The 105,966-nt window shown below is 73.1% G+C and carries 91 protein-coding genes; 47 read left to right on the top strand and 44 right to left on the bottom strand.

Translation table 11 applies throughout. From position 1 onward, the window contains the following. The 3 genes from TEK04_RS14325 to TEK04_RS14315 all read right to left on the bottom strand — a co-directional run. The coding region (locus TEK04_RS14325; protein WP_336405024.1) for an alpha-hydroxy-acid oxidizing protein at positions 1-412 on the bottom strand (412 nt) is incomplete at its 3' end. 231 nt (positions 413-643) lie between these two features. Beyond that, positions 644-796: a hypothetical protein gene (locus TEK04_RS14320; protein ID WP_336405023.1), complete on the bottom strand. Its 153-nt coding sequence runs from the start codon at positions 794-796 to the stop codon at positions 644-646. Then, positions 793-2,199, bottom strand: a complete 1,407-nt coding sequence (locus TEK04_RS14315; protein WP_336405022.1) for a sugar porter family MFS transporter — start codon at positions 2,197-2,199, stop codon at positions 793-795. The genes TEK04_RS14320 and TEK04_RS14315 overlap by 4 nt, the downstream gene beginning before the upstream one ends. Positions 2,200-2,493: 294 nt before the next feature. On the opposite strand from TEK04_RS14315, the gene TEK04_RS14310 reads away from it, so the two are divergent. Then, positions 2,494-3,279 carry a GntR family transcriptional regulator gene (locus TEK04_RS14310; RefSeq protein WP_336405021.1) on the top strand — a complete coding sequence of 262 codons (786 nt, stop codon included), beginning with the start codon at positions 2,494-2,496 and terminating at the stop codon, positions 3,277-3,279. A gap of 90 nt (positions 3,280-3,369) precedes the next feature. Here TEK04_RS14310 and TEK04_RS14305 read toward each other — a convergent pair whose 3' ends face one another. The 8 genes from TEK04_RS14305 to iolC all read right to left on the bottom strand — a co-directional run bounded on the left by TEK04_RS14305 (position 3,370) and on the right by iolC (position 12,616). After that, entirely contained in the window at positions 3,370-4,224 is an 855-nt protein-coding gene (locus TEK04_RS14305; protein WP_336405020.1) for a mycofactocin-coupled SDR family oxidoreductase, read from the bottom strand. A 103-nt stretch (positions 4,225-4,327) separates the two neighbouring features. Further along, on the bottom strand, positions 4,328-5,893 hold the full coding sequence (locus tag TEK04_RS14300) for a CoA-acylating methylmalonate-semialdehyde dehydrogenase (RefSeq protein ID WP_336405019.1): 1,566 nt from the start codon (positions 5,891-5,893) through the stop codon (positions 4,328-4,330). 1 nt (position 5,894) lies between these two features. Next, the gene (locus tag TEK04_RS14295; protein ID WP_336405018.1) at positions 5,895-6,767 is read right to left on the bottom strand and encodes a sugar phosphate isomerase/epimerase family protein; all 873 of its coding nucleotides are present in this window, start codon (positions 6,765-6,767) and stop codon (positions 5,895-5,897) included. A 112-nt stretch (positions 6,768-6,879) separates the two neighbouring features. Continuing rightward, positions 6,880-7,815 carry a sugar phosphate isomerase/epimerase family protein gene (locus TEK04_RS14290; protein WP_336405017.1) on the bottom strand — a complete coding sequence of 312 codons (936 nt, stop codon included), beginning with the start codon at positions 7,813-7,815 and terminating at the stop codon, positions 6,880-6,882. A 20-nt stretch (positions 7,816-7,835) separates the two neighbouring features. Continuing rightward, positions 7,836-9,788, bottom strand: coding sequence for a 3D-(3,5/4)-trihydroxycyclohexane-1,2-dione acylhydrolase (decyclizing) (iolD, locus tag TEK04_RS14285; protein ID WP_336405016.1), 1,953 nt, complete (start codon positions 9,786-9,788; stop codon positions 7,836-7,838). Beyond that, positions 9,785-10,699: a 5-deoxy-glucuronate isomerase gene (gene iolB / locus TEK04_RS14280; RefSeq protein WP_336405015.1), complete on the bottom strand. Its 915-nt coding sequence runs from the start codon at positions 10,697-10,699 to the stop codon at positions 9,785-9,787. The genes iolD and iolB overlap by 4 nt, the downstream gene beginning before the upstream one ends. A 32-nt stretch (positions 10,700-10,731) precedes the next feature. Continuing rightward, positions 10,732-11,646, bottom strand: coding sequence for a class I fructose-bisphosphate aldolase (locus TEK04_RS14275; protein ID WP_336405014.1), 915 nt, complete (start codon positions 11,644-11,646; stop codon positions 10,732-10,734). Next, positions 11,639-12,616, bottom strand: coding sequence for a 5-dehydro-2-deoxygluconokinase (gene iolC / locus TEK04_RS14270; protein WP_336405013.1), 978 nt, complete (start codon positions 12,614-12,616; stop codon positions 11,639-11,641). Before iolC ends, TEK04_RS14275 begins: the two co-directional genes overlap by 8 nt. Before the next feature lie 299 nt (positions 12,617-12,915). Here iolC and TEK04_RS14265 point away from each other — a divergent pair, with 299 nt between their 5' ends. From TEK04_RS14265 to TEK04_RS14255, 3 genes are all read left to right on the top strand, one after another. Further along, the gene (locus tag TEK04_RS14265; RefSeq protein ID WP_336405012.1) at positions 12,916-13,980 is read left to right on the top strand and encodes a substrate-binding domain-containing protein; all 1,065 of its coding nucleotides are present in this window, start codon (positions 12,916-12,918) and stop codon (positions 13,978-13,980) included. Positions 13,981-14,104: 124 nt separating this feature from the next. Continuing rightward, positions 14,105-15,250, top strand: a complete 1,146-nt coding sequence (locus TEK04_RS14260; protein ID WP_336405011.1) for an ABC transporter permease — start codon at positions 14,105-14,107, stop codon at positions 15,248-15,250. Next, positions 15,247-16,038 carry an ATP-binding cassette domain-containing protein gene (locus TEK04_RS14255; protein WP_336405010.1) on the top strand — a complete coding sequence of 264 codons (792 nt, stop codon included), beginning with the start codon at positions 15,247-15,249 and terminating at the stop codon, positions 16,036-16,038. Before TEK04_RS14260 ends, TEK04_RS14255 begins: the two co-directional genes overlap by 4 nt. A 163-nt stretch (positions 16,039-16,201) precedes the next feature. On the opposite strand, the gene TEK04_RS14250 is transcribed toward TEK04_RS14255, so the two are convergent. Then, on the bottom strand, positions 16,202-18,148 hold the full coding sequence (locus tag TEK04_RS14250) for a helicase-related protein (protein ID WP_336405009.1): 1,947 nt from the start codon (positions 18,146-18,148) through the stop codon (positions 16,202-16,204). Between the two features lie 207 nt (positions 18,149-18,355). Between TEK04_RS14250 and TEK04_RS14245 the strand changes: the two genes are divergently transcribed. Then, positions 18,356-19,414 (top strand): GGDEF domain-containing protein, encoded by a 1,059-nt coding sequence (locus TEK04_RS14245; protein WP_336405008.1) that lies wholly within the window; start codon positions 18,356-18,358, stop codon positions 19,412-19,414. Positions 19,415-19,617: 203 nt separating this feature from the next. After that, on the top strand, positions 19,618-20,643 hold the full coding sequence (locus tag TEK04_RS14240) for a GGDEF domain-containing protein (protein ID WP_336405007.1): 1,026 nt from the start codon (positions 19,618-19,620) through the stop codon (positions 20,641-20,643). Positions 20,644-20,648: 5 nt separating this feature from the next. Here the strand turns inward: TEK04_RS14240 and TEK04_RS14235 are convergent, their stop codons facing one another. The 7 genes from TEK04_RS14235 to TEK04_RS14205 form a co-directional block, all read right to left on the bottom strand. Continuing rightward, complete coding sequence (locus TEK04_RS14235; protein WP_336405006.1) at positions 20,649-21,761, bottom strand: NAD(P)/FAD-dependent oxidoreductase; 1,113 nt, start codon at positions 21,759-21,761, stop codon at positions 20,649-20,651. Positions 21,762-21,778: 17 nt separating this feature from the next. Continuing rightward, a complete protein-coding gene (locus tag TEK04_RS14230; RefSeq protein ID WP_336405005.1) occupies positions 21,779-22,681 on the bottom strand; it encodes an alpha/beta fold hydrolase in 903 nt (300 codons plus the stop codon). Between the two features lie 36 nt (positions 22,682-22,717). Then, positions 22,718-23,284 (bottom strand): LOG family protein, encoded by a 567-nt coding sequence (locus TEK04_RS14225; protein ID WP_336405004.1) that lies wholly within the window; start codon positions 23,282-23,284, stop codon positions 22,718-22,720. A 265-nt stretch (positions 23,285-23,549) separates the two neighbouring features. Beyond that, positions 23,550-24,017: a MaoC family dehydratase gene (locus TEK04_RS14220; RefSeq protein WP_336405003.1), complete on the bottom strand. Its 468-nt coding sequence runs from the start codon at positions 24,015-24,017 to the stop codon at positions 23,550-23,552. Beyond that, entirely contained in the window at positions 24,014-25,543 is a 1,530-nt protein-coding gene (locus tag TEK04_RS14215; protein ID WP_336405002.1) for an acyl-CoA synthetase, read from the bottom strand. Before TEK04_RS14215 ends, TEK04_RS14220 begins: the two co-directional genes overlap by 4 nt. 11 nt (positions 25,544-25,554) lie before the next feature. Continuing rightward, positions 25,555-26,418, bottom strand: coding sequence for an amidohydrolase family protein (locus TEK04_RS14210; RefSeq protein WP_336405026.1), 864 nt, complete (start codon positions 26,416-26,418; stop codon positions 25,555-25,557). A gap of 13 nt (positions 26,419-26,431) precedes the next feature. Beyond that, positions 26,432-27,337 (bottom strand): SDR family oxidoreductase, encoded by a 906-nt coding sequence (locus tag TEK04_RS14205; protein WP_336405001.1) that lies wholly within the window; start codon positions 27,335-27,337, stop codon positions 26,432-26,434. Positions 27,338-27,413: 76 nt separating this feature from the next. On the opposite strand from TEK04_RS14205, the gene TEK04_RS14200 reads away from it, so the two are divergent. After that, on the top strand, positions 27,414-27,842 hold the full coding sequence (locus TEK04_RS14200; RefSeq protein WP_336405000.1) for a MarR family winged helix-turn-helix transcriptional regulator: 429 nt from the start codon (positions 27,414-27,416) through the stop codon (positions 27,840-27,842). A 39-nt stretch (positions 27,843-27,881) separates the two neighbouring features. On the opposite strand, the gene TEK04_RS14195 is transcribed toward TEK04_RS14200, so the two are convergent. Continuing rightward, positions 27,882-28,706, bottom strand: a complete 825-nt coding sequence (locus TEK04_RS14195) for a PaaX family transcriptional regulator (RefSeq protein ID WP_336404999.1) — start codon at positions 28,704-28,706, stop codon at positions 27,882-27,884. 136 nt (positions 28,707-28,842) lie between these two features. Between TEK04_RS14195 and TEK04_RS21390 the strand changes: the two genes are divergently transcribed. From TEK04_RS21390 to TEK04_RS14165, 5 genes are read left to right on the top strand one after another with little or no spacing between them, the layout of a single operon-like run. Next, positions 28,843-30,420 (top strand): ATP-binding cassette domain-containing protein, encoded by a 1,578-nt coding sequence (locus TEK04_RS21390; protein WP_432277345.1) that lies wholly within the window; start codon positions 28,843-28,845, stop codon positions 30,418-30,420. Then, positions 30,417-31,310 carry a branched-chain amino acid ABC transporter permease gene (locus tag TEK04_RS14180; protein ID WP_336404998.1) on the top strand — a complete coding sequence of 298 codons (894 nt, stop codon included), beginning with the start codon at positions 30,417-30,419 and terminating at the stop codon, positions 31,308-31,310. Before TEK04_RS21390 ends, TEK04_RS14180 begins: the two co-directional genes overlap by 4 nt. Continuing rightward, positions 31,303-32,433 (top strand): branched-chain amino acid ABC transporter permease, encoded by a 1,131-nt coding sequence (locus tag TEK04_RS14175; RefSeq protein ID WP_336404997.1) that lies wholly within the window; start codon positions 31,303-31,305, stop codon positions 32,431-32,433. Before TEK04_RS14180 ends, TEK04_RS14175 begins: the two co-directional genes overlap by 8 nt. Then, positions 32,430-33,692 carry an ABC transporter substrate-binding protein gene (locus TEK04_RS14170; RefSeq protein WP_336404996.1) on the top strand — a complete coding sequence of 421 codons (1,263 nt, stop codon included), beginning with the start codon at positions 32,430-32,432 and terminating at the stop codon, positions 33,690-33,692. Before TEK04_RS14175 ends, TEK04_RS14170 begins: the two co-directional genes overlap by 4 nt. Positions 33,693-33,695: 3 nt before the next feature. Further along, the gene (locus TEK04_RS14165) at positions 33,696-35,195 is read left to right on the top strand and encodes a class I adenylate-forming enzyme family protein (RefSeq protein WP_336404995.1); all 1,500 of its coding nucleotides are present in this window, start codon (positions 33,696-33,698) and stop codon (positions 35,193-35,195) included. Positions 35,196-35,292: 97 nt separating this feature from the next. Here TEK04_RS14165 and TEK04_RS14160 read toward each other — a convergent pair whose 3' ends face one another. Then, entirely contained in the window at positions 35,293-36,384 is a 1,092-nt protein-coding gene (locus TEK04_RS14160; RefSeq protein WP_336404994.1) for a type IV toxin-antitoxin system AbiEi family antitoxin domain-containing protein, read from the bottom strand. Positions 36,385-36,660: 276 nt separating this feature from the next. On the opposite strand from TEK04_RS14160, the gene TEK04_RS14155 reads away from it, so the two are divergent. The 5 genes from TEK04_RS14155 to TEK04_RS14135 all read left to right on the top strand — a co-directional run bounded on the left by TEK04_RS14155 (position 36,661) and on the right by TEK04_RS14135 (position 40,962). Beyond that, a complete protein-coding gene (locus tag TEK04_RS14155) occupies positions 36,661-37,737 on the top strand; it encodes a Rieske 2Fe-2S domain-containing protein (RefSeq protein WP_336404993.1) in 1,077 nt (358 codons plus the stop codon). Between the two features lie 73 nt (positions 37,738-37,810). Further along, entirely contained in the window at positions 37,811-38,104 is a 294-nt protein-coding gene (locus TEK04_RS14150; RefSeq protein WP_336404992.1) for a hypothetical protein, read from the top strand. Continuing rightward, entirely contained in the window at positions 38,101-39,054 is a 954-nt protein-coding gene (locus TEK04_RS14145; RefSeq protein ID WP_336404991.1) for a PDR/VanB family oxidoreductase, read from the top strand. The genes TEK04_RS14150 and TEK04_RS14145 overlap by 4 nt, the downstream gene beginning before the upstream one ends. A gap of 10 nt (positions 39,055-39,064) precedes the next feature. After that, entirely contained in the window at positions 39,065-39,796 is a 732-nt protein-coding gene (locus TEK04_RS14140; RefSeq protein WP_336404990.1) for an IclR family transcriptional regulator, read from the top strand. Between the two features lie 35 nt (positions 39,797-39,831). Beyond that, a complete protein-coding gene (locus tag TEK04_RS14135; RefSeq protein WP_336404989.1) occupies positions 39,832-40,962 on the top strand; it encodes a hypothetical protein in 1,131 nt (376 codons plus the stop codon). Here TEK04_RS14135 and TEK04_RS14130 read toward each other — a convergent pair. Both TEK04_RS14130 and TEK04_RS14125 read right to left on the bottom strand, forming a co-directional pair. Beyond that, positions 40,922-41,221, bottom strand: a complete 300-nt coding sequence (locus TEK04_RS14130) for a hypothetical protein (protein WP_336404988.1) — start codon at positions 41,219-41,221, stop codon at positions 40,922-40,924. The two genes, TEK04_RS14135 and TEK04_RS14130, sit on opposite strands and share 41 nt — an antisense overlap. A gap of 43 nt (positions 41,222-41,264) precedes the next feature. After that, positions 41,265-41,618, bottom strand: coding sequence for a VOC family protein (locus TEK04_RS14125; protein ID WP_336404987.1), 354 nt, complete (start codon positions 41,616-41,618; stop codon positions 41,265-41,267). 74 nt (positions 41,619-41,692) lie between these two features. Here TEK04_RS14125 and TEK04_RS14120 point away from each other — a divergent pair, with 74 nt between their 5' ends. Then, a complete protein-coding gene (locus tag TEK04_RS14120; RefSeq protein WP_336404986.1) occupies positions 41,693-42,979 on the top strand; it encodes an O-acetylhomoserine aminocarboxypropyltransferase/cysteine synthase family protein in 1,287 nt (428 codons plus the stop codon). Continuing rightward, entirely contained in the window at positions 42,976-43,455 is a 480-nt protein-coding gene (locus tag TEK04_RS14115; protein WP_336404985.1) for a CoA-binding protein, read from the top strand. The genes TEK04_RS14120 and TEK04_RS14115 overlap by 4 nt, the downstream gene beginning before the upstream one ends. A 192-nt stretch (positions 43,456-43,647) precedes the next feature. Here TEK04_RS14115 and TEK04_RS14110 read toward each other — a convergent pair whose 3' ends face one another. Beyond that, complete coding sequence (locus TEK04_RS14110; protein ID WP_336404984.1) at positions 43,648-44,715, bottom strand: type IV toxin-antitoxin system AbiEi family antitoxin domain-containing protein; 1,068 nt, start codon at positions 44,713-44,715, stop codon at positions 43,648-43,650. A gap of 198 nt (positions 44,716-44,913) precedes the next feature. On the opposite strand from TEK04_RS14110, the gene TEK04_RS14105 reads away from it, so the two are divergent. Further along, positions 44,914-45,465 (top strand): NUDIX domain-containing protein, encoded by a 552-nt coding sequence (locus tag TEK04_RS14105; protein ID WP_336404983.1) that lies wholly within the window; start codon positions 44,914-44,916, stop codon positions 45,463-45,465. A 909-nt stretch (positions 45,466-46,374) separates the two neighbouring features. Beyond that, on the top strand, positions 46,375-47,022 hold the full coding sequence (locus TEK04_RS14100; protein WP_336404982.1) for a Pr6Pr family membrane protein: 648 nt from the start codon (positions 46,375-46,377) through the stop codon (positions 47,020-47,022). Here TEK04_RS14100 and TEK04_RS14095 read toward each other — a convergent pair. Further along, positions 47,006-47,782 (bottom strand): endonuclease/exonuclease/phosphatase family protein, encoded by a 777-nt coding sequence (locus tag TEK04_RS14095; protein WP_336404981.1) that lies wholly within the window; start codon positions 47,780-47,782, stop codon positions 47,006-47,008. The two genes, TEK04_RS14100 and TEK04_RS14095, sit on opposite strands and share 17 nt — an antisense overlap. Positions 47,783-47,860: 78 nt before the next feature. On the opposite strand from TEK04_RS14095, the gene TEK04_RS14090 reads away from it, so the two are divergent. The 3 genes from TEK04_RS14090 to TEK04_RS14080 all read left to right on the top strand — a co-directional run bounded on the left by TEK04_RS14090 (position 47,861) and on the right by TEK04_RS14080 (position 51,308). Next, positions 47,861-49,687: a thiamine pyrophosphate-requiring protein gene (locus TEK04_RS14090; RefSeq protein ID WP_336404980.1), complete on the top strand. Its 1,827-nt coding sequence runs from the start codon at positions 47,861-47,863 to the stop codon at positions 49,685-49,687. A gap of 10 nt (positions 49,688-49,697) precedes the next feature. Next, positions 49,698-50,588: a 1,4-dihydroxy-2-naphthoyl-CoA synthase gene (locus TEK04_RS14085; protein ID WP_336404979.1), complete on the top strand. Its 891-nt coding sequence runs from the start codon at positions 49,698-49,700 to the stop codon at positions 50,586-50,588. Positions 50,589-50,696: 108 nt separating this feature from the next. Continuing rightward, positions 50,697-51,308, top strand: a complete 612-nt coding sequence (locus TEK04_RS14080; protein ID WP_336404978.1) for a TetR-like C-terminal domain-containing protein — start codon at positions 50,697-50,699, stop codon at positions 51,306-51,308. Here the strand turns inward: TEK04_RS14080 and TEK04_RS14075 are convergent. Next, positions 51,215-52,078, bottom strand: a complete 864-nt coding sequence (locus TEK04_RS14075; RefSeq protein WP_336404977.1) for a TetR/AcrR family transcriptional regulator — start codon at positions 52,076-52,078, stop codon at positions 51,215-51,217. The genes TEK04_RS14080 and TEK04_RS14075 overlap by 94 nt on opposite strands. A 32-nt stretch (positions 52,079-52,110) precedes the next feature. Continuing rightward, entirely contained in the window at positions 52,111-52,560 is a 450-nt protein-coding gene (locus TEK04_RS14070) for a DUF5946 family protein (protein WP_336404976.1), read from the bottom strand. 72 nt (positions 52,561-52,632) lie between these two features. On the opposite strand from TEK04_RS14070, the gene TEK04_RS14065 reads away from it, so the two are divergent. Further along, the gene (locus tag TEK04_RS14065) at positions 52,633-53,295 is read left to right on the top strand and encodes an HAD family hydrolase (RefSeq protein WP_336404975.1); all 663 of its coding nucleotides are present in this window, start codon (positions 52,633-52,635) and stop codon (positions 53,293-53,295) included. Here the strand turns inward: TEK04_RS14065 and TEK04_RS14060 are convergent. The 7 genes from TEK04_RS14060 to TEK04_RS14030 all read right to left on the bottom strand — a co-directional run bounded on the left by TEK04_RS14060 (position 53,288) and on the right by TEK04_RS14030 (position 63,571). Then, positions 53,288-54,271, bottom strand: coding sequence for a glucosyl-3-phosphoglycerate synthase (locus TEK04_RS14060; RefSeq protein WP_336404974.1), 984 nt, complete (start codon positions 54,269-54,271; stop codon positions 53,288-53,290). The genes TEK04_RS14065 and TEK04_RS14060 overlap by 8 nt on opposite strands. A gap of 96 nt (positions 54,272-54,367) precedes the next feature. After that, on the bottom strand, positions 54,368-54,781 hold the full coding sequence (locus TEK04_RS14055) for a hypothetical protein (RefSeq protein WP_336404973.1): 414 nt from the start codon (positions 54,779-54,781) through the stop codon (positions 54,368-54,370). A gap of 40 nt (positions 54,782-54,821) precedes the next feature. Then, positions 54,822-56,948 (bottom strand): phage holin family protein, encoded by a 2,127-nt coding sequence (locus TEK04_RS14050; protein ID WP_336404972.1) that lies wholly within the window; start codon positions 56,946-56,948, stop codon positions 54,822-54,824. After that, complete coding sequence (locus TEK04_RS14045; protein ID WP_336404971.1) at positions 56,945-57,538, bottom strand: DedA family protein; 594 nt, start codon at positions 57,536-57,538, stop codon at positions 56,945-56,947. The genes TEK04_RS14050 and TEK04_RS14045 overlap by 4 nt, the downstream gene beginning before the upstream one ends. Beyond that, positions 57,535-58,299 carry an MBL fold metallo-hydrolase gene (locus TEK04_RS14040; RefSeq protein WP_336404970.1) on the bottom strand — a complete coding sequence of 255 codons (765 nt, stop codon included), beginning with the start codon at positions 58,297-58,299 and terminating at the stop codon, positions 57,535-57,537. Before TEK04_RS14040 ends, TEK04_RS14045 begins: the two co-directional genes overlap by 4 nt. Beyond that, positions 58,296-60,875, bottom strand: coding sequence for a diguanylate cyclase domain-containing protein (locus TEK04_RS14035; protein ID WP_336404969.1), 2,580 nt, complete (start codon positions 60,873-60,875; stop codon positions 58,296-58,298). Before TEK04_RS14035 ends, TEK04_RS14040 begins: the two co-directional genes overlap by 4 nt. Then, positions 60,872-63,571 carry a putative bifunctional diguanylate cyclase/phosphodiesterase gene (locus tag TEK04_RS14030; protein ID WP_336404968.1) on the bottom strand — a complete coding sequence of 900 codons (2,700 nt, stop codon included), beginning with the start codon at positions 63,569-63,571 and terminating at the stop codon, positions 60,872-60,874. The genes TEK04_RS14035 and TEK04_RS14030 overlap by 4 nt, the downstream gene beginning before the upstream one ends. A 146-nt stretch (positions 63,572-63,717) precedes the next feature. Between TEK04_RS14030 and TEK04_RS14025 the strand changes: the two genes are divergently transcribed. After that, positions 63,718-63,867, top strand: coding sequence for a hypothetical protein (locus TEK04_RS14025; protein ID WP_336404967.1), 150 nt, complete (start codon positions 63,718-63,720; stop codon positions 63,865-63,867). 30 nt (positions 63,868-63,897) lie between these two features. Here TEK04_RS14025 and TEK04_RS14020 read toward each other — a convergent pair whose 3' ends face one another. After that, the gene (locus TEK04_RS14020; protein ID WP_336404966.1) at positions 63,898-64,776 is read right to left on the bottom strand and encodes a hypothetical protein; all 879 of its coding nucleotides are present in this window, start codon (positions 64,774-64,776) and stop codon (positions 63,898-63,900) included. Positions 64,777-64,920: 144 nt separating this feature from the next. Beyond that, positions 64,921-66,381 (bottom strand): hypothetical protein, encoded by a 1,461-nt coding sequence (locus TEK04_RS14015; protein WP_336404965.1) that lies wholly within the window; start codon positions 66,379-66,381, stop codon positions 64,921-64,923. Positions 66,382-66,569: 188 nt separating this feature from the next. On the opposite strand from TEK04_RS14015, the gene TEK04_RS21415 reads away from it, so the two are divergent. The 4 genes from TEK04_RS21415 (at position 66,570) to nrfD (ending at position 72,300) form a co-directional block, all read left to right on the top strand. Beyond that, positions 66,570-67,130, top strand: coding sequence for a hypothetical protein (locus TEK04_RS21415; protein ID WP_489753257.1), 561 nt, complete (start codon positions 66,570-66,572; stop codon positions 67,128-67,130). A gap of 12 nt (positions 67,131-67,142) precedes the next feature. Continuing rightward, positions 67,143-69,839 carry a formate dehydrogenase gene (gene fdh, locus TEK04_RS14010; RefSeq protein ID WP_489753256.1) on the top strand — a complete coding sequence of 899 codons (2,697 nt, stop codon included), beginning with the start codon at positions 67,143-67,145 and terminating at the stop codon, positions 69,837-69,839. Continuing rightward, positions 69,836-70,924, top strand: a complete 1,089-nt coding sequence (locus tag TEK04_RS14005; protein WP_336404964.1) for a 4Fe-4S dicluster domain-containing protein — start codon at positions 69,836-69,838, stop codon at positions 70,922-70,924. The genes fdh and TEK04_RS14005 overlap by 4 nt, the downstream gene beginning before the upstream one ends. Positions 70,925-71,085: 161 nt before the next feature. Beyond that, entirely contained in the window at positions 71,086-72,300 is a 1,215-nt protein-coding gene (gene nrfD / locus TEK04_RS14000) for an NrfD/PsrC family molybdoenzyme membrane anchor subunit (RefSeq protein WP_336404963.1), read from the top strand. A 21-nt stretch (positions 72,301-72,321) separates the two neighbouring features. On the opposite strand, the gene TEK04_RS13995 is transcribed toward nrfD, so the two are convergent. After that, complete coding sequence (locus tag TEK04_RS13995) at positions 72,322-73,203, bottom strand: DUF559 domain-containing protein (RefSeq protein WP_336404962.1); 882 nt, start codon at positions 73,201-73,203, stop codon at positions 72,322-72,324. Between the two features lie 99 nt (positions 73,204-73,302). On the opposite strand from TEK04_RS13995, the gene TEK04_RS13990 reads away from it, so the two are divergent. From TEK04_RS13990 to TEK04_RS13975, 4 genes are all read left to right on the top strand, one after another. Beyond that, the gene (locus tag TEK04_RS13990; protein ID WP_336404961.1) at positions 73,303-74,406 is read left to right on the top strand and encodes a hypothetical protein; all 1,104 of its coding nucleotides are present in this window, start codon (positions 73,303-73,305) and stop codon (positions 74,404-74,406) included. A 22-nt stretch (positions 74,407-74,428) separates the two neighbouring features. Next, the gene (locus TEK04_RS13985) at positions 74,429-74,770 is read left to right on the top strand and encodes a hypothetical protein (protein ID WP_336404960.1); all 342 of its coding nucleotides are present in this window, start codon (positions 74,429-74,431) and stop codon (positions 74,768-74,770) included. A gap of 64 nt (positions 74,771-74,834) precedes the next feature. Further along, complete coding sequence (locus TEK04_RS13980; protein WP_336404959.1) at positions 74,835-75,731, top strand: SseB family protein; 897 nt, start codon at positions 74,835-74,837, stop codon at positions 75,729-75,731. Continuing rightward, entirely contained in the window at positions 75,728-76,111 is a 384-nt protein-coding gene (locus TEK04_RS13975; protein WP_336404958.1) for a hypothetical protein, read from the top strand. Before TEK04_RS13980 ends, TEK04_RS13975 begins: the two co-directional genes overlap by 4 nt. Before the next feature lie 42 nt (positions 76,112-76,153). Here TEK04_RS13975 and TEK04_RS13970 read toward each other — a convergent pair whose 3' ends face one another. Next, a complete protein-coding gene (locus TEK04_RS13970) occupies positions 76,154-78,286 on the bottom strand; it encodes a hypothetical protein (protein WP_336404957.1) in 2,133 nt (710 codons plus the stop codon). 2 nt (positions 78,287-78,288) lie between these two features. Further along, a complete protein-coding gene (locus TEK04_RS13965; RefSeq protein WP_336404956.1) occupies positions 78,289-79,158 on the bottom strand; it encodes a hypothetical protein in 870 nt (289 codons plus the stop codon). 204 nt (positions 79,159-79,362) lie between these two features. Here TEK04_RS13965 and TEK04_RS13960 point away from each other — a divergent pair, with 204 nt between their 5' ends. Both TEK04_RS13960 and TEK04_RS13955 read left to right on the top strand, forming a co-directional pair. Beyond that, positions 79,363-79,767 (top strand): YbaB/EbfC family nucleoid-associated protein, encoded by a 405-nt coding sequence (locus TEK04_RS13960; protein ID WP_336404955.1) that lies wholly within the window; start codon positions 79,363-79,365, stop codon positions 79,765-79,767. 24 nt (positions 79,768-79,791) lie between these two features. Then, entirely contained in the window at positions 79,792-88,386 is an 8,595-nt protein-coding gene (locus TEK04_RS13955; protein WP_489753255.1) for a WXG100-like domain-containing protein, read from the top strand. Between the two features lie 183 nt (positions 88,387-88,569). On the opposite strand, the gene TEK04_RS13950 is transcribed toward TEK04_RS13955, so the two are convergent. The 3 genes from TEK04_RS13950 to TEK04_RS13940 form a co-directional block, all read right to left on the bottom strand. Then, positions 88,570-88,959, bottom strand: coding sequence for a hypothetical protein (locus TEK04_RS13950; RefSeq protein ID WP_336404953.1), 390 nt, complete (start codon positions 88,957-88,959; stop codon positions 88,570-88,572). Between the two features lie 30 nt (positions 88,960-88,989). Beyond that, positions 88,990-89,532 (bottom strand): nucleotidyltransferase domain-containing protein, encoded by a 543-nt coding sequence (locus TEK04_RS13945; RefSeq protein WP_336404952.1) that lies wholly within the window; start codon positions 89,530-89,532, stop codon positions 88,990-88,992. 342 nt (positions 89,533-89,874) lie between these two features. Further along, positions 89,875-90,363 (bottom strand): hypothetical protein, encoded by a 489-nt coding sequence (locus tag TEK04_RS13940; RefSeq protein ID WP_336404951.1) that lies wholly within the window; start codon positions 90,361-90,363, stop codon positions 89,875-89,877. Between the two features lie 427 nt (positions 90,364-90,790). On the opposite strand from TEK04_RS13940, the gene TEK04_RS13935 reads away from it, so the two are divergent. Continuing rightward, positions 90,791-91,585: an LPXTG cell wall anchor domain-containing protein gene (locus tag TEK04_RS13935; protein WP_336404950.1), complete on the top strand. Its 795-nt coding sequence runs from the start codon at positions 90,791-90,793 to the stop codon at positions 91,583-91,585. Positions 91,586-91,670: 85 nt separating this feature from the next. Here TEK04_RS13935 and TEK04_RS13930 read toward each other — a convergent pair whose 3' ends face one another. After that, positions 91,671-92,456 (bottom strand): hypothetical protein, encoded by a 786-nt coding sequence (locus TEK04_RS13930; protein ID WP_336404949.1) that lies wholly within the window; start codon positions 92,454-92,456, stop codon positions 91,671-91,673. Between the two features lie 293 nt (positions 92,457-92,749). On the opposite strand from TEK04_RS13930, the gene TEK04_RS13925 reads away from it, so the two are divergent. The 3 genes from TEK04_RS13925 to TEK04_RS13915 all read left to right on the top strand — a co-directional run bounded on the left by TEK04_RS13925 (position 92,750) and on the right by TEK04_RS13915 (position 94,717). Then, positions 92,750-93,541, top strand: a complete 792-nt coding sequence (locus TEK04_RS13925) for a GDSL-type esterase/lipase family protein (protein ID WP_336404948.1) — start codon at positions 92,750-92,752, stop codon at positions 93,539-93,541. A gap of 136 nt (positions 93,542-93,677) precedes the next feature. Then, on the top strand, positions 93,678-93,914 hold the full coding sequence (locus tag TEK04_RS13920; RefSeq protein WP_336404947.1) for a hypothetical protein: 237 nt from the start codon (positions 93,678-93,680) through the stop codon (positions 93,912-93,914). Between the two features lie 179 nt (positions 93,915-94,093). Further along, a complete protein-coding gene (locus TEK04_RS13915; RefSeq protein WP_336404946.1) occupies positions 94,094-94,717 on the top strand; it encodes an arsenate reductase/protein-tyrosine-phosphatase family protein in 624 nt (207 codons plus the stop codon). A gap of 228 nt (positions 94,718-94,945) precedes the next feature. Here the strand turns inward: TEK04_RS13915 and TEK04_RS13910 are convergent, their stop codons facing one another. Next, a complete protein-coding gene (locus tag TEK04_RS13910; protein ID WP_336404945.1) occupies positions 94,946-95,305 on the bottom strand; it encodes an acyltransferase in 360 nt (119 codons plus the stop codon). Positions 95,306-96,091: 786 nt separating this feature from the next. On the opposite strand from TEK04_RS13910, the gene TEK04_RS13905 reads away from it, so the two are divergent. From TEK04_RS13905 to TEK04_RS13880, 7 genes are all read left to right on the top strand, one after another. Further along, a complete protein-coding gene (locus tag TEK04_RS13905; protein WP_336404944.1) occupies positions 96,092-97,132 on the top strand; it encodes a glycosyltransferase in 1,041 nt (346 codons plus the stop codon). Continuing rightward, the gene (locus TEK04_RS21385; protein WP_432277344.1) at positions 97,129-99,060 is read left to right on the top strand and encodes a DUF2264 domain-containing protein; all 1,932 of its coding nucleotides are present in this window, start codon (positions 97,129-97,131) and stop codon (positions 99,058-99,060) included. Before TEK04_RS13905 ends, TEK04_RS21385 begins: the two co-directional genes overlap by 4 nt. Then, positions 99,057-100,367, top strand: coding sequence for an oligosaccharide flippase family protein (locus TEK04_RS13900; protein ID WP_336404943.1), 1,311 nt, complete (start codon positions 99,057-99,059; stop codon positions 100,365-100,367). Before TEK04_RS21385 ends, TEK04_RS13900 begins: the two co-directional genes overlap by 4 nt. Before the next feature lie 52 nt (positions 100,368-100,419). Beyond that, positions 100,420-101,712 carry a hypothetical protein gene (locus tag TEK04_RS13895; protein WP_336404942.1) on the top strand — a complete coding sequence of 431 codons (1,293 nt, stop codon included), beginning with the start codon at positions 100,420-100,422 and terminating at the stop codon, positions 101,710-101,712. Further along, positions 101,709-102,926: a glycosyltransferase gene (locus TEK04_RS13890; RefSeq protein ID WP_336404941.1), complete on the top strand. Its 1,218-nt coding sequence runs from the start codon at positions 101,709-101,711 to the stop codon at positions 102,924-102,926. The genes TEK04_RS13895 and TEK04_RS13890 overlap by 4 nt, the downstream gene beginning before the upstream one ends. Next, positions 102,923-104,032 (top strand): glycosyltransferase, encoded by a 1,110-nt coding sequence (locus TEK04_RS13885; protein ID WP_336404940.1) that lies wholly within the window; start codon positions 102,923-102,925, stop codon positions 104,030-104,032. Before TEK04_RS13890 ends, TEK04_RS13885 begins: the two co-directional genes overlap by 4 nt. Positions 104,033-104,191: 159 nt before the next feature. Continuing rightward, the gene (locus TEK04_RS13880) at positions 104,192-105,577 is read left to right on the top strand and encodes a tyrosine-protein kinase domain-containing protein (RefSeq protein ID WP_336404939.1); all 1,386 of its coding nucleotides are present in this window, start codon (positions 104,192-104,194) and stop codon (positions 105,575-105,577) included. Positions 105,578-105,966: the final 389 nt, after the last annotated feature.

The raw sequence follows: 105,966 nt of genomic DNA, 5'->3' as shown, positions 1-105,966 counted from the left end.
GCACGTCGCGCGAACCCACCCAGTACATCTGGAAGAACGTCTGCGGGCTGGCCGCCGCGACCTCCTCCACCGCCTTGGAGGCGAAGGAGGACAGCCCCATCGCGATGCCGCGGGCGGCGGCGGCCCGGGCGACGGCGACCTCGCCGTCGGGGTGCACGGCCTGCACCCCGGTCGGGGAGATCATCACCGGCATCGACAGCGGCTGGCCCATCACCGTGGTGGACAGGTCACGCTCGCCCTGCAGCCCGGCCACGTGCGGGGCGAACCCCAGCTCGGCGTAGGCGCGGGTGTTGTCCTCGACGGTGACCCCGCGCTCGGACCCGGCGATCAGCGCGCCGTACACCGACTTCGGCAGCCGGCGCTTGGCCCTGCGCTGCGCCTCGGCGACGGTCTCGAACCAGGGGTTGCTCATGGTGCTCCTTCAGGGGCAGCGCGCGGCGTTGCCCACGGTCGGCGTTGTCCGGACGTGGTCAGCCGCCGGATGGGGGTGGGGGGTGTCAGGCAGGGTGGGTGGGCCGCGTGGGACGTCCCAGCACCTGCGGTCGAGGACTGCGCGGGGCACGTTCGCGAGAACCTGCCAGCTCGTGGAGCGGGCGGCACGACAGCACGGCCTGCTCGAGACAGCGGCCACCGAGGGGTGGGGTCAGTTCGTCGACGCCCACCCCGGGAAGGCGTCCGGCAGGGCGGGCGACGTGGTGGCCCGGGCCGGCACGGTCGCCAGGTCGCGACCTCGGTCGGGCGGTTCGTGGAACGCCGTCGTGCCCGCTGCGTCATCGGCGGGCGGACGCGCGGTCATCGGCTCGAGCTGGAGACGACCGCGTGCTCCCCGGTCTGGAACTGCTGCTCCAGGGACTCCAGGGTGCGGCCCTTGGTCTCGGGGACGAAGCGGCGGACGAAGGCGATGCTGACCAGGTTGACGACCACGAAGAGGCCGAAGGTCCAGGTGGCGCCGACGCCTGCGTTGAGCAACGGGAAAGCGAAGGAGATGAGGGTGTTCGTGGCCCAGAGGACGGCGACGGAGATGCCCATCGCGAAGCCGCGGATGGCGATGGGGAAGATCTCGCTCAGCAGGAGCCACACGCCGATGCCGATGAAGCACTGCACGAAGGCGACGAACAGGACCATGGCCGCGAGCACGGTGTAGCTGGCAGTGGTGGACTGGGGCAGCAGGAAGACCAGGGCCAGGACGGCCTGCGAGGCTGCCACGCCGGTGAAGCCGGTGAGCAGCAGCGTGCGGCGGCGGACGAACCCGAGCAGCCAGATGCCCAGCACGGTCATCGTCACGGAGATGACGCCGACGGCGACGGTCGCGACGAGGGAGGCACTCGCCGCCAGGCCGGTGCTCTCCAGGATCGTGGGGGCGTAGTAGATGACGGTGTTGATGCCGGTGGCCTGCTGGGCGACCGCGAGACCGCAGCCGATCCAGAGCAGCCTCCGCATCCACGGGTTGTCGCGCAGCTGCTGCAGCGCGGCGCCGCGGGCCCTGGCACGTTCCTGGGCGGCGAGCTCGACGATGCTCGTGTACTCGGCTGCGGCTTCGTCGCTGGGGCGGGTCCGCTCGAGGACGGCGCGCGCCTCGCTGTCGCGTCCGCGCAGTGCGTACCAGCGGGGGGAGTCCGGCAGCAGGAGCATGCCGATGAGCAGGCCGATGGCCGGGACGGCGGCGACCAGCAGCATGATGCGCCACACGTGGGTGTCGTCGATGACGGCGTCCAGGACGGCGTTGATGGTGAAGGCCAGCATCTGCCCACTGACGATCATCAGCTCGTTGATGGTGACGATGCGGCCCCGTCGTGCCGCCGGGGACATCTCGGCCAGGTAGAGCGGGACGGTCGCGGCGGCGGCTCCGACGGCCAGGCCGAGGACGATCCGGGCTGCGACCATGACCTCCACGTTGGGCGCCAGACCGGTGCCGACCGCGCCGACGAGGAACAGCACGGCGCAGACGAGCAGGCTGCCACGGCGGCCGAGCTGGTCGGCCAACCGACCGCCGAGGAGGGCGCCGAAGATGGCCCCGAACAACAGGGAGCTGACCACGGTGGCCTCGGACAGGCTGGTGAGGTCCAGGTCGTCGCGCATGTAGAGCAGGGCGCCGGAGATGACGCCGGTGTCGTAACCGAACAGCAGCCCGCCAAGGGTGGCGATGGCGGTGATCCTGCCGAGGCCGGTGCGGGAGCCGTGGGCCTGGGTGGCGGGCATGTAGTCCTCCGCGTCGAGGGAGCAGTGCAGTGGCGCCTGTCACTCTGCGCAGACCATGACCATATGTCAAGACATAAGCATGACTTTAGCGAGAAGAACCTGAGCACGGTCAGAGCGGCCAGCAGGCTCCGGCAGCGGCTGGATCCGCTGAGCTGGGGCAGCGCGCAGGGTGCGTACCTGCCGGGTTGCTCGTCGGCGCCACGAGCGCGTCATGCCAAGGTGCTGACATACGAGCATCGCCGATTCAAGTTCGGCAGTCCTGACAATTGAACGCAATCATGACACGATGATCTGGTGACCGTGGATCTGCAGGACGTGCCAGGCGATGCCGTGGCGCCCGCCAGGTTGATCACCCTGCACGACATCGACCGCACGAGTCCGGTACCGCTGTACTACCAGGTGGCCCAGCGGTTCGAGCGAGCCATCGAGGACGGTGTCATCACCCCGGGGGCGCAGCTGGACACCGAGGTGCAGCTGGCAGCCGACCTCGGCCTGTCCCGCCCCACCATGCGTCAGGCCATGCAGTACCTCGTCGACAAGGGCCTGGTCGTGCGCCAGCGAGGCAAGGGCACCCGCGTCGTGCAGCCCAAGGTGCGCCGCTCCCTCGAGCTCACGAGCCTCTACGACGACCTGGACCGCACCGGGCAGCACCCCACCACCACGGTGCTGTCGTTCTCCACCGGCGCACCCGACGCGGCGGTGCAGAAGGCTCTGCAGCTCGACGCCCGGGACGAGGTGATCTCGGTGGTCCGGTTGCGTTGCGCAGGAGGGCAGCCCATCGCCCGGTTGACCAACCACGTGCCGGCCAGTCGGCTGCAGGTCACGGCGGAGGACTTCCAGAACCACGGGCTCTACCAGATGTTCCGCACCGCGGGCATCGTGCTGCACTCGGCGAACCAGACCATCGGGGCGCAGACCTGCACCCGCGACGACGCGGTTCTGCTCGACCTGGAGAAGGGGGCAGCTCTGCTCACGATGGAGCGCATCGCCTACGACGACCACGGCCTGGCCGTGGAGTTCGGGCAGCACGTCTACGTCGCCACCCGGTACAGCTTCGAGATGAGCCTGCTGGCCACCTGACCCAGCCCGCTCTGCCGCCCGGCTGAGCGGCAGAGCGGGCCAGAAATTCCGACCCGCGGGTTCAGTGCCCGCCGACCCCGCGCCGGGCGGTCACTTCAGCACGACGCCCGCATCGACCCGCAGCTCCAGCCCGGTCACGTAGCGCGCGTCGTCGGAGACCAGCCAGCGCAGCGCCGAGGACGTGTCCCGGGTCTCCATCCACCCGACCGGCAGCACGTGCTGCGGGCGCGAGGCCATCTCGTACTCCTCGTCGGTGGGGGCCGGGTTGTTGGGCAGGAAGAGCTTCTTGTTGGTCTCCGACATGTAGATGGCCGTGTTGACGTTCGTGGGCGACAGGGCGTTGATGCGTACCGAGTGCGGCCCCAGCTCCGCGGCCATCGGCTTGAGCATCCCGACCAGAGCGGTCTTGGCCGCCACGTAGTGGGTGATGTTCTGGAAGCCCTTCGTGGCCCCCGCGGAGGCCACCATGACGATCGCGCCACCGCGGCCGCCGTCGAGGATGTGGGGGGTGGCCGCCCGGACGGTGTGCCACACGCCGGTCAGGTCGACGTCGACGGTGGACTTCCAGTCCTCGAGGCTGATCTCCCAGAACGGCGCCGCGCCCGCGCAGATGCCGGCGTTGGCGACGACGACGTCGAGCCGGCCGAACTGGGCAATGCCCTCGGCCAGCACGGCCTCGACCGCGGCGTAGTCGCGCGCGTCGGCCTCACCGATCACCATCCGGCGGTCGCAGGCCTCGACGAGGGCCTGGGTCTCCTCGAGCTCGGCCCGGGTGGCCATGGGGACGCTGGCGCCGGGGATGTCCTGGCAGATGTCGAACCCGATGATGTCGGCGCCCTCCTTGGCCAGGTCGACGGCGAACTGCCGGCCCTGGCCGCGCGCGGCGCCGCTGATGAACGCGACCTTGCCGGCGAAGCGTTCGGGGTTGAAGACGGGCTCGGACATGCGGGGTGCTCCTGGGTGGACGAGGACGTGCGGGGAAGGGGTGGCGGAGGTGGGGTCCGTGGCCCGGGGGGGCGCCGCGACGGCGCCGCCCCCGGACGTGGCGTCAGGCGTTGGTGGGGAAGCCGAGGTTGAGGCCACCGTGGCTGGGGTCCAGCCAACGGGTGGTGACGACCTTGCCGCGGGTGAAGAAGTGCACGCCCTCGGTGCCGTGGGCGTGGGAGTCGCCGAACAGCGAGTTCTTCCAGCCACCGAAGGAGTAGTAGGCCATGGGCACGGGGATGGGCACGTTGATGCCGATCATCCCGACCTCCACCTCGTTCTGGAACCGGCGGGCCGCGCCGCCGTCGTTGGTGAAGATGGCCGTGCCGTTGCCGTAGGGGTTGCTGTTGACCAGCTCGAGGGCCTGCTCGTAGGTGTCCACGCGCAGCACCGACAGCACCGGGCCGAAGATCTCGTCGGTGTAGACGCTCATCTCGGGGGTGACGTGGTCGAGCAGGGTGGGGCCGAGCCAGAAGCCGTCGGCGCCGCCGTCGGGGGTGACGTCCCGGCCGTCGACGACCACGGCGGCTCCGGCCTGTTCGCCGGCGTCGACGTAGGAGGCCACCTTGTCCCGGTGCACCTGGGTGACCAGGGGGCCCATGTCCGCCCCGCGGGTGCCGTCCCCGGTGCGCAGCGTGGCCGTGCGCTCGACGATCTTGGCGACCAGGTCGTCGCCGACGCCACCGACGGCGACCAGCGCAGAGATGGCCATGCAGCGCTCACCGGCCGAGCCGAAACCGGCGTTGACCGCGGCGTCGGCGGCCAGGTCGAGGTCGGCGTCGGGGAGCACGAGCATGTGGTTCTTGGCCCCGCCCAGGGCCTGCACGCGCTTGCCGGCCTTGGTCCCGGTCTCGTAGACGTAGCGGGCGATGGGGGTCGACCCGACGAAGGACACGCTGGCGATGTCGGGGTGGGTCAGCAGCCGGTCGACGGCGACCTTGTCGCCCTGGACGACGTTGAACACGCCGTCGGGCAGCCCGGCCTCCTTCCACAGCTCGGCCATCCAGATCGAGGCCGAGGGGTCCTTCTCGCTGGGCTTGAGGACCACGGTGTTGCCGCAGGCGATGGCGACGGGGAAGAACCACATCGGGACCATCACCGGGAAGTTGAACGGGCTGATGATCGCCACCGGGCCCAGGGGCTGGCGGACCGAGTGCACGTCCACCTTCGTGGAGGCGTTCTCGGTGAACCCTCCCTTGAGCAGGTGCGGGATGCCGCAGGCGAACTCGGCGACCTCCTGGCCGCGGGACACCTCACCCAGCGCGTCGTCGAGCACCTTGCCGTGCTCGGCGGTGATCATGGCCGCGAGCTCGGGCTTGCGCTCGTTGAGCAGCTCGCGGAACCGGAACAGCACTGCGGACCGGCGCGACAGGGAGGTGTCGCGCCAGGCGGGGAAGGCGGCAGCGGCCGCGGCGACGGCGGCGTCGACGTCGTCCACCGACGCGAGCTGGACCTGGCCGGTGACCTGACCGGTCGCCGGGTTGGTGACCGGCGCGGTGGTGGCCCCGGTCCCGCTGGTGCGGGCCCCGGAGATCCAGTGGCCGATGTGGCCGCTGGGCGCGGCGGTCACTGCGCTGCTGTCGGGGGTGGTGCCCTCGGGGGCGGGAGACGTGCTCAGCGAATCGGTCATGTCAGTCCTTCTGGTGGGTGGGGTGCCGGTCGACCAGGTCGCGGATCGCCTCGAGCATGCGGATGCCGGACTCCCGGGCCTGGTCGTCCCAGCCGAACACGCAGGTGGTGAGCACGCCGTCGAAGCCGTTGGCCGCCAGGGCGTGGAAGAGCTGGTCGAAGTCGACGTCGCCGCGGCCGATCTCCATGTGCTGGTGCACACGGATGCTGTTGCCGGGCGGGTTGGTGATGTAGCGCAGACCGTCGGACGCGCGGTGGTCCATCGAGTCCGCGAGGTGCACGTGGGTCAGCAGCGGGCCGGCGTCGGCGATGATCCCCGGCGCGTCGTCGCCCTGGTGGAAGGTGTGCGGCGCGCAGTACAGGAACGACACCAGGGGGGAGTCGATGCCACGGATCATGTCCAGGGCCGGGCGACCCAGCTCGATGAAGTCGTCCGGGTGCGGCTCGAGGGCCAGTGAGACGCCTTCGCGCTCGAGGACCGGCAACAGCTCCTCCATCGACCGCCAGAACATGCCCTCGGCGGTCTCGGGGTCCTCGGGCCGGCCGTTGAACTCGGAGTTCATCGTGTCCACGCCCAGCTCGACGGTGAGCTCGATGGCCCGCTTCCAGTACCGGACGGCGGCCTGGCGGTGGTCCTCGTCCGGACCCGACCACCGTTGCACCGGCAGCACCGAGGTCACCCCGACGCCGGCGTCGGCCAGCTTGCGGCGGAAGGCCCGCACGGTGGCGCGGTCGACGCGGGGGTGCTTGAAGAACGGGACGAAGTCCTCCCGAGGGGAGAGCTCGATCCACTCGTACCCCATGCCGGCCACCACGTCGGGCAGCTCGAGCAGCGGGGTCGTCCGCAGCATCTGCGGGTCCAGGGCGATCCTCATCGTGTCTCCATCTCCTCCTGGGTGCGGGGCCGGCTGCCCAGGGCCCGGGGGTCGTGGTGGGCCCCGGCGAGCCGCGGTGCACCCGGGGCGGGCATCGCGCTGGGGGTGGCCGTCACCGCTGCGACCCGATCTCCACCGCACGCACGCCGCAACCGGCGATGTGCTGGTGGGTGCGGCGGGCGATGGGCCCGGGCACGTCGGGGGGACAGGGGTACATGTCGTGCTCGACGATCGCGAAGACGTCCAGGCCGAGGTCCTCCACCGCAGCCAGCACCGAGGGCAGGTCGGGCACGCCGCGCGGCGGCTCGGTCATCGCGCCCAACGCGACCGCCTGCGGGAAGGGGATGTCCTCGGCGTGCACGCGCTCCACCACCGCCGGGTCGACCTGCTTGAGGTGGAGGTGGCCGATCCTGTCCGGGTAGCGGCGGATGAGGTCCAGGTTGTCCCCGCCGTAGTAGGACACGTGACCGGTGTCCAGGCAGAGCGGGACGTAGCGCTCATCGGTCTCGGCGAGGAAGCGCTCGATGTCGGCCTGGTGGCCGACGTGGCTGTCGGCGTGCGGGTGGAACGCGATGCTCAGGCCGAACTCCTCCTGGACGGCCCGACCCAGCTGGTCGGTGCCGGAGGTCAGCCGGGCCCAGCCCTCGTCGGGGAGGTCGCGGGACTCGATCGCGGCGCCGGTCTTGTGGTCGCGCCACACGTCGGGGATGACCACCAGGTGCGTGCCGCCCGCGGCTCGGGTCAGGGCGGCGACGTCCTGCACCTGGGACCAGACCGCGTCCCAGGAGTCCGGGCGGTGCAGGGCGCTGAAGACCGTGCCGGCCGAGACCTTCAGGTCGCGCGCGGCCAGCTCGTCGCCGAGCAGCTCGGCATCGGTGGGCAGGTACCCGTAGGGGCCCAGCTCGATCCACTCGTACCCGGCCGCGCTGACCTCGTCGAGGAAGCGCTGCCAGGGCACCTGCTGCGGGTCGTCGGCGAACCACACGCCCCAGGAGTCGGGGGCCGAACCGACCCGGATGCGGGGCCGATTCGCGGTCGAGCTGCTCACGTCTCTCTCCTCGTGGGGGTTCATGCCTGGGGGTCCGACGGCCGGAGGTAGGCCGCCTGCACGGACTTCCACCGGTCGTAGACCACGCGGGCCTGCTGGGTGCTCTCCAGCTCGCTGACCTCGCTGACGGGGACGTCCCACCAGGACTCGCTGCTGGGGGCATCGACGAGGGGGTCGGTCTCGACGTGGACGACGGTGGCGCGGTCGCTGGCCTTGGCCTGGCGGAGTGCGGCCTCCAGGCTCGCGGCGTCGGTGGCCCGCAGGACGTCGAGGCCCAGGCTGGCCGCGTTGGCGGCCAGGTCCACCGGCAGGACGTCGCCGTCCAGGCGCCCGGATGCCGAGCGGTACCGGTACTTGGTCCCGAAGCGCTGGCTGCCCAGCTGCTCGGACAGGGCACCGATGGAGGCGAAGCCGTGGTTCTGCACCAGGACGACGACCACCTTGATGCCCTCCTGCACGGCGGTGACCAGCTCGGTGGGCATCATCAAGTAGGACCCGTCGCCGATCATGATGAACACGTCGCGATCGGGTGCGGCCATGCTGATGCCGATGCCGCCGGGGATCTCGTAGCCCATGCAGGAGTATCCGTACTCGACGTGGTACCCCTTGCGGTCGCGGGTGCGCCACATCTTGTGCAGGTCACCGGGCATCGACCCCGCGGCGCAGACGACGACGTCGCGGGGGTCGGACACCTCGTTGACCAGGCCGATGACCTCGTTCTGGGTCAGGAGACCACCGGCGCCCAGCGGCTCGGCGGGGTGGTAGGCGGCCTCGACGGTGGCCTCCCAGGCCGCCGCCAGGTCGGCGGTGCGCCGCCGGTAGGCGGGGTCGACCGACCAGTCGCCCAGGGCCCGGTGCAGCGCGGTGACGGCTTCGCGGGCGTCGGCCTGCACCACGACCCCGGAGTGCTTGGCGGCGTCGCCGGAGCCGACGTTGATGTTGACGAACCGGACATCCGGGTCGTTGAAGGCCGTGCGGGAGGCGGTGGTGAAGTCCTGGTACCGGGTGCCGATGCCGATGACGACGTCGGCCTCGCGGGCCAGTGCGTTGGACGCCGTGGTGCCGGTCGAGCCGATGGCGCCGGTGGACTGCGGGTGGTCGAAGGGCAGCGCGCCCTTCCCGGCCTGGGTCTGGGCCACCGGGATGCCGGTCGCCCGGGCGAAGGCGTCCAGCTGCTGCGTCGCGTCGGAGTAGATGACCCCGCCGCCGGCGACCACCAGCGGCCGCCGGGCGCTGCGGATGACCTCCACGGCCCGGGCCAGCGCGGCCGCCTCGGGCACCGGTCGCCCGATGTGCCAGGTGCGCTCGGCGAACAGGTCGACCGGGAAGTCGTACGCCTCGGCCTGCACGTCCTGCGGGAAGCACAGGGTGACCGCCCCGGTCTCGGCGGGGTCGGTGAGCACCCGGACGGCGCCCAGCAGGGCACCGGCCAACTGCTCGGGGCGCCAGATGCGGTCGAAGTAGCGCGACACCGGGCGGAAGGCGTCGTTGACGGTGACGTCACCGCTGCCGGGCAGCTCGAGCTCCTGGAGCAGGGAACCGGCGCTGCGGGTGGCGAACGTGTCGGCGGCCAGCAGCAGGACCGGCAACCGGTTGATGGTGGCCAGCGCGGCGCCGGTGACCATGTTGGTCGAACCCGGGCCGACGCTGGTGGACACCGCCCACGTCTGCAGCCGGTCCATGGTGCGGGCATAGGCCACCGAGGTGTGCACGACGGCCTGCTCGTTGCGGCCGAGCACGTACGGCAGGGACCGCGGGCGACCGGCCTCCAGGTCGGTCACCTCGGCCTGCAGCAGTGCCTGGCCGAGGCCGGCGACGTTGCCGTGGCCGAAGATCCCGAAGCAGCCGGCGAACAGGCGCTGGCGCCGCCCGTCGCGCTCGGTGTACTGGGCGGCCAGGAAGCGGACGGTCGCCTGGGCCACGGTGAGCCGCTCCGTGCGCACCTCGGCGGCCGGGGGGATGGAGGAGGTCACGAGCTGGGCTCTCCGTTCGAGGTCGCGTGCAGGGGCAACCGCGGGTCCACGGGCTGCTGGGCCCAGGTGTCGCGGATCCAGGTGTGGTCGGGGTGGTCGACGATGCGCCACGCGCGCTCGGCGCCGGGTCCGGCCATGACGTTGAGGTAGTACAGGTCGTGGCCCGGCGCGGCGATGGAGGGCCCGTGCCAGCCGTGGGGGATCAGCACGGCGTCCCCGGACCGCACCTCGGCCAGCACCTCGATCGGTCGTGCAGGTGTGCCGGTGACCCGCTGGTAGGCCAGGCCCGGCTGCCCCTGCGGGCCCGGTGCGACCTCGTAGTAGTAGATCTCCTCGAGCTCGCTCTCGTGCTCGCTGGTCTCGTCGTGCTTGTGCGGGGGGTAGGACGACCAGTTGCCGCCCGGGGTGATGACCTCGCAGGCGATGATCGAGTCGGCCTCGAACACCCCGGCGGTGCCGAAGTTGTGCACCTGCCGGCTGCAGTTGCCCGCCCCGCGCAGCTCGACCGGGACGTCGGCTGCCGGGCCGTGGCGCACGGGCAGCCGGCGGCGGGCCCGGGCGCCGCACAGCGCGAAGCGCCCGCCGGAGGCGGAGGTCAGCACGGCGGTGGCGCCCAGCGGGAGGTAGGCGAAGTCCGACGGGCCGGCGAAGACCCCGGGGCGGCCGGTGAGCGTGAGCTCGGTGCCCTCGCAGCTGACCCGGCACCCGCCCTGCAGCGGGACGACGAGGACCTCGTCGTCGCCGGTGTCCAGGGTGTGCTGCTCGCCGGGTGACAGCTCGAGGACCCGCAGGCTGGAGTGGGCCCAACCGGCGGACTCGGGGGTGATGGACAGGGCGTAGGGGCCCGCCCCGGAGCTCCCGGCGGGCAGGTGCCGGCCGGGGAAGCCGTGGGGCGGCGGGGGCTGGTTCATCGTCATCCTCGACGGGCCTTCGGGAGGGGTGGTCAGTGGACCAGCGAGACCGCGGTGTCCACGGCGGCGGCGACGTCGTCGTCCGGCGGGTACAGCAGTGTCCGCCCCACGACCAGGCCACGCACCGAGGGCAGCGCGAGCGCGTCGGACCACCGCTGGTAGGTCTCCTGCGGCTGGCCGCTCGGGTCACCGCCGAGCAGCAGCGTGGGCAGGGTGGTGGCGCGCATGACCCGGTCCATCTCGTCGACCACGGGCAGCTTCATCCAGGTGTAGGCACTGCTGGCCCCCAGGCCCTGGGTGATGTGCACGCTCTTGATGACCGCGTCCGGGCTGAGGTCGTTGACCACCCGGCCGTCGCGCCGGGTGGACAGGAACGGCTCCAGCATCGCCACCACACCGGCACGGGACAGATCGGTCACCGCGCGGCCGGCGGCCTCCAGCATCGCCACGGTGCCGGGGTCGTCGACGTCGATGCGGTTGAGCATCTTCGCCGCGTCGAAGCCGGAGTCGACGACGCCCTGGACGTCGTACCCGGTCATGCGGTCATCGAGCTCGAAGCTGGCGCCGGCCAGGCCGCCGCGGTTCATCGAGGCGACGACGACCTTGTCCTCCAGGGCGCCGAGCAGCAGGAGGTCCTCGGCGATGTCGGCGGTGGCCAGCAGGCCGTCGACGCCCGGCCGCGCCAGCGCCGTGCACAGCCGATCGAGCATGTCGTGCCGGTCGTTCATCGCGGTGGGGCGACCCTGCGCGGCCAGCGCCCCCCGCGCCGGGTGGTCGGCGGCGACCAGCATGAGCCGCCCGTCGGCGGGCAGGAACGACGGGCGGCGGGAGCGGCGGGCCAGCGCCTCGCGGATCGCCCAGGGGCTGCGGGCCCGCAGCTCGGTGATCTCGGCGTGGGTGCGGCAGGTCGGGGTCGCCGACGGCAGGGTGTGGACGGTCTCAGACACGGTCGGTGCTCTCCTCGTCGGGTCGTGCGCCGGAGCGGGTGACCAGGTCGGCGACCTGGTCGGCGGTGGGCATGGCGGTCGAGCACTCGAGCCGTGAGGCGACGAGCGCGCCGGCGGCGTTGGCGTTGCGGATGGTGTCGCCCAGGGGCAGCCCGCGCAGCAACCCGTCGATCAACGAGCCACCGAACGCGTCACCGGCTCCCAGGCCGTTGACCACGTGCACCGGGGTGGGCTCGACGACCACCCGTTCGTCGCGGGTCCTGGCCAGCACCCCGCGGGGCCCCTGCTTGACCACGGCCAACTCGACGCCGGCGTCCAGCAGGGCCTCTGCGGCGCGCTCGGGGTCGGTCTCCCCGACCGCCACGGAGCACTCCTCGCTGTTCCCCACGGCCACGGTGACCTGGGCCAGGGCGGCCTGCACCTGTTCGCGGGCGGCTGCGACCGACTCCCAGAACATCGGCCGGTAGTCCAGGTCCAGGACGGTGTGCCGGCGACGGCCCCGGGCGGCCCATGCTGCGTGGTGGGCACTGCGGCTGGGCTCTTCGGACAGACCGGTGACCGTGGCCCAGAAGAGCTCGGCCCCGGCCGCGGCCGACAGGTCCAGGTCCGATGCCTGCACCTGCAGGTCGGGTGCGCCAGGCTTGCGGTAGAAGTACAGCGGGAAGTCGTCCGGCGGGAAGATCTCGCAGAAGGTGACCGGCGTCGGGAACGTCGGGTGGGTCACGACGTGGCCGGCGTCGACGCCGAGGTCGACCAGGGCCCGGCGGACGAAGCGCCCGAACGGGTCATCACCCACCCCGCTGACCAGCGCGGTGGAGTGCCCGAGCCGGGCGGCGGCCACCGCCACGTTCGCGGCGCTCCCGCCCAGGTACTTGCCGAAGGTCTCGACGTCCTCGAGGCCCACCCCGATCTGCTGGGGGTAGACGTCCACCCCACTTCGTCCCATGACCAGGACTTCCGGGCTCGGCACAGCTCCACCTCTTCACGGTTGTGACCACGACCACGTTCGACCGACACTGTGCAGGCCATCCGGTGGGCTGTCAACAGTATGTCCGGACAAGATGTCAACGGGGCAGGCGAGGGGGTCCCGGCAGCCGGGGGGCCCGAACCAGTAGTTCGAGGAAAAGTGCTGACAAAGTCTTGACAGGACATGTCGACACGAGTGTGATGCCGCATGACCGGGATCACACATGACCCAGGTCACCGTCCCAGCCACATCGAGGCCGGCGTCCACGCCCCCCCGCCGCCACCATTGAAGGAGATCGGACCGTGTCGCACGTTCCTCCCGCTCGCCCCCTCGGCCAGGCCCCCCGCTCGGCCACGCTGCGTCGTCGCGGTCCGTTGCTGGCCCTGCTGCCGGTCGCCGCGATCACCCTCGCTGCCTGCGGGGGCGGTGACTCCTCCGGCGGCGGCAGCGCCGCGGGCGGGCTCGACGACGGGTTCGGTAGCCGCAACGAGGCCCGGGCGGTCACCTTCATCGAGTACTACGACCCGTCCACCGACGCCTTCTGGGGACAGATCTCGCAGGGTGCCAGGGACGCCGCCGAGCTCGGTGGCCTCGACATCACCGAGCAGAACGCCGACGGCGACGCCTCGCGCATGGTCGACCTGATCAGCTCGGCCATCGCCACCGACCCGGCCGCCATCTACGTCCCCTTCAACGACCCGGCGTGGGAAGGGGCGGCGTGCGAGGCCGACGCCGCCGGCATCCCCGTCTTCGCCTACAACGTCCCCCCCTCGGAGGCTGCGGTGGACTGCGTCCAGGCGTTCGTGGGTCAGGACTTCACCGAGGTGGGGCGCCTGGTCGGCGAGCGACTGCTGGAGGAGGTCGACCTGCAGGCCGGTGACAAGGTGCTCTGCCCGGCCGAGGAGCCGCAGCAGCAGTACGCCATCCAGCGTGGTGGCGGCGTCGAGCAGGCGCTGGCCGCGGCCGGCGTCTCGTGCACCTACCTGCGCACCGGTGGGGCCGACGAGGAGGCCCTCAACGCCATGACCACCTGGCTCAGCGCCAACCAGGACGTCAAGGCCGTGGTGCCCCTGGGTGGCACCCCCCACCGCAACGCCGTGGCCGCCGAGGACGCCGCCGGTGTCGAGGTGCCCATCGTCGGGTTCGACACCTCCCCCCAGGTGATCGACGGGATCAAGTCCGGGCGGATCATCGCCACGGCCGACCAGCAGGGATACGTCCAGGGCTTCCAGACCGTCCTGCAGTCGACCCTCTTCCTGGACTTCGGCATCGCACCGGCAGACATCAACTCCGGTGGCAACGCGCTGATCGACGAGTCGAACGTGGCCAACCTCGAGGACCCGGAGCTGCAGACGGTCCGCTGGTAGGCCCCTCCTGACCGCGGGCCGCCCGGCCGCAGCCCGGCCGGGCAGCCCGCACCCCAGCATCGACCCGGCGGCGTCGTCCGCCACCTCCGCCGACCACGCGCCGGCCTGAACGGAGTCCCGACACATGAGCACGCAGGCACCCGACAACCCCGCCCCCCCGACGTCCCCACCCGCGGTGGCCAGCCCGGGAACCACCCCGTCCGCCACCCCGGCAGCCGGCGCCCTCGCGCTGGAGGAGCGCACCACCAAGCGGCGGCTGGCCGACAGCCGACCCACCACCCGGCTCGGACAGCTGCGCGAGGACCTCTCCTTCCTGCGCGGCCGCGGCGCCCTCGAGATCGGCGGGATCACCGCGGTCGTCGTGGTCGCCTTCGTCGTGGCGAGCCTGGTCGCACCGGGCGACTTCCCGTTCCTGAACCAGTCGAACTTCTCCGGCGTGCTCTCCCAGAGCATCCCCGTCCTGGCCATCCTGGCCATCGGCGCCGGGGTCCTCATGATCGCGGGCGAGTTCGACCTCTCCCTCGGCGCGGTCATCGGGCTCTCGGCCATCGTCTTCATCCGCGTGTCCAACAGCTCCGGCTGGCCGATCGCGTTCGTCGCGGCGATCGCCGTCGCCGTCGGTGCGGCGGTGATCAACGGGCTCATCGTGGTGCTGACCCGGATCCCGTCGTTCATCGCCACCCTGGGGATGGCGTTCTTCTGGACCGGCGTGAGCATCTTCGTCAACGGCCTGACCCCGGCCGTGTTCAACCCCGGGGTGAAGACCGAGACCATGAACACCCTCTTCGCCGGGGACTTCGGGTGGTGGCGCACGCAGCTGCTCTGGCTCGTCGGCGTCGGCGTGCTGGTGTGGTTCCTGCTCCACCGGCACCGCTGGGGCAACAAGGTCTACGCCGTGGGTGGCAACCCCGCCGCGGCGGCCGCGGTCTCCATCAAGCCGAAGACGGTCCGCCTGCAGGCCTTCGCCTTCATGGGCCTCATGGTCGGGCTGGCATCCGTGCTCATCGCCGTCCGCACCTCGGGCATGCAGCCCGCCACCACCGGCGACTACACCCTGCTGGCGATCGCCGCGGCCGTCGTCGGCGGCTGCTCGCTCACCGGCGGGCGCGGCACCCTGCTCGGGATGATCATCGGCGCCGCCCTCATCCGCCTCATCGAGAACGGCCTCATCCTCGGCAAGGCTCCCGGCTTCTACGTCCAGCTGTTCGTCGGCGTGTCCATCGTCGTGGCCGCCGTGTTCAACAAGCTCATGGAGGGCAAGGCCACATGACCGCCACCCCGACACCCCTGCTCGAGCTGCAGGGTGTGACCAAGCGCTACGGCGCCAACACGGTCCTCGACGACGTCTCGTTCACCATCGGCCGGGGCGAGGTGGTCGGCCTGCTGGGCGACAACGGCGCCGGGAAGTCCACCCTGGTCAAGATCATGTCCGGGGTCGTGCCGATGACCAGCGGTGGGTACGTCTGGGAAGGCGAGCCGGTGGCCAAGGTCACCCGGCCGGAGACCGAGCGGCTCGGCGTCGAGACGATCTTCCAGGACTCGGCACTCATCCCGTCGATGACCATCACCCGCAACATCTTCGCCGGCCGGGAGATCACCAACCGGCTGGGCTTCATGAAGATCCGGAAGATGGACGACATCACCACCGAGATCCTGGACACCGTGGTCTCGATCGAGGGCATCAAGAGCGCCAAGCAGCTCGTCGGCTCGTTGTCCGGTGGTCAGGCCCAGGCCGTCGCCATCGCCCGCGCAGTCCACTTCAAGCGGTCGTTGCTCATCCTCGACGAGCCGACCAGTGCGCTGGCCGTCCGGGCCACCGAGGCACTGCTGAACTACCTGGTGGCACTCAAGGGCGAGGGGGTCAGCTCGGTGCTGGTCACCCACAACCTCCACCACGCCTACCAGGTCTGCGACCGGCACATCGTGATGAACCACGGTCGCAAGATCCTCGACACCCGGCGGGAGGACACCAGCGTCGAGGAGCTGACCGCGGCGGTCGTCGAGGGCGCCGAAGGGGTCGAGCGGTTCCGTCTGGACAAGCCGTTGGCCCAGGCCTGACCCGCGCGGAGCCCCAGACCGGCGGCCACGGACGGGGCTCCGCGCGCTGGTTCTGCCCGGTCCCCCGGGTCCTCGCCGGGGGACCAGTGCGGGCACTCCCCGTCGGCGGCGGACCCCCGACCCGTGGGCCGTCGTCGCCGTCCGGCACGCGGGTGGGCGGGAGCTACCGGGCCCCGGTGGGGCCGCCGGCGGAGCGGCCACGGCGACGGTGCTTGGGCCGGGCCGAGTCGCCGTGCGGCGGACCGGCGTCCGAGCCGCGGCCCCGCGCACCGCGGTCGAACGCCTGGGGGTCGGTGCGACCGCCGGCGCCGACGTCGGACCTCCGCGGCGAGCGTCCCCCGGCACCCCGGCCGGTGGACGACGACGCGGCGGCGCCGCGGCCGGACGAGGGCGCACCGGAGCCCGAGCGGCCGGCCGAGCGCGGCGGGCGGCGGTCGGACGACGTCCGGCCCGACGGGCGGGTGCCGCAGTCGCGGCAGGTGGTGAACCAGGGCGCGATGCCCACCCCGCAGGAGGTGCAGCGGGCCGCGGCGGTCAGCGTGATCGCCTCCGGCAGCAGCTCGGTGATCCGGGCCGCACAACGTTCCTCGACGTCGGCGGCGTCGTCGCTGGTCAGCCCGGCGACGCCGGGGAACGAGCGGAGGAGGGTCTGGGCCTCCCTGGCCTGGGCAGCGGCCAGCTCGTACTCCTGCACGGTGGTGCCGCGCGGAACCGGCGGCAGGACGAGCTCCCGGGGGACCGCCAGCCCGGCCTGGTGCTGCAGGGCAGCGCGGGCCAGGGCCAGCCAGCGCACCTTGCGCGGCGGGTCGTGGTCGATGGCCAGGTTGACCAGCCGCCAGACCGTCCACAGGTCGGTGGCCAGCGGGCCGCGCAGCATCGGCAGCAGCGCGTGCACCCGCAGCACCAGGCCGCTGACGTCGTCGGGGGTCATGGCCTCGGTGCGGGTGGCGCTGCGTGCCCACACCGACCAGCGGTTGAGTGCCTCGGGCAGGTCCACCGGCTCGAACGCGCCGAGGTCCTCGAGCTCCGGGCGCAGCCGCGGCTTGCGGTGGGGGAGGTCGCTCATCACGTCGCCGCGCGCGACGGCGGCACCGGCGGCGACCAGCGAGGGCATCGGCCTGAGCCCGGAGATGCCGCCCAGGACGCCGACCTGGCCGTGCCCGGTGAGCCCGTAGCGCCCCGCTCGGCCGGCGATCTGCGCGGCCTCCCAGGTGCGCAGCGGGCGCATCTCGGTGCCGTCGAACTTCTGCGTCTCGGCGAACAGCACCGTCGTGGCCGGCACGTTGATGCCGTGGCCGATGACGTCGGTGGTCACCAGCACCTCGAGCTCACCGCGGGTGAACCGGGCGATGACGTCGCGCCGGGTGGCCGGCGGCAGGGCGCCGTAGAGGACACCGACCTTGCCGCGGCGGTGCGGGTCCAGCTGCGCGGCCACCGAGTACACGGTCCTGCGCGAGAAGGCGACGACGAGGGTCTGCGCGCGCACCTGCGCGGGCTTCACCGGCGCGGGAAGCACGTCGAGGCGGGAGAGCCGCTTGTGGTTGACGACCACGACCTGCTCGGCGTCGGCCACGAGCGGCTTGAGCAGCAGCAACGCCTCGGCCGCGGAGATCAGGTGCATCTCGCGGTACTCGCCGGTGAGCAGCAGCCGGGCCCAGTGGTGGCCGCGGTCGGGGTCGGCCACCCAGTGCGACTCGTCGAGCACCAGCAGCTGGCCGCGCGGCGGGGCCTTCTCCACCGTGCAGCAGACGATCGGCGCGTGCGGGTCGATCTCCTCCTCACCGGTGGAGAGACCGACGGAGCCCGGGGGCAGCTGCTCGGCGAGCTTGGCGTAGGCCTCGTGCGCCAGCTGGCGCAGCGGGGCGGCGTACACGCCCGAGCCGGCGGCGGCCAGCGCCTGCAGCGACTCGTAGGTCTTGCCGGAGTTGGTGGGACCGAGGTGGAACACGACGTGCTCGGGCCGGGTGGTGCGCACCGGCAGGGCGGGCTCGGCCCCGTCGACCCAGGTCTGCTGGGCGGTGCGCTCGGCGCGGTTGCGGGCCGCCTGCGCCGAGGTGCGCTCACCGGGGATGCGCACGCGGCGGCGGGCGGTGGGGGAGGGAGGTGTCACGGTGTCCTTCGGGTTCTGGGGGCGGCCGGCGCAGGTGCGCAGCGGGACCTCGCCACGGGCAACAGCGGCCGCGGCCGTTCTGTGCCCGACTCCACGGTCGCACACGACCCCACCCCAGGGGGTGAGGGACGCCGTCGAGCGCAGAGGAGAGCTCCGACCAGCGCCGATGCCGTCGGGGTGCAGCCAGTCACCCACCCGTCGCCGCCGGTGCCCCGCGCACCGTGGGCGCGTCGGGGCCCGGCCTGGTCGCGCCCGCTGCGCCCCGGGCTGACCCGCACGGTGACCGTGCCGCTGCTGCTGGCCGGTGCCGTGCTGCTGACGGCGGCCACGGCGCTGCTCCCGCGCGCCGCCGGGTCGGGCTGGTCCTGGGCGCTGGGCGCCGAGCTGCTCGTGCACGGCCTGCTGGTCTGGGTGGCCCCGGTCCGCACCGCGCTCGGTGACCTGGCCGCGGCCTCAGCTGCGGTGGCCGCCACCGTGGCCATCGTGGCCGGCACCCTGCTGGTCGGCCCCGGTCAGCACGGCTGGGCGATCCTGCTCTGCATCCCGGTGCTGTACGCCAGCAGCCACTTCCGCCGCGGGTTCGCCGTCGTCGTCACCCTGCTCGGCTGCCTCGGCGGCGCCGTGGTGCTGGTGGACACCCGCCCCGGTTCCCGCATCGTCCTCGCCGTCGACGCCGTGCTGGTCGGCAGTTCGCTGCTGCTGCTCTGCGGCTCCGTCGTGCTGGTCATGGAGCACCTCGGGCGGCTGGTCGCCGAGCTGGAGCGGGCCGCTGCGGTCGACGGGTTGACCGGCCTGGTCACCCGCCGGGTGCTCGACGCGGCGCTGGCCGCGTCGCTGTCCACCGCCCGCACGACCGTCGGCACGGCCCTCGTGCTGGTCGACCTCGACCACTTCAAGGCGGTCAACGACCGGCACGGACACCCGGTGGGGGACGCCGTGCTCCGGCACGTCGGCGAGGTGCTGGCCGCGGCCGTGCGCAGCACCGACGCGGTGGTGAGCCGGTTCGGGGGTGACGAGCTGGCCGTGCTGCTGCCCAGCTGCCCGGTGGCCGTCGCCCGCGCCCGGGCCGGTGACCTGGTCGCGGCGGTGCGCGGTGCGCCGCTCGTGCTGGAGGACGGGACGACGGTGCCACTCAGCGTCAGCGTCGGGGTGGCGCACGCCCCCCAGCACGCGGCCGACGTCCGCTCGCTGTACTCCGCTGCCGACGCGGCCCTCTACGTCGCCAAGCGAGCCGGTCGCGACGGCTTCGCGGTGGCGAGGGCCTGACCGCTGCCCCCAGCGCACGCGGAACGGCGGGGACCGCGTTCGCGGCCGCTGTCCGCGGCACCGACACCGGTCAAGGTGGCCCAGCCCCACCTCGGCCGCGTCGAACGGCTCGCCGGCGACGCTGATCCGGTCCTGCGGGGGTCTGCCCCCCGACCGGGTGAGGTGGCCTGAGGTCGGGGTGCCGATCGGCCGATGGTCGGGGCGTGCAGGTACCCGGGGGACTGAGGGCGCGCGAGCCCGTCGCGGCGGCGCGGTCGGCGGCGACGCTGACCATGTTCAGCGGTCTGGTGCTGCTGCCGTGGGCGCTCTTCCTGCCACCGCGCCTGGACCCGGCCCCGATGGCCGGCTGCGTGCTGGTCTCCGCCGTCCTGTTCGCGCTCTCCTGGGCCCTGGCCCGGGGAGACGCCGACCGCCTCGACCGGGGCGGGGCCATGCTCGCCGTCCCCTTGTTCGGGTCCGGGGTCGTGGCCACCACCAACTTCATCACCCAGGACGCCTCGGCCGCCAGCCAGATCTTCCTCGTCGTCCCGTTGCTGCTGGGCGCCACCCAGCTGCGCGGGCCCGGCGCGCTGCTGACCGCCGTGTCCGGGGTGCTGGCCTGCGGCACGACCACCGTGCTGGTCAACCCGACGGCGCAGGGCGCCACCGACGCCCTCGTGGTGGGGTCGGCCATGCTGGCCGTGACGGTCGTGCTGGTGCGGGCGGGCGACCGCCGCGACCAGGCCTTCGCCGACGTGCACCAGCAGGCCAGCTCCGACGGCCTCACCGGCCTGCTGCGCCGCCGTGCCGTGGACGGTGCCCTCGGTGCGGCCCTGGGGCGCGGCCAGGTCGCCGTCCTCATGGTCGACGTCGACGGGTTCAAGCAGATCAACGACGTGCACGGTCACCTGGTGGGCGACGACGCGCTGGTGCACCTCGCCGAGGTGCTGCGCGGCCAGGTGCGCCACGACGACTGCGTGGTCGGGCGGCTCGGCGGCGACGAGCTGGTGATGGTGCTGCCCGGCTGCGCCCGCGAGGGGGTCGCCGGCCGCGCCGCCGACCTGGTGGCCGCGGTCCGGGCCGCACCGATGGCCCTGGCCGGGGGCGGGCAGCTGCCGCTGACGGTCAGCGTGGGTGCCGCGCACGCCCCCTCGGACGCCGGTGACCTGCCGGCGCTGTACGCCGCCGCCGACGCCGCGCTCTACCGCGCCAAGCGGGCCGGCCGCGACCGCTTCGCCATCGCCTCCTGACCGGCTCAGCGCGGGCGGAGGACACGCAGCAGCGTGCGCGGGGTGAGCCGGCCGTCGGCCAGGCCCAAGGCGACGACGTCGTCGAAGACCCGCTGGTCAGCCGCCGCCGCGCCGAACGCGGCGTCCATCAGCCACGGTCGGCTGCTCAGCCGCGAGGCCGTGGTCGAGTGCCGCAGGTGGGTGCCCAGCCGCCCCGCCAACGCCCGCCGCAGCACCCGGCCGGCCTGCGCCCCGTGGGCGGCGGCCGCGCCGGCGAACGCCCCGGAGAGCACCGCGTAGAAGATGCCCTCGCCGGTCAGCGGGTTGATCAGCGACGCCGCGTCGCCGGCGAGCAGCACCCGGCCGTCGGGCTGGCGCGGCCGCCCGGTGGACAGCGGCAACCGGTGCGCCCGCAGCCCCTCGGGCTCGACCCCCGGCAGCAACCGGTGCAGACCCTCGACCAGCCCGGCGCGGGTGGCGCCGGCGCTGACCAGCTCGCCGTAGCCCACGTTGGCCCGGCCGTCGCCGAGGGGGAACGACCACGCGTACGCCGGCCAGCGCTGCTCGGTCGTCGTGATCACCTGCACGCCGTGCTGGCCCGCCCGGGCGTAGCCGCGGATGGCGACGGCCAGCCGGTCGGGACGGTTCGGCCCGATGCCCAGGGCCCGCCGCACCACCGACTCGGCACCGTCGGCCCCGACCAGCACGCCGGCGGTGAGCACGCCGTCGATGTCCACCCCGTGCGGCCCGGGGACGACGCGCCGCACGGTGTGCCGCCGCAGCTCGGTGCCCGCGGCCAGGGCGGCGTCCAGCACCCGGCCGTCGAGCACCGCCCGGGGGACGACGACGGCCGGCCGGTGCATGGTGCGCTCGACGGTGCGGCCGGCCGGGGAGGTCAGCCGCAGCCGGGGCACCGCCGGGTAGCCGCGCGTGATGGCCGCGACGTCGGCCCCCAGCGCGGCGAGGACGTCGAGCGCCTCGGGTGCGACGCCGTCCCCGCACACCTTGTCGCGGGGGAAGGCGGCCCGGTCGAGCACCAGCACCGAGGCGCCGTGCCGGCGGGCCGACAGCGCCGCGGCGGCCCCGGCCGGTCCGCCGCCGACCACGACGACGTCCCACCAGGTCCGCGCCGACGCCACGCCCCGACGGTAGGCGTTCAGAGGCGGGCGGGCTGGGTCAGCACCGAACGCCAGGTGTCCCGGTCGTGGTCGACGGGGGGCGTGGCGGCGAGGAAGTCCAGGAGCACCGCGGCGAACCGGTCGGGTGCGCTCAGGTGCGGCCAGTGCCCGGCGCCCTCGAACAGCTCGACCTGCGCGCCGCGCACGGTGCGGGCCACGGTGTGGGCGTGCGCGACCGGGATGATCCGGTCACGGGTGCCCCACACGACCAGCGTGGGCAGCTCGGCGGCCAGGTAGAGCCGGTCGAGCGAGGTCACGGCCTGGCCGTGCACGTCGGCGACGCTGCGCAGCGTGCGCAGAAGCGCCGTCCGGGCCTCGGCGTCGCGGAGCTCGAGGAGGGCCTCGCCGGCCTCGGCGAGGTCCTCGGCCTGCTGCCAGCCGAGGGCCGAGCCGGCCCGGCGCAGCGCGGCCAGCCCGGTGCGCAGCGGCCACGGGGCGTCGGTCAGCAGGTCGAGCACGAGGTCGGCGCCGGGCAGCGTGGCCAGCCGCAACCCCAGCGACAGCTCGGGGCCCAGCCCGCCGCTGGACACGAGCACGAGGCGCTGGCACCGCTCGGGGAACTGGTAGGCGATGCCGCCGCCCAGCGAGTGGCCCACCACGGTGGCCCGCTCGATGTCGAGCACGCTGAGCAGGTCGCGCATGCCGTTGGCGTAGCCGGCCACCGAGTAGTCACCGCGCGGCTTGTCGGAGTCGCCGTGCCCGAGCAGGTCGGGGGCGATGACGGTGTGCTGCTCGGCCAGGCGGTCGAGCACGCCGGCCCAGGTCTGCGCGCTGTTGCCGATGCCGTGCAGCAGCAGGACGGCGGGACCCGACCCGGCGGTGACGAAGGCGCGCGTGTGCCCGTGCACCACCCGCACCTGGCGGGTCAGCCGGGTACCCACCGACCCAGTGCAGCACGGCGGTGTTCCGGGCGGGTTTCAGGACCGGCGGGCCCACTTGCGCTCGGGGTGCCGGTAGCCGGCGACGAACTCCAGGACGGCGTCGGCGGTGTGCACCACGCCGAGGGCGTCGAGGCGGCGGCCGTCGAGGTAGCCGTCGTCGACCATGCGGCGCAGCTGGAGCACCAGCGGCTGCCAGAAGTCCTCGATGTCGAGCAGCAGGGTGGGCTTGGCGTGCAGGCCCAGCATCCCCCAGGTCCAGGCCTCGAAGAGCTCCTCGAGGGTGCCGGCCGCCCCGGGGAGGGCGACGAACGCGTCGGCGAGTGCGGCCATGGCGGCCTTGCGCTCGTGCATGGTCTGCACGATGCGCAGGTCGGTGAGCCCGGGGTGGGCCAGCTCGTCGTCGACCAGGTGCTGCGGGATCACCCCGACGACCTCGCCCCCGGCCGCCAGCGCCGCGTCGGCGAGGACGCCCATGAGCCCCGCGCGGCCACCGCCGTAGACGATGCCCACCCCGGCCCGGGCGAGGGACTCGGCGAACGCGGCGGTGGCGTGCTGGTGCGGGGGCGGGCCGAGCTGCGACCCGGTGAAGACGGCGATGCGCATGGCGGTGAGGTTGCCATCCCCCCGCGCGCCCCCGGACCGCGCACCTCCGCGGCCCGCGCCCAGGCCGCGCCGCCCGCCGCCCCGGCCGCACCCGCCGCGCCCCGGCCACCCCGCATGGGAGCCCCTGCACCCGGTGACGGCGCTCGTCAGCGGGTGCAAGGGCTCCCATGCCTGCCCGGGGCGGGCCCGAGGCGGGCCCGAGGCGGGCCCGAGGCGGGCCTGAGGCGGGAGGCGGGGGCGGGCGCGGGGTGTGGGATCGGCGAGGTCAGCCGGCGGGCTTGCCGTAGGCGCGCGTGACCCACTCGGCGATGCAGACCGGCTTGTCTCCGCCCTCGCGCTCGATCACCACGGTGATGGTGTTCTGCACCCCGCCGGCCACCTCCTCGACGTCCTTGAGGGTGGTGGTGGCGCGCACCCGCGAGCCCACCGGCACCGGCGCGGGGAAGCGCACCTTGTTCAGGCCGTAGTTCACGCCCATCACCGAGTCGCTGATCGTGTAGGTGGCAGTGGCCAGCGGCACGGCCAGCGACAGCGTCATGAACCCGTGCGCGATCGGCCCGCCGAAGGGGCTCTCGGCCTTGGCCCTCTCGACGTCGACGTGGATCCACTGGTGGTCGTCCGTGGCGTCGGCGAAGGTGTTGACCGCCTCCTGGGTGATCTCGTACCAGTCGCTGGTGCCCAGCTCGGTGCCCTTGAGGCCGGGCAGCTCGGCGAGCGTGGCGGTGGTGGTCATGCGTCCTCCTCGGTGGGCACGTAGGCGTGCCGTAGGTCGGGTTTGCGGATCTTGCCGGTTGCGGTCTTGGGCAGCTCGGCCACCCACCGCACCTCCTTGGGCACCTTGAACCCCGCCAGCCGTTCGCGCAGCGCGGCGCGCACGCCCTCGCCGTCGGGATCGGTTCCCGGGTCGAACCCGGTGGCCGGCACCAGCACCGCCAGGCCCACCTCGCCCCAGTGCTCGTGCGGGATGCCGATGACCGCGGCCTCGCCCACCTGCGGCAGCTCGCGCAGGGCGGACTCCACCTCGGCCGGGTACACGTTCTCCCCGCCGGAGATGATCATGTCCTTGTACCGGTCCCGGATGTAGAGGTAGCCGTCCTCGTCGACCGAGCCGGCGTCCCCCGAGTGGTACCAGCCGTCCCGGACCACCTCGGCGGTCGCCTCGGGTGCCTCCCAGTAGCCGGCCATGATGTTCGCGCCCGAGAGCACGACCTCACCGACCTCGCCGGGCGCGCACTCGGTGCCGTCGGGCCGGACCACCCGGACGTCGACGAAGAACTGCTGCTTGCCGGCCGAGCCGACCTTGGCCACGGCGTCGGCGCTGTCGAGCACGGTGCCGGCCGGCGCGGACTCGGTCATGCCGTAGGCCTGCTGCACGGTGACCCCGCGGTCGAGCCACCTGCGCAGCACGGGCAGGGGGAGCGGGGCCCCGGCGGCGCCGATGGTGCGCAGCGCCGACAGGTCCAGGGTCGCAAAGCTCGGCTGCTTGGCCATCGCGTCGAGCATCGTGGCGACGGCGAAGAACGACGTCACCCGCTGCTCGGCCATGACCTGCAGCGTGCCGGCCGGGTCGAACCCGCGGACCAGGACGACACAGCCCCCGCGCAGCAGCGTGGGGTTGAGCGTGCCGTTGAGCCCGCCGATGTGGAACAGCGGGGCCAGGCCCATCGTGCGCTCGTCGGGGGTGAAGTCGAAGCCCAGGATCTGGTTCAGGCAGGACCAGGTCATGTTGCCGTGGGTGAGCAGAGCGCCCTTGGGCCGTCCGGTCGTGCCGGACGTGTACATGATCAGGCAGGGGTCGTCGTGCGTGACCACCTCGTCGCGGGCGGCCGGCTCGGCCGCGGCGGCCCTGGCCTGCCAGTCGTCGGCGCCCTCGGCCGGTTCGGCCGAGACCCACGCCCGCACCTGGGGCAGCTCGGGGCGCAGGGTCGCAGCCGTCCCGGCGTGCTCGCGACCGTGGACGACGACGGTGGTGCCCGAGTGCTCGAGCACGTACTGCGCCTCGGCTGCCGAGAGCCGGGCGTTGACCGGCACCCAGACCGCGCCGAGCTGGCCGCAGGCGTAGAGCGTGTGCAGCGCGGTGGGGTGGTTGGCCCCGAACCAGGCCACCCGGTCGCCCTTCTGCACACCGAGGTCGGCCAGCGCGGCGGCGGCCCGCCGCACGTCGTGGGCGAAGTCGGCGTAGGTCGACGTCGTCCCCTCGAACCACAGGGCCGGCTTCTGCGGGGAGATCCGCAGCCGGCGCTCGGGCCAGCCGCCCAAGCCCTGGTTCCTCACCGCAGCCCCAGGGCCCGGATGGCGTTCTCCTTGAAGATCAGCGGCTTGACCTCGGGCTTGATCTCCAGGGTCTCGAAGTCGGCCATCCAGCGCTCGGGGCGCAGCAGGGGGTAGTCCGAGCCGAACAGCACCTTGCGCTTGAGCAGACCGTTGGCCGCCTTGACCAGCTGCGGCGGGAAGTACTTCGGCGACCAGCCCGACAGGTCGATGTAGACGTTGGCCTTGTGGGTGGCCACCGAGATCGCCTGGTCCTGCCACGGCACCGAGGGGTGGGCCATGATGATCGTCAGGTCGGGGAAGTCTGCCGCGACGTCGTCGAGCAGCATCGGGTCGGAGTAGCGCAGCTTGATGCCGCGCCCGCCCGGCAGACCGGCGCCGATGCCGGTCTGCCCGGTGTGGAACAGCGCCGGGACACCGAGGGACTGGATCTCCTCGTACAGCGGGTAGACCGCGCGGTCGTTGGGCGCGAAGGCCTGGATCGACGGGTGGAACTTGAACCCGCGGACGTCGTGCTCGGTCACCAGCTTGCGGGCGAGCTGGACCCCGGCAGCACCCCGCGCCGGGTCGACCGACCCGAAGGGGATGAGCACGTCGGGGTGCTGCGCGGCGAGGTCGGCGATCTCCTCGTTGGACAGCGCCGGGTGCCCCGTGGCGTGCTCGATGTCGACGGTGAACACGACCGCGGCCATGTTCTTGGCCCGGTAGTCGGCGGCGATGTCGGGCACCGTGGGGTCGTAGGGGTCGCCCTTGAAGTACTTCGAGGCGGCCTCGTTGAGCTCGTCGTCGAGGGCCTTGTGGCCGTGGGTGTCGGCGTGCACGTGGGTGTGCACGTCGATGGCGACCAGGGCGTCGAGGTCCAGCTGCAGCGCCATGTCAGCTCTCCGGCTCGAACTGCTGGCCGACGGTCTGCTTGGAGCCCTCGAACTTCTGCCCCCAGACCTCGGCGATGGCCTCGGCCGACCAGCCGGTGCCGTCGGCGAACTCGACGACGGTCTCGGTGGGGTGGGTCCACAGCGCCAGCCGGTCACCGCCCACGCCGATGGCCTGGCCGGTGATGCCGGCGGCCTCGTCGGAGGCCAGGAAGGCGACCAGCCCGGCGACGTCCTGGGGCGAGCCGAAGCCCAGCTGCTTGCGGGCGTAGGGCGGCAACGGGTCGCCGTTCTTCAGGGCGGTGACGTAGGGCTCGAGGAAGGGCACGGTCTCGGTCATCGCGGTGGCCGCGACGGGGACCACGGCGTTGACGGTGATCTGCGCGCGGGCCAGCTCCATCGCCCAGGTGCGCACCATGCCGACGATGCCGGCCTTGGCGGCGGCGTAGTTGGTCTGGCCGAAGTTGCCGACCTGGCCGGTGGGGGAGCCGATGCAGATGATCCGCCCGCCCTCGCCCTGCTCGCGCATGCGCACGGCGGCGGCCCGGGTGCAGGTGAAGGTGCCGCGCAGGTGCGTGGTGACGACTGCGTCGAACTGCTCGTCGGTCATCTTCCACAGCGTGGTGTCGCGCAGGATGCCGGCGTTGTTGACCAGCACGTCGAGCCGTCCGAACTCGCCCACCGCCCGGTCGACCAGGGCCTGCGCGGCCTCGCTGGTGCCGACGGGGACGACCTCGGCGACCGCGGTCCCGCCGGCGCTCGCGATGCTGTCGACGGCGGCCTGGGCGACGTCGGCGTCCACGTCGTTGACGACGACGGCGGCGCCGCGGCGGGCCAGCTCCTGGGCGTAGGCCAGGCCGAGGCCTCGGCCCGATCCGGTGACGACGGCGACCTTGCCGGTCAGGTCCACGGGTTCTCCTCGTGACAGGGGGTGGTGCCCGGACCGTAGGTCGGTATCGTGGAGGTTGTCAACGATGGAGGTGCTCATGGTTCACCCGCTGACCGACGACCTGGGGTTCCTGCTCTCCCGGGCCAGCGGGGCCGTCGTCCGGTCGACCAACGCCGCACTCGCCACCCACGGGCTGCGGGTCCGGCAGTACTCGGTGCTGGTCCTGGCCTGCGAGACGCCCGACGGGGTGACCCAGCGCGACCTGGCCGACGTGCTGGGCCTGGACCCCTCCCAGGTCGTGCTGCTGGTCGACGAGCTCGCCGGGCGGGCCCTGGTGGAGCGGCGCCCATCCGAGGCGGACCGGCGCACCCGCCTGGTGGTGGCCACCGACGCCGGCCGCGCCCTGCGGGTCGCCGCCGAGCGCGACGCCACCGCCGCGGTCGAGGGCCCCCTGGGGTTGCTCGCCGAGGCCGAGCGCGACCGCCTGCGCGACGTCCTCACCCGGATCTGGACCGCCGCCGGCTGACCCGCCCCACGCCCGGCCGCTGCGCCGGGGTGCGGGGGGTCAGGCGACGCGGCCGGTGGCGCGCAGCGAGCGCTCCAGGGTGGCGCGGGCGGCCGGGGCCAGGGCGTCGAAGGTGCGCCGGTACAGCGCGGTGCTGGCCTGGGCGGGCCAGTCCGGACCCAGGTGCTCGGCGGGCAGCCCGGGGTCGACCTGCAGCAGGTGCAGCCAGTCCGCGCCCAGCAGCGTGAGCTGGGCCGAGGACCCCGCGACCCGGGGTGGCCGGCTCCAGGTGGCGGCGAACCACTCGTGCGCGGCCCGGACGGCGGGCACGTCCCACGCCCGGTGCACCAGCGCGGTGACGTCGGTGCCCGGCATCGGCTGCGCGGTGAAGGCGTCGGCCAGGCCGGCGGCCTCGCCGAGCGGACCCAGCACGTCGGCGACGTCCACGGTGCCCGGCGCCAGCCACAGCCCGTCGCGGACCCCGCCGAAGCCGGCCCAGGTCAACCGGGTGCGCACCCGGTGCCGCAGGTCGCGGCGGGTCTCGGGCACCGAGTAGCTCAGCAGCGTCCACCCGCCGTCGGGGTGGGCGAACGGGTCGGGCGAGCTGACCCGCGCATCGGCTCGGCGCAGCACGGTCTCCATGCGGGCAGTCAGCGTGTACTCCGCCGTCCGGCCGACCTGGCCGCGGTTGAGCAGGTCGCGGGCCACCATCCGCTGCAGGGTCGCCCGCGCGGCCGCCTCGCCCACGCCGAGGTCGGCCAGCAGGTCCAGCAGCGTCGAGGACGGCAGCGGCGGCAGGTCGGCGTCGAGCACCAGCGCGCCGAGGAAGTTCAGCAGCAGCGCCTGCGGGCGGTGCGCCGGTGCGCCGGCGTCGGCCGCGTCCATCCGTCCCCTCTCGTCCCGGGAATCAGAGCACATCGCGGCGCGGTCAAGAACGTGGGACATGTTCTTGACGGGCGTATACGAAGTCTCTAGCTTCCTCGTGACCTGCACCACTGGTCCCACCCTCCCGGAGGACGCGATGCCGCCCCCGCTGCTGTCCGTCGAACACCTCGACGTCGTCTACGACGGGACGATCACCGCGCTCTCGGACGTCTCGCTGACCGTCGAGCCCGGCCAGGTGGTCGCCGTCCTGGGCTCCAACGGCGCCGGCAAGACCTCGCTGCTACGGGCGGTCTCCCGCTCCCTGCAGCCCTACGGCGGCACCGTCACCGGTGGCGCCGTCCGGTTCGCCGGCCAGGACCTCGCCGGCACCGACGCCGCCGACGTCGTCCGCCGCGGCCTGGTGCAGGTGCCCGAGGGACGGCGGATCTTCCGCGACCTCACCGTCGCGGAGAACCTGCGCGCCGGTGGCTACACGGTGCGGGACGCCAGGGCACGCGCGCAGGCCCGCGACCGGGTGTTCGACCTGTTCCCGATCCTGGCCGAGCGGCGCGACCAGCCCGGCGGCCTGCTCTCCGGTGGGCAGCAGCAGATGCTGGCGATGGCCCGCGCGCTCATGGTGAGCCCCCAGCTGCTCCTGCTCGACGAGCCCTCCCTGGGTCTGGCCCCGCTGCTGGTGGACCAGATCGGCGAGATCGTCACCGAGATCAACAAGCAGGGGACGGCGGTGCTGCTCATCGAGCAGAACGCGGTCATGGGCCTGCGGGTGGCCGACGCCGCCTACGTGCTGGAGACCGGCCGGGTCACCGCCGCGGGGACGTCGGCCGAGCTGTCGGCCAGCGACGAGGTCCGGGAGCGCTACCTGGGGGTGGCCGCCCCCGTGGTGGAGACCGAGACCGTGCGCGGTGAGCCGGCCATCGCCACCGCGCAGCCCCCGCAGCAGCTGCGGGTCGAGGGCCTGACCGTGCGCTTCGGCGGCATCACCGCGCTGTCGGAGGTGTCCTTCACCGTCGAGCCGGGCACCGTGCACGCCCTCATCGGCCCCAACGGCGCGGGCAAGTCCACCCTGGTCAACGTGCTGGGCGGGGCCTACCGGGCCACCGAGGGCAGCGTGCACTACGGGGACGCCGAGCTCACCGCACTGCGCTCGGACAAGGTCGCCGGACTCGGCGTGGCCCGCACCTTCCAGAACATCTCGCTGGCGCTGGAGGACACCGTCGAGGACAACCTGCTCGTCGGCCGGCACCGGTTGATGCACCGCGGCCTGCTGCCCGGTGCGCTCAAGCTCCCCGGCGCACGCCGCGAGGAGCGCGCGCACCGGGAGACCGTCGCCGGCATCGCCGAGCTGCTGGGCATCGCCCACCTGCTGCGCACCCCGGTGCACACGCTGGCCTACGGCGACCGCAAGCGGGTGGAGATGGGCCGGGCACTGGCCGCCCGGCCTTCGTTGCTGCTGCTGGATGAGCCGGTGGCTGGCATGACCCACGGGGAGAGCCAGGACATGGCCGACACCATCCGCCAGGTCCGCCGTGACCTCGGCCTGTCGATCGTGCTGGTCGAGCACGACATGCCCTTCGTGATGGGGCTGGCCGAGCAGGTGACGGTGTTGGACTTCGGCAAGAAGATCGCCGAGGGCACCCCGGCGCAGGTGCAGCGCGACCCCGAGGTGCTGCGCGCCTACCTGGGTGCCTCGGCCGCAGGGGACGCAGCGGCATGAGCTACTTCTTGGAGCAGGTGCTCAACGGGTTGTCCTACGGTTTGGTGTTGAGCTTGATCGCGGCCGGGTTCGCGATCGTGTTCACCTCCACGGGGGTGTTGAACTTCGCGCACGGGTCGATCGTGCTGCTGGGTGCCTACCTGGTCGCCGTGCTGCACGAGGGCATCGGTTTCTGGCCCGCGGTCCTGGTGGGGCTGGCCGGGGCGGCGCTGGTCGGGGTGTCCATCAACGCCGTCCTGGTGCGCAACCTGGCCGACAAGGGGCCCGACACCGCGGCGATCCTCATGCTGGGCGTGGACATCGTGCTGCTCACCGAGCTCACCCGCCGGATCGGCAACCAGGTGCTCACCCTCGGGGCGCCGTGGGGTGCCTCGGTGGTGCGCCTGGGGGACATCTCGCTGCCCACGGGCCGGGTGCTGGCCGCCGGCGTCACCGTCGTGGCCTTCGCCGGGCTGTGGTACCTGTTCTCCCGCACCGATCTCGGGGTGGGCATGCGGGCCGCGGCCGCTGATGGCCCGACGGCGTCGCTGATGGGCATCCGGTTGTCCCGGACGGCGGCCACCGGGTGGGCGCTGGCCGGGGTGCTGGCCGCGGTGGCCGGGGTCTTCCTGACCTCCTTCCCCGCCCCCGGCGTCGCCCCGACGGTGGCGCTCAGCGCGCTCGCGGCCATCCCCGCCTGGGTGCTCGGCGGCTTCGACTCGGTGCCCGGGGCCGTCGTCGGCGGCCTGGTCATCGGGCTGACCAGCGCGCTGGTCACCGGCTACGAGGCGCAGCTGGAGCCCTTCCTGGGCACCGGGTTCGGCGAGGTCGCGCCCTACGTCGTGATGATCGTCGTCCTGCTCGTGCGGCCCTCGGGCCTGCTGGGCAGCAAGGAGGCCGTCCGTGTCTGACCTGCCCAAGAAGCTCGCCGGGCTGGCGCTGCTGCTCGTCGCGCTGGCGCTGCCGTTGGTGCTGACCGATTTCTGGTTGCAGACCGGGTTGTTCGTGATGGCCACCGCCATCGGTGCGGTCGGGCTCACCCTGCTGGTGGGGGTCGCCGGGCAGTTGTCCCTGGGGCACGCCGCGTTCGCCGCCATCGGGGCCTACGTCTACGCCTGGACGTCGGGGGAGACGACCGGGAGCGTGGCCGGCCTCGGCCTGCCGCCGGTGGTGGGCCTGGTGCTCGGGGTCGGGGCGGCCGCGCTGGTCGGTGCCGCGTTCTCCCCCGTGGCGGGTCGGCTGCGCGGGATCTACCTGGGTCTGGCCACCCTGGGGCTGGTCTTCGTGGTGCGCCACCTGGTGGTCAACCTGGAGGACTGGACCGGCGGGTTCGTCGGCCGGTCGGTGCAGTCCTTCGCGCTGGGTGGTTTCAGCTTCAGCAACCGCGACCCGGACTACCTGGCGGTCGCGGGTGTGGAGTTCGAGGGGCTGCACCGGCTCTGGTACCTGTTCCTCGCCCTCGCGGTGGCCGCGGTGTGGCTGGCGGCGAACCTGCGCGGCAGCCGCACGGGCCGGGCCTGGGCCAACGTGCGCGACTCCGAGACCGCCGCGGCCGCGATGGGCATCGGCGTGGCGCGGGCCAAGGCCGCGGCCTTCGTCGTGTCCTCGGGCTACGCCGGGCTGACCGGGGCGATGCTCGCGCTGGCCTACGGCCGGGTGGCGCCGGACGTGTTCTCCCTCACCGCGTCCATCGACTTCCTGGTGATGATCGTGCTCGGCGGGCTGGGGTCGGTGGCCGGCGCCGTCGTGGGCGCGGTCTTCGTCACCTCGCTGCCCCTGGTGCTCGCCCAGTACAGCTCGTCGCTGCCGTTCCTGGCCGCTCCCGGGTCCGGGGGCCTGGAGGCCTCGACGGCGTCCCGGATCGTCTACGGGCTGGCCATCATCGCCGTCCTGGTCTTCGTGCGCGGCGGGCTGGCCGGGCTCGTCCGCCGACGCCTCACCCGGTCGGCAGCCCCGTCCGCAGCCCGCACCCCCGTCGACGACGGCCAGCCGGCCGCCGTCAGCCCACCCAGGTCGAAGGAGACCACCCGATGAAGCACCTGACCCGCGCCGGCACGACGTCCTCGGTGGCGCTCGCCCTGCTCGCCCTGGCCGCCTGCAGCACGACGGCCCCCGGCGCCGAGGGCGGTGGGGGCGGTGGGGACGTCGCGACCGGCAACGGGGTCACCGACTCCCAGATCACCGTCGGCATCCTCACCGACCTGTCCGGGCCCTTCGCCGCCGGCGCGGCCGTGCAGCTGACCCAGGCGCAGGCCTACTGGGAGCAGGTCAACGCCGACGGCGGGGTGTGCGACCGCGACGTCGTCGTCGACGTGCAGGACCACGGCTACGACCCGCAGCGGGCGGTCACCCTCTACCGGAGCATGGCGCCCGACGTCGTCGCGCTGCAGCAGGTGCTCGGCAGCCCGACCAGCGCCGCGGTGCTCCCGCTGGCCGAGGCCGACGACCTCTACGTCGGCGGGGTCGGCTGGGCCGGTTCCACCCTGCAGTACTCGAACAACCAGCTGCCCGGCGCCTCCTACGCCATCCAGGCCGCCAACGCCGTGGACTACCTGGTCGACGAGCTCGGCGTCCCCGAGGGGTCCAGCGTCGGCATCGTGTACTTCGCCGGCGACTTCGGCGGGGACGCCCTGGCCGGGGCCGAGCACGCCGCCGAGGAGCGCGGCGTGGAGATCGTGGCCCAGGAGATCACCCCGCAGGTCACCGACCTGTCCGCGCAGGCCTCCGCGCTGGCCCAGGCCGGGGTCGAGGGCGTCCTGCTGGCCGCCGCGCCCACCCAGCTGGCCTCGCTGGCCGGCGTGCTGTCCGCGCAGGGGGCCGACGTGCCGGTGATCGGGATGACCCCGACCTTCAACCCCTCGCTGCTGACCACCCCGGCCGCGGACGCGCTGCTGGCCAACGCCTACTCGATCACCGCCGTGTCGCCCTACGCCAACGACGACTCCCCGGGCGTGCAGGCCGCCGACGAGCTGTACGCCTCGGCCGACCCCGACGGCGCCACCGGCTGGGAGGTGCCGCTGGCCTACGTGCAGGCCGAGCTGCTCAAGCAGGCCCTCGAGGGTGCCTGCGACGCCGGTGACCTGACGCCGGAGGGCGTCGTCGCCGCGCTGCAGGACAGCTCCTCGGTCGACACCGAGGGGCTGCTGCCCGACGGCCTGGACTACTCGAACGCCGGCCAGTCGCCCACCACGACCGTCTTCGTGTCGAAGGTGAGCGCGGACGTCGACGCCGGCCTGCAGCTGCTCGACCAGGTCAGCGGGCCCAGCGCCGAGTCCTTCTCCTACGGCGGCTGACCGGTGCCCGCACTCGTCACCAGCGAGCTGCGGGCGCCGGCCACCGGCCCGGCGGACGGCGTCCTGGGCGACGTCCTCCGCCGGGCCGCCGAGCTGGGGCCGGGCGACGTCCTGCTGACCACCCCCGCGACCGGGGAGCGGTGGACGGCGGCGCAGCTGCTCGCCGACGCCACCGCCCTGGCCGCCGGTCTGCTGGACGCCGCCGGGCCCGGGGCGCGGGTGGCCACCTGCCTGGCCAACGGCCCGGCGCCGGTGCTGGTCCAGCTGGGCGTGGCCCTGGCCGGGCAGACCCTGGTGCCGGTCAACCCGCGCTCGCGCCCGGCCGAGGTCGAGCACGCCGTCGCCCTGTCCGGGGCGTCGCTGGCCGTCGCCGACCCCGGGACGGCGATGGCCGGGCTCCCGGTGGTGGAGGACTGGCGCGCGCTGCTGGCCGAGCCGGTCGAGCTGCCGGTGGTCGCGCCGGGTGACCTGGCCCAGGTGCAGTTCACCTCCGGGACGACCGGCCGGGCCAAGGGCGTGCGGATCACCCACGCCGGCATGGTGGCCACCGGCGCGGCGTTCGCCGACCGGCTCGGCCCGTCGGCGGGCCGGGTGTGGTGCAACCCGATGCCGCTGTTCCACACCGCCGGCAACGTGCTCGGCGTGGTCGGCGCGCTGTGGGCCCGGGCCGACCAGGCGGTGCTGCCCTTCGCGCCCGGGCCGGTGCTCGAGGTGCTCGCCGCGCACCGGGTGACGATGCTGTCGGCCGCACCGACGCTGCTGGACCTCATGGTCGCCGAGGGCGTCCCCGACCTGCCCGACCTGGCCGTGCTGTTCACCGGCGGGATGACGGTGACGCCGGGGTTCGTCGACCGCGTGGAGGCCGCCTTCGGCGCCCGGTTGGCCACCACGTTCGGCATGACCGAGACCTGCGGGTGCGCGCTGATGAGCGGTCCCGGCGACCCGGACGAGGTCCGGCGCGGCACGGTGGGCGGGCCGGTGGCCGGTACCGAGGTGCGGATCTGCGGGCCGGACGGCGCCGCGGTGCCGGTCGGCGAGCCCGGCGAGCTGTGGGTGCGCGGGGCGCGGCTCACCGACGGCTACCTCGACGACCCGGTGGCCACCGCCGAGGCCATCGACGCCGAGGGCTGGCTGCACACCGGAGACCTGGCCACCATGTCCCCGGCCGGGGGCTGCCAGGTGGTCGGCCGGCTCAAGGACATGATCAAGACCGGCGGGGAGAACGTGTCACCGGTGGAGGTCGAGGAGACCCTGACCGCGCACCCGGGCGTGGCCCGCGCCGCCGTCGTCGGCCGCCCGGACGAGCGCTGGGGGGAGCTCGTGGTGGCCTTCGTCGTCCCGGCCGGTGCCGACCTCGACCCCGCCGAGCTGGAGACCTGGTGCCGGGAGCGGCTCTCCCCGTTCAAGGTCCCGCGCCGCTGGCACACCGTGGACGACCTGCCGATGACCCCGTCGGGCAAGGTCCAGCGCGCCCTGCTGCGCACCTCCGCCGCCGAGGGATGACCCGGGCCGGCTGTGGCCCGGGCGCGGCTGTGGCTCCGGGCGGCTGTGGCCTGGGTTGACCCACCCGGGCGGGCGTTGGTCCCTGCCGTGCCGCGGATCAACGCTCGCCCGTGCGGGTCGAGCCGGACGGCGGCCCACCCACCCGGTCGTCGGCGCGGACGAGCCACCCGTCGTCCACGGTGACCTGCTCGCGCACCCGGCCGGCCGCCCGCGGCACCGCGCGGAAGGTCCGCACAGCCGGGCCGGGAACCGCCTGCAGCGCCCGGATGCAGGCCACGTGCTCCCGCCACGGACGCGGGGCGAAGTCGGCCAGGGCCAGCCGGACGAACCGGACGCCGGCCGCCCGCAACCGGTCCTCGGCGCGCTTCTCCCGCCAGACCTCGTCCCGGCCGGTGCGCCCGTAGGTCCCGTCGACGTACTTCAGCCGCCCGTCGAGCATCACCGCCAGGGCCGCCTCCTCGTCCCACCCGTCGGCGACCAGGTACTCGCCGTCGTGCCACAGCTCGACCTGCGGGGTGAAGGGCCGCAGGTCGGCGGCGTCCCACTCCAGACGGCCCTTGGTCTCCAGCCACGACTCGGCCCGGCCGTCGGCCAGCGCCACGGCGCGGACCGCCCGCGGGATCCCGGGCACGCTCGCCCGGGCCGCCAGCACCGCGGCGAGCTCGGCGGTGGTGACCAGCCCGCGGAGCAGGGCGGCGTCCACGGCGGCGACCGCGTCGACGACGGTCCGGTCGCGGGCCAGGTCGACCAGCGTGCGGGCCGGTGAGGTGAGGTCGTAGGCGCCTCGCCGGACGACGTCCCCGGGCGGGAGCGCGGCGCGGGTCATCCGCCACCCCCGACCGCTGCGGTAGCGGTGCGGGTCCACCAGCTGCACCGTGGCCGTCGCCCCGCGGGGCTGCGGCAGGCCCCACACCCAGGCGGCCGACTCGCCGGCCAGCGCCGTGGTCGGCCGGTCCAGCGAGGCCAGGACGGCGAGTGCGTCCAGGCCGTGCCGCCGTCCGGTGGCCTCCACCTCGGCCAGGTCGGCGCGGGCGACGAACACCCCGGTGCGCAGGCGGACCCACCGCCCGGCACGGACCTCGGTGCGCACCTCGGTCTCGGTCACCCCCGCCGCGTGCAGGTCGGCCGTGGTGAGGATGCCCAGACGGGAGCGGGCGCGGGCATCGGCGGCGAGCGGGAGGGCGGTCATGGCTGCCACGGTGGATCGGCGACCGGCCGGCCGGGCGGGCGCCGACCGATCTGTGGACAGCGCCCGCGGTATGGACGACGGCCGCGCGCACTGTGCTACCGACGCCGGGTCCACCACCCCGCCGAGGGTTTCCACGCGGCACGGCGCGGGCCCACGCCCGCCGCGCCGGGTTGACCCAGGCCACATGCACCTTCCGCATTGCGGAAGGTGCATGTCGCCGGTGCGTGACCGGCGCCACCATGGAGCGCGTCACCGACGATGCCCGGGAGGGACCGCATGACCTCGATCGTCCGCAACCAGTGGTACGTCGCCGCCTACGGGCGCGAGATCGGGCGGGAGGTGTTCGGCCGCACCATCTGCGGTGAGTCGATCCTGTTCTGGCGGCGCGAGGACGGTTCGGTCACCGCGATGAGCGACCGCTGCGTGCACCGCCGCTTCCCGCTGTCGGAGAAGCCCTCCCACCTCGTCGGCGACACGGTGGTCTGCGGCTACCACGGCTTCACCTACGACGCCGACGGCAAGTGCGTCGCCGTCCCCGGCCAGACCCGGGTGCCCCGCACCGCCCGGCTCAAGAGCTACCCCGTGGTCGAGCAGGACTCCTTCGTCTGGGTGTTCATCGGCGACGACGACCGCAGCGACTCCGTGCCCGTCCCGCGTGCCCCGTGGCTGGACGCCGAGGGCTACACCACGGTCAGCGGCATGGAGCCCCTCGCCGCCCGGGCCAGCCTGCTGGTGGACAACCTGATGGACCTCTCGCACGAGACCTACCTGCACGGCGGCTACATCGGCACCCCCGAGGTGGCCAACACCCCGATCACCACCGAGGTCGACGAGGACGCCCAGGTCGTCTACGTCTCCCGGCACATGGACGACGCGGACTGCCCGCCCTTCTACGCGACGTCCACCGGCATCCAGGGCCGCATCGTGCGCTGGCAGGACATCGAGTTCCACCCGCCGTGCCTCTACCTGCTGCACAGCCGGGTGGCCCCGGTCGGCGTGCTGCCCCACGAGGACGGCAGCGACCCCGACGGCTTCCACGTCGAGGTGGTCTACGCCATCACCCCCGAGACCGAGCACTCGACGCACGACTTCTGGGCCGTGGCCCGCGACTTCGCGCTCGAGGACGAGGGCGTGAGCGACTTCCTGCGCGAGAGCAACCGCACGGTCGTGCTGCAGGACGTCGTGGCCCTCGACGCGCTGGAGCGGGTGCTGGCCGGCGAGCCCGACGGCTACCAGGAGCTGTCGATCAACATCGACACCGGTGGCCTCGCCGCCCGCCGCATCATCGCCGCGCAGGCCGCCGCCGGTGCCGAGCAGGTCCCCGAGAGCCCCGCGGTCCTCTCCACCCGATGATCACGGACCCCAGGACGTCGCACGGCGGCGTGTCGCGCGCACAGGTCCGTGATCACGGCGGGAGGGAGCAGCGGTGAGGACGGTCCCGGAAGGCCCGACGGTGACCCCCACCCGGGTGCTGGGCGGGGATCGGGTGACGCGGGTGGCCTGGCTGCCCGGCAGCGACCGGCTGCTGGGGGAGTGCTCCTGCGGTGCGCGCGCCGAGGGGGGCGACCCCATCGGCATGTGGCAGTGGCTGCTGGCCCACCCCGACCACCCTGCGCAGGTCGCCGAACCCGACGCCGGCGCGGCCGCGGTGCACGTGCCGCCCCCGCACCGGGTCGTGCGGCCCGAGCAGGCCGCCGGTCCCCGGACGCCGCTCCGGTGACCGCGGTCCAGCCGTCCCCGACCGCCGCCGGCGAACACGAGGCGCAGCTCACCGTGGGCCGGCGCACCGACGGCGCCGAGGGCGTCGTCGTCCTGGAGCTGGTCGACCCCACCGGGGCCGACCTGCCCGGCTGGACCCCGGGTGCGCACGTGGACCTGCTGCTGGCGCCGGACCTGGTGCGCCAGTACTCCCTGTGCGGCGACCCGGCCGACCGGACCCGGTACCGCATCGGCGTGCTCCGCGAGGAGGCCGGGCGCGGCGGGTCGGCGCACGTGCACGAGCACCTCCACGAGGGGGCGCAGGTGCCGGTGCGGGGCCCGCGGAACAACTTCGAGCTGGTGCCGGCCGACCGGTACGTCTTCGTCGCCGGTGGCATCGGCATCACCCCGCTGCTGCCCATGGCCGCCGCCGCCCGCGCCGCGGGGACGCCGTACGAGCTGCACTACGGCGGGCGCAGCCGGCGCTCGATGGCGTTCCTCGAGGAACTCGAGGGCACGCTGCACCCGCAGGACGAGGTGGGTCTGCTCGACCTCGACGCGATCCTGGCCGACCTGCCCGAGGGCACGCGGGTCTACTGCTGCGGCCCCGAGCCGCTGCTGGCCGCGGTCGAGCAGCGGGTACCGGCCGGCAGGTTGCACGTGGAACGCTTCGCCCCCAAGGACGTCGGCGAGCCCGTGCGTACCGACTCCTTCGAGGTCGAGCTGTCGCTGTCCGGGACGACGCTCACGGTGCCGCCGGACCGCAGCATCATGGCGGTGCTGCGCGAGAACGGCGTCGAGGTGCTCAGCTCCTGCGAGGAGGGCACCTGCGGCACCTGCGAGACCGGGGTGCTCGAGGGCGAGGTCGACCACCGCGACTCGCTGCTCACCCCCGACGAGCAGGCCGCCAACGACGTCATGTTCGTGTGCGTCTCGCGCGCGGCCTGCCCCAAGCTGGTGCTGGAGCTGTGACACTGCCGCGGTGAGGACGGCGAACGGCAAGCTGCTCGCCGTCCTCGACGCCTTCGCCCGCGACCGGCCGCGCCTCACGCTCTCCGAGGTGGCCCGGGCCGTCGGGGTGCCCCTCTCCACCGCCCACCGGCTGGTCGGCGAGCTGGTCGCGTGGGGCGGGCTGGAACGCGACGAGGACGGCGGCTACCGCGTCGGCCTGCGGGTGTGGGAGCTGGGCGCGCTGGCCCCGCGCGGGCTGGGCCTGCGGGAGGCGGCGCTGCCGTTCATGGAGGACCTGTACGAGGTCACCCACGAGAACGTGCAGCTGGCCGTGCGCGAGGGCCACGAGGTGCTCTTCGTCGAGCGGTTCGCCGCCCGGGGCGCGGTCACCGTGCTGACCCAGGTGGGTGGCCGGTTCGCGCTGCCGCCCACCGGGGTCGGGCTGGTGCTGCTCGCGCACGCCCCGGCCGAGGTGCAGGACGCCGTGCTGGCCGCGCCGCTGACCCGGTACACGCGGCACACCGTCGTCGACCCCGCCCGGCTGCGCGCGCTGCTGGCCGAGGTGCGCCGCACCGGGCACGCGGTCAGCGACCGGCAGGTGACCGACGACGCCGTGTCGGTGGCGGCGCCGGTGCGGCAGCGGGGCACCGTCGTCGCGGCGCTGTCCATCGTGGTGCGGGGCGGGTCGCCGTCCGTCGTCCGGCCCTACGTCAACGGTGTGATGGCCGCCGCACGGGGGATCAGCAGGTCGTTGGGCGAGTAGCGGTTGGCGCCGGACCGGGTCGGGCAGGTGCCGGTGTGCTCTCCGCCCTGCGCCGCCGCCTGGACCACCTCGTCCGCCGGCTGGACGCCGACCGCTACCTGTTCGTCGTGCTGCTGGGCTTCGGCGGGTCGATCGTGCTCACCCGCCTCTACCTCGAGCTGACCGGGTACCCGACCGTCGGCGGGGACACCCTGCACATCGCGCACGCGGTGTGGGGCGGGCTGCTGCTGTTCGTGGGCGGCCTGCTGCCGCTGGCGCTGGCCAACCGCTCGGCACTGCTCGCCGCGGCGTGGGCCACCGGCATCGGCGCCGGGCTGTTCGTCGACGAGGTCGGCAAGTTCATCACCACCGACAACGACTACTTCTTCCCGGCGGCCGCGCCGGTGGCCTACGCGGTGTTCGTGCTGGCGTTGTGGCTCTACGTCCGGGTCCGCGGCCGGCGCGACCAGTCCCCGGCCTCGCAGCTGCACGCGGCGCTGGAGCTGCTGGGCGACGTGGTGGACCGCGACCTCTCCCGCGCCGACCGCCACGAGCTGGACCGCCGGCTGGCCTCGGCCGCCCGCTCGGACACCCCGCGCATCTCCCGGTTGGCCGGGGACCTGCTGGAGCTGACCCGCAGCGGCGACCTCGACGGCGGGGTCACCGAGCCGGGCCGGGTGCGCCGGCTGGTCACCCGGCTGGACCGCTTCGCCACCCGGCACCTGTCCGGCACCCGCCTGCGCCGGGCCACCGCCGGGGCGCTCGGCCTGCTCGGGGTGGTCGCCGTCGCCGACCTCGCCGTCGTCGTCCTCATCGGGCTGGACCTGCGCGACGGGACCGTGACCGACCTGGCCGAGGCCGCGAACTCCTACGCGCGGGTCAGCATCGAGGACGGCCTGGGGACGGCGCTGCTGCTGGCCCGGGTGGGCCTGGACGTGGTGGTCGGGGTCGCGCTGCTGGTGGCCGCGGTGCAGCTGCTGCGCGGCCGGGACCGCCGGGGGGTGGAGATCGGGCAGGGCGCGCTGCTGGTGTCGCTGACCCTGGTCAACGTGCTGCTGTTCTACACCGACCAGTGGGTGGCGTCGGGTGCCGCGGCGACCGAGCTCGTCGTCCTCGGGTTGGTCTGGCGCTTCCGCCGGGAGGCGCTCAGCGAACCGGACGGACGAACGAGTTCAGCTGGCTGGTGATCACCTTCGGGAAGGTCTCGAACGCGGCCGCCCGCTCGGGCGAGGCGTTGTAGACGGCCTCGACCTCGCGGAACCGGGCCTCGTCCCCGTCGAGCTCCACCGACCACACGAACGCGTCGTTCTGCTCGTCGGCCCAGGCCTCCAGCACCCGGAAGCCGAACTGCTCGCGCACCGGCACGATCGTGGGGAACCACGCGAGGAAGTCGGCCAGCCGGCCCGGCTCGACGGCGTAACGGCGCAGCTGCACGGTGGTGGTCACGTGCGGCAGTCTGCCGGGGCCGTCACCGGCCCCGGCAGCCGGCTCAGGCGGGCGGCCCGTAGAACTGCAGGTCGTTGCCCTCGGAGTCCTTGAACGGGGCCAGCCGGCCCCACGGGTGGTCGGAGATCCCGCCGGTGAACTCCACCCCGGCGCCGCGCAACCGCTCGACCTCGGCGTCGAGGCCGCCGTCGGGCTCGAAGGTGATGACCGCCCCGCCGTCGGCGTGCCGCGCCGTCCCCTCGCGGGCGTTCAGGCCGATCATCAGCCCGCCGGCGTCGAACTCGCTCCACTCGTCGGTGACCTTGCCCTCGCTCAGCCCCAGGGTGTCCCGGTAGAACGCGCGGGCACGCTCCATGTCGTCGACCGGCACCCACACGCTCGCCACTCCGCTGGCCATGTCCTGCTCCTCTCGTCGCGTCCTCCGCACCTGCCCGTCCGGTGGGCGGCGCAACCGTCGGGAACACTGGCGGCATGGCCGACCGCAGCTGGGGCTTCCGCACGCGTGCACTGCACGCCGGGGGGCAGCCCGACCCCACCACCGGTGCCCGCGCGGTGCCCATCTACCAGACCACCAGCTACGTCTTCGAGGGCGCCGACGACGCCGCGGCGCTGTTCGCGCTGCAGAAGTACGGCAACGTCTACAGCCGCATCGGCAACCCGACCGTCGCCGCGTTCGAGGAGCGCATGGCCTCCCTGGAGGGTGGGCTGGGCGCGGTGGCGACGTCGTCGGGGCAGGCCGCGGAGTTCCTGACCTTCGCCTCCCTGGCCGGGGCCGGTGACGAGATCGTGGCCTCGGCGAACCTCTACGGCGGGACGATCACCCAGCTCGACGTGACGCTGCGCCGGTTCGGCGTGTCGACGACGTTCGTCCGCGGCACCGACCCCGCCGACTACGCCGCCGCCATCACCGACCGCACGAAGCTGGTGTTCGCCGAGGTGGTGGCCAACCCGGGCAGCGAGGTCAGCGACATCTCGGGCCTGGCCGACGTGGCGCACGCCGCGGGCATCCCGCTGGTGGTCGACGCGACGACGGCCACGCCCTACCTGTGCCGGCCGATCGAGCACGGGGCGGACGTCGTCATCCACTCGGCCACCAAGTTCATCGGCGGGCACGGGACGACGATCGGCGGCGTGGTCGTCGACGCCGGGACCTTCCCGTGGGCCAACGGCCGCTTCCCGCAGATGACCGAGCCGACGCCCTCCTACGGGGGCCTGTCCTGGTGGGGCAACTTCGCCGAGTACGGGTTCCTGACCAAGCTGCGCAGCGAGCAGCTGCGCGACATCGGGGCGGCGCTCTCCCCGCACAGCGCGTTCCTGCTGCTGCAGGGCGTGGAGACCCTCCCGCAGCGGATGCGCGAGCACGTGGCCAACGCCCGGCGGGTGGCCGAGTGGCTGGAGGCCGACGACCGGGTGGCCTGGGTGCGGTACTCGGGCCTGCCCTCCCACCCCTCGTACGAGCGTGCGCAGCGGTACCTGCCCGAGGGGCCGGGCGCGGTGTTCAGCTTCGGGGTGGTCGGCGGCCGCGAGGGCGGGCGACGGTTCATCGAGGCGGTGCAGCTGTGCAGCCACCTGGCCAACATCGGCGACGCCCGCACCCTGGTGATCCACCCCGGCTCGACCACGCACGGCCAGCTGTCGGCCGAGCAGCTGGAGACCGGCGGGGTGTCGGCCGACCTGGTGCGCATCTCGGTCGGGCTGGAGGACGTCGAGGACATCCTGTGGGACCTCGACCAGGCGCTCACGGCGGCCACGAAGTGACCCGCCCCGGACCCACCGCGGGCCAGCGGCAGGAGATCCTGGACCGCACCCGCACCGTCGCGGTGGTGGGCGCCTCGGACAACCCGTCCCGCGCCTCCTACTTCGTGGCCACCTACCTGCTGGCCAGCACCGACTACGAGGTCTGGTTCGTCAACCCGCGGGTGGAGGAGATCCTGGGCCGGCCGGTCTACCCCTCGCTGGCCGACTGCCCCGGGGTGCCCGACCTGGTCGACGTCTTCCGCCGGCCGGCCGACCTGCCCGGCGTGCTCGACGAGACGATCGCGGTGGGGGCGCGCACCTTCTGGCTGCAGCTGGGCCTGTCCGACGACGCCCTGGCCGAGCGGGGCGAGGCGGCGGGCCTGGACGTGGTGATGGACCGCTGCCTGAAGATCGAGCACGCCCGCTTCCACGGGGGCCTGCACCTGGCCGGCTTCGACACCGGCGTCATCACCTCCCGCCGCCGCCCCCGCCGCTGACCGCCCCCGCCCGGCTGGCCCCCCGCCCCGCTGTATCCCCCGCCCCGCTGGCCGCCCCCGCCCCGCTGGTCGCCCGCGGCCGGCTGCACCGGGGGGTGGCCGGACATCCTTGACTGTGGCCGGCCGTTGCCCGGTGCGCAGACCGTGCAGGATGTCCGGCTACCCCGCTGCCTGCTTCCCCGGACACCGCCGTCACGGGGCTGCGCCACCGACGTTGTCCAGGGCCCGCCAGAGCCACCCGTCGTCGGCGCGCACCCCGCCGCGCACCCTCCCGGTGGCCCGCGGGTGCTCGCCGAAGTCCCGGCTGCTCGGCCCGCCGGCGGTGAGCTCGCGCAGGATGCGGGCCTTCAACTGGGACCACCCGCGGGTGAGCATCTCGTAGGTGATCCGGACGAAGCGGATGCCCACGGACCGCAGCAGGTCCTCGACCCGCTTCTCCTCCCGGAGGTCGGCCGGGGTGGTGAGGACGTACTTGGACATGCCGTCGAACTCGATCGCCAGAGCGGCTCCTGCGTACCACCCGTCGACCACCTTGAGCAGTTCGCCGTCCAGCCAGATCTCCACCTGGGGGACGAACGGCGGCAGGCCCCCGGCGGCGAAGGCCAGGCGCCCGCAGGTCTCCAGCCAGCTCTCCGCCCGCCCGTCCGCGAGCTCGAGCACCCGACGGACGGCCGGCGTCCCGGCGACGGTGGCGTGCCGGGCCAGCACCTCCAGCAGCTCCTCCTTCGTGGTCAGCCCCCTCAGGAGTGCGGCATCGGCCGCGGCGACCGCGTTCACCTCGCTCCAGGAGCGGGCGACGTCCACGACCGTCCGTGCCGCCGTCGTCACCGCGTAGGCACCGCGGGTGGTGACCTCCTCCCGCGGCAGGGACGACCGGTGCAGCACCCAGTCACCGCGGCGGCCGCCCCGGGACGCGGGGTCGACGAGGTGCACCAGGTCGGCTGCACCGGCGCGCCTGGCCGGGCGGGGGAGAGCCCAGACCCACGCGGCCGTGTCGAAGCCGAAGGGGGTGCCGGCCGGGGCGACGGCCTCGGCAACGGCGAGGGCGTGCAGACCGGGCAGCCGTCGGGTGCGCTCCACCTCCGCCCAGTCGGCCGCCCGCACGTAGGCACCGGCGCGCACGCGGCGCAGCTCACCGCGCCGGACCGCCGCGGCGATCTCGCGGTCGGTCACCCCGTGGGCCAGGAGGTGGCTGCGGGTCATCAGGCCGAGGCGGCGGCGTGCGGTCTCGCGGGTGACGAGCGGGAGGACGAGGGACACGGGGCCACCCTGGTGCCGGAGGACCGTCCCGGGACCGCTCCGGCGCGATCTGTGGACGGGCGTCGCGGCTGTGGACACCAGCGATGGCCCTCGTGGTAGGCCACCCGGCCCACGGGGTGGCCCGACATCCCTCACGGTCGCCGGCCGTTGCCCGGTGCGCACACCGTCAGGGATGTCCGGCCACCCCGGGTTGCCCGGGTGCTCGGGGCCGGGTGGCCGGCGGGTGGCTACCGGGTGGCCACCGGGCGGCCCGGGTGGCGCGCGGCGGGGAGGATGGCGGGCGTGCCGCACACCTCACCGACCGACGGGTGGACCACCTGCGCCCTGGGCCACCGGCACTGGGGGTTGGTCGGGGCGGCCGGGTTGCTGGTGCACCGCCCCGGGCCGGCCGGGACCGAGGCGTTGCTGCAGCACCGCGTGGAGTGGAGCCACCACGGCGGTACCTGGGGCACGCCGGGCGGCGCGCTGGACCCCGGCGAGACCCCGGCCGACGGCGCGCTCCGCGAGGCGCGGGAGGAGCTCGGCCTGCTGCCCGGTCAGCTCACCCTGGGTGCGCAGTCCGTCGACGACCACGGGGGGTGGAGCTACACCACGGTGCTGGCGGTGCCCACCGGCGAGCTCGACCCGTCGTCGCTGGTGCTCAACCGGGAGAGCACCGCGGTGGCGTGGCTGCCGCTGGCCGCCCCCGGCGTCGAGCTCCACCCCGGGCTGGCGGCGAGCCTGTCGGCGCTGCGCGCGCTCATCGGCTGAGCAGCCTCGACCAGCCGCACCCGCGCCGGCACGAAACCGGTGCGCCGCTGGTGGTACCGGGTGCCGGCCGGGGTGAGCAGCATCGAACCGGAGACCACCAGGAGGTGCACGTCCGCGGCGAGCAGGTGCTCCACGACGGCCAGGTGCAGCAGCGAGCGCAGCGCCGCGCCGGCCGGGTTGCCCGGTGCGGTCACCAGGGTGGCCAAACCGGCGACCTGGGCGTCGAGCACCAGCTCGGCCAGGCCCACCGCCTCGCCCTCGGCCGTGCGGGCCACCAGCATCCGGGTGCCCACCTCCTCGAGGTCGCGCTCCAGCACCATCGCCGCCGGGTCCTGGTGACGCAGCCGCGCCACCACCTCGACGGCGGCGCGGCGCTCGTCGTCGGTGGTGACCGGGGTGCACGTCAGCCCGGCCTTCCTGGCCCGGGTCACGTTCGTGCGCAGCGCCTGGCGCGGCCGCCCGGACAGGTGCTCCGCCGTGGTGGCGGGCAGCTGCAGCACCGCAACCGGCCCGCGGTCCCAGACGGCGACGCGGGCGTCGCCGCCGAACCAGCGGCGCAGCTCGGTGCCGGTCGCGCCCCGGCCCAGCGGCAGCTCGACGACGGGCAGGCTGCGCAGCACCCGCAGCGTGGCGGCCAGGCCTGCCCGGGCCCCGGCGCTGCCGAGGGCGGTGCGGGCCTTGGCCACCGGGCCGGGCGCCCGGTGGACGGCCGACGCCCACTGCGCGGCGGCCTCCACCGCGCCGTCCTGCGGCCAGTCGGAGGTCCTCCGCATGCTGTCCACCTGCTGCGCCATGCCGCCCGACCCCCTCCGCGACCTGCCGGACACCCCGGAGGCGCGCTGACCGTAGGGGCCGAACCTGGTGATTCCCTGGCGACACGCGGTCGTTCCGTTCCGGCATGATCGCCGCGTGGTCAACCGTGCCGCCCGGGTGTTCTGGGGTGTCCTCGCCGCCGTCGTCGTCCTGTCGGTGCTCACCGAGTTCGGGCGGGCGGTGTCGGGGGCGAACGTGCTGGTGCCCGCCGAGGACCCCGGCGCCGGCACGCGGGTGGTGCGGTTCTGGAGCTACTTCACGATCCAGAGCAACGTGCTCGTCCTGCTGTCGGTGCTGCCGCTGGTGCGCGACCGGCAGCACGACGGACGCTGGTGGCGGCCGCTGCGGCTGACCGCGCTGCTGGGGATCGTGGTCACCGGGCTGGTCTACGCCGTGGTCCTGGCGCCGACGCTGCACCCCACCGGGCTGGGCGCGGTGACCAACGCCGGCCTGCACTACGTCGCGCCACCGCTGACCCTGCTGGGGTGGCTGCTGTTCGGCCCCCGCCCCCGGGTGACCTGGGCGACGGTCGGCTGGGCGATGGTCTGGCCGCTGGCCTGGATCGGCTACACGCTGGCGCACGGCGCGGTCAGCGGGTGGTACCCCTACCCGTTCCTGGACGTCGGCCAGCTCGGCTACGCCGCGGCGCTGCGCAACACCGGGTTCGTCGCCGTCCTGGCGCTGGTCCTGCTCTCGCTCTTCCGCCTGCTGGACCGCCGGTTGCCGGTCACGGGTCCACGGTGACCGCGACGAGGCGGTGGTCGCCCACGTCGAGCTGACGGACCTCCGGGTCGCGGCCACGGCTGCCGTGCAGGGCGAGCACGTGGTCGAACTGCACCTTGGGGTCCGGGGCCGGCCAGGTGCGCCCGGCGACGAGTCGGCGCCCCCCGGTGACCAGCGCCGAGAGCGACCCGCCCAGGTTCAGGTCCCCGGTGACCACGACCGGGCCGGGCAGGTCGGCGACCCAGCGGTGCACGCGGCGCAGCTGCCGGGCGGCGGTCGGCGCGGCGAAGGACAGGTGGGTGGCCACGACGGTGAGCCCGTCGAGCTCGGCGGCGACGGCGGCGCGGGGCTCGTCGGGGAACCACCACAGCCGGCGCCCGCCGGTGCGGGGGTCGGGGGCGACCAGCGGCAGCTTGAGCAGGCCCGGCTCCAGGTGCAGCACGTGCCAGCGATGCACCGGCACGCGCGAGACCAGGGCGATGCCGTAGTGCGGGCCGCCCAGCATGCCCTGGTCGAGGACCGGGTCGACCCGTGACCACGACGCGAAGGGGTCCGGCGTCCCGGCCAGGGTGGGGGCGAACCGCCAGTCCAGGGCCCCGAGTGCGTCGGCGACGACCGCCGGCTGGTGCACCCCGTGCGAGCGCGGCTGGTCGATGTCGACCTCCTGCAGCGCCAGCACGTCGACGTCGAGGCCGGCCAGGGCGGCACCCAGGGCGGCGCCGTCGACCGACCGGCCGCCGGCACCCCGGCCGGAGGCGATGTTGACCGAGCCCACGCGCACCGACCCAGCGTGCCGGTTCGGCGCAGGTCCGGCGCGCCGATCGCGTCTGGCCGGCGCCGGGCCGGGTAGGGGGAGGCGATGACGACGGTCGGCGAGCACGTGGTGGCACGGCTGGGGGAGTGGGGCGTCCGACGCTTCTACGGCTACCCCGGCGACGGGATCGGCGGCGTGATGAGCGCCCTGCGCAAGGCGGTGGACGCCGGCGACGCCGAGTTCGTGCAGGTGCGGCACGAGGAGACCGCCGCCTTCGCCGCCTGCGCGGACGTCAAGTACGGCGGCTCGCCGATCGGCTGCGCGGTGGTCACCAGCGGCCCGGGCGCCATCCACGCGCTCAACGGCCTCTACGACGCCAAGCTCGACCACGTCCCGGTGGTCGCCCTGCTCGGGCACACCGCCCGCAACGCGCAGGGCAGCGGCTACTACCAGGAGGTCGACCTGCTGAACCTGGTCAAGGACGTCGCCGGGGCCTACGTCGCCCAGGTCAGCGAGCCCAGCCAGGTGCGGCACGTGGTCGACCGCGCGGCCCGCATCGCGCTGGCCCACCGCACGGTCACCGCCGTCGTCCTGCCCAGCGACGTGCTGGTCGAGGACGCCGTGGTGGAGCCGCCGGACGCGCACGGCTACGCGCACACCAGCGCCGTCCCCAGCACGACCGCGACCGTCCCGCCGGCGGCGGCGCTGCGCGAGGCCGCTGCCCTGCTCGACGGCTGCGAGAAGGTGGCGGTCCTGGCCGGCGCCGGGTGCCTGGGCGCGACCAGCGAGCTGACCGCGGTCGCCGACCGGCTGGACGCCGGGGTGGCCAAGGCGCTGCTGGGCAAGGCGGTCCTCGACGACCGGCTGCCCTGGGTGACCGGCTCGATCGGCCTGCTCGGCACGCGGGCCAGCTGGGACCTCATGCGCGAGTGCGACGGCCTGCTGATCGTGGGCTCGACCATGCCCTACTCCGACTTCTACCCGGCCCCCGGCCAGGCCCGGGCGGTGCAGATCGACATCGACGGCGCCAACTGCGGCCTGCGCTACGACACCGACGTCAACCTGGTCGGCGACGCCCAGCAGACCCTGGCCGCGCTGCTGCCCCTGCTGCGCACCGACCGCGACGGCAGCTGGCGCGAGCAGGTCGGGCAGTGGACCCATGCCTGGCGCGAGCAGTCCGCGGCCCGGGTGCGGGCGAAGACGCACGAGCTGAATCCCGAGCTCGTCGTCCGGGAGCTGTCGGACCGGCTGCCCGACGACGCGATGCTCGCCGTCGACTGCGGGACGGCGACCAGCCACTTCGCCCGGGACGTCGACCTGCGCCCGGGCATGCTGGCGAGCCTCTCGGGCACCCTGCTGTCGATGGGCGGCGGGCTGCCCTACGCCATCGCGGCCAAGACCGCGCACCCCGACCGACCGCTGTTCGCCCTGGTCGGCGACGGCGCGATGCAGATGAACGGGGTCAACGAGCTCATCACGGTCAGCCGCTACTGGCAGACGTGGGAGAACCCGACGTTCGTCGTCCTGGTGCTGAACAACCGCGACCTGTCCTTCGTGACCTGGGAGATGCGGGCGATGGTCGGTGACGTCCCGTTCGCCGAGAGCCAGGACCTGCCCGACGTGCCCTACGCCGACTGGGCCAGGCTGCTCGGGATGGGCGGGCGGCGGATCTCCGAGCCCGGCGAGGTGGCCGGGCTGTGGGAGGAGGCGCTGGCCGCCGACCGGCCCTTCGTGGTGGACGCCGTGGTCGACGCGAACGTCCCGCTCATCCCGCCGCACCTGACCCTGGAGCAGGTGGTCAACACCGCGAAGTCCCAGCTCAAGGGCGACCCGGCGGCTCCGCTGGTGATCGCCGACGGTCTCCGCGAGGCGGTGGGCGCCCCGGCGAGGGGGCTCTGGCACCGGGCGAAGGACGCGATCACCGGCGGGTAGCGTCCCGGCCGTGAGTGCACTGGACGGCGTCTCGGAGACCTTCGACCCCGCCGCGTGGACCGACGTCCCCGGCTTCGAGGGGTTGACCGACCTCACCTACCACCGCGCGGTGGACGGCGGCGTCGTCCGGGTGGCGTTCGACCGGCCCGAGGTGCGCAACGCCTTCCGGCCGCAGACGGTGGACCAGCTGCTGCAGGTCCTGGAGCACGCGCGGCTGGACACCACGGTCGGCTGCGTGCTGCTCACCGGCAACGGGCCCAGCCCGAAGGACGGCGGCTGGGCGTTCTGCTCGGGCGGTGACCAGCGGGTGCGCGGCAAGTACGGCTACGAGGCCGGCGCGGGGGTGAGCGGGCGGCTGCACATCCTGGAGGTGCAGCGGCAGATCCGGTTCATGCCCAAGGTGGTCATCTGCGTCGTGCCCGGGTGGGCGGCCGGCGGCGGGCACAGCCTGCACGTGGTCAGCGACCTCACCCTGGCCAGCGCCGAGCACGCCCGGTTCAAGCAGACCGACGCCGACGTGGGCAGCTTCGACGGCGGCTACGGCTCGGCCTACCTGGCCCGGCAGGTCGGCCAGAAGTTCGCCCGCGAGGTGTTCTTCCTGGGCGAGGAGTACTCCGCGACCGACGCGCACCGCATGGGCATGGTCAACGCCGTCGTCCCGCACGCCGAGCTGGAGGCGAAGGCGCTCGCGTGGGGCCGCACGGTCGTCGCGAAGAGCCCCACCGCGCAGCGGATGCTGAAGTACTCGTTCAACCTGCCCGACGACGGCCTGGTCGGCCAGCAGCTGTTCGCCGGGGAGACCACCCGGTTGGCCTACATGGCCGAGGAGGCGGTCGAGGGCCGCGACTCGTTCCTGGAGAAGCGGCCGGCGGACTTCTCCCGGTTCCCCTGGCATGTGTGACTCTGCGTGGGCCAACGCGACACGGTGCGCAACAGTGAGGTGTGACACACACACAATGGACGCGTTCGGTCGTTGTGGTGACTCCACTTGAACGTGCACCATGCCCGTGTGACCCCCGCCGACCACACCGTCCGAGCCGAACCGAGGTCCCCCGGACGCCCGCTCAGCTCGGAGCTGTCCGACCAGCTGCTCACCGTCGCGGTCGACATCCTGGCCGACGACGGGTGGGGCCGGCTCAACAGCGACCGGGTCGCCGCGCGGGCCCGGGCCGGCAAGGCCGGCATCTACCGCCGCTGGCCCACCATGTCCGCCCTCGTGCGCCACGCGGTGAGCGGGTTCGACCTGGTGCCCCGCCCCGCCGACACCGGCTCGCTGCGCGGTGACCTGCTCCAGCTGATGCAGCCCTGGACCCGCCCGCTCGACCGGCAGGAGCGCGCCGTCGCCGGCCTGGTCGGGGCCGCCCGGCACGACGACGACCTGCGAGCCGGGCTCGAGGCCGCCGTCGTCCGCCCGCTGGCCGGGGTGGTCGACGAGCTGCTGGACCGGGCCGGGGCGCGCGGCGAGGCGGTCACGCCGGTGGGGCGGCGACTGCTGGGGCAGCTGTTGCTGGCCCTGTGGTGGGACCGCTACACGGCGTTCGCCGAGCCGGTGCCCGCCGACGAGCTCGACGCCCTCGTCGACGGCGCCTTGATGCCGGTGCTGGCGGTCGACGCGCGCTGAAGGCCCGGTTGCATCCGCCGCGCGGCCACCAGGTCGGGGGGCAGGTGCTGCTCGAGCTGCGCGACCCGGGCCATGCCGGTCGGGGCGTCCGGGGCGTCGGCCACCTGCCCGAGGCCGGCCAGGACGGCGGAGAACGTCGTGCGGCTGAGCTGTCGCCAGTGCGCCCGCTCGGCCTCCACCGCGCGGTCCACGGCCGGTGACGGGCAGGGCTGCTGCGGCTGCCCCGCGCGCCACTGCTCGTTGAGCACCACCTGGGCCGAGGTGATCAGCACCCCGCTCAGCAGCTCGGCGGTCATGCAGACGCCGGGCAGGTCGCCGAGCTGGTCGACCCAGGCCTCGTGCAGGGCAGCGGCCAGCTCGCCCTCCGCGTGCCGGAACAGCTCGCGCTGGCGCAGGGTCAGGGCGGGGCTGGCCAGGACCGTCTCGACGTAGCGGGCGACCGCGGGCCGGCGCAGCAGCCGGGGGACGTAGAGCACGTGGTGCTCGAGCCAGGCGTGCGCGGTGGTCACCGCGCCGGTGCCGGCGCCGCGGGCCCGCACGGCGGCGGCCGCCCCGTGCGCCCACCAGTCGCGCCCGTCGAAGAAGAGGTCCTCCTTCGTCGGGAAGTGGTTGAAGACCGTCTGCACCGCCACGTCGGCGGCCTCGGCGACGTCGGCCACGGTGACCGCGTCGAAACCCCGCTCGGCGAACAGCCGGTGGGCCGTGCGGCGCACCTCGACGCGGGTGCGGGCCTTCTTGCGGGCCCGGCGGTCGGCGAGCACGTGCGGCATGGCGTGCAGGATAGGGCTGCGTGGGAGCGCTGTCACATGTCCGAGCCGGCCCAGTCCGCCGACACCGCCTGGGCCCAGGCCCGCAGCAGCGCGGGCAGGTCGACGACGTCGAGGTCGGCGGCGACGTCGGCGACGGTGGTGCGCCAGGCCGGCGGCCGCCGGGGCTGCACCGGACGGCGGGCGCCCTCCCCGAGGGCGGCGCGCAGGGCCCGCACGGCCTCGGCGTCGTCGCCGTGCTGGGCGTCGTAGGCCAGCTGGGCCAGGTCCAGCAGCGCTGCGGCGCGCAGGTCGCTGGGGGCCTCGTCGCGCAGGCCGCGCACGGTGACGTCGAACAGCCGCGTGCAGGCGGGGGAGGCGCCGGGGTGGCGGGCGTCCAGGCCCGGGGAGACCGCCAGCACCGCTCCGCAGCCGGGGCAGCGGGACACCAGGGTCTGCGGGGCGGGCAGCGGCGGGGACCCGTCGGTGGGGCTGGCGGGAGGCACCCGACGATCCTGCCCCACACCCGCTGCGCCCGCCCGGGGTTGGCCCCCGCCGCGCCCGGGCAGGGGGAGGTCATGCCCCGTCAGATCGCCGTCCTCGACGTCGACGGCACGCTCGTCGACTCCAACTACCACCACGCCCTGGCCTGGTACCGGGCCCTGCGCTCGCTGGGTGAGACCGTGCCGGTGTGGCGGTTGCACCGGCACATCGGCATGGGCGGTGACCAGCTGGTCGCCGCGGTGGGGGGCGACGAGCTCGAGGAGCGCATCGGCGACGCCGCCCGCGAGCGGTGGGAGCAGGAGGTGCAGCCCCTGCTCGACGAGCTGGCCCCGCTGCCGGGCGCCCGGGACCTGCTGGTGGCGGTCCGCGAGCGGGGGCACCGGCTGGTGCTGGCCAGCTCCGGCAAGGCCGATCAAGTCGACCGCTACCTCGACCTGCTCGATGCCCGCGAGCTCGCCGAGGCGTGGACCACCAGCGACGACGTCGAGGCCTCCAAGCCCGCGCCGGACCTGCTGCAGACCGCGCTGCGCAAGCTCGGGGAGCCGCACGACGCGGCGGCGGTCGTGGTCGGCGACTCGGTCTACGACGTGGAGGCGGCCAAGCGGGCCGGCATGCCGGCCGTCGTGGTGCGGTCGGGCGGGTTCGGCGACGACGAGCTCCGGACGGCGGGCGCGGTGGGCCTCTACGACACCCCCGCCGACCTCGTCGCCGCGCTCGACGAGACGCCGCTCAGCTAGCCAGCCGCTCGACGTACTCGCGGACGGTCACCATCGGCGGACGCTGGTCGACCGCCACGGGGGTGCTGGAGGGCACGAAGCCGGCGCCGTCGTGGGTGAACTGGGTGAGCAGCCCGCCCGGGGTGCTGCGGTGCCGGTCGCTGCTGCCCCGCGCGGCCCGGGCGAGCACGGTGGAGACGATCTGCCCGGCCATGGCACCCAGCGCCTCGTCGCTCTGGTGCGAGTGCACCCGGGTGCCCAGGTCGACCTGGGCCAGGCCGGGCAGCCCGCACACCTGCAGGAGGTCGACCAGCAGGCCGACCTCGACCCCGTAGCCGGAGACGAAGGGCACCTGCTCCAGTGCCGACCGTCGTCCGGCGTACTCCCCACCCAGCGGCTGGACGAAGCCGGCCAGCTCGGGCCAGAGGGCGTTGAGCAGCGGGCGGGCGGTCAGCTCGGTGACCCGGCCGCCGCCGGCGGCGCGCACCTGCCCGTCGACGGCGAGCGGCCGGGTGTAGCAGCCCTTGACGTAGGACACCCGCGGGTCGGCCAGCAGCGGGCCCAGCAGCCCGGGGACGTAGTGCGAGACGTCGTTGAGCAGGTCGGAGTCCATGAAGACGACGAGGTCGCCGGTGGTGGCGGCCAGCGACTTCCACAACGCCTCGCCCTTGCCGGGGCGGGAACCGAGTGCGGGGAGCACGTCGGCGGTGGCCACCACGTGGGCTCCGGCGGCGCGGGCGAGGGCCGCGGTGTCGTCGGTGGAGTCGGAGTCCATGACCACGACCTCGTCGACCAGTGGGACCTCCTCGACCCACCGGGCCACCAGGTCGCGGACGAGGCCGCCGACCGTGGCCGACTCGTTGCGGGCGGGCAGCACGACGCTGACCCGGTGTGCGCCGCGCCGCTTGGCGGCGAGCAGCGCGGGGACGTCGATCTCGGCCAGTCCGGTGGCCGACGTGGTGCGGTGCTGGAACCAGGCGCGGGCGTCGGGTCGCATGGCCCCACTGTCGGGCACGGGCGCACCGGTTGTCGCGCGGGTGTCGCCGGGTTCACGTGATCTTCACGTGACCGCGCCACGCGCGGAACACGCTGGTCAGGGGTGGCGGACGACGCGGCTGCCGCCGCAGGCCCACGCCACCCGCAGGCCGGCGCGGGCGCGCACCAGCAGCTCCTCGGCGCAGCGGCCGGCGACCGCGGTGCACACCCCGCCCGCGGCGGCCCCGCCGACCCGCTCGGCGACCGACAGCAGCCGGTCGACGACGGCGTCCAGGTCGGCCGGCGGCACCGCGAGGACGACGGCGAGCTCGTCGCCGTCCGCGAGTGCGCCCACCCAGTCCTCGGCGCGGGTCTCGCGCTGCAGGGCGGTGCGCACGGCGGTCGTGGCGGCCGGGGTGGGCTCGGCGAGGGACAGGACCAGGAGGGCACCCAGCGGGCCGGCCAGCGCGAGGGCGGCGGCCAGCGGACCGGCGCCGGGGGGCGCGGTCGACGGGTGGTCCAGGACGGTCACACCTCCCTGATCGGACGGCGGTGCCCGGTCCTTGAGCAGGTCAGCGCGGGGGTGCGCCCTCGGGGTCGAAGGCGGGGTCAGGGGAGGTGGCGCGCGGGTCGGGATGGCCCAGGTCGGTCAGCCAGCCGCGCAGCACCCGGTGCAGGTGCTCGGCGCCCACCACCTCGCCGGGGTCGGCGAAGGAGGCCGGGTGGAGCAGGAACGCGTGCTGCTGGGGGCCGCCCAGGCCGCCGTGCGAGCCCACGTGCGGCTCGAAGGCCGAGGCCTCCTCCGTCGTCGGGTCGAAGCGGCTGTTGACCATCAGGTCGGCGCAGTGCGGGAAGGTCGACGTCCGGGCGACGAGGCGGGCGGCGTGCGGGCCGTAGGGGGCGAGCGGGTCGGTGCCCACGACGACGCCGGAGTCCAGGCGGTGCAGGCCGTCGCGGCCGAGCACGACCGGGCCGAACTCGGCGGAGTGCACCAGCACGAAGCCGACGCCGGGGTGGTCGACCAGGCTGGGCAGCAGGTGGGGCCAGCGGCGCTCGACCTGCTCGATCGTCGCCCGGCCGGGCAGGTCGGTGAACGACACCATCGCGGTGTGGCCGCTGACGACGCACACCACGCCCGGCGCCACCCGGGCCGCGCGGCCGGGCTCGCCGACCGGGTCGCGGGCCGTGTGCTCGGTGGACCCGGCCCGCTCCACCCGGTCGCGCAGCCGGCGGGCCACCAGGCCCGGGCCGCTGGTCGCCTCGGCGACGACGGCGGCGGCCTGCCAGCCCTCGGCCGCGCCCGACCGGCCGCGCCGCCGGTCGTCACCGGGGTCGCCGCACAACCGGCCGACCAGCTGCTCGACGGTCTCGCCGAACCGGTCGGCGAACGACTCGCCCTGGGTCTGGCCGTGGTCGGAGAGGCAGACCAGGTGGTAGGGCCGCGGCGCGAGCTGCGTGGCCCGCCACAGCCGGCCGATCTGCTGGTCGATCGAGCGCAGCACCGCCAGTGTGTCGAAGCGCTCGATGCCCGAGTGGTGGGCCACCTCGTCGTAGCCCACGAAGTCGGCGTAGGCCACGGGCCGGCCGGCCAGCATGTCCTCGATGAGGGCGGCCACCACGACGTCGCGGGCGATGACCGTCGTGCCGGGGCGGGCCAGCGGGTACAGCCCGCCGCGGTCGATGCGCGGGCGGACGTCGGCCCGGCGCTGCCGGCCGGCGGCCACCAGCTCCCGGACGACGTCGACCAGCGCGGCGACCAGGGTGCGCAGCGCGTTGACCGGGTTGGCGAAGTAGGCGTAGTAGCCGGCGCCCACCCGGTCCCGGCCCCGCCGGTCGCGCCGCGAGCCGCGCGGGACGACGACGGCCAGCGAGCTCATGGTCAGGGAGACGTGCCGGGCGTCGCCGGTGAACAGGTTGCCCCGCCCGGCGCCGTCGGGGGCCAGTAGCCCGCCGCCGTCGCTGTGCCGGGCCTCCACCAGGGCGGCGTCCTCGGGGTGGGAGACGGTGACGACGCGGTCGCGGTCCTTCTCGTACCAGCGGAACCCGACGACGTCGTGGTTGGAGCCGTGCAGGATGCCGCACACGCTGGCCCCCGTCTGGGAGCTCCAGTCGGTGTGCCACGAGGTGAGCCGGTGGCTGCCGCCCCGCAGCCAGGCGGCCAGGGTGGGCATCGTGCCGTCGCGGACCGCGCGCTGCGCGGTGGCGTGGCTGAGGCCGTCCACCTGCAGGAACAACACCCCGGGGACCTCGGTGGCGTCGCCGGCCGAGCCGCGGCGACGGGCGCGGCGGAAGAACAGCTCGTCCTCGTCGATGGCCAGCAGGCTGCTGATGACGGCGGCGACCCCGGCCATCGACACCGCGACGACCACCGAGGTGGCGAACGAGGTGACCTCGACGCCGGGGATGGCGGTGAAGATGCCCAGCACCCCGGCGCCGAGCACCACGAAGCCGCCCAGGCCGAGGGTGAAGAAGGCCAGCGGCAGCGCGACCCGCATGAGCAGCGGCCACACCACCCCGGCCAGCACGCCCAGCATCAGCGCGGCCACCGGCGGCTGCCACCACCCGGTCATCGCGAACCCGGTCAGCCAGCGGTCCAGCAGCAGCAGGGCGCCGGTGGTCAGCGTCCAGACCAGCAGCACCCGGGCGATCAACCGCCCGCCGGTCAGCACCCGCCCGGGTGGCTGGACCGGGGGCGTCACCGTCGGGACCGGCGTCGGCGGGCCACGAGGTTGGTGACCAGGCCGACGGCGAGCACCAGGGCGGTGGCGATGCCGACGGCCACCAGGGGGGAGTCGGCGATGCCGCCGCTGACCACCCCGAGCAGGGCGTAGGCGACCGCCCAGAGCGTGGCCGCGGCCAGCGAGGCCGGCAGCAGCCGCCGCCAGGGGTAGGCCAGCGCCCCGGCGGCGACCAGCACGGGGATGCGGCCGGCGGGCACCAGCCGGCCGACGACGACGATCTGCCAGCCGTGCACCCGGAACTGCTCGCGAACCTCGGTCAACCGGTCGGCGTGCTGGCCGCGGGTCATCCAGCGGACGGCCGAGGGCCCGCCGAAGCGGGCCACCGAGAAGGTCACGACGTCGCCGACGAAGGCAGCGAGCACGGCCAGCAGCAGCACGACGGCGATGTCCAGCCGGTCGGTGGTCATGGCGACCGCGGCGGCCACGGACAGCAGCGGCCCGGTGGGCACCACGGGCACCAGCGAGCCGAGCAGCACGCCGCCGAACAGCACGGGGTAGCCGAGCGAGCTGCTGTCGGTCCAGCCGGAGGCGAGCACCTGGGCGCTCACGGCCAGGCCACCCGGTGGCCCGGCTCGGTGACCAGCACCCGGGTGGCCAGGTCGGCGGCGGCGACGTCGGCGGCGAACCGCCGGGGCGGGTCGACCAGCAGCGACCGCATGCGGCGGGTCCCGGCGACGCCGGGCAGCGCGAGGGTGCCCCAGTGCACCGGGACGGCGGCCCGCGGGCGCAGCAGGGAGCACGCCAGGGCGGCCCCGGCCGGGTCCATGTGGCCCGGTCCCAGGGTGGTGCCCCAGCCCCACACGGGCAACAGCGCGACGTCGACCGGCCCGAGGTCGGCCATCCCGGGCAGCACGTCGGTGTCGCCCGCGGCGTAGACCGTCGTCCCGTCGCCGGTGACCAGGTGGCCCATGGCCGCGGCGTCGGGCCCGTGCGTCGACCGCGGCCCCCACCGGTGGCCGCTGTGGTCGGCGGGCACCCCGGTGACGGTGAGCCCGCCGTCGGTCAGCTCCTGCCCGGGGGCGAGCTCGGTGACGTCGGTGAACCCCTTGCCGCGCAGCCACCGGCCGGCGCCGCGGGGGACGACCACGGGGGTGCCCCGGCCCAGCAGGCGCAGGGAGGGCAGGTGGAGGTGGTCGCCGTGCAGGTGGCTGAGCAGCACCAGGTCGACCCCGGCCCAGGTCGGCGGGGGCAGCGGGGGGACGACCCGGCGCAGCGGGCCGACCCGGCCGGTGAGCAGCGGATCGGTCAGCACGGTGCGCCCGGCGAGCTCGACCCGGACCGTGGAGTGCCCGAGGAACGTGAGCGTCACCGGGCCAGTATCCGCGCGGCCTCCGGGTCCGGCCCGAGCTCCTGCTGCACCCGGGCCAGCGGGACGTGCCGCAGATCGTCGCGGGTGCGCACGGTGCGCACCCCGGCGGCCAGCACGGCGTCCAGCACGGGGCCCGGGGACACCCCGTGCGCCACGGTGTCCAGCCCGTAGGCCGCGCAGGTGGCCACGACCGCCCGGACGGCGCGCTCGGTGCGGTCGTCGTCGCCGCGGGCCCCGAGGGCCGCGACGTCGATGCGCACGCTGGTCAGCGGGACGCGGGCCAGGTGGGCGTGGATGGTCTGGCCCAGGCCGTAGTCGTCGAGGCAGATCCGCACGCCGAGGGCGTGCAGCTCGCGCAGGGTGGTGCGCAGGGCGGGCGAGGAGGTCTGCAGCGCCTCCTCGCGGAGGGCCAGCGACAGCGACGTCCCGGGCAGACCGGTCCCGGTCAGCGAGCGCCGGACGCCGTCGGCCAGCCGGCCGGCGTCCAGGTCCCCGGCGGGCAGGTCGACGGCGAGCAACCGCAGCCGGGGCAGCGGGGCCACCTCGCGGGAGCCGCGGTCCACCACGTGGGTGACCAGCTCGGTCGCGCAGCCCTCGCGCACCGCGGCGGCCCAGGTCTCGGCGGGCGGGCGTGCCCCGGAGACGCGGTGCAGCCAGAACGGCTCGGCGTGCACCGAGCGGAGCTGGTCCCCGGCGGCGCCGGTGACGCTGTACCGCACCTCGACCCGCCCCTCGGCGAGGGCTGCGGTCAGGGTGTCGTCGGGGTCGACCGGTGCGTCGTCGAGCACCCGCACGCAGCCCTTGCCGGCGGCCTTGGCCATCCGCAGTGCGGCGTCGGCCTCGCGGAAGGCGACCTGGCCGCCGTGCGCGCCGACCGGGGCGACCCCGACGCTGGCGCCGATGGCGAAGGTCCGCCCGGCGGCGCGGTGCGGCAGCGCCATGACGTCGACGACGCGCTGGGCGGCCTCCAGGGCCTGGGGCAGGTCGCCGGCGACCAGGACCGCGAACTCGTCGCCGCCGAGCCGGCAGACCAGGTCGACGTCGCGGACGACGGTGCGCAGCCGCAGGGCGACCTCCACCAGCAGCTGGTCGCCGGCCTCGTGCCCGGCGGTGTCGTTGACCGCCTTGAACCCGTCGAGGTCGAGGACCAGCAGGCTGCGGGTGCCGGCCGGCCCGGTCAGCTCGCGGTGCAGCTGGGCCCGGTTGGGCAGCTGGGTGAGGTGGTCGGTGTAGGCCATGCGCTCGAGCTCGCGCTCGCGTCGCCGCCGCACGGTGACGTCGCGCAGGTGCAGCACGCGGCGGCCGGCGCCGGCGCTGCGGTGCAGGGAGGCCTCGAGCTCGACGGGCCGGTCGGGACCGGGCACCCGCAGGTGCAGCAGGGCGGTGGCGCCGCTGCGCAGCTCGGCGGTCGCCCGGGGGCGGTCGGCGGGGACCAGCAGGTCGGGCAGGTGTGGGCCGGGCTGGTGCGGGTCGGGGGCGGTGCGGCCGGCGTCGACGTCGGGCAGGCCGAGCAGCGCGCGGGCGGCGGGCGAGGCGAACTGCACCCGTAGTGCGTCGTCGACGATGACCACGCCGTCGCGGCTGCCCTCGACCAGGCTGCGCAGCTCCTCCTCGTTGCGCACCACCTCGGCGACCAGCCGGGAGCTGGTGCGGATCCGCAGCGTGCTGCGCACCAGCAGTGCCAGGACGACGCCGGCGGCGGCGAGCTGGGCGGCGGTGCTGAGCTGCTGGCCGCGCGCGGCGGCGACGACCAGGGCGACGGGCAGCCCGCACAGCGAGACCACGGTGACCACCAGGCCGGCGGGCACGACGCGGGGGCTGCGGCCGGTGGGGTCGTCGGCGGCCCGGGCGCTGCGGGGCAGGCCGCGGACGCCGACGACGCACGCCTCGAGCGCCACGACGATGGCCACGTCGCCGACGGCCTGCCAGAACAGGGTCGGCCGGTCGATGCCGATGGCGAGCATGGCGGCGGCGACGGCGATCGAGACCCCGGCCACGACCATCGCGGTCGCCGACAGCTGCAGGTCGCGGGTGGTCACCGCGCACAGCGCCCCGGAGAGCCCGACGGCGACCACCGCGTACGCGACGTAGCCGAGCACCACCGGCCCGGGGCTCTGCGGCTGGTCGGGGGCGTGCAGGGCCAGCACGTCGGTGACCACCCAGAGGGCCAGCACCACGGCGCCGGCGTCGACGGCCATGGCGGTCCAGCCGGCCGTGCTCGACTGCCGGGCCAGGATGCCGCACACGACCAGCGGGACCACGAGCACCGGTGCCAGCAGCACGTCGCCGATGCCGGCCACCCCGAAGGCGCCCGCGACGCCACTGCCGGTGATCGCGCAGGCCAGCGCGAAGAGCGCCAGCACCCCGGTCATGGCCCGACCGACCACCGCCCACCGCCCGGTCCGTCCGCGCGCGGCCCGCGCGGCGCGGACGGCAGCCACGGCCGACAGCACGGCCAGCACGGTGTTGTCGGCCTGGAACCCGATCCCGCTGGGCGGGGTCATCGGCAGCGACAGCCCGACGGCGACCAGCCCCAGCAGCAGCGGCACGGCGCCCGCGCGCACCGGCCCGCTCACCGGACCACCCCGTGACCGACGCGGTCCACCGAGCAGTCACCTGCGTCGGTCAGCGCGAACGGGACGTCGTCGAGCACGCGGTCCAGCACGTCGACCTCGGTGGGCCGGGCGAGGAGGAAGCCCTGCACGAAGCGGTGCCCCATGCCGCGCAGGAGCTGCAGCTCGCGGGCGGTCTCCACGCCCTCCACCACGACGTCGAGGCCGAGGCTGGTGCCCAGGTGCAGCACCGAGCGGCACAGCGCCTGGCGGCGCGGGTCGTCGCCGAGGGAGGCCAGGAACTGCCGGTCCATCTTGAGCACGTCGATGGGAAGGCCGACGAGGTAGGCCAGCGACGACCACCCGGTGCCGAAGTCGTCGACGGCGATGCGCACCCCGAGCCGGCGCAGGGCCGCCAGCTCGTCGGTCACGTGCGCGTCGTCGAGCAGCACCGACTCGGTGAGCTCCAGGGTCAACCGGCGGGCGGGCAGCCCGCTCCGGTCCAGCGCGTCGCGCACGTCGGCGAGCAGGTGGCCGCTGCGCACGTGCCGGGCCGCGACGTTGACCGCGACCGCCAGGTCGGGTCGCTGCAGGGCGGCCACCTGCGTGGTGGCCGTGCGCAGCGCCCAGCGGCCCAGCTCGACCACGGCGGTCGACTCCTCGGCCAGCGGGATGAACTCGGCGGGGGAGACGGCGCCCCACGTGGGGTGCTGCCAGCGAATGAGGGCCTCGACCGAGCTGGCGCGCTGCAGGGCGAGGTCGACGACGGGCTGGTGGACCAGGCGCAGCTCATCCCGCTCGAGGGCCAGTGCGAGGTCGGCCCGCAGGGCGTCCCGCCGGTTCTGGGCGATCAGCGAGGCGACGGAGTGCCGGCGGACCCGGCCCGGGCCGGCCGCGCGGGCGCTCTCGACGGCCATGGCGGCGCGGCGCAGCACCTGCACCGGCTCGGTGTCGCCGTCGTCCAGGCTGGTGGTGCCGGCCGAGGCCGACAGCCGCAGCCCGTGCAGGGGCAGGTCGGCCGGCACCGTGCCGACCAGCCGGTGGGCGAGGGACTCCGCGTCGCTGGTGCTGCCGGTCAGCAGCACCGCGAACTCCTGCGGGCCGGTGCGGTAGAGCTGGTCGTCGGTGCGCAGCACGCGGGAGAAGCGTCCAGCCAGGTCGAGGAGGACCTCGGGCGGCGCGGCGGCACCGCGGTGGGTGTCGGCGAGCCCGCTCACCCGCAGGCCGACCAGGGCCGCCGGGGTGCGGGTGCGGGCCAGGTCGGCCAGCTGGGCGACCAGGGCGCTGCGGTCGGGCAGGCCGGTGGTGGCGTCGGTGGCGCCGAGCGCGGTGCCCGTCCAGGCCGGGGTGCCGTCCTCGCGGGCGGCGTCACCGGTGACGTCCCCGGCGGCGTCGCGGGTGATGTCGCGGCAGTACAGCACCAGCGCCCCGACGTCGGGGTCGTCGCGCAGGTCGCGCACCCGGGCCTGCAGCAGGCGCCAGCGGCCGTCGTCGTGCCGCACGCGGGCGGTCACCTGGCGGCCGTCACGGTCCTCCTCGTGCTGCGGGGCCAGCAGGCCCGTGGTGAGCGCGGGCCGGTCGTCGGGGTGGACGGCGACCCGGACGTCGGCCCCCACCAGGCGCTCGGGCCCCCGGCCCAGCAGCGCGGTGAACGCAGGGGACGACCAGGTGATGGCCAGCGACTCGTCGAGGATGATCACCGGGTCGACGGCGGCGCGGACCACGGTGCGGAAGTATGCCTCGCTGCGCTGCAGCCGGCTGGTCATCTCCTGGCCCTCGCGCCAGGTGAGGGCCTGGTGGGCGGTCAGCAGCAGGAGGCCGACGGCGGCGAGCACGGCCTGGGCGACGCCGAGGCGCCCGGAGACCAGGACGCCGACGAGCAGCAGCAGCCCGCCGCAGGTGGCCGTGAGGTGCGGGAGGACGGCGGTGACCAGCCCGGGTGCGGTGTCCTCGCCGACCGGCGTGCACGGTGCGCGGTCCAGCTGCGCGGCCGTCACGAGCAGCGTCAGCCCGGTGATCGCGCAGACCGTGGTGGCCACGAGCGGGGGTGTGGAGGCCCGCTGCTCGTCGGAGAAGGCCATGAGCACCAGGGCGACGCCGATGCAGGACTGGCTGGTCAGCGCCAGGGCAGCGACCCGGCGCAGCCCGCCCGAGGTGGCCGAGACGACCAGCAGCCCGATGGCCACCGTGAGCGCCAGGGTGGCGCCCAGGCACACGAGCGAGACGTCGAAGACGGAGTCGACGCCCAGGCGCCGCCGGGCGACCAGCTCGAAGACGGCCAGTTCGCAGAGCATGCAGCCGACGAGGAACAGCAGCAGCGAGGTCACCAGCTGGGACCGCACGCGCTGCCGGACGCGGGCGGGCAGCAGCCGGAGCCCGGCCGGCACGGTGAGCAGCATCCCCGGCAGCGCCCCAACGGTCATCGGGACGGTGGAGCCGGGCACGTGCAGGGCCACGAAGGCCCCCGTGCCGGCCACGAACAGGGCAGCCACGAACCGGCCCCACACGGCGGGGTGGGCACTGCGCCGGCCGGCCGGCACCCCGACGAGCAGCGCGCCGGCGAAGGCCAGGACCGCGCAGGCCCCGACCCCCAGGTCGTCCCAGGGGTTCGGGAGGAACGCCGTCACCACGGTGCCCGCGCCCAGCAGCGCGCCCGCGCCGGCCACCGACCGGGGGCGGACCGGCACCCGGGGTGCGGGCGCGGTGGGACGAGGGGTCACGCAACCAGCCTCGGTCGGGGCGGTCGGGCGGTTGAGCGCGCGCCGCGCATCCTCACCCGACGGGGTCGGGTGCGTCGACGTGTACGCCGGCCCCGCGCGGGGCACACTGACGGCCACTCCTGCGACGCAGTACCGGCGAGGTCCCGATGATGTGGCTCTGGCTCACCACCGTGTGGATGGTGCTCGCGTGCGCTGCGGGCCTCTGGCTGGGTGCGGCCCTGCACGTCGCCAGCCGCAACGACGCCGTGCGCCGGTCGGTGGAGCGGGCGCTGTCCCCGGAGCTCGTCGACCGCTGACCGCGACCGGCTGCGGTGGGGCAGCCGGCGTCAGGGGGCGGCGGCCTCCAGCGGGGCCTGCTGGACGGCCGCGGCGGCCGGCTGGTCCTGCTCGACCGGCGCCCCCGGGGCGACCACGGCGGCGGAGCTGGCGGGGGCGGTGGCGGGGGCGGTCGGTGCGGCCGTGCTCGACGACGCGGCCCCGGTGGTGCTGCCGGCCGCGGCCGGGGGACGGACGGCGGTGCCCGTCCCGGTGCCGTGGCTGCCCACGGTGCCGTCCACGACGAGCGCGGCCGAGGTCGCGGCCGGGTCGGCGGGCACCCGGGCGGTCTCGGGCTGGCCCACCTCGAGGGCGTCGGGCGCCGTCGCGTCGAGCTCGGCGACGGCGGACTCGACGGTGCCGCTGCCGGTCGCGTCCGCGGGTACCGGACGCTGGTGGTCGACGTCCTGGGTGCCCCCGGCGTCGCGGGCGGCGCCGCTCTGCTCGGCGTCCGGGCCGGGGTCGGTGCGGGTCTCGGCCGCGTTCTCCACCGACGTCGGGCGCTCGCTGACCGCCTGGTGCACCAGCACGGCCGCCGGGACGGCGAGGAAGCTGGCGATCCAGATGGCGAGGGCCACCGGTACCCACCGCAGGTTGCGCCGCGCCGGGGCCCGCCGGGTACCGGTGGCCGGGCCGCGCGAGCCCGGGCGGGACCCGGTGGCCGGGCCGCGGGACCCGGTCGCGGGACCGCGGGAGCCGGGGCGGGACCCGGTGGCCGGGCCGCGGACGCCGGTCAGCGGCGGCGGGGGGAGCGGCAGGGGCCGCGACGCGGGTGCCGCGGGCGGGGTGGGGAGGACCGGGGCGACGACGGCGACCGCGTCCGTCGCCGCGCCGGTCACCGCCTCGGCGCGCCGTCCGGCCGCGCCACGGCGCTGTCGGTGTGACCCCACGACCATCCCCCGGTGAATTGCATCGTTGTCATTCGTCCCTGACGGATGAGCAACGTAGCGACTCCGGTGCGTGACGGACCAGTCGGCATCGGCGTGTCCTGCGCGACGCGCCGAGGAATGGTGACGCTCACAGGTGCCGGCGGATCAGTTGGTGGTCGAGACCTCCGGCGACGGGGTCCCGGTCGACGGCGGCGCCGTGCTGCTGGACACCGGGCTCGTGGACCCCGTGGACCCCGTGGATGTCGTCGGCGGGGTCTCCGCGGTGAGGGTCGCCGGCGTGCTGGCCGAGGTGCCGCCGGTGCCCGACCCCGACGTACCGCCGGTCGTCGTCCCGTTGCCGGTGCTCGGCGGGGAGGCGACCTGCGGCTGCACGGCCGCGGTGCTGCGGCCGGCGGTCGGCGCGGGCCGGGGGTCGACGGCGTCGTCGGGCTGGGTGACGTCGTCGACGAGGACCGGGCCGGAGAGGTCGAGGGTGTTCATGGCCGGTGCTGGCGGGGTGGTCGGGGTGGGGGTGCTGGCCGGGCCCTCGGTGCTGGCCCCGGTGCGGGCCGCCTCGTCGGTGCTCGTGGTCGCCGGGTTGCTGGCGAACCCGCTGGTCAGCAGGACGGCCGCGACGATCGAGAGCGCGCCGGCGCCGACCCCGACCGGGATCCAGCGTCGCGACGACCGGGTCACCACGGTCCGGTGGGTCAGCGTCCCGGCGGCCACGCCGTACCCGCGCCGGCCGAGGTCGTCGTCCCGGTCGTCGATGTCGCCGTCGGCGACGCCGTCGTGGACCCGGCCATGGCGGCCGGTGCCGGCGAGGGCGGCGTGCTGGGTGGTCTCGACCAGGTCGTCGTGCCGCGCGAACTCCGCGGCCACGTCGACGGCCAGCGGGTCGAGGTCCGGCTCGTCCTCGAGCTCCTCGTCGGCCAGTTCCTCGTCGGTCAGCTCGTCGTCGTACTCGTCGTGTTCGTCGTGCTCGTCGTCCAGCTCGTCGGTCCCGGCCACGGTCCCGGCCGAGGTCCCGGCTGCGGTCCCCGCGGAGAGGGCGCGGATCGGGGGGAGCGGCGGCAGGGTCGGCTGCGCGGTGGTGACCGCGGTGGTCGGGCCCGGGGTGCGGACGGGCGCGGGCTCGGCGAGCAGCCCGGCCGGTGACCCCGTCACGGACGACGGGTCGGGGGCGGACGACGGGGTGGGCAGTGCGCCGGGGCCCGAGGTGGCCGGGGCGGCGCCGGTGGTGAGGGCGCCGGTGGTGAGGGCCCCGGTGGTGAGGGCCCCGGCGGTGAGGGCGCCGGCCGTGAGGGCGCGGCGGGCCTCCGCGGCCTTGGCGGCGGCGTCGAGGGCGGCGAGCAGCGCGTCGTCGAGGACGGCGCAGCGGCCCGACTCGAGCACCAGGTCGCGCGCCGACTCCGCGGCCGTCCCGGGGTGGTCGAGGGTGCCCAGCGCGGCGAGGGCGCCGGCGGAGGGCTGCACGACGGGGTCGTCGAGGAGGTCGTGCGGGTCGTACCAGGTGGTCTCGTCGGGCACGGTCGACGCCGGGACACCGTGCCCGGGGGCGGTCGACCGCGGCGGTGGCGGCACGGGCGGCAGGGCGCGGCGCGGCGCGATGTCGAGCTCGTCCACCGGTGTCCTCCCCCTCGTCGGGTGCACGGGGGGCACCTGATCGGCGGCGATCGTGACATTGCGGAGTCGGATCACCACAGCGCGTCTGCGGCGTGTCGTCCGGACGCGTACCGGGTGGGGCGGCCGGTATCCGTGGGACGGGCGGGTCGACCGGGCGGGGGGCCGGGACAGGTGGCACAGTCAGGGGGGTGAAGACGTGGCTCGACTCCTGGCCGGTGTTCCGCCAGCTGACCGGTCCCGACCCGCTGGGTCGCGGCCAGGCGGCCCGGAGCAAGCGGACCGAGGCCATCACCAGCCGGACGGCGACCGCCGACCGCGTCGTGAAGTCCATCTGCCCCTACTGCGCGGTGGGCTGCGGGCAGCGGGTGTTCGTCAAGGACGAGCAGGTCGTGCAGATCGAGGGCGACCCCGACTCGCCGGTCAGCCGCGGCCGCCTCTGCCCCAAGGGCAGTGCCAGCAAGCAGCTGGTCACCAGCCCCACCCGGACGACGACGGTCAAGTACCGGCGCCCCTTCGGCACCGAGTGGGAGGACCTCGACCTCGACACGGCGATGGAGATGATCGCCGACCGCGTGCTCGCCGCCCGGGAGAAGGGCTGGCAGGACACCGACGACGACCAGCGGGTCAACCGCACCATGGGGATCGCCAGCCTCGGTGGCGCGACGCTGGACAACGAAGAGAACTACCTCATGAAGAAGCTGTACAGCGCCATGGGGGCCATCCAGATCGAGAACCAGGCGCGCATATAGCACTCCGCCACGGTGCCCGGTCTGGGTGCCACGTACGGGCGCGGCGGCGCCACCGGGTTCCAGCAGGACCTGGTCAACGCGGACTGCATCGTCATCGAGGGCTCGAACATGGCCGAGTGCCATCCCGTCGGGTTCCAGTGGGTGATGGAGGCCAAGGCGCGCGGCGCGAAGGTGATCCACGTCGACCCCCGGTTCACCCGGACGTCGGCGGTCTCGGACACCCACGTGCCGCTGCGCGCGGGCACCGACATCGCCTTCCTCGGCGGGCTCATCTCCTACGTCCTGGAGAACGAGCTCGACTTCCGCGACTACGTGCTGGCCTACACCAACGCGTCGTCGCTGGTGGGCGAGGAGTACCTCGACACCGAGGACCTCGACGGCCTGTTCTCGGGCTGGGACGACGACACCAGCGAGTACGACTCGTCGACCTGGCAGTTCCAGGGCGCGGTCGACCCCAGCGTCGGCACCGCCGGCCACATCGAGGACCCGAGCGCGATCGGCCAGCCGGCCACCGACCCGACCCTGCAGCACCCGCGCAGCGTCTACCAGGTGCTCAAGCGGCACTTCGCCCGCTACACCCCCGAGATGGTGGGGGACATCTGCGGCATCGAGCCCGAGGTGTTCCTCGACGTCGCGCGCGCCGTGACCGCCAACAGCGGCCGCGACCGCACGACCGCCTGGGTGTACTCGGTGGGCTGGACGCACCACACCGTCGGTGTGCAGTACATCCGCACCGCCGGCATCCTGCAGGCGCTGCTGGGCAACATGGGTCGCCCCGGTGGCGGCATCCTCGCGCTGCGCGGGCACGCCTCCATCCAGGGCTCCACCGACATCCCGACGCTGTACAACCTGCTGCCGGGCTACCTGGCCATGCCGCACGCCGCCGAGCACACCAGCCTCGACGAGTACTGCAAGGTCGGCGACGAGATGGTCGGGTTCTGGGGCGGCACCCGGGCCTACATGGTCAGCTTGCTGAAGGCCTGGTTCGGCGACGCCGCCACCGCCGAGAACGACTACTGCTTCGACCTGCTGCCCAAGATCAACGGTGACCACGGCTCGTACCGCCAGGTCGCCGACATGATCCAGGGCAAGATCCCCGGCTACTTCCTGGTCGGGGAGAACCCGGCGGTCGGGCACGCCAACGGCAAGATGCAGCGGCTGGGCCTGGCCAACCTGGACTGGCTCGTCGTCCGCGACCTGCAGATGATCGAGTCGGCGACGTTCTGGCAGACCGCGCCCGAGATCGAGACCGGTGAGCTGGTGACCGAGCAGATCGGCACCGAGGTCTTCTTCATGCCCGCGGCCACGCACGTGGAGAAGGAGGGCACCTTCACCAACACGCAGCGGCTGCTGCAGTGGCACCGCCAGGCGGTCGAGCCGCCGGACGACGCCCGCAGCGACCTGTGGTTCTACTTCCACCTGGGCCGCATCCTGCGCGACCGGCTGCGCGACTCCACCGACCCCCGCGACGCGGCTCTGCAGTCGTTGACCTGGGACTACCCGACGCACGGCCCGTTCGTCGAGCCGAGCGCCGAGGCGGTGCTGCGCGAGATCAACGGCGTCGGCCCCGACGGGAAGGCCCTGTCCAGCTACACCGAGCTCAAGGACGACGGGTCGACCACCGCCGGCTGTTGGATCTACACCGGGGTCTACGCCGACGAGGTCAACCAGAGCGACCGCCGCAAGCCCGGGCGGGAGCAGAACTGGGTGGCCCCCGAGTGGGGCTGGGCCTGGCCGGCCAACCGCCGCACGCTGTACAACCGCGCCTCGGCCGACCCCGAGGGCAAGCCGTGGAGCGAGCGCAAGGCCTACGTCTGGTGGGACGCCGACGCGCAGAAGTGGACCGGGCACGACGTCCCCGACTTCGAGGCCACCAAGCCGCCGTCCTACCGCCCCGAGCCGGGCGCGAAGGGGCCCGACGGGATCAGCGGCGCCGACGCGTTCATCATGCAGAACGACGGCAAGGCCTGGCTGTTCGCGCCGTCCGGGCTGGCCGACGGCCCGCTGCCCACGCACTACGAGCCCGACGAGTCGCCGGTGCCCAACGCGCTGTACCGGCAGCAGTCCAACCCGGGCCGCGAGGTCATCGAGGCGGCCTGGAACCGCAGCAACCCGCCGGCCAGCGACGTCTACCCGTACGTGTTCACCACCTACCGGCTGACCGAGCACCACACCGCCGGTGGCATGAGCCGCACGCTGCCCTACCTGGCCGAGCTGCAGCCGGAGTTCTTCGTCGAGATCAGCCCGCAGCTGGCCGTCGAGCGGGGGCTGGAGAACGGCGGGTGGGCGACGCTGGTCAGCGCCCGCACGGCGATCGAGGCCCGGGTGCTGGTCACCGAGCGCATGCGGCCGCTCAAGGTGGGCCAGGGGAAGGTCGTGCACCAGATCGGCGTCCCGTACCACTGGGGTGAGCAGGGCATCTCCACCGGCGACAGCGGCAACGACCTCTTCGGCGTGGTGATGGACCCCAACGTGCACATCCAGGAGTCCAAGGTCGCCACCTGCGACATCCGGCCCGGCCGACGTCCGCGCGGCCCGGCCCTGGTCGAGCTGGTGGAGTCCTACCGGCAGCGCGCCGGGGTCGCGAGCGGGCGGGTGCCGGTCGGTGGGCGCGCGCCGGTGGAGGCGACCAACATGACCGGTGAGCGGAAGGGTCAGACCACGACCACGCAGCGCCGTCCCGACCACGTCGCGGAGGACACCCCGTGAGCCAGATCAGCTCCGCCAGCCCGGCGTTCACCGGGCACGACCCGGAGAACCGGCTGTACGGGCCGCTGCCCGACGTGACCGGGGAGGCCGGCTACGAGGCCGACCACCCGGCGCGGGTCGGGTTCTTCACCGACACCAGCGTGTGCATCGGCTGCAAGGCCTGCGAGGTGGCCTGCAAGGAGTGGAACACGCTCCCGATGGACGACGCCGACGGCAACCGCGACGCCCTCGGGCTGTCGGGCATGTCCTACGACAACACCGGCATGCTCGGCGCCAACTCCTGGCGGCACGTCGCGTTCGTCGAGCAGTCCCGCGAGGTGGACCTGCCGATGCCGGGGGTCGGGCTGCCGGCCGCGCCCGGGCAGGGCGCCGGGTCCGGCGGCTGCGGCGGCTCGTGCGGCTCGGCGGAGACGCCGTCGCACGCGAACGCCGACGGCGTCACGATCGACCAGCACAGCGTGCTGAATGCGCAGGCGTTGTCGAGCTTCGACCCGCAGACCGCGCAGTCGGCTGACCGCGAGATCCGCTGGCTGATGTCCTCCGACGTCTGCAAGCACTGCACGCACGCCGGCTGCCTCGACGTCTGCCCGACCGGGGCGCTGTTCCGCACCGAGTTCGGCACCGTGGTGGTGCAGGACGACATCTGCAACGGCTGCGGCTACTGCGTGCCCGCCTGCCCGTACGGCGTCATCGACCAGCGCAAGGGCGACGGCCGGGTCTTCAAGTGCACGATGTGCTACGACCGGCTGACCGACGGACTGCAGCCGGCCTGCGCCACCGCGTGCCCGACGCAGTCGATCCAGTTCGGCGACCTCGACGAGCTGCAGGCCCGGGCCGACGCCCGGCTGGCGACGCTCACCGAGCAGGGCGTCACCACCGCCCGGCTCTACGGCCGGGACACCGACGACGGCGTGGGCGGTGCTGGGGCGTTCTTCCTGCTGCTCGACGAGCCCGAGGTCTACGGCCTGCCGCCGGACCCGGTGGTCACCACCCGCGACCTGCCCTCCATGTGGCGGCACGCGGCGGGTGCGGCGGCGATGCTGGTGGGCGTGGCGCTCAGCGGTTTCCTGGGGCGGCGGCGATGACCCCCCGGCACGCCGGCGACGCCTCGTCCGACCCCACCCCCGAGCCCGGCGTCCCCGGCACCCCCGCCGCCTCGGACTCGCCCGCAGCGGAACCCCCCGCCGCCCCGGGCAAGGGAGCCCTTCCTGACGGGTCGGGCGCGGAACGGTCCGGAGGGGCTCCCGTGCCTCGGCAGGACCCCGAGGTGGCGCAGCCCGAGACCCCGGAGATGGGCCGCACGGGTGTGCCCAGCGAGGACGTCGCCGCCCCGCTCGACCACCGCCCCGGTGTCTCGGGCGTGGCCACCCCCGGTGGGGGGTGGCGCCGGGCCGACGGACCCTCGGCGTCCGGCCGCGAGAAGCGGAAGCGGAAGGGGCGCCGCGGTGGTGCCCGCGACGGCGACCCGACCGTGGGCGACGCGGACTTCCAGAGCTACTACGGCCGGCAGATCGTGAAGTCGGCGGTGTGGAAGACCCCCGACGTCCCGTTGTACCTCTTCCTCGGCGGCGCGGCCGGCTCGTCGGCCGTGCTGGGCGCCGGGGCGGAGTTCACCGGCCGGCCCGCACTGGCCCGGGCCGCGCACCTCATCGCCGGCGGCGGGGCGATCGCCAGCGTCGGCTTCCTGATCCACGACCTGGGCCGACCCGAGCGGTTCCTGCACATGCTGCGGGTGTTCAAGCCGACCTCGCCGCTCAGCGTCGGCTCCTACATCCTGTCGCCGTTCAGCACGGCCGCCGGGGGCGCGGCGGCGCTGTCGCTGCTGGGCTCGCTGCCCGCGGTGCGCCGGTCGCGCGGCTGGTTCCCGCGGTTGGTCCGCTCGACGGGCCTGCGCCGGACGGCGAGCGTGGGCGCCGCGGCGTTCGGCGGGCCCATGGCGGCCTACACAGCGGTGCTGCTGGCCAACACCGCGACCCCGTCGTGGCACGAGCCGGGCAACCAGCTGCCGTTCGTGTTCACCGGGTCGGGGCTGGCCGCCGGCGGTGGGCTGTGCATGGCGTTCACGCCCGTGGCCGAGGCCGGGCCCGCGCGCAAGGCCGCCGTCGTCGGTGCCGCCGTCGAGCTGGCCGCGATGCACAAGGTGGAGCACGACCACGGCATCGTCAGCGAGCCCTTCCACCTCGGCCGGGCCGGCACGCTCCTGCGGGCCGCCCGGGCCTGCACGACCGCGGGTGCGGTGGGGGCGGCCGTGCTGGGCGGTCGCCGGTGGGGTGCCGTGGCCAGCGGCGCGCTGCTGGCCGCGGGCTCGGCGCTGACCCGGTTCGGCGTGTTCGACGCGGGGATGGCGTCCTCCAAGGACCCCAAGTACGTCGTCGTCCCCCAGCGCGAGCGGATGGCCGCCCGCGTCGCCGCCTCCTCCTCCTCCGACGCACCCTCCTCCGCCGCGCCGAGTGGCGCCTGAGGGTTCGCCGGGAGCGATTCCTCAGCCCTGGGACGCCACTCGGTGGGCCACGCAGGCCTCGTAGGCGCGGGTGATCGCAGCGATCAGGGCCGGCAGGTCGCGGAGCTGGTCCTTCGTCACGTAGAAGACCCGCCAGCCCAGCTCCTGCAGCTCGTTCAACCGGGTCCGGTCCTCGGGCAGGCGGCCGAGGTGGTGGTCGCCGTCGTACTCCACGGCGAAGCGGACCTCGGGCCACGCGAAATCCAGCCGCCGCCGGCGCCCGGCCCTCGTGCGGATGCGCTGCTGGGCCACCGGCGCCGGCAGCCCGCACGCGTGCAGGGGCAACCGCAGCCGGGTCTCCTGGGGTGACTCAGCGAGGAAGTCGGCGTCGGCCAGCGCGGCCAGCAAGCGCCGCCGCCCGCGTCCCCGGTAGGCCTCGGCGAACATCTCCAGGGCGGCCGGGCCAGCCCTCCGGTGCGCGACCACCTGGTCGAGCACGACGACGGCCTCCACGTGCGGACGGCGTTCGGCCGCGACGTCGAGCGCGGCGACCGTGGGGTGCAACCGCGGGAACGGGTCCGTGAAGACGGTGCCCTCAGGGAGCGGACGGCGCCGCACACGCAACCCCGCCACGGCCACGCCCCGGGAGCCCGGTGGGACCGTGACCTCGACCCGGTCGCCGGGCAGCGCGCAGGGCACCCCGGCGACCTCGAGCGCACTCACCCCGCTGATCACCGCGCCCGGCACCAGGACGGTCGCCGCCGCGGCGAGGACGGCGTGGGTGCGCTCGACCTCCGCCGCGACGTAGACGTCGGGGTAGACCCGCACGAACCGGCGTGAGCGCAGCAGCCCGCGCGTGGTCGAACCCTGGGCGATGGCCAGCGACCCGCGGAAGGGGACGAGCCCGAGCTGCGTGGTGGTCATGGCCAGCAGGGTGCCGTGCCCGCCGTCGGTCGACCGGGTTGTCCACAGGTCCGTTCCAGCCGTTTGCGACCCGCTGAGTCTCGGTGGCACGGTGCCCCCGTGACCACGAACCGAGTGCCCCGCGGGGACACCGCCAGGGCGGTGCAGTCCGCCCGTCCACCCATCGGCCCCGGGCCGTCGTCCCGGGTCCTCTTCCAGGGGTTGGCCGAACTGCGCCCGCCCCTACCGGTGCTGGTGGCCGGGGTGCTCATGACCGTGCCGGTGCTCGGGCTGGCGGTGGCCTCGGTGGCCGTGGTGGTGCGCGGGTTCTCGGTCGGCTTCGGGCAGGGGCTGTTCTCGATCCTGTTCGGAATCATCCTGTTCACCCTCGCCGGCCTGGGCTGGCGCGGGGTGAAGCGCACGGTGCACCTGGGCTCCTACGACGACGGGTTCTTCCTGGCCCGCCTCTCCCTCATCGGGCTCGTGGTGGCGGCGGTGGCCCTGGTCGTGCTCGCGACGCAGGGCGAGACCCTGGACTGGTCGTTCGCCCTGCTGCCGGCTGCGGTCGCCTTCCTCTGGCTGCCGTGGCTGCTGCTGCAGAACGGCCCGGCACGGGCGTGGCCGCAGCGGGTCGAGCTGCGCCGGGGGACCCGGGTCGCCGATGTCGCCGACGCCGTCCTGCTGCCCGGCCTGCGTGCCCACACCTGTGGCGCGGTCGGCTTCGCCTTCCCGGCGCAGCCGGCCCGGGTGGTGCCGGTGCACGGCGGGTACCGGCCGGGGTGGCGGGTGAGCTACACCTGCTCCGCGTGCGGGCAACCCGCCGAGCAGCTCGCCATGGCCGGGGAGCCCTCCGGTCTGGGTGGGGCCGACCTGTGGTGGCTGGGGGAGCAGGCCGACCAGGTGTGCCAGACGGCGCCGGACGCATCGCTGCAGGCGTCCCTCACGGCGCCCCGGACCCTCGACGACGAGGTGCTCGGCAGGGCGGTGTCGGCGATGCGCCGGGGTGTGCGGGCGACCGAGCAGCTGCTCGACCTGGTGCCCGAGGGGAAGGACGCGGTCGCGGTGATGAGCCGCGCCGGCCGGGCCATCCCCGCCGGCCACGTCACCACGGCGTTCCGGCGCGACGTGGTCGAGCGCGAGCTGTCGCGCCGCCGGGGGTGGCTGGCCGCCCTCGAGACCGAGGTGCAGCGCCGGGCGGGCAGCGCGCCGCCCGTGCGAGCATGACCGCCGCGACCTGGGAGGAAGCATGTCCTACGACTCGGTGCGGATCGATCCCGACGCCGCCGGTGCGGCCCTGCGCGCCTGGCAGGCCTCGGCCGACGAGCTGCGGCGGACCGTGACGCAGCGATCCCGCGCGATCGAGGCCGCCGAGGGGGCGAGGCCGTGGGGCGACGACGCGAGCGGGCAGCAGTTCGGCCCCAGCTACCTCGAGGGTGCCGGGCCCGCGCGGGTCGCAGCGGCCGCCCTGGCCGACCAGTGCGACGAGCTCGGCGGGACCGTGCAGACCGCCGTGCAGGCGTCGCTGGCCTCCGACGAGGAGCAGGCCGCCACGCTCGCCCCCGTGCAGGCCACCGTCGACCGGCGGTGACCCGCGGCGCCGCACCGCTCGGGCTCCTTGGGTGCCCGGCCCCGACCGGACGACGGGGGCGCCGATGACCGACGCCCCGGCCGACTTCGCCGCGATCTGGGCAGCCGCCGCGCAGGCCGGGGACGACGCGGCCCGGCTCGCGCTGCTCCGCGGCGCCGACCTGGCCCTGCCGCTGCCCCCCGAGGGCGCACCGACCTGGCCGCTGGCCGAGCACGACGGCCGCACCTGGGTGACCGTGTGGACAGCGCCTGAGCTGCTGCCCGACCCCGCCGGCCGGTGGTGGCGCAGCTCGTTCGTGGAGCTGGTGCACGCCTGGCCCGACCTGCGCTGGGGGTTGGCGGTCGACGTCGGCTCGCCGCACCCGTTGCTGGTCGAGCCCGGCGCCCTCGTGCGGCTGGTGGTCCCCGACCCCGCCGACGAGCTCTCGGCCGACCCCGGGCGGGCCATCTGGGTGCAGCAGGTCGTGCCCCCCGGCCGTGTCGGCCCGCTGCTCGGCGCGGCCCGGGGCCGGGTGAGCGGGGTGGTGCACCGCTGCGACGACCTGGCGCACATCGGGTCGCCGACCGTGCTGCTGCGCGCGGTCGGGCGGGCCGGTGACGAGCAGGCGCTGATCCCGGACCACGGCTCCCTGCACGTCCTGCGCTGGCCGGTGTTCGGCGCGCAGCTGTACCGGGTGGCGCGCGGTGGTCGCGACGTCGAGCAGCGCGACGCGGTGGCCGGTTGGCTGGTCGAGCCCGCACCGTTCCGGGGCAGTGGTCTGGCGGCGGGGGCCGTGCCGGTGCGGGAGTACCGGGTGGACGACGTCGCGCTGCCGCACGGCGCCGCGGTGGTGGAGCTCGACGTCCGCGGCGGGGAGCACGAGCGGGCCCGGTGGGACGCCGTGCGCGGGGTCTGGCAGCTGGTGACCGCGGGGACGGCGGCCGCGCCGGGCGACGTCGGGGGGCCGGGGGCGGTGTCGTGAGCTGGTCGGCCCGCTGGGGTGGGGAGGAGTTCACGGCCGCGCCCGAGCTGCGGGTGGACGGCTGGTGGGTGTGGCTGTCGGCCCCGGTTGCCCGGGAGGGCTTCGCACCGTTGACCGGCGACGGCCCGTGGGTGCGGGCGGTGCCGGTGGCCGAGTGCGGCGCCGTGCTGCACCGGCGCACGACGGCGCGGTGGCGCGGGGTGCCGTGCGTGGTGGTCGGGGAGAGGTCGGAGGGCTACCTGCTGCAGGACGCCTGCGGTGACGCGCCCGCGGCCATTGCCCTGGGGTTCGAGGTGACGGAGCCCGGGGTGCGGCAGCGGTGGGTGCCGCGCGGTGAGGTGGAGCAGCTCCAGGTGGAGGTCCGCACTGTCACGGGCTGACGGGTTCCCCGTGCGACCGCGGCCGTCGTGCTCCAGCGTCCGTCACGGGCTGGCCGCCGCCCCCGACCCCTGACGGCGGCGGGCCTCGGCCCACTCGGCGCGGCGGCGGGCGCGGTCGGCGGCCCGCAGCTCGGCCGGGGTGGGCGGGGTCTCCGTGGCGGTGCGGCCGCCGAGTTCGCGCCCCGCCGGGTCCACGGCCCGGGGCGGGGTGCCGGTGTGGGCGTGCGCCGGGGGTCGCGCGCCGGTGGCCCGGTGCCGGCCGGGGGTCGTCCGGCTGGGTTGGGCGGCCGGGGAGCTGGTCGGTGCCTGCGCAGCCTCGGCCCGGGCCGCCGCCGGCGTCGACGCGTCGGCCGGGGGGACGCGGGTGGCCAGGCGTGGGTCGGGGGAGTGGGCCGGGCCGGGTGCGCTGCCGGGGAGCTCGACGGCACCCGTGGTGCGGGCCGACCGCAGCGCGGCGGGGATCGAGGGGTCGGCATCCCGGTCGGGCAGTGGGCCCGGTGGGGCCGGAGCGGCGGCCCGCCGGGTCCGCCGGTCGTCCTCCGGACGGTGCCTGGGCCGCCCCAGAGCGGGCGGGGGAGGTTCCGAGGGAGGTGCCGTCGAGGTCGCCCCGTCGCGGCCGAGCAGGTGTGGGCCGCGGGGAGCTGCGGCCCGGTCACCCGGGTGCGGGTCACCCGGGGCTCGGCCCGCCGGCACGGGTGCAGCGGGCGCGCGGCGCCCCGACAAGCCGGGAGGCGTGGGCCCGCCGGCGGGTCCTGCGGGCTTGCGGCCGCCGCCGGGGCCTGGGGGCAGGTGCCCGCTGCCCGGGCCAGCGGGGACCCGGCCGTCACCGGGGACGGCGGGCAGGCGACCACCGCCGGGCGCGCGGTTCCCGGGGGTCTCGGGTGCGCCGGTGCGGGGCCGCGGGGAGCCGGGCAGCGACGGCGGGGGAGGTGCCGACGCGGCGGACGACGCCGAACGGCCTGGTGGCCGCGCCGCGGTGCTCGGCGGCAGCCCGGGAGTGCCCGGCGAGTGCGGCGAACCGCCCCCGGCGGCCGACGGGGGTGTGGCCGGGAGCGCGGCCCGACCCGTGAGCGTGGGTGGCGCTCCGAGCCGACCGGGGGCCGACACGGTCGCGGGCCCGGCCAGGGACCGGGGACCGAGCACGCCGGGGGCCGCCGGTGCGGAGGGCGGGGCGGGTACGTGCCGCCCGGCGAGGATCCCGACCCCGCCCGCGACCCCGACCCCGACCCCGACCCCGACCCGGCTCCCCACCCCGCCGGCCGAGGCCGACGACGACGCAGCGGGTAGCGGGGGCAGCACCGGCACGGACACCGGACTGCGCACCGCCGCCGGCGGCACTGCTGGCGTGGTGGGCACGGGAGGTGCGGTCGCCAGGGAGAGCGCGGCGGCGAGCGTCGCCGCAGAGGGCGCGGTGGGCAGGTCGGGAACGGTCGGCAGGGCGGGCGCCCCAGGACTTGCTGCCATGGAGGGCATCGCCGGCACGGGGGGCATCGAGGGCGTCCACCGGCCGTCTCGGAGGGCGAGGAGGGCCTCGTCGGACGGGATGCCCGCGTTCACCGGCCCCGCGTAGACCGGTCCGGCTGCCGCGAAGGCCAGCGCGGCTTCGGCATACCGGTTGGCGAGCGGGTTCACCACCAGGTCGAGCGCGCGGATGGTGTGGTGGCGCAGGTTCACGTACACGGCGTCTGCGCCTGCGGCTTGCTCGCGCCACTGGGTGCGCTGCTCGAGGGTGAGGTTCGGGGGCGGGGTCAGCAGCACCCCGGCGTCCGCGATGAAGTCGTCCCAGATGCTCTGCAGGACGATCTTCTTCGCGGCGACGAACGCGGCGAGGTCGAGCATCTCGTAGCTGCGCCCGATGGCGACCTGGCTCCACCGGTCGAACGAACCCACGGCGTCCTCCACCCGTTCGGCCAGGAGCGTGGCGGCGTCGGACTGCCAGCTGCCGGACAGCGCCGTCATCAGCTGCCTGAGGTGCTGCCCCTGGACGGAGAACTGCTGGCCGAGGGCGTTCCACCCCTCCGCCGCGGCCGTGATGCCCTCGTCGTCCTCGAGCATGACGCGTTCGTAGATGTCCTTGAGGCCGAGCAGCCGGAAGTCGCCCTCGGGGCCGGTGGGCACCTGGGTGGCCGGCACCGAGTACCCGCCACCAGCACCGTCGGTGCGGAACGCAGGCACGGTCAGTCGCCGCTCGTGGCGAGGGTCGGGGAGGACCTGGGCGCGGCTACCGAGCCGAACCCTGGTTCGACCACGTCGGCAGGGTCGATGTACGGGACGTCGTCGGGGTCGGCCTGCACGACGTCGCTGTGGCCGTGGTCGTCGACCTGCACCACGTACGGGATGTGGAACTGCTCGGACCGGGCCGCCGCCTCCGCGACGGCCTCGTCGTACTCGGCGCGGGGGGAGTACTCGTCCTCGGCGCTCGCACCTCCGGTGCCGCCCGAGACGAAGGCGTTGTGCGTCAGCACCTCGTTGACGTAGCGCGAGTACTCGGTGCTGGGGGCACCGTTGCCGACGGTGGCGCCGCCCATGGCCGGGGGCGGCGATGCGGGGCGGCCCGCGGCGTCGACCTGGTTCTGGAAGCGGTGCGCCTCGCCGTCCGTCGTCGTGCCGCGGTCGAGCTGGTTCAGGTAGCGCGCGGTCTCCCGCGCGGCGGCTGCCGCCGCGGCCTGGGCCTCGGCCTCGGCGGCTCGTCTGGTCGCGATGCTGGGTTGCCCCGGCGGAGGGTTCAAGGCACTGGTCACCGCGGCCATCTGCGCGGCCTGGTCGGCGTCGGCGTGGCGGTACTGCTCGGCCACCGCGGCGGCCACGTAGCTCAGGGCGAGGAGGCCGTCGCAGGTGTCGCTGACCAGCTGCCGCGCGGCGTCCAGCGCAGCGGTGTGGCCGGCACCGGCCCAGACCGCTTCCTGCATGCCGCTGCCGCCGATGGCGGCGAGGCCGGCGGGCATGAGTGCCGACGCGGTGCCCGTCGCGTAGCCCTGCAGGTCGGCCGTGAGGGCGGTGGCGAACTCGAGGAGGGCGTCGGGGTCGACCCGCGTGCTGTCGCTCATGCGTCCTCCTCGGTCACCGGGAACCTCCCGCTCCGGAACCCTAGGCGCGCCCAGCGGTCGGGCCAAGCCCGTCCGGCGGCCTGTGGACAACGGCATAGGACCTGCTCAGGGGCCGGTTTCACCCGATCGCGCACATCCGGACCCGGCGGACACCGGTTACCGTGACGCCCCACCGCCGTCCACGAGCCGGAGAGGACCACCGCCGTGACCGAGCCCGACCGCCGCCAGCTCGACGGCTTCCGCGCCTACTCCGAGCAGTTGCAGGTCAAGCTCGGCGCGTTGGTCGAGCAGGGCCCCGAGCTGGCCCGGCGCGCCCGCGCGGTGCAGGCGACCGAGACCTCGCCCGACGGCCTGGTGTCGGTGACGGTCGGCCCGCAGGGCCGCGTCGTCCGGCTGGACCTGGACCCCCGCATCTACCGCAACCAGGACGCCCGGGCCCTGGCCGACCTCATCACCGAGACCATCGAGCACGCGGTCTGGACGGCGGAGGACCGGGTGGTCGAGATCATGTCCGGGGTGGCCGACGGCGAGCAGGTGCGGGCGATGATGAACGGCGACGACGAGCAGGTCGCGGCCATCGTCGACGACCAGCTCCGCGGCCGCCGCTGACGCCGTGACCTGCTGGAGCGGCTGATGGAGCACCCCGACGACGTCATCAACCCGTTCATCTGGCTGGGCGCCGACGGTGACGGGGTGTGGAACGACCTCCTGTCCGCGGTCTTCGCCGGGTCGTCCTGGCCCGAGGGCAGCGAGACCGCGGTCTGGGACCTCGCGCAGGAGTGGGTCGACCTCGCCGACGGGCTGAGCGGTGCGTCCGAGGGGCTGCAGGCCGCGGCCGCGGAGCTGCTGGCCGCCTGGGACGCCCCGGCTGCCCGGAGCTTCGACGACCTGGCCCGCACGCTGCTGGGCTCGCCGGAGTTCGGGTTGCCCGGGCACATCCGCAACGCGGTGGCGATCGCGCAGCAGACCAGCGGGTTCGGGGTCGAGCTGCAGTACGCGAAGGTCTCGGTCAACGTGGCCGTGGCGGTGGCCGCGATGGCGGTGGTCATCGCGATCGTCATGGCCTGGGCCGGTGGGCTGTCGCTGGCGGGGCTCGGGTCGATCGCCCAGGCAGCCCGGCGGGCGGTCCTCGCGGCGCTGGAGAAGCTGGCCTCCGCGGCCGGCCGGAAGGCCCTGGTCGAGAGCGTGGGCCGCGCCGTCGTGGAGCAGACGACCGCGCTGGCCAGCCGGGTCGCGGCGCACTCCAGCGGGCACCACCTCGTCCACGAGGTCGTCGAGGAGGTGCTCGAGGAGCTCGTCATCGACGTCACCACGCAGTCGTGGCAGGTGTCCGAGGGCACCCGCACCGACTGGAACGGGCTGTACACCGTGCAGGCGGCGCTGGGTGGGGGGTTCGGCGGTGCGGTCGGCGCCGGTCTGGTGGCCCCCGTGTTCGCCCGCTTGCGGACGACGCCGCGCGTCTCCGCGATCGCCGGGCTGGGGGCCGGCGGCCCGCGGATGGCGCGGGTCGGCAACTTCGGGATCCGGCACACCGGGGGTCTGGTCGCGACCGCGAGCACGAACGCGGTGGCGTCCCCGGCCGGCGGCATCGCGGCCAGCCTGCTGACCGGGCAGGGATTCCCCGCGCTGGACGCGGCGGCGTTCGGCATGGCGGCGCTGGGGGCGGTGGGCCGGTACGGCACGGTCAGCCCCACCAACCCGGCCGTGCTCTCGGCCGCGGTGCACCCGGTGCAGACGCTGACCCAGCTGCACGTCGACGCACTGGCCGGCCACCTGGCACAGCAGGAGATGAAGGCCGCCCAGTCAGTGGGGACCCCCGTGGCGGCCGGGTCGGTCTCGACAGGTCACGGGGCGGCGTCGTCGTCCTCCCCCGGACGGACGGCGGTCGCGAGCGCCGCCGGGGCCGGCCCGGTCAGCGCGCCGGCGGGCGGGGGGACGGCGGCGACGACCGTGCGGACGGCGGCGCCCGCTGCCGCTCAGCCCGCTGCCGCGACGGCGTCCGCTGCCGCGACGGCGTCCGCTGCCGCGCCCTCGACGGCGCCGGGGACGACGTCGGCCTCTGCGTCCCCCGCGAACCAGACCTCGTCGACGGTGTCCACGTCCCCGACGGCGGTCGCGTCCTCGACGGCGGTTGCGTCCTCGACGGCGGTTGCGTCCTCGACGGCGGTTGCGTCCCCGACGGTGTCCACGTCCCCGACGGCGTCCCCCGCGTCGACGAGTGCGTCCTCGCCGTCGTCGGGCTCCCCCGCCGGGAACGCCACGGCGAACGCGGGCCAGGGGAGTGCTGCGCGGCCGGGGGCGACGTCGGGCAGCGCGGAGGCGGCGTCGCTGTCGGCCGCCGAGCAGGTGGGCACGGCGGCCGACGTCCAGAGCGTCGAGAGCACGGCCGACGTCCAGACCGTCGAGAGCACGACCGACGTCCAGACCGCGGAGAGCGCGGCCGACCCGACCGCTCCGGAGTCCTCTGCGTCGGGGACGCCGGTGCGGGCGGACCGGATCGGTGCCTCCCTCGACCGGTTGGCGGCCGAGCTGACCGCGGTGTCGGCGGCCAACGGCGGCGCCCCGGTCAGCCGGGCCGACGTGCAGCAGGCGCTGGTGGACCAGGCCACCCACGCGGAGGCGCAGCGGTCGGCGCGGGTGCAGGCTCGGGCGTTCGCGCTGGAGGAGCTGGCGGCGCGCCGCGCTGCCCGTCTTCCGGCCTCGCCCGGCGGCACGAGCCCCGGCGCGGGCACTGGCCCATCGGGCGCGGCGCAGACGCCTGCGCCGGGTGGAGTCGACGAGCCGGGTGGTCGTCAGGTCGCTCGACCCGCACACGGTGGAGACACCTCGACGCCTGCAGGTGATGATGCAGCTGGACGGGCGGGGGCCCTCGCCGACGTGCCGGGGCGTCAGCAGGACCCTCCGGGCCCACCCCCGGAGGCCGGCACGAGCCCCGAGTGGGATGCCTTCGGGGCCGCACCGGAGTTCGTCCAGCGCGAGGTCCAGCTGCACGTCGCGGCGGTCGACCAGCTGGCCGCCGAGGTGCAGACCGCCCTCCAACGGTCCATCGCGCAGGTGGCGGCCGACGAGCACCTGCCTGCCGCCGAGCTCATCGGGGTCGAGCACCGGGTCAAGACGCCGCACTCGATGCTGCGGAAGATCACCGGTCTGCTGCAGAAGGGCCGCACGATCGCGGCCGCCGTCCGGGCGCAGGACGACGTCCTCCGCTTCTCCGTGCAGACCCACCCGACCGGCTACGACCGCACCGTCAACGGAGTGCTCGACGACCTGCGGGACAGCGGATGGACCGTGCCGCCCCACCACGACTCGGCCGACGACCCGCACCCCGACTGGCGCAACAAGTGGGTGCCGGGGAACCAGTACCACGGGTTCGCGGTCATCCTCACGCACGAGGCCACCGGGCAGCGCATGGAGGTGCAGTTCCCGACCCCGGAGTCGGCCTCGCTGGGCAAGAAGACCCACACGTCGTACGAGGTCTGGCGCAACGACTCCAACGACGCCGTCACCCGTGTGATCCACCTCGGGCTGATCCTCGACCTCGTCGAACAGGCGGGTGTCGAGCAGAACTTCCCCGAGGGTGTGGACCGGCTCGGACCTGCCTACGACAACGGGCCGAACAGGTCGCTCGGCGACTCACAGGAGCTGGTTCAGCAGTTCGTCGCGCTGGCAACCAAGCGGGCGGGCTCGCCAGCAGCGGCACTCAACCGTGGTGGGGTATCACCGGACACGGTAGGGCGTCTGTTGGCCGCTGTTGATGCGACTGTCAGGTCTTCTGGCGACGAGCGAGTAGAAGGAGATCCACATGGCGGACATCGACGATCCGGACCATCCGGGCTGGGCGCTCTGGGAGGAGGCCCGGGAGCAGGACCGCTTCACCTGGGAACTGGCGAAGCAGTCGAAGGAGGGGACGGGGCTGCCGCACCCGCCGTACGAGCCGTTGCCGGACATCCCGCCGGCGGGTCGGCTGGACGCCCTGGTGATGGGCGCGGTGGAGGAGTACCGGAGGGCACAGACGTTCACCTACTGGGTGACGAAGTGGGACGGCCAGTACCCGGGAGTGGTGGCGGAACGGAACGCGTCGGGTCCGAGGCACGGGGCGGTGCTGTACGACGGGTTCCGGGGCGGGGGGTGGATCTTCGACCCGAAGCAGCTGTCGGAGATCCGGCATCAGGCGTTCCAGGAGCCGCACTGGACGCTGACCCGGGTGAGCCGGGAGGAGGCCGAGCGGGTCGAGGCCGAGCAGGGCAGGACGCTGCCGAGCGTGGAGCGCCTGCTGGAGATCTGCGAGAACCGGATCGGGGTGCTGTACGGGTCGAGCGCGACGCCGGAGGACCGGGCGGCGCAGGGCTAGCGGTCGCCGAGGTCGGTCAGGACACCCAGGCCGCGCTCGACCGGGTGCTGCGGGGCGTCGAGCCGACCTGGTCCGGTCAGGACGGCGAGCAGCGCGCCGTGGAGCTGGAGTTGGCCGACGGGTCGTCGATGGTGGTGACGTCCGGGCCGAACAGCCTGGCCACCACCGATCCGGACCGCCCGTTGCAGACCTGGGCCACCGGGCACGTGCACCTCGAGGACGGCCCGCTCACCCCGGCTGCGGCCACCTTCCTGGGCGACCTGGGGGATGCACTCCTCCGCCCCGTGGACGGCGGCCCGTCGTCGATCTGGCTGGCCCAACGGGTCGGGCTGCCGCCCACGCACCGCATGAGCGGCTGGGGACGGGCCGAGCCGACCAGCGGCGACTCAGCTGCCCTCGTCTGGGATGCCGCCCAGGGCTGGGTGGCCGACGGACCCGAACGTGCCACCGTGGTCGGTCACGTGTTCGTCCCGGTCGGTCGCTTCTCCGACGACCAGCTGGGCAGGGTCGCCGAGCTGGGTGCCGGCGAGGTGCTCGACGCGGTGCGACGCACCGGCGACGCCGAGGGCGCAGCAGCGCGCGCCTCGATCGAGGGGCACGGCACCATCGACGAGGCCACGGCCGGACGCCGCGCGCAGGAACGTTCGGTGCTGCAGACCGCCGCCGAGCGGCTGGCAGCCGCTTCGCTCGTCCCGGCGGTCGAGGCGTTCCTCCGTGAACCGGTCGTCGCCATCCACACGACCGGTGGCGAGGGTGCCCCGATCGCGGTCCGGACGGCGACCGGGTGGACCCTCGTCGGGCCCCTGTCGGCACGGTCGGCGCCATTGCCCGGGAGCGCACCGGGCTCCGGCCCGCAGTGGGGCACGCCGGCGGCGACGGAATCGGTCCTCTCGGACGTCGCCGCGACACCCGGCGCGGATGACGTCGCGGCGCAGCTGCGCGGCGCGCAGAGGAGCGATCATCTGCAGGTGCTGTCCGCGACCCCGGCTATCACAGGCACCGAGCACGTGGGCACCCGCATCACGGAGTTCGCGTCGCCGATGCCGGTCCAGGGCGGAGCGGGCACGTCCGACGGCAGTCCCGACTTCTCGCAGCCCTACCCCGCTGCCGGGTCTGGTCCGGTGCCGCAACCATCGGATGCGGGGGTGGGGGCCCACGGGCTGTCCGACGCGGCTCCTCAGCGGGTCGTGGATCAGTCGACCTTGTTGATCGCCGGTGCGCAGCCGGTCTTCGAGCGCGCCCAGCGTGACCTGGTGGCCGAGACGGGTCCGCGGCAGGAGCTGGTGGGGTTGGCGCACGGCGTGAAGCCGCTGGCTGCCCTGGTGCGCAAGATCAAGCCGTCTCTGCAGGCCGGGCAGACCCTGTCGAGGGCCGTGGCCGATCTCGACGACCTGGTCCGCTTCTCCGTGCGCACCGATCCGGATCGGTATGGCCAGGATGTGTTGGCTCTCCTGGCAGGGCTCCGGTCCGCAGGGTGGACGGTGCCCGGACCGGAGCGGCCGCACCCGGACTGGCGCAACACGTGGGCGGTGGGCAACCGTCATCTGGGCCTGCTCGTGGTCATCTCCGACGGTGTCTCCGGTCAGCGGGTGGAGCTGCAGTTCCCCACCCCGAAGTCACGATGGGTTGCTGAGCTCACCCACCGGTTCTACGAAATTTTCCGAACGGTCGAAACCGACGCGGTCGACCGCGTCGTGGCGCTGGCGCGCATCCGGTCGGTCGTGATCGAGTCGGGCATCGAGCGAGACCAGATCAAGGGTCTGGGTGACCTCGGCCCCGCAAAGGCCAACGGACCGACCGCCTTGTTCGACATGGAGCCCGAGCTGGCACGGGCTTTCGTGACCGAGTCGGGAAGCGACGATGCGGCGCGGCTGGACCTGCTGCGGGAAGCGGGCGTTTCGGATGCGGCCGCACGCGAGGTCGTCGAAGCCATGAATGCTGTGCTGAACGAAATCGCTTCTTCAGCCGAGAATGCGAGCACGTCCGATGGGGGCAGCGATGGGCACGGAATTACCGGAGTCGGGCAGCTCGGGGGAGCGAGCCCCGGCGGACCACCCGGGATGGGCGCTGTGGCAGAAGGCCCAGGCGGACCGTCTTCGCCGCTGGGAGGAGGGGCGGGAGTTCTCGGCCCTGATGGGGCGGCCGGAAGCGCCGAGACCTCAGATCACCGAGGATCCAGGGAAGGCCCACCTCGACGAGCTCGTGGCTCGGCAGGCGGAGAAGGTCGAGGAGTCGAGGCGCTTCCGGTACCGGGTCGCGGTGTGGACGGGTCAGGGGATCACGCAGGTGATCGCGACGCGGAGCAACGTGCGGGGTGGCCAGGAGTCGGTGCTGCACGACGCCATGAGCAATCGATGGGTCTACGACCCGGCGAGCGTGGGGGAGATCCAGCACCAGGCGGGCACCGAGGGGAAGATCGCGATCCGTCCGGTGTCCAGGCAGGAGGCCGAGCAGGTGGCCTTGGCGACCAAGGGGTCACCTCTGCCGCCGGAGGAGGAACTGCTCCGGATCTGCGAGCAGCGGCTGGGCTGATCGACGCGGCCGGGCGTTTCGTGCCCGGCCGGCAGGCAGCTGACGCGTGGCGCTTCCTGATGCAGAGCGTCACCGGCGTGGTGATGAGCACGATCCGGCACGGCAGCCAGCTTTCCACGGAGATTCGTCTGCGCGACGGCTCGTCGGTCGGTGTGCTGACCGGGCGCAGCTCGTGGGCTCGACCGGAGTCCGATCGGCCGGTCCAGATGTGGGTCAGCGGTGAGTTGGTCCTGGACGACGGTCCACTGTCCCCGGCGGCCGCTCGTTTCCTGGACGACCTCCGTACCGCGCTCTTCGCCGCAGGCCCGGACGCGGTGCCCGGGTACCGCGGGGGGCCGCTCTCCCAGTGGCTGGCGCAGCGCGCGACCCTCGACCCGAGGACCCACCACATCGAGCCCGACGGCACGGCCCGCCCGCTCCACGATCTCGGGGAGGTGCTCGTCTGGGATGCAGTGCAGGGCTGGGTCCCCGCGCGGACGGCGGGTGACCTGGCGACAGTGGTGGCCCAGACGTTCATCCCGCGCTTGGCCACGGAGGGACTGCACGCCGAGGGCACCGTCGCAGCCGTCATGGAGGCCGCCGCCGAATTGCCTGGCGCCCTGGTGGCCGGGCGGACCGCAGAGCTGCAGGCTGCGACGACGGGCCCGCTCGGCGACGGGCGGCTGGACGCCCGCGACGCTCTTGCCTTCGCCGCGGACATGGTGTCGTCCGCGGCCGTGCCGTGGGCCCTCGCCGAGCTCGTGGGCGTCCGCGCCCGCCCCGTGTTCACGGTGGGCGGCCGGGTGCTCGTGGAACTGGCCGACGGCGGCATGGCAGTGGTGGCGGAGGCGACCAGCGAGTCCGCAGTGCTACCCGGGAGCCGCCCCGGCCTGATGCAGGCGGGCACCACGGGAGATCTGGGCAGGTTCCGCAATGAGTTGTGGCGCGCCCCCGGTGGCCGGGTGGCAGCCGAGCGGTTGACCCAGGCCCTGGCGGCTGGGCGGGTACGAAGCTTCCGTGTGCAGGGCGTCGTGTCGGCGTCGGGTTTCGCCGGCACCAGGGTCATGGAGTTCGCGGTGCAGCGTGGTGTCCCTGCAGGCGTGGGCGTGGCACGAGCCGTCGTGGACCCGCAGCGCCACTTCAGCCCGGGACCCGGTGCGGAACTCGCGATGGCTGAGGCCGCGGCGCGCGATGCCGTCCCGATCGACCCTGCGCAGCGCGTGGCCCGGGGGTTCCGGCTCTTGGGCCTGGTCAACCCGCTGGAGCGCTTCTTCCAGCCCACAGACGCAGCTGCCGTGCCCTTCCGGAACAACTGCGGCGACGTGACGAGAGCCGTTGCGGAACTCTTCCTCGGCCGCGCGGCGCGCGTCGCCCGGGGCGACAACGCGGCGAAGCTGAGCCAGGAGGGCCTGTCCTCGAAGGGCCTCAAGCCAGGCGAGCTGCCGGAGATGTACTCCCACACGGGTGCCAGCCCGAGCCACTACCTGGTCCCCGGGCCGGGTGCGACCGCGACCGGCTTCACGGGCGAGGCATGGCGCTCCGTCGGTCGCGCGATGCACGGAGCGCCGGTCGGTGCAGTGGCCATCGTGCTCGTGAACTGGTGGGGCGTTCCTGCCGGCCACTGGTTCAACGCCGTCCAGGCCGAGGACGGCCTGCATTGGGTGGACGGGCAGAGCAACAGGACGGCCCGCTGGGACGCCGGGTTCCCCTACTCGGACTCCATCGGGCTGGTGGGAGCCGTCGTCTGCGCCGGTCCGAGCGAGCCGTGGCGTGATCTGAGGGTGGTCCACGGCGGTCCGGCGTGGGGTTCGCCGGGAGCAGGACCTGCGGCCGCAGGCCCGGCGCACGGACTCGCCCTCCCGGCGCACGCCGTCGAACCGGACGACCAGGGCCGTCCTAGGCGGGCCATCGACTGGTCCCTGGCCGTGGCCATCGCGAACGCGACCGGGGCTGATTGGCCTGACGACGAGCGGTGGCTGGAGCGCCCCTTCGGTCTGGAGACGGGCACGACGACGGTCGAGGTCCGATCGCCTCGCGGTGACGTCGTGCCGGTCGGCGTCCGATGGGCGGACGGACATCCGCCCACGCTCGTCCTCTCCGAACTCCCCGGTGCAGCCTTCTGGTGGGACGTCCCGGACGCCGTCCAGCAGGCCGTCGACAAGGGCTTCTCCGCCCTCGCTCCTGCGGCAGACCGCGGATCCGTACCTGTGGTGCTGGCGCGTCGTCCGGCTCCCGGCGGCGGGGTCGACCTCGTCCGGCTCCCCGTGGACAACCGTGCAGCGGGTCCCGTCCTCGCCGGGCCGCCCACTAGGCCGTCCGGCCCCGATGCGGCGACGGCGCGGGTCGCGTTCGGGCTGGTCGACTGATCGGCAGGCCACGAACCAGGTGGGGCTCGCCAGCATGCCGATCGGCGCCTTCTGGACCTGTGACCGGCGACTGCGTGGGACGCGAGACCTCGACCTCCGAGCCGTCGGCCAGCGAGCTGGGGCGAGCACGTTCACCACCGAGTCCTGCCCCACCTGCGCCTCGCTGGTCGGTGACGGGGACGGTCACAGGTGGTGGCTGCGGAGTGCATCGACCAGCACGGTGGCCTGGTCGACGGCGCGGCGCGCGGTCTCGTGGGTGCAGTAGCCGCCGTACTGCAAGGCGGTCTTGTCGGCCAGGAGGCGGGTCAGCTTCGTGACCAGTGGCCCCGAGGCCGCTACACGCTTCAGCTGCGCGATGGCGGCGCGATGATCCTGCTCGCCGGACGTCTCGCCCAGCGCTGTGCCGCAGATGGCGTCTGCCGCGGCGATCCCGGCGAGGACGGCGTTGCTGGCCGCGACCTGGGCGACCTCGGACGGGCCCGGTGCGGCTTCTGCTGCCAGCAGCCTCTCGCGCGCGACGGTGAGGTGCTCCCTGGCCGTACCGGCTCGTTGCCGGCAGTCTGCGCTGGTCATGCGGCGCGTGCGGGCCGGTTTCGCCATGTGTCAGCTCTCGGCGTGCTGGGTGAGGAGCGCCGGACCGACGATGGTTCGTGCGTTCTCACGCCAGGAGTCGGCCAGCGGATCTTGCCGGGCGACCAGGTCGGCCTCCATCGTGCGGGTGAGCACGAGGATGTTGGCCTCGTTGCCGGTGAGCAGCACGAGTCGCGCGCGGAGTCGCTCGCTCAGCTCGTGCCCGGCCTCCTCGCCGTCGTCGTCGACCACCAGGACCAGGTCGATGTCGCTGTGCGGGCCGGCCGTACCGGTGGCGACCGAGCCGAAGACGGCGCAGGTGACGAACGCGGCCAGGCCGGCCTCTGCCACCGTGTCCGCGATCGCGGCATCGAGCACGTCAAGGAACGAGTCGGCGAAGTGGATGGCGGCCGCGATCGCGCCCCACGCCGCGTGGTCGGTGTTCGGCCGGTACTCGACCTGTCGACCGATGCGCTCGGCCAACACCGTGCCGGTGGCCACGAGTCGCTCCAGGGCGACGCGGATCCCGGGTTCGCTCCCGCGCCGCACGAGCCGTGCGATGGTCGGGGCAGTCAAGCGATCGCTCGTTCGGGACAGGGCGCGCAGCACCTGCCCGTCGAGGGTCGGTATGACCGCCGTCAGCGGGTCGCCGAGATCCACATGTCCTCCTCGACCAGTGTCTCTACTTTTCTACATCTTTCCATCTTTTTCTGCAGCAGGCCGCGACCGTGGCCGTCGTGGTGGCGTTGACCGGTGGACGTGGCGTCGCGGTTCCGTGCAGGGTGCGGCCGCCGAGGCCGGCCTGCAGGGGCAGCGCGGGCGGAGGTCTGCGGGCTCGGGAACCGGCCATGCCCAGCTTCTGGGTCATCGGGGGTGCGTACTCCGAACAAGCCCCCCGGCCGTGGTCGACCGGGGTGGCTACTGCGGGACGGAGGCGCCGATCGAGATGATGTCCTCGCCGATCGGGGCAACGGTCACGGGGCCGGAGCCGGGCCGCTCGGCGTTCATGAAGAGCTGGCCGTTGATGTCGTTGCGCGAGATCGCGAACCCTGCGGCGGTCAGCTGCTCCTCGACGGAGTCGTACAGGTCGTCCGCCGACACCTCCTGGATGTAGAACCCGGGGTTGATGTCGTAGGAGACGTTGGTGATCGCCGCCCCGTCGGGCATCGTGAGTTCCGGGATGCCGAAGACGGCCGGGAAGTACAGGACGCCGTCCTCCTCGTACGCGCCTTCGCCGAGGTCGCTCTCGAGCAGCTCCTCGGTGGTCATGTCCTCGATGGGCACGGTGGGCTCGGCCTCCGCTGCGGCCTGGCGGACGGCGTCGGTCACGCCGTCGCCACCGCAGGCGGTCGTGCCGAGCAGCACGCCGGTGGTCAGTGCGAGGCCGATGACTCGGAGTCGGGTCACGGGGTTCCTCCACGTGGGCGGGGGTGGGGCAGGGGAGTGGACCATAACGGGTGCGGTGAGGATCGGTACCCAGTGGTACAGGTCAGCGCCCTGGGCGCAGCGGATCGGGAGGGTTCTCGATCGACCCCGCCGGTCACTGTGCGTTCCGGCCCGCTGTCGGAGGGGGAGGCCGCGGCGGCCGCGGAGTTCGTGGGAGTGGGGTCCGTCGTCGGGGCGTGAGCCGGGATGAGTACCGGGTCGGCGCCGTTCCGCCGCACCGGGACGACCACGGACCGTGCCGACGCGCTGCCCCGGACCCGTCCGTCACAGGTTCCGTGCACCTGCTGGGCCCGGAACTGCCAGGGAGGTGTGACGGTGCCGCTCGGCCCCATCAGGGACGACAGGGTGGCCCGGCGACCGCGCGGGCCCGAGCGGCAGGGAGCAGTACGTGCGAGTTCGGCACTTGGCAGTGGTCGGCGCGGCCGTGGTGGCGGCGTGGGCCGGCGGTACGGGCATCGCCCAGGCGGGCACCGAGACCGAGGGTGAGCCCACCTGCTCCGACCTCGTCCTGGCGAGCGTCACCGAGGACGGCTCCGAGGACGACCCGTGCGGGTACCCCCTGCCCGACGACTGCGAGTTCATCCCGCTGTTCGCGGCCGGTGAGGGCGAGGGCGACGTGCTGCCCGAGTTCCCCTGCGGCGACGACATCTCCCTCGACGTCAAGGGCGACTGCGAGGACCCCGAGACGTTCACCTTCATCGTGAACGCCACGGGCCTGAACCCGAACTCCCGCTACGAGATGCTGCTGTTCAGCGACCCCGACGCGTCGGACGCCGACGTCATCTTCCCCTTCAGGGCCGACGAGGACGGGGACGTCACGGACTTCGAGTACACCGACACCGAGTCCGAGGGCGAGTTCGACTTCCCGGCCGGCGCGTTCACCCTGTACTGGGAGGCGGGCGGCCAGTTCGAGGGCGCCTACCCGACCTACGGCGTCACCGACGTCGCGGAGTGCGAGCCGGTGACCACCGAGCCCGTGGTCGAGGTCCCGCCGACCACGACGCCGGTCACCCCGGCGCCGGTCGCGGCCCCGGTGCACGTCGCCCCGGTCGCGGCCCCCGCTGCCCACCCGGCCGTGCTGGCCAACACCGGTTCGCCGGTGACCTCGGCCGCGCTGCTCGGCGGTGGCCTGCTGCTGGCCGGTGCCGGCGCGCTGGTCGCCACCCGCCGCCGCGCTTCCTGATCCACCCCGCCCACCGGCCGCCGTCCCCCACCGGGACGGCGGCCGGTGGCGTTCCCAGAGCTCGGCGCTGTTCCTGTAGCCGCAGTCAGTCGCAGAGGCCGAAGGTCTCGTACTCCTCGCGGCCGCCGCAGGTGCTGCCCAGCCATTCGTAGAGGCTGCCGACCTCGGTGGCGTAGTAGAGGTCGTCGCAGGCGCCGAGGTCGCCGGCGTAGCAGTCCTGGGCGTCGGCGTCGTACTGCGCCTCGTACAGGGGGCTGTCCTCGGTGGGCGGCTCGATCGGGGTGCCGCCGTCGTACAGGTCGGACCACTGGGAGCCGCTGCCCTGGTCGGGGACGAAGCCGGTGCCGTCGGCCAGCGGGGGCAGCAGTCCGCCCCGTGCCGTCGTCAGGACGACGACGGTGGCGGCCAGCAGCAGGACGGCGGGGGTCAGCACGGCGATGACGGTGCCGCGTCCGCGGTGGGGGGCGGGGGTCCACTGCTGGGTGTGGGCCGACCACTGCGGTGCCGGCGGTGGTGCGGTGGTCAGCCAGGTGTCGACGGCGGGTTGCAGGAGCAGGGCGAGCCGGACGACGGGGGTCGCCAACCCGGCCAAAAGCAGGGCCACCGCGGCGACGGTGAACGCGACTCCCGGGCCGGGGCTGAGACCGGCCGGGTCGTACAGGGAGGAGGCCTCCTCCAGGGCCCAGAGCCCGAGGGCGGTGGCGGCGACGACCTCGACGACGGTGGCGACGAGGAGCAGTCGGCGGCCGGTGCGGCGCACGAGGGCGAGGGCGCCGACTGCGAGGGCGGCGCACAGTGCGATGGTCGGCAGCAGGACGGCGGCGGCCGCGCCGCGGTCGGAGCCGTCGGCGCCGACGGAGGCGATGACCACCAGCGCTTAGGCGACGACGCCGAACCCGAGGCCGGCCTCGACGAAGCCGAGCACCGCGGCGGCGGCGCCGATGCCGGGCATGCGGCTGTCCGACGCTGCGGGCGTGGGCGGTGGTGCGGCGGTCACGGGGTGCTCCTCGCTGTCGTGGTGCCCGGCAGATGATCGGCGTCGTGGCTGTGGGGGAGGTGCCCGACACGCGGGACGACGACGCTGCATGGTTGACCTGATCGCGGTGGGTGAGCGACCCGCCGCGACGGGTCTGGGCGGGTGGGGGCGTCACTACCGTGGACCCGGTGCTGGCCCTGGAGCGTCCCCCGCGGTGGGGCCTGATCGCCATCGTCGTCCTGCTCGCTGCGAACGCGGCGCTGGTCGTGCTCCTCGTGCAGCGCAACGCGCCGACGCCGCAGGCCACCGCGCCGGCCGCGGCGTCCACGAACAGCTCGACGTCGCCGTCGTCGCCGTCGACGAGTCCCGCCGGGACGACGTCGGCCAGCCCGACGGACGACGCCAGCACCGAGCCCGGGGTCCTCGCGGTGTACGGCGACGGCTACTCGTCGGGGAACTCCGAGGGCGGCACGGGGGCGGCGGGGTGGCCCGCGCTGGTGGCGCAGCAGCTGGGCATGGAGCTGCAGCTGAGCGCGGCGACGCTGGCCGGGTACGTGCGGCCGGGGTCGACCGGGCAGACCTACCCGCAGCTGGTGCAGGCGCAGCCGCCGACGGGTGCGGGGGTGACCGTGGTGTTCGGCAGCCGCAACGACGTCGACGCCAGCCCGGCCGAGGTGCAGTCGGCCGCCGCGCAGACGTTCCAGGCGATCACGGCGGCCGACCCCGAGACGGAGCTGCTGGTGATCGGCCCGTGCTGGAGCAGCGCCGACGTCCCGGCCGAGCTCGAAGCGGTCGCGTCGGCGGTGCAGCAGGCCGCCCAGGCCGCCGGCGCCACCTACGTGGACCCGATCGCGCAGGGATGGTTCGCCGACCCCGCGGGTCTGGTCTCGCCGATCGACGGCATCTCGATCCTGGACCCCGGGCACGCCTACCTCGCCGACCTGATCGGCCCGCTGGTCAGCGCGGAGCTCGCCCGCTGACCTGGTGGTGCGGCTGGGGCGCCTGAGGTGGGGTGTGGGCGACACCTGCGGCAATAGCGCTAGGTAGTGGTGTCATCACGCTACGGTCCGATCCGCTGACCCATCCGCGGGTTGGCAGAACGTGGTGGGGGTCGACGTGGGTACGGACGTGCGCGAGGTGCTGCGGCGCGGGTGGTGGCTGTTGGTCATCGGTCTGCTGACCGGGCTGGCCGTCTCGCTCAGCGCCGGCCTGGTGCTCGGTTCGACCGGGGCCGACCTCGTGGTCACCGCCGTCGCGGGCCTGCTCGCCGGCAACGCCGGGGGAGTGGTGGCCGCCGTCGTCGGCATGCGCATGGCCCCGGCCCGCCGCCCGGAGATGTCAACCGCCGCCTGACCGGTAGCGCCCCTGTTCCTGGTGGGGCTCGTGGGGTTGCTGTGCTGCCGGGGTGGACGCTGGATGGGCGGGTCGGCCAGACCGATGGCGATTCGTGCCAACAGCCACGCACGACTCTGTGCACCAAGCGCGAGCGTGCCGCTGCGCTGCGTGACTGACCGGTCCCTACCGTCAAGGCCATGCGCATCGTCTTCGTCTGCACCACGAACGTGTGGGGTTCTGCCATGGCCGAGCTGGTGGCGCGGTCCCTGCTGTCGGAGTGGGACCCGGAGCGGCAGCTGGTGCAGGTGTACAGCGCCGGCGTTCGCGCGCAGATCGGGGCGCCCATCCCGATGTCGGGTCAGCAGGTGCTGGCCGAGCGCGGGCTCGACGGCAGCACGCACCAGGCCAGGTGGATGAGCCCCGAAGTGCTCGCCGCGGCCGACCTCACGCTCACGATGGGGGAGATCCAGCGCGACGCGGCCCTGGCGCTCAACCCCCGTGGACTGCGCAGCACGTTCACCCTCCGCGAGGCTGCCGGCCTGTTGGCTGCGACCCCGGTCGCGGCACCGCTGGCCCCCGAGCCCGACAGGCACGCGCGTGCGGTGGTGGCCGGGATGGCGGCAGCCCGCCGCTTCCGCGGGGTGCCGGCGGGGTCCGACGACCTCCCCGACCTGCTGGTGGACGCCATGGCCCCCGTGCGCGCCCTTGCCGACCAGGTCGAGGCGGGGGTGCGGACCGTGCTGGGCGCCGTCCTGCTGCCCGGGTTCGGTGCCCGCCAGGTGGCGCCGGAGGCGCCGGCCGCCGCCGCGGCGGTCGCATAGGGCGTGTCTCCCAACTGGTGACGGTGGGGGCGGCAGGCCGGCAGCGTGTCGCGTACGCAGTCGCTGTCTGATGGTTCCTGGGCTCCGATCGCCCCGTTGATGCCGGCAGCGTCGGCGAAGGGTGGGCGGCCCTCGCCGATTACCGGACGACCCACCCGGGGCCCGGCACCCCGCTTTACACCCTCATCTGCCGAAGGCCCTGTAAGACGGCGGTGCACAGGGTCACTGTCAGCGGGGAAGGTCTCGGACCTTGCGCGCCGGTCTGCCAACGTAAAGAGCGTGAGGTTCGCAGTCCTCCCTGACTAGGGACCCTGCACCCACCACCGCTCCCGCACCGATCCTGACCCCGGGGAGCACGATTGACCCGGTAGAGATGCGGGCTCCGTCTCCGACCGTGATCGGCGCCGAAGAGGAGCGTCCTGCCCTCCGGGTTGGGTCGCCCAAATCGTGATCGGTGTCGACAAATGAAACATAAGCGCCAATGGCGACATTTTTTCCGATATTGAGGCCTGTTCGAACGTCGAATAATGTGCGGTAACCGATAAGACTGGCGTCGCCAATAGCTACAGATGTTGACCGGAACAGCACGCCACTGCGAACGATGGCTCGGGGGTGGATACTTCGCAGTCCGAGTGCGCGTAGGAGCTGCACGCGAACTCGATGCGGCCAGAACGACGAGCCCAGCACGCCCGTGGCAATCCACTGCCACAGGTACGAAGCCTGGTCGCCGCGGTCCTTCCAAAATATCTCGAAAAGTCGTTTCAAAGCGCCCCTCCTAAGGCTCGTCCTACGGGGCAGCGACAGGCGTCCCCGTGGGCCATGGCATCTAGCTCACCGATCGTCCTTTCAGGGACTTTGCCCATGACGTCAACCTGAGGGACTGAACTGCTACCCCGCGCTCCGTCGCTAGAGACAAATCTCATGTCCAGCGCACCGATGGACCCGTTTTGTATTTTAAGCTGGCCAACCATCTGGATTGCTGCGCGGTTGCTCGATCTGGGCGGACCAAGCGTCATGGGATGCAGTGTGCAGCATGCGAGGTTGGGGCGACTGATGGTGCAGTATGCAAGTTGCCTCCCTTTGGCTGTTGAGCTTCGGGTAACCGCGGTGTGACGTGGTGTAGCGGCGGGCCGTCCGCTCCGGTCCGCTGTGTCCGAAGCTCCCACTCCACCGCTGGCGGGGCTTGGAGGGCCGCAGAGTTGCGGCATCAGCACCAGCGTGGGTGTGGACAGTCAGGGGGTAAGCAAAGTCGCGCTTCATACAGGTCGAGCTGTGCGAAAATCAGGTAGCTCTGCTCTGTGGCCGGGCGCCACTATCCGCTGTTTACCCGGGAGGTTGCGCGCTCATGCTCCGCTGTACAGCCAGGGGACTCCTGTGCCGCTGAAGGTCGGACTCCTGGTTGACTCACCAACCGCTGGCGGCGGCGAGTCCTACCTCTTACGGCTGTACTCCCGCCTCGCGATGGACGGTCGAGTGCAGGTTGACCTCATCGGCAACCTCCCGGGTTGGACGGCCGACATCGGACCACACATTCCTCTGCCGACGGTGGACAAACTGACCGCGCAGCGCTCGCCAGTGGTCCAGATGCTGCCCGCCCTGTCGGCCTCGGGTCGCATGCTTCGTGCTGCTCGCCTGGCGGACGTGGACATCTTCCACATCCAGTACTTCAGGGAGAAGCTCTTTTTGCCCCGCCTGCTTGGCAGCAGGCCGATCCTCTGGACCGAGCACGGACCGCTGCCGTCCGCTATGAGAGGCGTGCCGCTCGCAATTCTGCGCGCTCAGGCCCGGCGGTGCTCAGTGGTGTCGGTCAGCACGGCAGTTGCCAGGAGCCTGTGGGACCGGGGGATCCGAAGCCAAGTCGTTCCGAATCCACTTCCTGACCTCCCACCTGGTCTTTCCCGTGCACAAAGCAGTGGCGCCATCCTCTACATCGGCCGGCTCGAGGAAAAGAAGCGGCTTTCTCTCCTCCTAGAAGCGGCCCGGCTCGACCGGAATCTCAAGGTCGCAATTGCCGGTACCGGACCGCAGGAAGCAGCATTGCGGCATGAGGCGCCGGCCAATGTTGAGTTCCTCGGATTCCGGGAGGATTCGCTTTCGTTGATCTCGCGAGCTGCAGCAGTTGTTCTCCCGTCCGGGCGCGACGCGAGGGAGGGGAGCCCCATGGCCATGCTGGAGGGGCGCTCGCTGGGCGTGCCCGTCATGGTTGCTTCGGACAGCCATGCGGCGGCCGAAGCTGAGTCGCTTGGCTGCTTTATCTTCGAGCCGACGCCGGCTTCGCTCATACACGCTGCGCGCGGGTGTGCCGGTTTCACCATTCCACTCCAGGGAAACGTGCGATGTGAGCGGGGCGTTGAGCGGTGGGCGGACACAACTTTCGAACTGATGGAAAGCATTGCCGACGGTCCCGCGTCATGAGGCCCGCACCACTACGGGACAACCTCGTCGAGTACGGCTTGTCCGTACTCGAGCCAACGCGAAGATTCCGCGACTCCACCGGTCTTACATTCTTGCCTGGGCGACCGAGCAAGTGGGGGAAGCGATCGGATGGGCTGGAGGGGTTCACGAGGCCGCTCTTGCTGAGTGCCCTCCTTGCCCGTCATGGTGACCTGCCCGATGTCGAGGGAGATCTGGCCTACGCGGTCAATTCCATTCAGGCAGGGCTGTCCGGGCGGCGTCCTGTATGGCCGCCGCCTCAGCTCAATTCGCAGCCTGTCGTCGAGGCGGCGGGGTTGAGCCTCTCACTGCTCATATGGCCCGAGATATGGCAAGGCTTGGACTCCGAATCGCAGGAGAGGCTCGTTAGGTGGATGGAGACTGCGGCCGCGGGCGAGTACGCCAACAACTGGGTCCTCTTCCCCTTCACCATCCGATCGTGGATGGCAAGCGTTGGGCTTGAGGCGCCGGACAGCGCCCTGGACTTAAGGCGGATAACCCCGTGGCGGACCCGCGGCGGTTGGTACTCCGACGGACTTAATAAGAAGTACGACTACTACAATTCATGGGCCTTTCATTTTTACCCCCCGCTAGTCAAACTTCTGACCGCTGACGATGAATGGCTCGATGAGTACAAGCAGGAGCTTGGACAGTTTGTCAGTTCATTCTACGCGTGCTTCGACCCGGCTCGAGCGCACATCTTGTGGGGACGGTCCCTCACGTATGGTTCTGCTGCAACCGCAGCGTTGTGGATCGCTGCGCTCCTCCGGGCCGGGCCCGTCGGTGCGGGGGAGCTCCGAGATGCGGCAATGCGGAACATCTTTCGGTTGTCCGCAAGGCGAGAAGGCGAACTGCTCGACCATCGTTGGGAGCGCGAAGAGGGTCATCACGTTCAACGTTATTCTGGGCCTGCATCGCCGTATTGGCTCGCGAAGGCATTCGTCGGACTGCTGGCTGAGCCGCAGGACCCTCTTTGGACGACCGAAGTGGTCGCGCGAACGGACAATCGGCAAAATCTTCCTGGTCCACCCGGATGCCTGATCGCCCCGGCATCTCCTCATCGGCTGGTGAGTGCAGGGATTTCGCAATACGGCGCGGAAATTCCTCTCATCCCTGACCCGCTCTACAGCCGATGGTCCTACTCGAGTGCAACAAGTCCGACCCGTGACATCTGGGGTGGGGACAATAGCACAACGATACAGCTTCCGCACGGACGGCGCAGGTATGTCCGCGGAAGAGTCTCGGCCGTCCACGGCGAGTCCGACATTATCCGCGCGACTGTGGATTACGTCGGTCCGAGATCCTGGCGCAGCTTGCGACGCCTCCAGCGCGGACGTCTCAACATCCTCGGGTCGAGGGTCCGATTCCTACCGACCGGCAAGCACGAAGTAGCAGTGCTGTCGTGGCGAGATATCGACCTTTGGATTGATCTGGTCCGAGGTCTCCCGGTCGGCACTCGGTTCACTCGGTCGTCGTGGGCGGTGTCCAAAGGTGGGCGAGTAAGCTTGTTCACGTCGTTGAACCGTGTTGCAGCGACCGTCGAGGCGCCGGCCCAGAGAGATGGCGGCTCAGAGCGGCTGGGTGAAGGGTTGCGGGTGGAAGGCGTCTCGTTAGGGGGCTTCACGAGTACGTCCTTGATCAGTAGTCAAGCCCTCGTGCATGGAAGACCAAGCACGTATTTCGAGCTGACAGGCGCGACAACCGGTCCGTCGACATTGTTCGTGTCAGCGTTCAGGCTGTCGAGCTCAACAACGCCGCCGGCGGATCTCTCGGATCACGCATTTGTCTGTCGCACCGACACCGATGACCTAGTTCTGTCAATTGGCGGTCGTATCATCAGAATTCCGCGGCGGGGTGGCGCAGACTCACTCGGTTCCGTCCACATCGATTCAACGACTCAAAGACAGTGACAAACACCGGAGTAACGCGTTCTAGCGTCCGACAGGCGCGCAGCTTCTTGGCGTACGGGGCTGGGCCGATGGTGGGACTCGTCACCGCTCCGCTGCTGGCTCGCGCCCTGGGCCCAAACGGGCGGGGTGAGTTCGCTGCGATCATGCTTGTCATCACCGTCGCGGGAGCCGTTGCGAGCTTCGGAATCCCGGCTGCAACCTCGGTCTTCGTCAGTCGCGGGTATCCCGTTACGGAGGTCAACCGTATATCTCAGGCAACCAGCCTGGTATGCGCAGTTCCCGTCTACATCGCTGTAGTTCTGTATGGCCGCCTTGTAGCCGAACGGCTCGGGCTGTCGTGGCCGGTTCTAGCGGTCTTCTACCTGGCCGTAATCGCGTCGGCCAGCGTCCAATCGCGGCGTGGGTTGTGGCAAGGGTCAGGTCAGATCGGCCGACTGGATCTCGAGCGAGCCGTCTATGCGACCCTGCGCCTTTTGGGGGTGGTCTTACTATTCTCGGTCGGCTCGCAGTCTGCACCAGCGTTCGCGGCCAGCAGCTTGCTCGCATTCCTGGTCGCAAGTTCGGTCATCTGGACTCGGCTGCCTAGCCGACGGCCGGCCATGCCAGCTGAGCCCAATAGCCAATCTGTCGCAGCCAAGGGTGCCATCGGTCCAACTCGTTCCCGGGACGAGGCCGTAAGCCGTCACTCGTTCATGCGCTACTCTGCGACAGCGGCTGTCGGGACCATCGCCCTTGTGGCCAATAGTCGGCTTGATCAAGTCATCCTGCCGAGTTTGACGACGCTTCAGGAGTTCGGCTTTTACTCGGTTGCTGTCACGCTCGCGGAAGTGCCGCTGATCGCTGGCACGTTGTTGGCGCGTGATCTGATACGACGTGCCGTCGCTGAAGCAAAAGTAAAAGATCTTCTACGTCGGACGATTGCCACTCAGATAATAGGCGTCGCGCTCGTCGTTGCCATCGCTGTTTTGCTTTTCCCCGCCGTGCCACTCCTTTACGGAGACGCGTTTCGACCTGTCATCCCAGCTACCTTGATCTTACTGATGGCCACCGTAATCACAATGTACGCCCAGGGATTGATAGCGATTCTGCAAGGCCGGGGTCGACCGGCAAAGTCCTCGGTCGCATCCGTGGCAGGCCTTGTCGCTACGGTAATGGGGTATGTCTACGTTGGTCTCGGTGCCACGGCGATCGACGCAGCCTTCATTACGTTGGTCACTCAGGGTGTGACATTGGTGGCCGCTTCCCTCCTCCTCCGGTTCGGCGGTGCCAGTGAGCAACTGGCGATAAATAAGGTGAGAGGAAAGTAGGGTGCACGCGGTACTCACGTTCGGTTCGCGCGGTCTGCTTCTTCTTCTGATCGTGGCGATCGTGGTCAGAGGTTGGCGGAACTACAACGGAGGGGCATGGGGGCGATCTCTGGTCTCCACCATCGCCGCCTTGCTGTATCTGTCAGCCCTGTACATCCCAGCGGAGCTGCAGAGTGCTGGCGAGCTGCGGAGCAAGCTCGTAACGGCTGGAGTCTTGTCGACACCATCGGTCAACGAGGTGACGCAACTGTGTCTCCGATGGACTTGTGAACTGTCGATCGTCCTCTTGGGTGAGGTCATTGCCGGCGTTCTTCTACGCAGACGCGTGGGAGGTCATTCCACTTTGGCTCCAGACAATGGGCGACGCCACTCGCGCCAGGTTGCGCGCCGTGCATCGCTGCTGCTTATGACAGTGGGCGCGGCGGCTTACGTAGCCTTCCCCGCAGCTAACCTAGTCAATCGCGCCGACCCTGGGCAGGGAGTCGGGATCATCCTTCGCGGCTGTCTGGTAGCGGGAGTCGCGATAGCGATCTTCTACGGTCACTTCGAATCGAGATGGTTCGTGGCCGCGAGTCTTCTTGTGACCCTTGTCGTGGCAGTGAGTGTTGTCCGGAGCCCGCTCTTCCTGATCGCCTTCGCCGGGCTCGCGAGAGTGCTGGTCGAAGCTCGAGTTCGGTTATACCAGGTCGTTGCTGTTTCCGTTGCGCTGGTACTTCTAGCAGCGATCATGTCGGGGCAAAGGGCAAACATATCGCGTGACCAGGGATTGTCCCTGCAGGAAGTCTCGGAGGCCGCCATTCAGGACCCTCTCATCTCGGTCCTCGAGGCTGGTGTTGACACGTTGGACGGTTACCGGCTGTCGCAGAATGTATCGCAATACGAGCAACCCCAACCGGGGGATCTTTTGAGGATCGTGACGACTTTTGTGCCGCGCTCACTCTGGCCGGATAAGCCCGGCTCCGTGAGCGTCTACGTGAGCCACAAGTATCTGGGATGGAACTCTAGTGGAATCTTTCTCTCGCCCGTTGGTAACCTCACTCTGGCCACGGGCGAATATCTTCTCGCCTTGCTTGTGCTCTTATTTGTATCGGTCATCGGGTCGATAATTTCGATCGGGTTGCAGAGAACCGTGTGGAGCGGTCTTGTGGCCTACGGGTTCTTTCGATTTTTCCTCAACGGCTCGAGTTTCGATTTCTACTATGTGCTTGTTTTCGCCGTCCCTATGATCGGGGCGTTCTGGCTGTGCAACCCTCGGGCTAAGCACCCCGCAATTGCCGCCGAGGGTCGTTCGGAGACGCCTGCAACGCAGGTGGGCGTTAGCGAGAGGGAGGTGAACCGATCGTGAAGGTGCGTCGCGCGCTGGTCTTTTCCACTGCTGACTGGGACCACCCATTCTGGACTAATAAGCAGTATGAGGCGTTGGCGCTTGCGAAGTGCGGTGTGGAGGTTCTCTACGTTGAGTCGCTCGGACTGCGCCGTCGTGCGGCGGGTGATTCGGGCGACAAAGCGCGGATTGTCAGGAGACTGAAGTCCGCATTTAGGCGTCCACGAATGGTCGTGCCCGGCGTTCATGTCGTCTCGCCTCTCGTGGTTCCTGGGTGGCACAGTGGCGTGGTGCGCATGGTGAACGACCTTCTGATCGTCCTCCAGCTACTTGTATGGCGGGTCCTCTGGGGAAAGTCAGACGTGGTTTGGACATTCACTCCGGTAGTAAATCGACGCCATGTGGGGCGGCGCTTCTTGGTATACCACTGTGTGGATGACATTTCTGCCCAACCGGGGATGGCTAGTCATTTCATCCGCGAGCGCGAAGACATCTTATTGCAGCAGAGCGATCTCGTGTTCACTACGGCGCCGGCATTGACGGCACGTGCCGTAAGGGTTAAGGGCAATTTGGGTGTCACCGAGCACACCAACTGCATCGACCCGGGGGCATTCGAGAAGATTGGCGGGCGTCCGGTAGACCTCGACCAACCCCGCCCCATCATCGGAATGGTCGGAGCGTTGTCGCGGTACAAATTCGACGCAGCCTTGCTGGGGCGGGTGGCGAAACTTCGCCCGGGTTACTCATTCGTCTTGGTCGGGGCAGAGGGTGAGGGCGACCCGGGCGACAGATTGGACGACCTCAGGGACGCGGACAACATTTTCCTGCTTGGCCCGCGGCCTCGTCTGGAGGTGCCGGGATACATGGCAGCCTTCGATGTCGGCGTGATCATGGCCCCCATCAACGACTACACGGCCAGCATGTTCCCAATGAAATTCTTTGAGTATATGGCAGCTGGCGTGCAGGTTGTGTCGACCAGGTTGTCTGCGATTGAGGCGTTCGAAAACTTCGTGCGGTTCGCGTCAAGTGCTGACGATTTTGTCAGACGGCTCGACGAAGCCCTCGCCGATCCGTTCCCGTCGACCGAACTCAAGGCTATCGCTGGTCAGCATTCGTACGAGAGTCGTGTCCAGGACATGCTCGACCAGGTGGAGCGTCAGGCGTCGGCGCGAGTGCGGCGCGGTCCGAACGGTTGCATTGTCCCCCTGGGCGAGAGAGGCTCGACGCTATTGTGAAAGTTGCCATTGCTCACGACTACCTGACGCAACGCGGCGGTGCGGAGCGGGTGGTGCTCTCATTGTGCAGGGCGTTTCCCAACGCCGCCGTCCACACGCTCCTCTTCGACCCGAAGTCGACGTTTCCGGAATTCGAATCGGTCGACGTGCGGGTGTCACCATTGAACAGGGTGGGGGTGATCCGGAGGAATCACCGTCTGGGTTTGCCGGTAATGCCCCTTGCCGCCAGCTTGATGCGAATTGACGCTGATGTAGTCGTTGCCAGCAGCAGCGGTTGGTCTCATGGGTTCGCGGTGCCCAATTCGACCAAGAAGCTTGTCTATTGCCACAACCCGCCTCGGTGGGTGTATCAGACGAGCGAGTATCTGGGTGGGTCGGCCGGAGGGCTGGCGAATATTGTGGCGAGATCCGCGAGGACCCCGTTGCGGAGATGGGATCGCGCGAAAGCGGCGACCGTCGACCTCTACCTTGCGAACAGCACTGTGGTATCAAAGCGGATCTCTTGCGCATACGGAGTCGATGCTGAAATCCTCTTTCCTCCAGTCGCATTGCGTGCTGAGCCCCGTGCGTCAGCGGGATTTGTGGCCAATCTTGCTGGGCAGCCGTTCTTCCTGTGCGTCAGCCGACTGCTGCCCTATAAGAACGTCGATCGGGTAATCGGTGCAGCAGAACGAGTTGGCGTTAGAGTTGTTGTAGTGGGCGCCGGACCTGAGCGCGCCCGCCTGAGCGGCCTTGTAACCGGCAGGACGAGTTTGCTCTCGGGACTTTCAGATTCGGAACTCTGCTGGTTGTACGCGAATTGTTCCGCGGTGGTCGGGGCTTCGTACGAAGACTTCGGACTGACGCCGATCGAAGGTGCATTCTTCGGGAAGCCAGCCGTAGTCCTCGGAAGGGGCGGCTACCTAGACACCGTGATCGATGGTGTGACGGGGATTCATGTGCCATCGCCAGATATCGCCGATCTCGCCGCGGGCATGGTGGAGTCGCTCGGGCGGCCATGGGACTCGGGGAGTATTCGAGCCCATGCCGAGAGATTTTCAGAGGATCATTTCATCGACGTGGTGCGGGAGAGAGCCGCATCGTTGTTCTCCGGGCTGTACGACTGACAAATGATCAACGTCCTGCAGCTCGGCGAGTTGTCCAATGGGTGGCGCTCGGTACTGCCGTAGCAGTACCGAGGGGTCGGGCGACGCTCAGACGGATTATGATTAGCTGTCGGACTTTCAGGCCCAGACGCAAAAAACTTTACGACAAGGAAGTTGAGCATGAACCTGGCCGATGTGCTCCGGGCGCTTCGGGCGTCCTGGTGGCTCCTGCTGCTTGGCGCTCTCGTGGGGGCAGTGGTAGGGGTCTCGTTCAGTCTGGTGCAGACGCCCATGTACACGGCGCAGACACAGCTCTTCGTCTCGGCAACTGGTTCGACGTCGACTGCAGACGCCTTCCAAGGCAACCAGTTCTCCCAGCAACGCGTCACTTCTTACGCCCAGCTGCTGACGGGGGAGAGGCTCGCGACACGAGTGGTGGATGAGCTGGGGCTCGACGTGGACCCTGCTGACCTGGCCGGTCAGATCAGAGCGACGGCTGTAACAGATACGGTGCTAATCGATGTTGCGGTGACTGACGCATCCCCGGCGATGGCTCAGCAGATCGCCGGGGCTGTCGGCGCAGAGTTCGGAAGCCTGGTGGACGAGATTGAGACGCCCGTGGGTGTTGATGGGGTCTCGCCCGTGAAGGTCACGGTCGTAGAGGAGCCGGACCTGCCAACATCGCCCAGCTCGCCGGCGACGTTGCGCAACACCCTGGTCGGGCTTCTGCTTTTCGCCGCAGTGGGAGGTTTAGTTGCAGTTCTGCGAATGCGCCTCGACACGACTGTCCATGAGGCAGAGGTGGCGTCGGATATCGCGGGCGCGCCCATCATCGGAGTGATTCTCCGCGATGATGACCTCGCGAATGAGCACACAATTGAGCGGAACAGCGTTTCGCGAACCGCCGAAGGTTATCGACAGCTTCGAACAAATCTTCAATTCTTGAACGTTGACGAGCCGCCCAAGGTGATCATGGTTTCGAGCGCGGTGCCGTCCGAGGGCAAAACGACGCTTGCTGTGAATCTGGCGCTGGCATTGGCGGAGGCTGGGAGGTCGGTGACCGTCGTCGAGGCCGACCTCCGTCGGCCGAGGGTGACGAGGTACCTGGGAATGGTCGGGGGCGTTGGATTGACCAACATCTTGACCGGATCGGCCGGACTCGAGGACGTCATCCAGCCTTACGGTGAGGGCAATCTGTCAGTCATCGCAGCTGGTCCCACGCCGCCGAATCCGAGTGAACTGCTGAGTTCAAGTCAAATGTTCGCCCTGATCGACGAGCTCCGCGCCAAGAATGATTTCGTGCTCCTTGACGCGCCTCCCCTTCTGCCGGTTGCCGATGCGAGCGGGTTGGCAGTCCTCGTCGATGGTGTGGTGCTGTCCATCCGCTACCGCGCGACGACGCGCGCCCAGCTAGCGCAGACTCGTGCGACGTTAGATCGTGTTGGGGGCAAGGCGCTCGGTGTTGTTCTGAACATCGTTCCTCCTAAGGCTGAGGTGACCTCGGCCTATGGGTATGGCTACAACTATGGTTACGAGCCCGACCCGGCTGCCCCCTCAAGCAGCTGAACCCGCCCAGCAATGTTACGGCCACGAGGCCGGCGTCCCTCGTCACGGCTTGTGCAGCGTGGCCCGGTTCACCTGCTTGGTGGACGATTAGGGATGCCGCTTCCCACCCATATTGGCTAGGTTCGACCGGGCCGGACGGACGACGGATTTCTTGGGCGGTCCATCGGCAGTGCAGTGGGGTTCGGCAACCCCGGGCTGAGATGTACGGGGCTCTGAGGCGCTGCGCTGAACACGAATTGCGAACCGTTGGATCGACAAGCGAGGGACTGCTGCACGGATAGGTGACATCTGATCTGTGGTGCCGACAGGTGCCGCTGGAAGGATGCTCACCGTGCCCAAGCCCTACCCCAAGGAGTTCCGGGACGACGTCGTGAACGTCGCCCGCAACC

It is taken from the genome of Klenkia sesuvii (assembly GCF_037083825.1).
GTDB lineage: Bacteria > Actinomycetota > Actinomycetes > Mycobacteriales > Geodermatophilaceae > Klenkia > Klenkia sesuvii.
The sequence above is the reverse complement of the archived record's forward strand: the minus strand, read 5'-3'. Positions and strand labels throughout refer to the sequence as shown.

Bases quoted from the DNA above. Each gene is read 5' to 3' on its own strand.
- TEK04_RS14320 (WP_336405023.1), bottom strand. From the start codon at position 796: ATGACCGCGCGTCCGCCCGCCGATGACGCAGCGGGCACGACGGCGTTC.
- TEK04_RS14315 (WP_336405022.1), bottom strand. From the start codon at position 2,199: ATGCCCGCCACCCAGGCCCACGGCTCCCGCACCGGCCTCGGCAGGATC.
- TEK04_RS14305 (WP_336405020.1), bottom strand. From the start codon at position 4,224: ATGTCCGAGCCCGTCTTCAACCCCGAACGCTTCGCCGGCAAGGTCGCG.
- TEK04_RS14300 (WP_336405019.1), bottom strand. From the start codon at position 5,893: ATGACCGATTCGCTGAGCACGTCTCCCGCCCCCGAGGGCACCACCCCC.
- TEK04_RS14295 (WP_336405018.1), bottom strand. From the start codon at position 6,767: ATGAGGATCGCCCTGGACCCGCAGATGCTGCGGACGACCCCGCTGCTC.
- iolB (WP_336405015.1), bottom strand. From the start codon at position 10,699: ATGAACCAGCCCCCGCCGCCCCACGGCTTCCCCGGCCGGCACCTGCCC.
- TEK04_RS14260 (WP_336405011.1), top strand. From the start codon at position 14,105: ATGAGCACGCAGGCACCCGACAACCCCGCCCCCCCGACGTCCCCACCC.
- TEK04_RS14255 (WP_336405010.1), top strand. From the start codon at position 15,247: ATGACCGCCACCCCGACACCCCTGCTCGAGCTGCAGGGTGTGACCAAG.
- TEK04_RS14225 (WP_336405004.1), bottom strand. From the start codon at position 23,284: ATGCGCATCGCCGTCTTCACCGGGTCGCAGCTCGGCCCGCCCCCGCAC.
- TEK04_RS14220 (WP_336405003.1), bottom strand. From the start codon at position 24,017: ATGACCACCACCGCCACGCTCGCCGAGCTGCCCGGCCTCAAGGGCACC.
- TEK04_RS14200 (WP_336405000.1), top strand. From the start codon at position 27,414: ATGGTTCACCCGCTGACCGACGACCTGGGGTTCCTGCTCTCCCGGGCC.
- TEK04_RS14195 (WP_336404999.1), bottom strand. From the start codon at position 28,706: ATGGACGCGGCCGACGCCGGCGCACCGGCGCACCGCCCGCAGGCGCTG.
- TEK04_RS21390 (WP_432277345.1), top strand. From the start codon at position 28,843: ATGCCGCCCCCGCTGCTGTCCGTCGAACACCTCGACGTCGTCTACGAC.
- TEK04_RS14180 (WP_336404998.1), top strand. From the start codon at position 30,417: ATGAGCTACTTCTTGGAGCAGGTGCTCAACGGGTTGTCCTACGGTTTG.
- TEK04_RS14170 (WP_336404996.1), top strand. From the start codon at position 32,430: ATGAAGCACCTGACCCGCGCCGGCACGACGTCCTCGGTGGCGCTCGCC.
- TEK04_RS14160 (WP_336404994.1), bottom strand. From the start codon at position 36,384: ATGACCGCCCTCCCGCTCGCCGCCGATGCCCGCGCCCGCTCCCGTCTG.
- TEK04_RS14155 (WP_336404993.1), top strand. From the start codon at position 36,661: ATGACCTCGATCGTCCGCAACCAGTGGTACGTCGCCGCCTACGGGCGC.
- TEK04_RS14125 (WP_336404987.1), bottom strand. From the start codon at position 41,618: ATGGCCAGCGGAGTGGCGAGCGTGTGGGTGCCGGTCGACGACATGGAG.
- TEK04_RS14120 (WP_336404986.1), top strand. From the start codon at position 41,693: ATGGCCGACCGCAGCTGGGGCTTCCGCACGCGTGCACTGCACGCCGGG.
- TEK04_RS14090 (WP_336404980.1), top strand. From the start codon at position 47,861: ATGACGACGGTCGGCGAGCACGTGGTGGCACGGCTGGGGGAGTGGGGC.
- TEK04_RS14075 (WP_336404977.1), bottom strand. From the start codon at position 52,078: ATGCCGCACGTGCTCGCCGACCGCCGGGCCCGCAAGAAGGCCCGCACC.
- TEK04_RS14065 (WP_336404975.1), top strand. From the start codon at position 52,633: ATGCCCCGTCAGATCGCCGTCCTCGACGTCGACGGCACGCTCGTCGAC.
- TEK04_RS14060 (WP_336404974.1), bottom strand. From the start codon at position 54,271: ATGCGACCCGACGCCCGCGCCTGGTTCCAGCACCGCACCACGTCGGCC.
- TEK04_RS14025 (WP_336404967.1), top strand. From the start codon at position 63,718: ATGATGTGGCTCTGGCTCACCACCGTGTGGATGGTGCTCGCGTGCGCT.
- TEK04_RS13995 (WP_336404962.1), bottom strand. From the start codon at position 73,203: ATGACCACCACGCAGCTCGGGCTCGTCCCCTTCCGCGGGTCGCTGGCC.
- TEK04_RS13985 (WP_336404960.1), top strand. From the start codon at position 74,429: ATGTCCTACGACTCGGTGCGGATCGATCCCGACGCCGCCGGTGCGGCC.
- TEK04_RS13980 (WP_336404959.1), top strand. From the start codon at position 74,835: ATGACCGACGCCCCGGCCGACTTCGCCGCGATCTGGGCAGCCGCCGCG.
- TEK04_RS13965 (WP_336404956.1), bottom strand. From the start codon at position 79,158: ATGAGCGACAGCACGCGGGTCGACCCCGACGCCCTCCTCGAGTTCGCC.
- TEK04_RS13955 (WP_489753255.1), top strand. From the start codon at position 79,792: ATGGAGCACCCCGACGACGTCATCAACCCGTTCATCTGGCTGGGCGCC.
- TEK04_RS13950 (WP_336404953.1), bottom strand. From the start codon at position 88,959: ATGACCAGCGCAGACTGCCGGCAACGAGCCGGTACGGCCAGGGAGCAC.
- TEK04_RS13915 (WP_336404946.1), top strand. From the start codon at position 94,094: ATGCGCATCGTCTTCGTCTGCACCACGAACGTGTGGGGTTCTGCCATG.
- TEK04_RS21385 (WP_432277344.1), top strand. From the start codon at position 97,129: ATGAGGCCCGCACCACTACGGGACAACCTCGTCGAGTACGGCTTGTCC.
- TEK04_RS13880 (WP_336404939.1), top strand. From the start codon at position 104,192: ATGAACCTGGCCGATGTGCTCCGGGCGCTTCGGGCGTCCTGGTGGCTC.